100 protein-coding genes and 1 tRNA gene (1 of these 101 running past the window's edge) are annotated in these 115,343 nt (G+C 64.5%); 39 read left to right on the top strand and 62 right to left on the bottom strand.

The features are described from left to right. From AB3X86_RS03365 to AB3X86_RS03340, 6 genes are all read right to left on the bottom strand, one after another. Positions 1-920 carry the 5' portion of a GTP-binding protein gene (locus tag AB3X86_RS03365; RefSeq protein ID WP_368594913.1) on the bottom strand. 181 nt of this gene lie to the left of the window's left edge, so the window shows 920 of its 1,101 coding nt (coding positions 1-920); its start codon is at positions 918-920; its stop codon lies off the left edge, out of view. A gap of 233 nt (positions 921-1,153) precedes the next feature. Continuing rightward, complete coding sequence (locus tag AB3X86_RS03360; protein WP_368594912.1) at positions 1,154-2,356, bottom strand: class I SAM-dependent rRNA methyltransferase; 1,203 nt, start codon at positions 2,354-2,356, stop codon at positions 1,154-1,156. A 63-nt stretch (positions 2,357-2,419) separates the two neighbouring features. Then, on the bottom strand, positions 2,420-3,343 hold the full coding sequence (gene xerC / locus AB3X86_RS03355) for a tyrosine recombinase XerC (protein ID WP_176122342.1): 924 nt from the start codon (positions 3,341-3,343) through the stop codon (positions 2,420-2,422). Between the two features lie 23 nt (positions 3,344-3,366). Continuing rightward, a complete protein-coding gene (locus AB3X86_RS03350) occupies positions 3,367-4,113 on the bottom strand; it encodes a DUF484 family protein (RefSeq protein WP_368594911.1) in 747 nt (248 codons plus the stop codon). A gap of 57 nt (positions 4,114-4,170) precedes the next feature. Next, positions 4,171-5,106 carry a diaminopimelate epimerase gene (gene dapF / locus AB3X86_RS03345; protein WP_368594910.1) on the bottom strand — a complete coding sequence of 312 codons (936 nt, stop codon included), beginning with the start codon at positions 5,104-5,106 and terminating at the stop codon, positions 4,171-4,173. Between the two features lie 229 nt (positions 5,107-5,335). Then, entirely contained in the window at positions 5,336-6,220 is an 885-nt protein-coding gene (locus tag AB3X86_RS03340; RefSeq protein WP_176109805.1) for a lipid A biosynthesis lauroyl acyltransferase, read from the bottom strand. Between the two features lie 285 nt (positions 6,221-6,505). Here AB3X86_RS03340 and metK point away from each other — a divergent pair, with 285 nt between their 5' ends. Then, positions 6,506-7,693, top strand: coding sequence for a methionine adenosyltransferase (metK, locus tag AB3X86_RS03335; protein WP_176122339.1), 1,188 nt, complete (start codon positions 6,506-6,508; stop codon positions 7,691-7,693). 166 nt (positions 7,694-7,859) lie between these two features. Here metK and AB3X86_RS03330 read toward each other — a convergent pair whose 3' ends face one another. After that, positions 7,860-8,228: a hypothetical protein gene (locus AB3X86_RS03330; protein WP_368594909.1), complete on the bottom strand. Its 369-nt coding sequence runs from the start codon at positions 8,226-8,228 to the stop codon at positions 7,860-7,862. Between the two features lie 516 nt (positions 8,229-8,744). Between AB3X86_RS03330 and AB3X86_RS03325 the strand changes: the two genes are divergently transcribed. Then, positions 8,745-9,506 carry a phytanoyl-CoA dioxygenase family protein gene (locus AB3X86_RS03325; RefSeq protein WP_368594908.1) on the top strand — a complete coding sequence of 254 codons (762 nt, stop codon included), beginning with the start codon at positions 8,745-8,747 and terminating at the stop codon, positions 9,504-9,506. 30 nt (positions 9,507-9,536) lie between these two features. Here AB3X86_RS03325 and AB3X86_RS03320 read toward each other — a convergent pair whose 3' ends face one another. After that, on the bottom strand, positions 9,537-9,743 hold the full coding sequence (locus AB3X86_RS03320; RefSeq protein WP_368594907.1) for a DUF3185 family protein: 207 nt from the start codon (positions 9,741-9,743) through the stop codon (positions 9,537-9,539). A 226-nt stretch (positions 9,744-9,969) separates the two neighbouring features. Between AB3X86_RS03320 and mgrA the strand changes: the two genes are divergently transcribed. Continuing rightward, positions 9,970-11,013: an L-glyceraldehyde 3-phosphate reductase gene (gene mgrA, locus AB3X86_RS03315; protein ID WP_368594906.1), complete on the top strand. Its 1,044-nt coding sequence runs from the start codon at positions 9,970-9,972 to the stop codon at positions 11,011-11,013. Between the two features lie 102 nt (positions 11,014-11,115). Here the strand turns inward: mgrA and AB3X86_RS03310 are convergent, their stop codons facing one another. From AB3X86_RS03310 to AB3X86_RS03290, 5 genes are all read right to left on the bottom strand, one after another. Continuing rightward, positions 11,116-11,298: a hypothetical protein gene (locus AB3X86_RS03310; protein WP_008923386.1), complete on the bottom strand. Its 183-nt coding sequence runs from the start codon at positions 11,296-11,298 to the stop codon at positions 11,116-11,118. 283 nt (positions 11,299-11,581) lie between these two features. After that, complete coding sequence (locus AB3X86_RS03305; protein WP_368594905.1) at positions 11,582-12,772, bottom strand: MFS transporter; 1,191 nt, start codon at positions 12,770-12,772, stop codon at positions 11,582-11,584. A gap of 218 nt (positions 12,773-12,990) precedes the next feature. Further along, the gene (locus tag AB3X86_RS03300; protein ID WP_368595003.1) at positions 12,991-14,559 is read right to left on the bottom strand and encodes an efflux transporter outer membrane subunit; all 1,569 of its coding nucleotides are present in this window, start codon (positions 14,557-14,559) and stop codon (positions 12,991-12,993) included. 8 nt (positions 14,560-14,567) lie between these two features. Continuing rightward, on the bottom strand, positions 14,568-15,887 hold the full coding sequence (locus AB3X86_RS03295; protein ID WP_368594904.1) for an efflux RND transporter periplasmic adaptor subunit: 1,320 nt from the start codon (positions 15,885-15,887) through the stop codon (positions 14,568-14,570). 103 nt (positions 15,888-15,990) lie between these two features. Then, positions 15,991-19,173, bottom strand: coding sequence for an efflux RND transporter permease subunit (locus AB3X86_RS03290; RefSeq protein WP_368594903.1), 3,183 nt, complete (start codon positions 19,171-19,173; stop codon positions 15,991-15,993). 420 nt (positions 19,174-19,593) lie between these two features. Here AB3X86_RS03290 and AB3X86_RS03285 point away from each other — a divergent pair, with 420 nt between their 5' ends. Together AB3X86_RS03285 and AB3X86_RS03280 are read left to right on the top strand one after the other, a co-directional pair. Continuing rightward, entirely contained in the window at positions 19,594-19,806 is a 213-nt protein-coding gene (locus AB3X86_RS03285) for a hypothetical protein (protein WP_176122332.1), read from the top strand. Between the two features lie 219 nt (positions 19,807-20,025). Then, on the top strand, positions 20,026-21,063 hold the full coding sequence (locus AB3X86_RS03280; protein ID WP_368594902.1) for a serine/threonine protein kinase: 1,038 nt from the start codon (positions 20,026-20,028) through the stop codon (positions 21,061-21,063). Between the two features lie 19 nt (positions 21,064-21,082). Here AB3X86_RS03280 and AB3X86_RS03275 read toward each other — a convergent pair whose 3' ends face one another. Next, on the bottom strand, positions 21,083-22,981 hold the full coding sequence (locus AB3X86_RS03275) for a DUF3857 domain-containing transglutaminase family protein (RefSeq protein ID WP_368594901.1): 1,899 nt from the start codon (positions 22,979-22,981) through the stop codon (positions 21,083-21,085). Positions 22,982-23,315: 334 nt separating this feature from the next. Between AB3X86_RS03275 and AB3X86_RS03270 the strand changes: the two genes are divergently transcribed. Further along, positions 23,316-24,029 (top strand): PepSY-associated TM helix domain-containing protein, encoded by a 714-nt coding sequence (locus AB3X86_RS03270; RefSeq protein ID WP_368594900.1) that lies wholly within the window; start codon positions 23,316-23,318, stop codon positions 24,027-24,029. Between the two features lie 51 nt (positions 24,030-24,080). On the opposite strand, the gene AB3X86_RS03265 is transcribed toward AB3X86_RS03270, so the two are convergent. From AB3X86_RS03265 to AB3X86_RS03215, 11 genes are all read right to left on the bottom strand, one after another. Beyond that, on the bottom strand, positions 24,081-25,103 hold the full coding sequence (locus tag AB3X86_RS03265) for an XdhC family protein (RefSeq protein ID WP_368594899.1): 1,023 nt from the start codon (positions 25,101-25,103) through the stop codon (positions 24,081-24,083). Further along, a complete protein-coding gene (locus AB3X86_RS03260; RefSeq protein WP_368594898.1) occupies positions 25,076-25,696 on the bottom strand; it encodes a CoxG family protein in 621 nt (206 codons plus the stop codon). The genes AB3X86_RS03265 and AB3X86_RS03260 overlap by 28 nt, the downstream gene beginning before the upstream one ends. Further along, positions 25,687-26,952 carry a VWA domain-containing protein gene (locus AB3X86_RS03255; RefSeq protein ID WP_368594897.1) on the bottom strand — a complete coding sequence of 422 codons (1,266 nt, stop codon included), beginning with the start codon at positions 26,950-26,952 and terminating at the stop codon, positions 25,687-25,689. Before AB3X86_RS03255 ends, AB3X86_RS03260 begins: the two co-directional genes overlap by 10 nt. A gap of 11 nt (positions 26,953-26,963) precedes the next feature. Next, positions 26,964-27,845 carry an AAA family ATPase gene (locus AB3X86_RS03250; protein ID WP_368594896.1) on the bottom strand — a complete coding sequence of 294 codons (882 nt, stop codon included), beginning with the start codon at positions 27,843-27,845 and terminating at the stop codon, positions 26,964-26,966. Positions 27,846-28,013: 168 nt separating this feature from the next. Continuing rightward, the gene (locus AB3X86_RS03245) at positions 28,014-28,811 is read right to left on the bottom strand and encodes a xanthine dehydrogenase family protein subunit M (protein ID WP_368594895.1); all 798 of its coding nucleotides are present in this window, start codon (positions 28,809-28,811) and stop codon (positions 28,014-28,016) included. Positions 28,812-28,839: 28 nt separating this feature from the next. Next, entirely contained in the window at positions 28,840-31,221 is a 2,382-nt protein-coding gene (locus AB3X86_RS03240; protein ID WP_368594894.1) for a xanthine dehydrogenase family protein molybdopterin-binding subunit, read from the bottom strand. Between the two features lie 10 nt (positions 31,222-31,231). After that, positions 31,232-31,753 (bottom strand): (2Fe-2S)-binding protein, encoded by a 522-nt coding sequence (locus AB3X86_RS03235; RefSeq protein WP_368594893.1) that lies wholly within the window; start codon positions 31,751-31,753, stop codon positions 31,232-31,234. 415 nt (positions 31,754-32,168) lie between these two features. Continuing rightward, on the bottom strand, positions 32,169-33,560 hold the full coding sequence (locus tag AB3X86_RS03230) for an amino acid permease (protein ID WP_368594892.1): 1,392 nt from the start codon (positions 33,558-33,560) through the stop codon (positions 32,169-32,171). Between the two features lie 303 nt (positions 33,561-33,863). Next, entirely contained in the window at positions 33,864-34,520 is a 657-nt protein-coding gene (gene rqpR, locus AB3X86_RS03225; protein WP_176109785.1) for a response regulator transcription factor RqpR, read from the bottom strand. Positions 34,521-34,530: 10 nt separating this feature from the next. Next, entirely contained in the window at positions 34,531-35,418 is an 888-nt protein-coding gene (locus tag AB3X86_RS03220; protein ID WP_368594891.1) for a sensor histidine kinase, read from the bottom strand. Between the two features lie 399 nt (positions 35,419-35,817). Beyond that, on the bottom strand, positions 35,818-36,588 hold the full coding sequence (locus AB3X86_RS03215; RefSeq protein WP_018436901.1) for a ferredoxin--NADP reductase: 771 nt from the start codon (positions 36,586-36,588) through the stop codon (positions 35,818-35,820). A gap of 587 nt (positions 36,589-37,175) precedes the next feature. Here AB3X86_RS03215 and AB3X86_RS03210 point away from each other — a divergent pair. Continuing rightward, positions 37,176-38,330, top strand: a complete 1,155-nt coding sequence (locus AB3X86_RS03210; RefSeq protein ID WP_368594890.1) for a hypothetical protein — start codon at positions 37,176-37,178, stop codon at positions 38,328-38,330. Positions 38,331-38,516: 186 nt separating this feature from the next. Here AB3X86_RS03210 and AB3X86_RS03205 read toward each other — a convergent pair whose 3' ends face one another. The 5 genes from AB3X86_RS03205 to AB3X86_RS03185 all read right to left on the bottom strand — a co-directional run bounded on the left by AB3X86_RS03205 (position 38,517) and on the right by AB3X86_RS03185 (position 44,664). Next, the gene (locus AB3X86_RS03205) at positions 38,517-39,473 is read right to left on the bottom strand and encodes an ABC transporter permease (RefSeq protein ID WP_368594889.1); all 957 of its coding nucleotides are present in this window, start codon (positions 39,471-39,473) and stop codon (positions 38,517-38,519) included. Positions 39,474-39,495: 22 nt separating this feature from the next. Continuing rightward, on the bottom strand, positions 39,496-40,473 hold the full coding sequence (locus AB3X86_RS03200) for an ABC transporter permease (RefSeq protein WP_368595002.1): 978 nt from the start codon (positions 40,471-40,473) through the stop codon (positions 39,496-39,498). Between the two features lie 52 nt (positions 40,474-40,525). After that, positions 40,526-42,091: a sugar ABC transporter ATP-binding protein gene (locus AB3X86_RS03195; RefSeq protein WP_368595001.1), complete on the bottom strand. Its 1,566-nt coding sequence runs from the start codon at positions 42,089-42,091 to the stop codon at positions 40,526-40,528. Between the two features lie 325 nt (positions 42,092-42,416). After that, the gene (locus AB3X86_RS03190) at positions 42,417-43,436 is read right to left on the bottom strand and encodes an ABC transporter substrate-binding protein (protein ID WP_368594888.1); all 1,020 of its coding nucleotides are present in this window, start codon (positions 43,434-43,436) and stop codon (positions 42,417-42,419) included. A 175-nt stretch (positions 43,437-43,611) separates the two neighbouring features. Then, a complete protein-coding gene (locus tag AB3X86_RS03185; RefSeq protein WP_368594887.1) occupies positions 43,612-44,664 on the bottom strand; it encodes a LacI family DNA-binding transcriptional regulator in 1,053 nt (350 codons plus the stop codon). Between the two features lie 391 nt (positions 44,665-45,055). Between AB3X86_RS03185 and AB3X86_RS03180 the strand changes: the two genes are divergently transcribed. Beyond that, positions 45,056-46,012 carry an aldose 1-epimerase gene (locus AB3X86_RS03180; RefSeq protein ID WP_368594886.1) on the top strand — a complete coding sequence of 319 codons (957 nt, stop codon included), beginning with the start codon at positions 45,056-45,058 and terminating at the stop codon, positions 46,010-46,012. Between the two features lie 48 nt (positions 46,013-46,060). On the opposite strand, the gene AB3X86_RS03175 is transcribed toward AB3X86_RS03180, so the two are convergent. Together AB3X86_RS03175 and AB3X86_RS03170 are read right to left on the bottom strand one after the other, a co-directional pair. Further along, a complete protein-coding gene (locus AB3X86_RS03175) occupies positions 46,061-46,858 on the bottom strand; it encodes an endonuclease/exonuclease/phosphatase family protein (protein ID WP_176109779.1) in 798 nt (265 codons plus the stop codon). A 54-nt stretch (positions 46,859-46,912) separates the two neighbouring features. Further along, positions 46,913-47,473 (bottom strand): hypothetical protein, encoded by a 561-nt coding sequence (locus tag AB3X86_RS03170; protein ID WP_368594885.1) that lies wholly within the window; start codon positions 47,471-47,473, stop codon positions 46,913-46,915. Positions 47,474-47,755: 282 nt separating this feature from the next. On the opposite strand from AB3X86_RS03170, the gene AB3X86_RS03165 reads away from it, so the two are divergent. The 3 genes from AB3X86_RS03165 to AB3X86_RS03155 all read left to right on the top strand — a co-directional run bounded on the left by AB3X86_RS03165 (position 47,756) and on the right by AB3X86_RS03155 (position 50,638). Then, complete coding sequence (locus AB3X86_RS03165; protein ID WP_368594884.1) at positions 47,756-48,733, top strand: AAA family ATPase; 978 nt, start codon at positions 47,756-47,758, stop codon at positions 48,731-48,733. A 354-nt stretch (positions 48,734-49,087) separates the two neighbouring features. Beyond that, the gene (locus AB3X86_RS03160; RefSeq protein ID WP_368594883.1) at positions 49,088-50,194 is read left to right on the top strand and encodes an NAD(P)/FAD-dependent oxidoreductase; all 1,107 of its coding nucleotides are present in this window, start codon (positions 49,088-49,090) and stop codon (positions 50,192-50,194) included. Between the two features lie 132 nt (positions 50,195-50,326). After that, entirely contained in the window at positions 50,327-50,638 is a 312-nt protein-coding gene (locus tag AB3X86_RS03155; protein WP_176109775.1) for a high-potential iron-sulfur protein, read from the top strand. 127 nt (positions 50,639-50,765) lie between these two features. Here AB3X86_RS03155 and AB3X86_RS03150 read toward each other — a convergent pair whose 3' ends face one another. Next, complete coding sequence (locus AB3X86_RS03150; RefSeq protein ID WP_368594882.1) at positions 50,766-52,322, bottom strand: amidase; 1,557 nt, start codon at positions 52,320-52,322, stop codon at positions 50,766-50,768. A 198-nt stretch (positions 52,323-52,520) separates the two neighbouring features. Continuing rightward, positions 52,521-53,219 (bottom strand): dienelactone hydrolase family protein, encoded by a 699-nt coding sequence (locus tag AB3X86_RS03145; protein WP_013088117.1) that lies wholly within the window; start codon positions 53,217-53,219, stop codon positions 52,521-52,523. Between the two features lie 320 nt (positions 53,220-53,539). Between AB3X86_RS03145 and AB3X86_RS03140 the strand changes: the two genes are divergently transcribed. Together AB3X86_RS03140 and AB3X86_RS03135 are read left to right on the top strand one after the other, a co-directional pair. Further along, a complete protein-coding gene (locus AB3X86_RS03140) occupies positions 53,540-54,643 on the top strand; it encodes an NAD(P)H-dependent flavin oxidoreductase (RefSeq protein WP_368594881.1) in 1,104 nt (367 codons plus the stop codon). A 451-nt stretch (positions 54,644-55,094) separates the two neighbouring features. Continuing rightward, positions 55,095-56,240 (top strand): branched-chain amino acid ABC transporter substrate-binding protein, encoded by a 1,146-nt coding sequence (locus tag AB3X86_RS03135; protein ID WP_018436890.1) that lies wholly within the window; start codon positions 55,095-55,097, stop codon positions 56,238-56,240. Positions 56,241-56,344: 104 nt separating this feature from the next. Here AB3X86_RS03135 and AB3X86_RS03130 read toward each other — a convergent pair whose 3' ends face one another. After that, positions 56,345-57,559, bottom strand: a complete 1,215-nt coding sequence (locus AB3X86_RS03130; protein ID WP_368594880.1) for an MFS transporter — start codon at positions 57,557-57,559, stop codon at positions 56,345-56,347. A 251-nt stretch (positions 57,560-57,810) separates the two neighbouring features. Between AB3X86_RS03130 and AB3X86_RS03125 the strand changes: the two genes are divergently transcribed. The 3 genes from AB3X86_RS03125 (at position 57,811) to AB3X86_RS03115 (ending at position 60,740) form a co-directional block, all read left to right on the top strand. Continuing rightward, positions 57,811-58,473, top strand: a complete 663-nt coding sequence (locus tag AB3X86_RS03125; RefSeq protein ID WP_368594879.1) for a HugZ family protein — start codon at positions 57,811-57,813, stop codon at positions 58,471-58,473. 395 nt (positions 58,474-58,868) lie between these two features. Then, complete coding sequence (locus AB3X86_RS03120; RefSeq protein WP_008921239.1) at positions 58,869-59,171, top strand: H-NS family nucleoid-associated regulatory protein; 303 nt, start codon at positions 58,869-58,871, stop codon at positions 59,169-59,171. Between the two features lie 285 nt (positions 59,172-59,456). Then, positions 59,457-60,740 (top strand): cation diffusion facilitator family transporter, encoded by a 1,284-nt coding sequence (locus AB3X86_RS03115; protein ID WP_368594878.1) that lies wholly within the window; start codon positions 59,457-59,459, stop codon positions 60,738-60,740. Positions 60,741-60,803: 63 nt separating this feature from the next. Here AB3X86_RS03115 and AB3X86_RS03110 read toward each other — a convergent pair whose 3' ends face one another. The 3 genes from AB3X86_RS03110 to AB3X86_RS03100 all read right to left on the bottom strand — a co-directional run bounded on the left by AB3X86_RS03110 (position 60,804) and on the right by AB3X86_RS03100 (position 62,626). Further along, positions 60,804-61,262, bottom strand: a complete 459-nt coding sequence (locus AB3X86_RS03110; RefSeq protein ID WP_012431468.1) for an Lrp/AsnC family transcriptional regulator — start codon at positions 61,260-61,262, stop codon at positions 60,804-60,806. A gap of 90 nt (positions 61,263-61,352) precedes the next feature. Next, positions 61,353-61,985: an exonuclease gene (locus AB3X86_RS03105; RefSeq protein ID WP_368594877.1), complete on the bottom strand. Its 633-nt coding sequence runs from the start codon at positions 61,983-61,985 to the stop codon at positions 61,353-61,355. After that, positions 61,982-62,626 (bottom strand): MBL fold metallo-hydrolase, encoded by a 645-nt coding sequence (locus AB3X86_RS03100; protein ID WP_368594876.1) that lies wholly within the window; start codon positions 62,624-62,626, stop codon positions 61,982-61,984. The genes AB3X86_RS03105 and AB3X86_RS03100 overlap by 4 nt, the downstream gene beginning before the upstream one ends. A gap of 645 nt (positions 62,627-63,271) precedes the next feature. Between AB3X86_RS03100 and AB3X86_RS03095 the strand changes: the two genes are divergently transcribed. Further along, a complete protein-coding gene (locus AB3X86_RS03095; RefSeq protein WP_176122309.1) occupies positions 63,272-63,877 on the top strand; it encodes a septal ring lytic transglycosylase RlpA family protein in 606 nt (201 codons plus the stop codon). 122 nt (positions 63,878-63,999) lie between these two features. On the opposite strand, the gene rsmI is transcribed toward AB3X86_RS03095, so the two are convergent. Next, positions 64,000-64,884 carry a 16S rRNA (cytidine(1402)-2'-O)-methyltransferase gene (gene rsmI, locus AB3X86_RS03090; protein ID WP_368594875.1) on the bottom strand — a complete coding sequence of 295 codons (885 nt, stop codon included), beginning with the start codon at positions 64,882-64,884 and terminating at the stop codon, positions 64,000-64,002. On the opposite strand from rsmI, the gene AB3X86_RS03085 reads away from it, so the two are divergent. The 8 genes from AB3X86_RS03085 to AB3X86_RS03050 all read left to right on the top strand — a co-directional run bounded on the left by AB3X86_RS03085 (position 64,883) and on the right by AB3X86_RS03050 (position 71,662). Beyond that, positions 64,883-65,395, top strand: a complete 513-nt coding sequence (locus AB3X86_RS03085; RefSeq protein ID WP_176109765.1) for a YraN family protein — start codon at positions 64,883-64,885, stop codon at positions 65,393-65,395. The genes rsmI and AB3X86_RS03085 overlap by 2 nt on opposite strands. Before the next feature lie 148 nt (positions 65,396-65,543). Continuing rightward, on the top strand, positions 65,544-66,131 hold the full coding sequence (locus AB3X86_RS03080) for a phosphoheptose isomerase (RefSeq protein WP_176122307.1): 588 nt from the start codon (positions 65,544-65,546) through the stop codon (positions 66,129-66,131). A 26-nt stretch (positions 66,132-66,157) separates the two neighbouring features. Continuing rightward, the gene (locus AB3X86_RS03075; protein ID WP_368594874.1) at positions 66,158-66,949 is read left to right on the top strand and encodes a BON domain-containing protein; all 792 of its coding nucleotides are present in this window, start codon (positions 66,158-66,160) and stop codon (positions 66,947-66,949) included. Further along, positions 66,949-67,305 (top strand): c-type cytochrome, encoded by a 357-nt coding sequence (locus AB3X86_RS03070; protein WP_368594873.1) that lies wholly within the window; start codon positions 66,949-66,951, stop codon positions 67,303-67,305. The genes AB3X86_RS03075 and AB3X86_RS03070 overlap by 1 nt, the downstream gene beginning before the upstream one ends. A 62-nt stretch (positions 67,306-67,367) precedes the next feature. Further along, positions 67,368-67,443: transfer RNA gene (locus AB3X86_RS03065), tRNA-Ala, on the top strand. Positions 67,444-68,433: 990 nt separating this feature from the next. Beyond that, positions 68,434-69,273 carry a hypothetical protein gene (locus AB3X86_RS03060; RefSeq protein ID WP_368594872.1) on the top strand — a complete coding sequence of 280 codons (840 nt, stop codon included), beginning with the start codon at positions 68,434-68,436 and terminating at the stop codon, positions 69,271-69,273. Between the two features lie 200 nt (positions 69,274-69,473). After that, positions 69,474-69,884: a hypothetical protein gene (locus AB3X86_RS03055; protein WP_368594871.1), complete on the top strand. Its 411-nt coding sequence runs from the start codon at positions 69,474-69,476 to the stop codon at positions 69,882-69,884. After that, complete coding sequence (locus tag AB3X86_RS03050) at positions 69,884-71,662, top strand: DUF5906 domain-containing protein (protein ID WP_368594870.1); 1,779 nt, start codon at positions 69,884-69,886, stop codon at positions 71,660-71,662. The genes AB3X86_RS03055 and AB3X86_RS03050 overlap by 1 nt, the downstream gene beginning before the upstream one ends. A gap of 73 nt (positions 71,663-71,735) precedes the next feature. Here the strand turns inward: AB3X86_RS03050 and AB3X86_RS03045 are convergent, their stop codons facing one another. Both AB3X86_RS03045 and AB3X86_RS03040 read right to left on the bottom strand, forming a co-directional pair. Then, positions 71,736-72,506, bottom strand: a complete 771-nt coding sequence (locus tag AB3X86_RS03045; RefSeq protein WP_368594869.1) for a P27 family phage terminase small subunit — start codon at positions 72,504-72,506, stop codon at positions 71,736-71,738. A gap of 12 nt (positions 72,507-72,518) precedes the next feature. Further along, positions 72,519-73,880, bottom strand: coding sequence for a tyrosine-type recombinase/integrase (locus tag AB3X86_RS03040; RefSeq protein WP_368594868.1), 1,362 nt, complete (start codon positions 73,878-73,880; stop codon positions 72,519-72,521). Between the two features lie 678 nt (positions 73,881-74,558). Here AB3X86_RS03040 and AB3X86_RS03035 point away from each other — a divergent pair. Beyond that, positions 74,559-76,091 carry a diguanylate cyclase gene (locus AB3X86_RS03035; protein ID WP_368594867.1) on the top strand — a complete coding sequence of 511 codons (1,533 nt, stop codon included), beginning with the start codon at positions 74,559-74,561 and terminating at the stop codon, positions 76,089-76,091. A gap of 172 nt (positions 76,092-76,263) precedes the next feature. Further along, positions 76,264-77,571 carry a solute carrier family 23 protein gene (locus AB3X86_RS03030; RefSeq protein ID WP_176122300.1) on the top strand — a complete coding sequence of 436 codons (1,308 nt, stop codon included), beginning with the start codon at positions 76,264-76,266 and terminating at the stop codon, positions 77,569-77,571. 62 nt (positions 77,572-77,633) lie between these two features. Here AB3X86_RS03030 and AB3X86_RS03025 read toward each other — a convergent pair whose 3' ends face one another. Then, positions 77,634-79,289: a Na+/H+ antiporter gene (locus AB3X86_RS03025; RefSeq protein WP_368594866.1), complete on the bottom strand. Its 1,656-nt coding sequence runs from the start codon at positions 79,287-79,289 to the stop codon at positions 77,634-77,636. A gap of 239 nt (positions 79,290-79,528) precedes the next feature. Between AB3X86_RS03025 and AB3X86_RS03020 the strand changes: the two genes are divergently transcribed. Beyond that, a complete protein-coding gene (locus tag AB3X86_RS03020; RefSeq protein WP_368594865.1) occupies positions 79,529-80,815 on the top strand; it encodes an EAL domain-containing protein in 1,287 nt (428 codons plus the stop codon). 35 nt (positions 80,816-80,850) lie between these two features. Further along, a complete protein-coding gene (locus AB3X86_RS03015) occupies positions 80,851-81,546 on the top strand; it encodes a copper homeostasis protein CutC (RefSeq protein ID WP_368594864.1) in 696 nt (231 codons plus the stop codon). Between the two features lie 23 nt (positions 81,547-81,569). On the opposite strand, the gene AB3X86_RS03010 is transcribed toward AB3X86_RS03015, so the two are convergent. Both AB3X86_RS03010 and AB3X86_RS03005 read right to left on the bottom strand, forming a co-directional pair. Next, positions 81,570-85,157 (bottom strand): indolepyruvate ferredoxin oxidoreductase family protein, encoded by a 3,588-nt coding sequence (locus AB3X86_RS03010; RefSeq protein WP_368594863.1) that lies wholly within the window; start codon positions 85,155-85,157, stop codon positions 81,570-81,572. Positions 85,158-85,399: 242 nt separating this feature from the next. Then, complete coding sequence (locus AB3X86_RS03005) at positions 85,400-86,377, bottom strand: ion channel (protein ID WP_368595000.1); 978 nt, start codon at positions 86,375-86,377, stop codon at positions 85,400-85,402. Between the two features lie 238 nt (positions 86,378-86,615). On the opposite strand from AB3X86_RS03005, the gene AB3X86_RS03000 reads away from it, so the two are divergent. Together AB3X86_RS03000 and AB3X86_RS02995 are read left to right on the top strand one after the other, a co-directional pair. Continuing rightward, entirely contained in the window at positions 86,616-86,981 is a 366-nt protein-coding gene (locus tag AB3X86_RS03000; protein ID WP_368594862.1) for an NlpC/P60 family protein, read from the top strand. Continuing rightward, positions 86,878-87,453: a DUF3828 domain-containing protein gene (locus AB3X86_RS02995; RefSeq protein WP_246392087.1), complete on the top strand. Its 576-nt coding sequence runs from the start codon at positions 86,878-86,880 to the stop codon at positions 87,451-87,453. The genes AB3X86_RS03000 and AB3X86_RS02995 overlap by 104 nt, the downstream gene beginning before the upstream one ends. A gap of 91 nt (positions 87,454-87,544) precedes the next feature. Here AB3X86_RS02995 and AB3X86_RS02990 read toward each other — a convergent pair whose 3' ends face one another. The 6 genes from AB3X86_RS02990 to AB3X86_RS02965 all read right to left on the bottom strand — a co-directional run bounded on the left by AB3X86_RS02990 (position 87,545) and on the right by AB3X86_RS02965 (position 92,839). After that, a complete protein-coding gene (locus AB3X86_RS02990; protein WP_368588395.1) occupies positions 87,545-87,790 on the bottom strand; it encodes a hypothetical protein in 246 nt (81 codons plus the stop codon). A 77-nt stretch (positions 87,791-87,867) separates the two neighbouring features. Beyond that, positions 87,868-88,098 carry a hypothetical protein gene (locus AB3X86_RS02985; RefSeq protein ID WP_176383813.1) on the bottom strand — a complete coding sequence of 77 codons (231 nt, stop codon included), beginning with the start codon at positions 88,096-88,098 and terminating at the stop codon, positions 87,868-87,870. A 154-nt stretch (positions 88,099-88,252) separates the two neighbouring features. Next, positions 88,253-89,161 carry a carbohydrate kinase gene (locus tag AB3X86_RS02980; protein ID WP_368594861.1) on the bottom strand — a complete coding sequence of 303 codons (909 nt, stop codon included), beginning with the start codon at positions 89,159-89,161 and terminating at the stop codon, positions 88,253-88,255. Beyond that, on the bottom strand, positions 89,158-90,459 hold the full coding sequence (locus tag AB3X86_RS02975; protein ID WP_368594860.1) for an AGE family epimerase/isomerase: 1,302 nt from the start codon (positions 90,457-90,459) through the stop codon (positions 89,158-89,160). The genes AB3X86_RS02980 and AB3X86_RS02975 overlap by 4 nt, the downstream gene beginning before the upstream one ends. Then, complete coding sequence (locus tag AB3X86_RS02970) at positions 90,456-91,442, bottom strand: LacI family DNA-binding transcriptional regulator (protein ID WP_176383809.1); 987 nt, start codon at positions 91,440-91,442, stop codon at positions 90,456-90,458. The genes AB3X86_RS02975 and AB3X86_RS02970 overlap by 4 nt, the downstream gene beginning before the upstream one ends. A gap of 371 nt (positions 91,443-91,813) precedes the next feature. Then, positions 91,814-92,839 (bottom strand): bile acid:sodium symporter family protein, encoded by a 1,026-nt coding sequence (locus tag AB3X86_RS02965; protein ID WP_368594859.1) that lies wholly within the window; start codon positions 92,837-92,839, stop codon positions 91,814-91,816. Positions 92,840-93,372: 533 nt separating this feature from the next. Here AB3X86_RS02965 and AB3X86_RS02960 point away from each other — a divergent pair. The 4 genes from AB3X86_RS02960 (at position 93,373) to icmF (ending at position 100,149) form a co-directional block, all read left to right on the top strand. Then, on the top strand, positions 93,373-93,909 hold the full coding sequence (locus tag AB3X86_RS02960; protein WP_368594999.1) for a hypothetical protein: 537 nt from the start codon (positions 93,373-93,375) through the stop codon (positions 93,907-93,909). A 558-nt stretch (positions 93,910-94,467) separates the two neighbouring features. Then, positions 94,468-95,553, top strand: a complete 1,086-nt coding sequence (locus AB3X86_RS02955) for a porin (protein WP_368594858.1) — start codon at positions 94,468-94,470, stop codon at positions 95,551-95,553. 152 nt (positions 95,554-95,705) lie between these two features. Continuing rightward, the gene (locus AB3X86_RS02950) at positions 95,706-96,638 is read left to right on the top strand and encodes a LysR family transcriptional regulator (RefSeq protein WP_176383805.1); all 933 of its coding nucleotides are present in this window, start codon (positions 95,706-95,708) and stop codon (positions 96,636-96,638) included. A gap of 118 nt (positions 96,639-96,756) precedes the next feature. After that, on the top strand, positions 96,757-100,149 hold the full coding sequence (gene icmF, locus AB3X86_RS02945) for a fused isobutyryl-CoA mutase/GTPase IcmF (protein WP_368594857.1): 3,393 nt from the start codon (positions 96,757-96,759) through the stop codon (positions 100,147-100,149). A gap of 39 nt (positions 100,150-100,188) precedes the next feature. Here the strand turns inward: icmF and AB3X86_RS02940 are convergent, their stop codons facing one another. Further along, positions 100,189-101,148 carry an NAD(P)H-dependent flavin oxidoreductase gene (locus AB3X86_RS02940; protein WP_368594856.1) on the bottom strand — a complete coding sequence of 320 codons (960 nt, stop codon included), beginning with the start codon at positions 101,146-101,148 and terminating at the stop codon, positions 100,189-100,191. 316 nt (positions 101,149-101,464) lie between these two features. Between AB3X86_RS02940 and AB3X86_RS02935 the strand changes: the two genes are divergently transcribed. Further along, complete coding sequence (locus AB3X86_RS02935; protein ID WP_368594855.1) at positions 101,465-102,355, top strand: alpha/beta fold hydrolase; 891 nt, start codon at positions 101,465-101,467, stop codon at positions 102,353-102,355. Between the two features lie 38 nt (positions 102,356-102,393). On the opposite strand, the gene AB3X86_RS02930 is transcribed toward AB3X86_RS02935, so the two are convergent. Beyond that, positions 102,394-102,864: an Lrp/AsnC family transcriptional regulator gene (locus AB3X86_RS02930; protein ID WP_129960278.1), complete on the bottom strand. Its 471-nt coding sequence runs from the start codon at positions 102,862-102,864 to the stop codon at positions 102,394-102,396. Positions 102,865-102,977: 113 nt separating this feature from the next. Here AB3X86_RS02930 and AB3X86_RS02925 point away from each other — a divergent pair, with 113 nt between their 5' ends. Further along, the gene (locus AB3X86_RS02925) at positions 102,978-103,916 is read left to right on the top strand and encodes a DMT family transporter (RefSeq protein ID WP_368594854.1); all 939 of its coding nucleotides are present in this window, start codon (positions 102,978-102,980) and stop codon (positions 103,914-103,916) included. 282 nt (positions 103,917-104,198) lie between these two features. Here AB3X86_RS02925 and AB3X86_RS02920 read toward each other — a convergent pair whose 3' ends face one another. From AB3X86_RS02920 to AB3X86_RS02895, 6 genes are all read right to left on the bottom strand, one after another. After that, positions 104,199-105,116 (bottom strand): MBL fold metallo-hydrolase, encoded by a 918-nt coding sequence (locus AB3X86_RS02920; RefSeq protein ID WP_368594853.1) that lies wholly within the window; start codon positions 105,114-105,116, stop codon positions 104,199-104,201. Further along, on the bottom strand, positions 105,113-105,586 hold the full coding sequence (locus AB3X86_RS02915) for a MaoC family dehydratase (protein ID WP_176122283.1): 474 nt from the start codon (positions 105,584-105,586) through the stop codon (positions 105,113-105,115). The genes AB3X86_RS02920 and AB3X86_RS02915 overlap by 4 nt, the downstream gene beginning before the upstream one ends. Next, positions 105,583-105,828 (bottom strand): DUF1289 domain-containing protein, encoded by a 246-nt coding sequence (locus AB3X86_RS02910; RefSeq protein ID WP_368588406.1) that lies wholly within the window; start codon positions 105,826-105,828, stop codon positions 105,583-105,585. The genes AB3X86_RS02915 and AB3X86_RS02910 overlap by 4 nt, the downstream gene beginning before the upstream one ends. A 5-nt stretch (positions 105,829-105,833) precedes the next feature. Next, positions 105,834-106,355 carry a YbaK/EbsC family protein gene (locus tag AB3X86_RS02905; RefSeq protein ID WP_368594852.1) on the bottom strand — a complete coding sequence of 174 codons (522 nt, stop codon included), beginning with the start codon at positions 106,353-106,355 and terminating at the stop codon, positions 105,834-105,836. A 35-nt stretch (positions 106,356-106,390) separates the two neighbouring features. Next, a complete protein-coding gene (locus AB3X86_RS02900; RefSeq protein ID WP_368594851.1) occupies positions 106,391-107,317 on the bottom strand; it encodes a hydroxymethylglutaryl-CoA lyase in 927 nt (308 codons plus the stop codon). 117 nt (positions 107,318-107,434) lie between these two features. Further along, entirely contained in the window at positions 107,435-108,376 is a 942-nt protein-coding gene (locus AB3X86_RS02895; protein WP_368594850.1) for a 2-hydroxyacid dehydrogenase, read from the bottom strand. A 316-nt stretch (positions 108,377-108,692) separates the two neighbouring features. Here AB3X86_RS02895 and AB3X86_RS02890 point away from each other — a divergent pair, with 316 nt between their 5' ends. Together AB3X86_RS02890 and AB3X86_RS02885 are read left to right on the top strand one after the other, a co-directional pair. Continuing rightward, positions 108,693-109,295: an RBBP9/YdeN family alpha/beta hydrolase gene (locus AB3X86_RS02890; protein ID WP_368594849.1), complete on the top strand. Its 603-nt coding sequence runs from the start codon at positions 108,693-108,695 to the stop codon at positions 109,293-109,295. A 102-nt stretch (positions 109,296-109,397) separates the two neighbouring features. Beyond that, positions 109,398-110,435 (top strand): sulfate ABC transporter substrate-binding protein, encoded by a 1,038-nt coding sequence (locus AB3X86_RS02885; protein ID WP_368594848.1) that lies wholly within the window; start codon positions 109,398-109,400, stop codon positions 110,433-110,435. 108 nt (positions 110,436-110,543) lie between these two features. Here the strand turns inward: AB3X86_RS02885 and bioB are convergent, their stop codons facing one another. Genes bioB through bioA form a run of 4 tightly spaced genes read right to left on the bottom strand, consistent with a single transcriptional unit; the run spans position 110,544 to position 114,979 of the window. After that, positions 110,544-111,644, bottom strand: a complete 1,101-nt coding sequence (bioB, locus tag AB3X86_RS02880) for a biotin synthase BioB (protein WP_368594847.1) — start codon at positions 111,642-111,644, stop codon at positions 110,544-110,546. Between the two features lie 52 nt (positions 111,645-111,696). After that, positions 111,697-112,437: a dethiobiotin synthase gene (gene bioD / locus AB3X86_RS02875; RefSeq protein WP_368594846.1), complete on the bottom strand. Its 741-nt coding sequence runs from the start codon at positions 112,435-112,437 to the stop codon at positions 111,697-111,699. Continuing rightward, complete coding sequence (bioF, locus tag AB3X86_RS02870; RefSeq protein ID WP_368594845.1) at positions 112,434-113,618, bottom strand: 8-amino-7-oxononanoate synthase; 1,185 nt, start codon at positions 113,616-113,618, stop codon at positions 112,434-112,436. The genes bioD and bioF overlap by 4 nt, the downstream gene beginning before the upstream one ends. Beyond that, the gene (bioA, locus tag AB3X86_RS02865; RefSeq protein WP_368594844.1) at positions 113,618-114,979 is read right to left on the bottom strand and encodes an adenosylmethionine--8-amino-7-oxononanoate transaminase; all 1,362 of its coding nucleotides are present in this window, start codon (positions 114,977-114,979) and stop codon (positions 113,618-113,620) included. Before bioA ends, bioF begins: the two co-directional genes overlap by 1 nt. Positions 114,980-115,343: the final 364 nt, after the last annotated feature.

Below are 115,343 nucleotides of genomic sequence, written 5' to 3'. Positions count from 1 at the left end.
CCCTTGTAGCGCAGCAGGTGCTCGCCGTAGATCTGCAGGATGCCGCCGAGGAAGTCCTCGAGCTTGTTCGGATCGAACGGACGATCGTTGCGGTACACGAACGACTTGATCTTGTCGTCATGATGCGCGTGGTGGTGATGCCCATGATCGTGGCCTTCGTGATCGCAATGGCCATGGTCGTGATCGCAGTTCGCGTGATCGTGGTCATGGTCGCCGTGCGTGTGGCCGTGTTCGTCGTGCGCATGCGCGTGGCTGTGCGCGTGTTCGTCTTCGGCGAGGAAGTCCGGGTCGATTTCGAGCTTCGAGTTCAGGTTGAAGCCGCGCAGATCGAAAATTTCCTTGATGTCCGCTTCGCCGAAATTGACGACCCTGATCGCCGCCTTCGGGTTCATGTGCAGCAGACGGTGACGCAGATCGCCCACCTGCCGCTCATCGACGAGATCGGCCTTGGTGATGAACAGGCGGTCGGCAAAACCGACCTGGCGCTGCACCACTTCGTGCTCGTCGAGCTGACGATCCGCGTGCTTCGCATCGACCAGCGTGATGATCGCGTCGAGCAGGAATTCGCTCGCGATCTGATCGTCCATGAAGAAGGTTTGCGCGACCGGGCCCGGATTTGCGAGGCCGGTGGTTTCGATCACGACACGGTCGAAGTCCACTTCGCCCGCCTGCTTCTTCGCGGCCAGATCGTTGAGCACGCGCGACAGGTCGCCGCGAATCGTGCAGCAGATGCAGCCGTTGCTCATCTGGATGATCTGCTCGGTCGTGTCCTGCACGAGAATCTCGTTGTCGATGTTCTCTTCGCCGAACTCGTTCTCGATGACGGCGATCTTCATGCCGTGCTTTTCGTTCAGGATGCGCTTGAGCAGGGTGGTTTTACCGCTGCCGAGAAAGCCGGTCAGGATGGTGACTGGAATCATGTGGGTCGCCTGTAAGTCGTGAAACGGTGCGTGATCGAACGCTAGCGCAAGGCTAGCCAGAAGCGTGAGGCCGGCCGCCGCAGCAAATGGCGCGGCCCTGTCCAGCCGGTTATTGAAACATATTTGCCTGGCGGACGCAGGGGCGGCCGCCTTGCGGCCGGCTGATGGCCGGCTGCGCGGAGGCTGGCCGCTGCCGCCGCCGGCACGCGCAATTGCCCACGAAATATGGGCGATCAGGCGATTTGCAACAGCAGGCCCTTCAGATACTCCCCTTCGGGGAATGCCGTGAGCAGCGGATGATCGACGCCCGCGCCGAGCCGCTTAAGGATGCGTGCGTCGACGCGGGCGTCGGCGGCGGCGCCGGACACGATCTTCTGGAACAGTTCGGGATCGATCGCGCCCGAGCACGAGTAGGTGAACAGCAAACCGCCCGGACGCAGCAGCTTCAGGCCCGTCAGGTTGATGTCCTTGTACGCGCGCGACGCTCGGTCCACGTGCTCGCGCGACGGCGCGAATTTCGGCGGATCGAGCACGATCAGGTCGAAGCGCTCGCCTTCGTCGTAGAGGCGCCGCAGTGTCTTGAACGCGTCGGCGTCGAGCCAGCTCGCGCGATCGGCGTCGAAGCCGTTGGCCGCGACGTTCTGCTGCGCGAGCGCGAGCGCTTCACCCGACGAATCGACCGACACCACGCGCTTCGCGCCACCCTTGAGCGCCGCGAGTGAAAAGCCGCCGGTGTAGCAGAAGCAGTTCAGCACGTCGCGATCTTTCGCGAATTGCTGCACGAGCAGGCGGTTATCGCGCTGATCGACATAGAAGCCGGTCTTGTGGCCGTTGCGCACGTCGACGTGATAGCGCACGCCGTTTTCGCTCGAGATCAGCTGCTCCGAAGGCGGCTCGCCCGCGAGCACACCGGTGACCTGCTCGAGCCCTTCCTTCTGACGGATCGACACGTCCGAGCGCTCGTAGACGTTCGGGCAGCCGGTCGCGCCGATCAGCGCCGCGACGATCGCGTCCTTCCACGCCTCGACGCCGGCCGCCATGAACTGACAGACGATCTGGCTGCGCTGACCCGCGTCCTCGGCGACGTAGTAATCGACGATCAGGCCCGGCAGACCGTCCGCCTCGCCGAAGATCAGTCGCACCGCGCCGGTGTCGCGGACCATCGCCTGACGATGCGCGAACGCGCGCTGCACGCGGCGCTTGAAGAACGCGTGATCGATCGGCTCCGCTTCGTCGAAGCTCCACACGCGTGCGCGGATTTGCGAGTGCGGGCTGTAGGCGGCGCGCGCGAGGAAGCGGCCATCGTGCGCGCGCACGAGCACGGTCGCGCCGGACGCGGGGCGGCCGTCGACATGTTCGATCGCATTGGCATAGACCCACGGATGGCGGCGCAGCAGCGATTTTTCTTTCGACGGTTTGAGCGTAACGGTATTCATCAGATGTCGTTGAGGTACTAGCGACGGGGCGGCGCGTCGTCGCGCGCGGCGGCAGTCGCGTGATCAGTTGCGTTTCTTTGCGCGAGGATGCGCGCTGTCGTAGACGTGGGCGAGGTGCTGGAAATCGAGGCCCGTATAGACCTGCGTCGCGGTGATGCTCGCGTGTCCGAGCAACTCCTGCACGGCGCGCAGATCGCCGCTCGACTGCAGCACGTGCGTCGCGAACGAATGGCGCAGCACGTGCGGATGCACGTTGGCAGGAATGCCGGCCGCGAGCGCCGCGCGCTTCACGCGCTCGCGCACGACGTTCGGCGACAGCCGGTTGCCGCGCGCCGACAGGAAGAGCGGATGCGGATCGTGGCGGACCATGCGTTCGCGCACCGCGAGCCATGCGTTCAGCGCCGCGACCGCCTTGCTGCCCACCGGCACGACGCGGCGCCGGTTGCCTTTGCCGAGCACTTCGACTTCGCCGGAATCGAGCTTCAGCCAGCCGGCCGAGCGATAACCGTCGATGTCGGCGAAACGCACGTCGAGGCCGACCAGTTCGGCGAGTCGCAAGCCCGACGAGTAGAACAGCTCGAGCATCGCGTGGTCGCGCAGGCCTTCGGGGGAGTCGGCGGGCGCGCTGTCCATCAGGCGCGCGGTGTCATCGACGGACAGCGCCTTCGGCAGCGTTTTCGCCTGCTTCGGCGCGCGCACCGCGGCGACCGGATTGGCCGGCAGCTCGATTTGGCCCGCAAGCCAGCGATAAAACGCGCGCCACGCCGACAGCCGATGGCCGATCGACCGCGCGGTGAGGCCGCCCGCATGCGCGCGCGCGACGGCGCCGCGGATGTCGACGGCGGTGAGACTTTCGAGCGCTCGGCCTTTGGCGAGCAGCTTCAGTTCCGCGAGCTCATGCGTATAGCCGCGCAGCGTATGCTCCGACAGCCGCCGCTCGTGCTCGAGATGCGACAGATAGGCGGCGATCGGGTCGGCGGCGGTCACGGTGGGCGGTGACGTTGCGTGGCTCAGCGCGGCAGCAGCCGGCTCAGCGCGGCGCTCGCGAGCGCGCCGATCTGCGTGAGGAAATCGGTGGCCATGCCTTCGTGGAAGCGTCGCGGGTCGGACGAGCCCATCACGAGCAGGCCGAACGTCGGCGCGTCTTCGGCACCTTCGGGGTCGCGCAGCGCAAGCAGCGCGATCGATTCGGTGGTCTGCGCCGTTTCGCTCGATGGGGCGCTGGGGTCGTCGGTCGCGCTCGCCGGCGGGTTGGCCGCGCCGTTGGACGCGCTCGCCGCCTGCGGGAGCCATTGCGCGGCCTCGAAGCCGGTGTTCGCGCCGCAGTACGGCGTGCTCAGGCTGCCCGCGAAAATCCGCACTTCCTCGCTGACGTGGCGCGCGAAGTCGGCTTGCGCATACGGCTCGGCGACGTCCCACACACGCAGTGCCGCTTGCGGCACGTCGAAGATATCGCGCAGACCGCCGGCGATCGTGCGCGGCAGCGCGTACGGATCTCGCTCGGCCATCACGCGGATGGTCCAGCGGTTGAACTTCGCCGCGATGCTGTCGTTCTCGTGACCGTAGCGCAGCAGTTCGGCCAGACGCCGTTCGAGATGCTTGTTCTTGTCGCGCAGCATCTCCATTTGCCGCTCCTGCAGCGACACCGCGGCTTTGCCGTGCGGGTTCGCGAGCCGGATGGTCGCGAGCGTTTCCGCGTGTTCGACGAAGAATTCGGGATTGGCGAGCAGGTATTCGGCGACTTCGCGATCGTTCATGGTTTCGGCGTGAGGACTACGGGATGGCCGCCTCGCGGCGGCGCGTAGGTCAATGAGTTAGACGGAGGGCGCCACGGCGGCCGGGTTGGACGGATTGTGCTGCGACGAGTCGGGCGATGCGCTCGACGCCTCTTCTGCCAACTCGATCTCCCCTTCGAAGACGGTGGCCGCGGGGCCGGCCATCAGCAGCGGCGCGCCTGGTTGCGCGATGTCCCACGTGATCGTCAGATCGCCGCCGTGCGTGTGCACGAGCACCGGCGAATCCAGCAGCCCGCGCCGGATACCGGCCGCGGCCGCCGCGCACGCGCCGGTGCCGCACGCGAGCGTTTCGCCCGCGCCGCGTTCGTAGACGCGCAGCCTGATCTCGTTGCGGTTGACGATCTGCATGAACCCCGCATTGACCCGCTGCGGGAAGCGCGTGTGCCGCTCGATGGCCGGACCTTCGACCAGCACCGGGAACGCCTCGGCGTCGTCGACGACCTGCACCGCATGCGGGTTGCCCATCGACACCACCGACATCCAGCGCGTCGTGCCGTTCACGTCGAGCGGCCAGAGCGTGTCCGCGCCTTCGCGGCGGCCTTGCAGACCTTTGGTCGCGAACGGCAGGAGTTCGGGATCGAACACGGGGGTGCCCATGTCGACGATCACCTCGCCGTTGTCCTGCATCGTCAGCGTGATCGTGCCTTTTTGGACTTGCACGCGCACGCTGCGCTGGTCGGTGAGACCGCGCTCGCGCACGAACTTGACGAAGCAGCGCGCGCCGTTGCCGCAATGTTCGACCTCGCCGCCGTCGCAATTGAAGATGCGATATCTGAAATCGACGCCTTCGACGGTCGGCTTTTCGACCAGCAGCAACTGGTCGGCACCGACGCCGAAATGGCGATTCGCGAGCGCGCGCACCTGCGCCGTGGTCAGTTCAAGCGGTTGGGTATAGCCGTCGAGCACGACGAAGTCGTTACCCGCGCCGTGCATTTTGGTGAATTTGAGCTTCACGTTTTTCGTGTATCCGTTGCTGCGTAGGGCTTCGCGCGTGCGGGCGGAGCCGAAAATCCGGGCCTTGCCGGCTGTTGGGTGAATCACCCTTTCGAGCCGTGCTGGGCCAATAGCAGATGATACACGTTGGCCCATCGGAAACGGTATGGCGGGCAAGGGGCCTGGATGCCGCCTCACGTGCACTCATCGACGTGCTCCGACTGCTGGGAGCCGGGTCCCAGCGCCATCTTCAATACACCCCCGGCACTCCCGGTGGCCGCGTCTTGAACCGCTTGTGCACCCAGTAATACTGCTCGGGCATCAGCGGGATCTGCTCTTCGAGAAATTCGTTCATGCGTCGCGCATCGGCGTCATCATCGCCGGTCGGATAGTTGTCCCAAGGCTTGAAGACCTTGAGCCGGTAGCCCTTGTAGTTCGGCAGCACTTCGCCGATGAACGGTACCACCTGCGCGTGCCCGACCTTAGCGAGACGGCCGACCGCGGTCAGCGTGCAGGTCGGCACACCGAAGAACGGCACGAACGTCGAATTGCGCGCGCCGTAGTCCATGTCCGCGCCGAGCATCACCGGTTTGCGTTCGCGCAGCCAGCGCAGTACGACGCGCGCGCTGTCCGCGCGGCTTGCCATGTCCGCGCCGAAACGCGCACGCGCCGCTTTCGCGACTGCCTCGAGCTCCTGATTCGACATCGGCTGATACAGCGAGCCGCACTGGCGCTTCAATGAGTAGTTCAGAAAAATCGAACCGGCCTCGATACCGACAAAGTGAAAGCCGAGAAAGAGCGTCGGCGGCAGGTTCGGGTCGGTCAGATCGATTGCGCTGTCGAGCTGGATCAGCTTTTCGAGCTTCTTCGCCGAGCCGAACCACTGCACGCTGCGCTCGAGATAGCTGCGGATCGCGTGACGGAAGTGCTTCTGCGCGACGTCCTCGCGGCGCTCGTCGCTCCAGTCGGGGAAGCACAGCTTCAGATTCGTATGAACGATGCGCTTGCGACGGCTCGGGATTTGATAGAGCAGCCAGCCGAGCCCGTCGCCGAGACGGGCGACGAATCCATACGGCAACAACGCAAAGAGTTTGAGCAGCCCGACCGCGAGCTTCGCGCCGTAGCTGCTCAGCATGCAGCCTCCGGGCGCACGGCGCTGCTAGGGGCGGGATTGCGGGGAGCGGAAAAATTGGCGTGATACCGCACTCGTGGACACTCTGTGACATTCAAAGGAAGTCGCTATAATAAGGGCTTCGCCGAGTTAATAGACAACTTGCGGGGCGAAGCCGGCGGGTGCGGTCCATGGGTTTCCATGAGTCAAGCGTCCATCGGTAAGGTAATCCGCTAAAGCGTCGCCGCTTCAGACTCCCGAAGTCGGCTACGTGGAACGCAACCGTAACCACTAACAGGAGTCTGCAACGTGGCAAACGACTATCTCTTCACTTCCGAATCCGTTTCCGAAGGCCATCCCGACAAAGTCGCGGACCAGATCTCGGACGCGATCCTCGACGCCATCCTCGCTCAAGACAAGTACTCGCGTGTCGCGGCCGAAACGCTGTGCAATACGGGTCTCGTCGTGCTGGCCGGTGAAATCACCACCACCGCGAACGTCGACTACATTCAGATCGCGCGCAACACGATCAAGCGCATCGGCTACGACAACACAGACTACGGCATCGACTACCGCGGCTGCGCGGTGCTCGTCGCCTACGACAAGCAGTCGCCGGACATCGCCCAGGGCGTGGACCGCGCGCACGACAACAACCTCGATCAAGGCGCGGGCGACCAGGGCCTGATGTTCGGTTACGCGTGCGAGGAAACGCCGGAACTGATGCCGCTGCCGATCCACCTGTCGCACCGTCTCGTCGAGCGTCAGGCGAATCTGCGCCGCGACGGCCGTTTGCCGTGGCTGCGTCCGGACGCGAAGTCGCAGGTCACCGTGCGCTACGTCGACGGCAAGCCGCATTCGATCGACACCGTCGTGCTGTCCACCCAGCACGCGCCGGACATTGAGCTCGACACGCTGCGCGAAGCGGTGATCGAAGAAGTGATCAAGCCGACGCTGCCGGCCGAGCTGATGAAGGGTGATATCAAGTACCTCGTGAACCCGACCGGTCGCTTCGTGATCGGCGGTCCGCAGGGCGATTGCGGTCTGACGGGCCGCAAGATCATCGTCGATACGTACGGTGGCGCGGCACCGCACGGCGGCGGGGCATTCTCGGGCAAGGACCCGTCGAAGGTCGACCGCTCGGCAGCTTACGCCGGCCGTTACGTCGCGAAGAACATCGTGGCCGCGGGCCTCGCGTCGCGCTGCCTGATCCAGGTGTCGTACGCGATCGGCGTCGCTCAGCCGACCTCGGTGATGGTCAACACGTTCGGCACCGGCCGCGTGTCGGATGCGACGATCACGGAACTCGTGCGTCAGCATTTTGACCTGCGTCCGAAGGGCATCATCCAGATGCTCGACCTGCTGCGCCCGGTCTATGAGAAGAGCGCGGCGTATGGCCACTTCGGCCGCGAAGAGCCGGAATTCACGTGGGAAGCCACCGACAAGGCGCTCGCACTCGCCGAAGCGGCAGGCACCGAGCCGGTCGCGGCAATCGCGTAACTAGCGCGTAAGAAGCGCGAGTCGATCGTTACCTGAAAGCAAAAAACCCCGCCGGCGTGAGCCGGGCGGGGTTTTCTTCGTCCGTCGATCGCGTAACGATGCTGTCGCGCTCGAAGTCTTGCACTAGCCACTCAACCCGCAACAGCAACTCACCGGCCCAGCAATCTCAGCGGCTCGCAAACGCAAACGCAAACGCAAACCACCCGCTGCTGCTCGTCGACAGCCGACGCGGTCGGCGGCTCGCAGGCGTGCGCACCGCCGGCGCGCGTTTCGCGGCCGCGAGGTGCAACGGTGTCGGCTTGCGCAGCAATGTACGCAGCGACAGACGGCGCGTGCCGCTCTGCTGGCGCAGCGCCGAGAAGAACGTATGGAACCAGGTGCGAAAGCCGTCGACGGCCTTTGCGTCGCGCCACTGCTCGCCGAGCGCGCGGGTGCGCGCGGCATGGTGACGCAGCGCCCGCATCATATGACGGCGCGCGGGACGCGCCGCTTTCAGCGCGGCGCGGGTAAGACGGGTGCTCAAAAGAGTATGCATGGCTTCATCATTTAGGCAATGAACCGCACGTCGGCGCGTGCATCGGATGTGCACGGACAAACAGCACCATATGTGCCAATGACGGGGTTGCGATGAACGGCCTGAAAGCCGGAAATTCGGTGCGCGTCGTGTCGCGAGAGATCGCGACGCGAAACACGGCGCGCAGCGCAGCGAAGGTACAACGCGGAGAAACCGACGGCACGAGCCTTGACGGCCTGCGCACAAAAGAAAACTGCGTGAGCGGCGATCGACATGCGAGCAGGCTACACGGGAATCGTGACGTCAGAAAGTCGGGTTAGTACCCTGCGAGATCGAATTCCCTCAGGATCGAATCGTCGCCGACACCAACCAGGTTTCACTTTTGACGGGCGATTTGCGTGCATATTTGACCAGCTAATGTGCGATGCGGGTGCACCGCACGCCTGAAACCGGTGCATTGGGGCGCCGAGAAACAACGCACCCCGATCGCGCCCGTTTTACAATCGAACATCAGTTAGTCGACGTTAACGGAACGCCATGTCACTCCATTCGAAGAAAGAGCAGATTCAAACGTTGCGGGAGCAGGGTTTTGTCGTCGTGCCAGGACTCGTGTCGCCCGAGCGTTGCGACGAGCTGAAGCGGATCGCACAGCGGCAGCTGCAGGAAGCGGCGGCGCCGATCGAATTCGAAGCGGATCTGAAGTATCCGGGCGCGCCGTCATCGAAAGATGCGCCGGGCGGACATACGGTGCGGCGCCTGCTCGACGCGTACGGTCGTCACCCCGCGTTCGCGCAATGGGCGACCGCGCCCGAAATCCGTGGCTGGATGGAACTGTATTTTGGCGAGGAGCCGCGACTGTCGCGCGCGCATCACAACTGCATGATGACCAAGCACCCCGCATACGGCAGCCTGACCGGCTGGCATCGCGACGTGCGTTACTGGTCGTTCGAGCGCGACGACCTGGTGTCGGTGTGGCTCGCGGTCGGCCCGGAAACCATCGATAACGGCGCGCTGTGGTTCGTGCCGCAATCGCATGGCGCCGCCTTCACGTCCGACCGTTTCGACGAAGCGAAATTTTTCCGCACGGATCTCGCCGAGAACGAGGCCGCGATCCGCACCGCGGTGTCGCCGGAGCTGCAGACCGGCGACGTGGTGTTCTTCCACTGCAACACGCTCCACTCGGCCGGCAAGAATCTCAGCGATCAGGTGAAGTTCTCGCTGGTGTTCACCTATCACGGCGCAAGCAACGTGCCGCTGCCCGGCACGCGCTCGGCCGCGAAGCCCGAGATCGCGTTCTAGCTATTTTCGTCGCGGGCCTCGTGCGGACGCTCAGCGCTTGCGTCCCGACATCGCGATTCCCGTCAGCCCGGCGAGCGTCGCCACCACGCCCGCGACGATCAGCACGATCGCCTTGTTGCTCGGCGAACCGGTAAAGAAGCGCGACACGTCGCTGCTCACCGAATTGAACGCCTGCCCGCCGAAATACAGCAGCACGATGCCGCCTACAATCAGCGCGATCGAAATCGCCCTCGCCATCTGCACCTCCCATCAACTTGAACCGGCCAGAGTGTAGGTGAGCCGCGCGTGCTCGTCCATCCCGCATACTGGTGCCTGCAAGCGCCGCGTCGATTGGCTAACATAGCGGTCTAGCCGCACCACGGCGACATCACGACAATAAACTCCTCGAGCAGCACGCCTCCCGCAACGCGCGAATCCTCACGCCCGCAATTCTCGGGCGATCTCATCGACAAGGACACTAGCAATGGCTTACGAAGCAGCTTCAGAACGCTATTCGGACATGCAATACCGCGTCTGCGGCAAGTCGGGTCTCAAATTGCCGGCGCTATCGCTCGGCCTGTGGCACAACTTCGGCGACACCACGCCGATCTCGACGCAGCGTGACATCCTGCGCACGGCCTTCGACCTCGGCATTACGCACTTCGATCTGGCGAACAACTACGGCCCGCCGTACGGCAGCGCGGAAACCAATTTCGGCCGTCTTTTCAAGGACGATTTCAAGCCGTATCGCGACGAGTTGCTGATTTCGTCGAAGGCCGGTTGGGATATGTGGCCGGGTCCGTACGGCCAGGGCGGCGGCTCGCGCAAGTACGTGCTCGCGAGTCTCGACCAGAGCCTGAAGCGCATGGGCCTCGAATACGTCGATATCTTCTATTCGCATCGCTTCGACGCGCACACGCCGCTCGAGGAAACCGCGGGCGCGTTGGCGAGCGCGGTGCAGCAGGGCAAGGCGCTCTACATCGGCATCTCGTCGTACTCGTCGGCGAAGACCCGCGAAATGACCAGGTTGCTCGCCGAATACAAGGTGCCGCTGCTGATCCATCAGCCGTCCTACAACATGCTGAACCGCTGGATCGAACACGACCTGCTCGATACGCTCGCCGAAGTCGGCGCGGGCGCGATCGCGTTCACGCCTCTCGCGCAAGGGCTGTTGACCGGCAAGTACCTGAACGGCGTGCCGGCCGATGCGCGCGTCAACAAGCCGGGCGGCGGTTCGCTGAAAGACGAGCATCTGAACCCGCAGAACATCGAACACGTGAGGAAGCTCAACGACATCGCGCAGCGCCGTGGTCAGAGCCTCGCGCAGATGGCGCTCGCATGGGCGCTGCGCGATCAGCGCGTGACCTCGGTGCTGATCGGTGCGAGCCGCGCGGAGCAGGTGCGCGAGAACGTCGGCGCGCTGAAGAACCTCGCATTCTCGGCCGACGAACTCGCCGAAATCGATCGCTATGCGACCGAAGGCGGAGTCAACCTGTGGGAAAAGCCGTCGACGGACCAGGCGATCTGATCGCGTGAGGAGCCGTCCGCGCAACAGGCGGACCGAACGAACGGCAAAACGAAGCCGCACGCTCAGCGTGCGGCTTTTTCGTTGGTACTTCGCGCCGCGCCGCTACACGAGCGCCGGCAGACCCTCGACCAGCGCCACCGCGCACATCACACCGATCAGCGCGCCCAGCACACGCAGCGCGTTGTGTCGCAACTCGGTTTTGCAGGGCAGCGCGCCGACGAATAGCGCACCCGCTAACGCCATCGGAATGACCAGGATGAAATCGCCGATCGTGAAGTACGTCATCTTCGTCTCCTCCCATGCAGGATGGATGCTATTTCGTTCCGGCAGAGGCTGCGGTTTTGAAATCATGCAGTCCCAGTGCACGAATCGAGTATAGGAGACGGATGGAGCGGTGCGGCGGCGCGAGCTTGCGCGCCGGCGCGTATTCGCAAGCTGCTGAACCCCGGCGCGACGGGCGTGCGGCGATTGGCGCGGCGCAACAAAACACGGCGCAAAGTATCGAGCGTTCACTTACGCAAGCCTTTCGTTTTGCGCCGATCCATGCGGGATCGATGATCGCGCGCGGCTATTCGCGTGCGCGCAGGCGTGTCGCCGCGACCAGGCCGATCACGAGCAGCGCACCGACCAGCCCGACGACCCCGTTCCAGCCATGACCGGCCCACACGTGGCCGCCATAGGAGCCGACCAGGCTCGAGCCGATGTAGTACGCGAGCAGATATAGCGCAGCGGCCTGGCCTTTCGCGTCTTTCGCCAGACGCCCGACCCAGCCGCTCGCGACCGAATGCCCGGCAAAGAACCCGAACGTCACGCATGCGATGCCGGTCGCGACCGCCGCGAGCGGATGCAGCATCGTCAGCGCGAGGCCGAACACCATCAGCAGCAGGCTCCCGATCAGCACGCGCGCGCGGCCGAACGTATCGGCCATGCGCCCGGACCACGGCGACGCGACCACACCGACGAGATAGACGATGAAGATCGCACCGATCTCCGTCTGATTCAGCCGATACGGCGGCGCGAGCAGCCGGTAGCCGATGTAGTTGTACAGCGTGACGAAGCTGCCCATCAGAACGAAGCCGAGCAGGAACAGCAGCGGCAAGCCCCGTCGCGTGAACTGCCGCAACAGCAGCGTGCGGTGATGTGCGAAGCCGAGCCCGCGGCGTGGCACGAAATGGCGCGATGGAGGCAGCAGTGCGCGGAACGCGAGCATCGACAGCAGGCCGAGCACGCCGATCGTGCCGATTGCGACGCGCCATGAAAACAGATCGGCGACCACGCCGGTGATCACCCGCCCTGCCATCCCGCCGATCGCCGTGCCGCCGACGTACAAACCCATCGCGAGACCGAGACCGTCGGGATGCACTTCCTCGGCGAGATAGGCCATCGCGACGGCCGGCACGCCGCCGAGCGCGAGCCCTTCGAGCGTGCGCAGCACGAGTAGCTGATTCCAGTGCGGCGCCACGGATACGCCAATCGTCAGCACCGACGACACCGTCAGCGACAGCGTCATCAGCTTGTGCCGACTCCAGCCCTCGGAGACGAAACCGGCGACGAAAATCGCCAGCGCGAGCGCCGCGGTGGACAGCGACAGCGACAGACTGCTTTGCGCCGGCGTCACGTTGAACGCTTCGGAGAACGACGGCAGCAGCGGTTGCACGCAGTAAAGCAGCGAGAACGTCGCATAGCCGGCGAACAGTAGCGCGAGGCTGGCTCGCCAGTACGCGCGCGAGCCGCGTTCGAGATAGGGGATGTCCGACACGCTGGCGGTGCGGGTGGAAGCAACTGAAGCTGCAACGGGGGAGGGAACGGCAGATGCAGTCCGCTGGGATTGCGGCGGCAGGGTCACAACAGAACTCCTTGGGTCACACGGAAACGCGCAAAGGCGTTAAGGATACGCTGAAAACTCGTATCGAGCCCGTGGCGTGGGCAACCCGCGCGCCCTTCACGCCTCGCATGTCGCGCGCCCGTCTCCGGGCGCTAGCCGTGCGCGCCGGCGTCGTTGGCCGGCGCCGGCGTCTGCGTCGCACCCGAAGTCGCGGACGGCGGATGCCCGATCGCATCGTCGCCCGGCAGTCCCGACGTATCCCAGCTGCCGCCGAGCGCCTTCACGAGCGCGACGCTCGCGGCCATCCGGCGGCGCGCGATCGACACCGCGTTGCGCTCGTTGGTGAGCGTGGTCGTCTGCGCGACGACCACGTCGAGATAGGTGATCGCGCCGTTCCGGTAGCGGTCCGACACGACCGCGAGCGCGCGCCGCGCGGCCGCGACCGCGTCGTCCTGGGCGGCCGCTTCCTGTTCCAGCACGCGCAGCGCGGCGAGATTGTCCTCGACCTGGCCGAACGCGTTCAGCACCGTTTGCCGATATTGCGCGACGCTTTCCTCGTAGTGCGCGCGCGCCTGTTCCTTGACGGCCGCGCGGCCGCCGAAGTCGAGCAGTGTGCCCGCGAGCGTCGGCCCGAGCGACCACAGCCGGCTCGGCGCGAGCAGCCATTGGCTGTAATTGGTCGCTTCGAGTCCGCCCGTCACGGACAGCACGAGATTCGGGAAGAACGCCGCGGTGGCCACGCCGATCTGCGCGTTCATCGCGGCGACGTGCCGCTCGGCCGCAGCGATGTCGGGACGCCGCTCCAGCAATCCGGACGGCACGCCGGTCGCCGCGACGACCGGCACCGCGACGAGCGGCGCAACCGGCAGCGTGAAGGTCGACGGCGGCTGACCGATCAGGATCGCGATCGCATGTTCGAGTTGCGCGCGCTGCACGCCGAGGTCGAGCGCCTGCGCCTCGGTCGTCTTCAGCTGCGCTTGTGCCTGCGCGACGTCGGCATCGGTCGCGATGCCGCCGGCGTAGCGATGCTGCGTCAGTTCGAGCGCCTCCTGGTAGGCCTTGATCGTGTCGTCGAGGAGTCGGCGCTCCTGGTCGAGCCCGCGCAGCTCGAAGTAATCGGTGGCGAGCTCGGCCTGCATCGACAGCAGCGCGGCGTCGACGTCGGCGGCGCTCGCCTGCGCGCCAGCCTTCGCGCCTTCGACGCTGCGCGACACACGGCCCCAAAGATCGGGTTCCCACGACGCGTCGACCTGCACCAGATAGTCGTTCAGCGCGAGACCGGCGGTCGATTTATGCAGCACGTTCTCCGAGGTCCGCGTGCGCGAATACTGGACGCCCGCGGTGACCACCGGGAAGAATTGCGAGCGATATTGCGCGACGCTCGCGCGCGCCGCGCGAAAGCGCGCTTCGGCGGCCTGCACGTCCTGGTTCGCGCTCGCGACCTGCGGTTCGAGCGCATCGAGCGATGCGTCGCCATAGGTGCGCCACCACGCGCCGCGCGTGAGCGTGTCAGCGGGTTGCGCGGGCTTCCAGCCGGTGCCCTCGAGTTCGCGCCAGGTCGCGGGCGTGACGGCGGCGGGCTTCACGTAGTCGGGGCCGACGGTGCAGGCGCCGAGCGCGCCGGCGAGAGCCAGCGCGACTGCCGGGGCGCGAATGGAAACGCTCGCCGACCCGCGCGCGAATTCAGCCGAAGACGCAAGCACGCGCCGCAAAACCGACATCTTCATCATCACGTCCTCGCGCCCGGCCGCGCGCCGGCTAGCGCCGCCGGCGAGCTGGCCGCCGCGCCGGTCGCACCGGCCGCTCCAGCCGCTCCACCCGCGCCTTCCGAAGCCGGACCGTCTTCCGCCTTGCGCGGCACGATGCGCACCGGTGCGCCATCGACGATTGAATCCTGCGGATTCAGGATCACCTGCTCGTTGCCCTGCAAGCCCGCCACGATCGCGACGCGCGTGCCGAAGTCCGTGCCGAGCGATACCGGCAGCAGCTTCACCTTGTGCTGGGGATCGACGGTCGCGACCTTGACGCCGTCGGGGCGGAACAGCAGCGCGTTGCCTGGCAGAGTGAACGACGCCGTGCCCGCGCCGAGCGCGAAATGCACCTGCGCGTACGCGCCCGGCAACAGCTCGCCGCTGCGATTGTCGACGTCGACTTCGACGAGCATCGTGCGCTGCTGCGGATCGACCGCGCCGGCGGTGCGCGCGACCGTGCCCGGATAGTGCCGCGAGGGCATCTCGGTCAGCGTCAGAAACGCGCTCTGCTGCGCGCGCACCTGCTGCGCGTACGCTTGCGGCACGTTCACATAGACGCGCAGCCGGTCCGCCTGCGCCACATGAAACAGTTCCTTCGCGGGACCGCCCGAGCTGCCCGCGTCGATCAGCGCGCCGACGTCGACGTTGCGCGCGGTCACGGTGCCGTCGAACGGCGCATAGACTTTCTGGAACGACTGGGTCTTTTCGAGTCGTGCGACGTTGAAACGCGCGGCGTCGAGCGTGGCCTTTTTCGCGAGCATGTCGCCGACCTTTTCGTCGGTCTCCTGCTTCGACACCGACTTGCTTCTGAACATATCCGTCCAGCGATCCGCAGTGCTCTTCGCCAGCGCGTAATTCGCTTCGGCGTTCGCGAGATCGGCGCGGGCGGCGCGCAACTGGTCGTCGATTTCGGGCGTGTCGATTTCCGCGAGCAACTGGCCGCTCTTCACGCGCGCGCCGATGTCGGCGTACCACTTCTTCAGATAGCCGTTGGTGCGTGCGTAGATCGGCGTGTCGAGGAAGGCCTGCACGTTGCCGGGCAACATCAGATCGAACCCGGCCGACGACTTCTGCGGCTGCACGACTTCGACGCTCATCTGGCTCGTGTGCTCGGCATCGCGTTCGAGCGCCGCATGCGCATCGTGGCGCGACCAGATGCCTTGCGCGGCGAGCGCGAGCACCGCGACGGCGGCGGCGATCATGATGAGGCGCGTGCGTCGCGCTTTCGCCGGATCATGCGCGGCGTGACCGCCAGAGCCAGAGCCCGAACCCGAGCCTCCGGGACGTTGTGCTTCCATCAAGCTTCCCCTTCGAAATTGCATGGGCAGTCGAGGCTGCCTCTTGTGTCGTGGCATCGCATGTTGCGCGTGCCAGTTGGTACGGTCATCGCGTGCTGGATGTTCATGGCTTCTGCACCACGTGTTCCGCGGCACGCTGATGCCGCGCCGCGAGCCGTCGATAGATCATCGAGAACACCACCGGCACGAAGATCAGCGTGGCCAGCGTGCCGACCGCGAGCCCGCCGATCACCGCGCGCCCGAGCGGCGCATTCTGCTCGCCGCCTTCGCCGAGACCGATCGCCATCGGCACCATGCCGATCACCATCGCGAGCGCGGTCATCAGCACCGGGCGGAAACGCGTGAAGCCCGCTTCGATCGCCGCGCGGGTCGCGTCGCCGTGCAGCAGCAGCTGTTCGCGCGCGAAGCTGATCACCAGAATCGAGTTCGCGGTCGCGATGCCGATACACATGATCGCGCCGGTGAGGGCCGGGATCGACAGTGTGGTGTGGGTGAGGAACAGCATCCACACGATGCCCGCGAGCGCGCCCGGCAGCGCGGTGATGATGATGAACGAATCGAGCCACGACTGGAAATTGACGACGATCAGCAGATACACGAGCAGCACCGCGAACACCAGACCGGCGAGCAGGCCCGAGAACGACTCGTTCATCGTTTGCACCTGGCCGCGCAGTTCGATCGTCGAGCTCTTCGGCAGCTCGGCTTTCGATTCGTCGATGATCTTGCGGATGTCGTCGGACACGCCGCCGAGGTCGCGGCCGTCGGCGGTGCCGTAGATGTCGATCGTGGTTTGCGCGTTGTAGTGCGTGAGCACCGCGTTGCTGGCTTCGCGGCGCATCGTCGCGAGCGAGCCGAGAATGTTGTTGCGGCCGTTGGCGTTCAACGGAATGTTCGCGAGCGATTGCAGCGAATCGATGGTGTATTGCGGCGCTTCCGTGATCACGTTGTAGCTGACGCCGTTGCGCGGATTGAGCCAGAACGTCGGCGTGGTCTGCTGGCTGCCCGACAGCGTGATCAGCAGATTGCTCGCGATATCGCGCTGCGAAAAACCCGCTTGCTGCGCGCGCGTGCGATCGACGTCGATGAAAATCCGCGGCAGATCGGCGGGCTGCTGGATGCGCGCATCGACGAGACCCGGCACCGTGCGCAGACGGTTCAGCAGCTTCGCGGCGAACGCACGATTGGCGGCTACCTCACGGCCGACGATCTGGATGTCGATCGCCGACGGCATGCCGAAATTCAGCGTCTGACTGACGATATCGGCCGGCAGAAACGCGAACTGCACGCCGGGGAATTCGTCGGTGAGCGTGCGCCGCAAGGTGCGCACATAGCCGGCGCTCGGATGATGTTCGGGATTCAGCGTGATCAGGATGTCCGAGTCGGAGGTGCCGATCGTGCCCGTGTTGCTGTACGACAGGTTGATACCCGACACCGGCAGGCCGATATTGTCGATGATCGAATGCAGTTCGCCGGCCGGAATCAGCTGACGGATGCGCGCATCGACTCGATCGGTCAGCACCGCGGTTTCCTCGACCCGCATGCCGGTTTTTGCGCGCATATGTAGTGCGATCGTGCCGGCATCGACGGCGGGGAAAAAGTCGCGGCCGATAAACGTCAGCAATAGCAGCGACGCGCCACAGCACACGAGAAACAGCGTGACGAACAGACCCGGTCGCGCGATACGCGCTTCGAGAAACACGCGATAGCGCTCGCGCAAACGCGAGAAACCGCGCTCAAACGCATAGTGCACGCGCATGAACGGATTGCGCGTTTGCGCCGGTGCGTGATGCAGATCAGCGGGCTTGTGGTGATAGCGCAGCAGATATTTCGCGAGCGTCGGCACGAGCGTACGCGAGAAGAAGTACGACGCGAGCATCGCGAACACCACCGCTTCGGCGAGCGGAATGAACAGGTAGTGCGCGACACCGGTGAGCAGAAACATCGGCACGAACACGATACAGATCGACAACGTCGACACGAGCGTCGGAATCGCGATCTGATGCGCGCCGTCGAGAATCGCCTGTTCCAGCGTCTTGCCCTGTTCGAGCTGATGGCTGATGTTCTCGATCGCGACCGTCGCATCGTCGACCAGAATCCCGACCGCGAGCGCGAGCCCGCCGAGCGTCATGATGTTGATCGTCTGGCCGAGCGCGGACAACGCGATGATCGACGTGATCATCGACAACGGAATCGATACCGCGATGATCAGCGTCGCGCGCCAGTTGCCGAGGAACAGCAGAATCATCAGGCCCGTCAGGCACGCGGCGATCAGCGCTTCACGCAGCACGCCCTCCACCGACGCACGCACGAACAGCGACTGGTCGGCGACAGGGTCGATATTCAGCGACGGCGGCACCAGATTGCGCAGCGTCGGCATCATCGTCTTGATGCGGTCGACGATATCGAGCGTGGACGTGTTGCCGCTTTTGTTGATCGTCAGCAGCGCGGCGCGCTGGCCGTTCACGCGCACGATGTTGGTCTGCGGCTGGTAGCCGTCGCGCACGTGCGCGACGTCGCGGATATAGACGGTGCCGCTTGCGGTGGTGCGGATAGGAATGTTGTTCAGCCCGGCGAGCGAATCGGGGCTGCCGTTCATTACCACCGAGTACTCGGTCGAGCCGATTTTCGCGGTGCCCGAAGGCAGAATCAGGTTCTGCGCGGAGACCGCGCTGACCACGTCCATCGGCGACAGATTGCGCTCCTGCAGCTTGCGCGAATCGATATCGATCATGATCTGCCGTTGCTTGCCGCCATACGGCAGCGGCGCGGATGCACCCGGCACGGTGGCGAGCTGCGTCTTCAGGAAGTTATTGCCGAAGTCGAACAGTTCCTGCTCGGTCAGCGACGCGGACGACAACGCGAGCCGCAGAATCGGCACCGTCGACGCGTTGTAGCGCAGGATGAACGGCGGGGTGATGCCGGGCGGCAGCGAGCGCACTTGCGACTGCGACAGCGCGGTGACCTGCGCGAGCGCTTCGTCGATATTCGCGCCCGGCTGGAAAAAGATCTTGATGACCGTGATGCCGTTCAGCGACGTCGATTCCGTGTGTTCGATATCGTTGACCGCTACCGACAAGCCGCGCTCGTAGTTCAGCGCGATGCGCCGCTCCATTTCGTCGGCGGGCAGGCCGTTGTACGACCAGATCACCGACAGCACCGGAATATCGATGTTCGGAAAGATGTCGGTGGGCGTGCGCAGAATCGTCAGTGGCCCGACGATCAGCAACAGCAACGCCAGCACGACGAACGTATAGGGGCGCCGTAGCGCAAGACGAACGATCCACATGACTAGTGCAGTCGAATGAAATCAGCGGCACTCGCGCCGCGCGGATCGGAAACGCAGGCGCGCCGGTCGGCGCGAAGGCAGGTGCGAAGCTGCGCCTCACTCGCATCTGGCAGATCGTTCTGGTAATGCACGTTTTTGATGTCTCCCCCCGGCAGGGTTTATGATGGTCTTCATTACGACGTCTGACGCCGAGATCATCGGCTGTGCGCAGCGTAATGGGAATAGGGCGAAACGACTGGTGAAAGCCTTCTATTCGCCTTCCCAAAGCCCCGCAAAGCGGGAACAATGACTCGAACCTCTCACGCGCCATGCGCGCGACAGATCAAGTGCGCACGCAACGTCCAATGCGAAGCGGCGTTTTTATCATCACCTCGACCGGCGTGAAATCATAAAGCCGGCTAAGGGAAGCGGGGAATTATCATGCAAGTCGGTTCCATTGTCCGATCGGTACATATCGCCGTGCCGCAAGGCGCGCGCGGAATCGTCATGCGCATTCTTGGCGACATGGCGATGGTGGCGTGGTACGCCGGCGAACCCGGCGCATCGCCGCAGCTCAATACCGAACCCTTTTTCCTCGAAGATCTGATCGATACCGGCGACCTGATACGTCCGGCCGGCGCGCAGACGCATTGAACGAGAGGCTTACCTGTTGCTCATTGCCGTGGTGTGACACGCAGGAGCGGGCTGTAGTGATGTTGTAAGGTGAGATCGGCTCGCCAGCATCGCTGCGGGTCGATGCGCGCGTCGATTCACGGCGCGCCGCAAATCAGCCCGTATTTCTAAGCGATGCCACGCACGCATTGCGAGCCGTCGCCCTCGTCTTTAGCCGCGGCGCGGCGCACAATGCGGGGCATGAACGACACCATTCCCGATAATTTCCATCCTGAGGCCGGCGCCGATGGCGCCGTGCCGTTCGCGCGGCTCACGCCGGAAACCGTGCTGGACGCGATCGACGGCGTGCTCGCAACGTCCGGCGTGCGGACCGACGGCCGTCTGCTGCCGCTCAACAGCTACGAAAATCGCGTGTATCAGGTCGGCGTCGAAGACGGTCCGCCCGTGGTCGCGAAGTTCTATCGTCCCGAGCGTTGGAGCGACGCGGCGATTCTCGAAGAGCACGCGTTCGTCGCCGAGCTCGCCGCGCGCGAGATTCCGGCCGTGCCTGCGCGCATGCTCGATGGCCGCACACTGCATAGCTTCGACGGTTTCCGCTTCTCGGTCTTCGAGCGACGCGGAGGTCGCGCGCCGGATCTCGATCGGCGCGACACGCTCGAATGGCTCGGACGTTTCATCGGACGCATTCATGCGATCGGGCAGACCCAGGACTACGCGGCACGTCCCGCGCTGAACATCGACACGTTCGGCTACGAGCCGCGCGACTTCCTGCTCGCGCATCGTTTCGTGCCCGACGACCTGCGCACCGCGTGGGAAACCGTCGTGAATCTTGCGCTCGAAGGCGTCGCGCGTGCGTTCGAGCGGGCCGGCGAGATTCGCACCTTGCGTCTGCATGGCGACTGTCATCCGAGCAACGTGTTGTGGACCGATGCGGGCCCGCATTTCGTCGATTTCGACGACAGCCGCATGGGTCCGGCGATTCAGGACCTGTGGCTGCTGCTACCGGGTGAACGCGCGGAGGCGTCGCGCGCGCTCGCCGATCTGCTCGCCGGCTACGAGGATTTCTGCGAGTTCGAGCCGCGCGAACTGTATCTGATCGAAGCGCTGCGCACGTTGCGGCTGATTCACTATCAGGCATGGCTCGCGCGCCGCTGGAACGATCCGGCGTTTCCGGCGGCGTTTCCATGGTTCAACACCCAACGCTACTGGGAGGACCGCATCCTCGAGATGCGCGAGCAGATCGGCGCGATGCAGGAAGGGCCGTTGTGGCCGGTTTGACGCGTTGACGCGTTGATGGTCAAGGCGCCTGCGACGCCACGTTCGACGACTCCACCAGCGTCGATCTGACGATCACCTCCGCACGCACGTCCCGTCCGATCGCTTCGATCGCGGGACGCATGCGCGTGAAATCTTCGGGCGTGCACACGTCGCTGTCGAAATGGGTGGCGCCGTCGCGCGTCATCGTGACCACGTTGCTGAGCGGATCGAACGTGTACTCCGACGTGAAATCGACGAAGCGGTCCTGCGTGCGTTGCGCCTCCGGCATGTCGAGCACGCGGAAGTTGGCCGGCAGTTCGATGCGCGCGCGTTCGTGGATCGCGAGGTTGTGGCACACGAACGGCTGCGTGCGCTTGCGTTCGCCGAGCCAGTAGCGCGTATCGGCCTCGACGCCGCCGCCGAGGCTCGTCAAGGCCGGGATCGATGCGGTCATGCCGGTCACCACGAGACTTTCCAGCGTGCCTTTCATCGTCAGCGTGAGCGGGCCGTCGACTGCGCTGAGGTCGCTCGTCGTCAGCGTCGCGGTGCCGCGCAGATTCGCGTTGCGCAACTCGGCCTGGATCGATTCCTCTCGTTGCCCGGGCGTCTGCGTGCGTAGCCGCGCGCGGGCCTGCTCGGCATGCGGTCCGGCATCCTGCAGCCGATACGTGAAGCTCGCCGAGCCGTCCGGTTCGATCTTGATCGCGAGATCGGTGCTGCGCGACATCTGCGCGGTGGCCGGTGTTTGTGCGAGCACGCCGTCGTCGATCAACACGGTGGGACGGTTCATGTCGGATGAAGGCAGAAAACCGAACTCGACGTTCGACGCGGTCGAATCCGCGTACGTCTGCAAATCGGGCAGCCACGTGATCGCATGATTGATGACGCCGTAGCCGGGCACGCTCGGCAGCGTGTAGATGGTGCCGCTGCTGATCAGCGCCGGCTCGTTGCGCACGCCGACCGCGTCGAGCAGCGCGCCGTAGAGCGCGACATGGTCCTTGCAATCGCCATAGCGGTTCGCGAGGATCGCGCTCGCGCTGTGCGGCACGACGGAGCCTCGCCCGACGTAGATCGCGACATAGCGGATATTGCGGCGAACCCAGTCGTACAGCGTTTTGGCTTTGTCGCGCGGGGTGTGATCGTGCGCGGTCAACTGCTGCGCGAGCTGGGTGATCGCGGCGTCGTGCGTACCCGGGTCGGCCGCGGAGCTGCGATAGGACGCGGCGAACGCGGCATAGCTCGGAAACGTCGACACCATCAGCCGATCCCCGTATGACACGTACGCGATCGAGCCGCGTTCGAGCCGGTCGAAATGCGCCTTGTCGTAGCGGAATTCGTAGCGCGTGCGGCCGTCGCGCGTGATGGGCGTCACCGCGCTGAAGCCGCGCGCGTCCGCGTACAACGGCTTGTCAGCGGGCAGGTCGTAGATCAGGCGGAAGTTGCGGGTCGGCGCGAGGTCGGGCGGCGTGAAGTCGCTGAATTCTCCAGGCACGATCGGCTGCCGCTGCGTCTTGCGGTACATCAGATGCACGCGCGCGCCGGGTTCGACCGCGGGGAACACGATCGCCTTTTCCTGGATGTCCTGGAACATCGGCGCGTCGAACGAACGGACTTCCTGCACGTCGCGGATCTGCTCGGGCGCTACGTCGTGACGTTTACCATCGGCGGTGACCGTATAGGCCTCGAGGATCTGCACGTCGGCCATGTTGCGGTTGAACCAGATGTATTGCTGCGCGACCCGCTCGACACCGGCTTCGTTGTTCACGCGCAGCGTCATCGAATCGAGCTTCGCATACGAGCCGTCCGCGTTGATGGTGAAGGTCTGCGTCTCGCCTTCGTTGGTGTACGGGTCGTCCAGTTTGACCGGCACGCTCGCGCTCGCGGCATGAATGCCGGCCAGCCAGCTGGCGGTGGCAAGGACCACGAGGCAGAGTCGCATGACGGCAGGTATCCCCGGACGATAACGTTGACGGCATCGCCAGCTAGCGTCGTTTCACGCCGCGCGGATGTCAAGCGGCTGGCGCGCATCTGGAAGCGACTCGGAGATTGCCCGGCGGGTATGCACCGCGCACCCACAGCGTCCCGACATTGAGCAAAACACTTAATCGTGTAATGATAATGTTTCTCAATTGAAAGGCATCGCAAGCTTTTTGTCGCGCGTCTCCTCCTCTGTAACCGCCAGCCAGCCCTTCACGCGATCGCCCGGACCACAAGCCGGCCGATCCGCCTCTTCTCACTCGAATTCTTGTTACCGCTGTAGCCCGGAGTCCGTTTTGAAAGCGCCTGAATCGATCGATTTGAAACCTACCGTCGCCGCGCCGGGCGTCTCCGCGCCGGGCGCCGCCGCGCAGCAGGCGCCGGGGCGGCAACGTTCGCGTCGTGCGACCTTCATCAAGTGGCTGCGCAATGTGCATGGCTGGATCGGCTTGTGGGGCGCGGTGCTCGGGCTGATGTTCGGCGTGACCGGTTTTCTGCTCAATCATCGCGCCGGTCCGCTCAAAGTTTCCCCGGGCGCGCCGCAGGTCGAGGAAATGCAGATCGCGGTGCCTGAGAAACCGCTGCACTCGCCGGGGGAGATGGCGAAGTGGCTGCAACGCGAACTGAAGATCGACGGCAAGCCTGGACGCGCGAAGCGCGAGCCCGCCCATCCGGTCGCGTGGGGCGATCACAGCACGATTCAGCCTGAGCAATGGCAGGTCGGCATCATGGGCCCGGGCCAGAGCGTGCAGGCCGAGTACTGGGTCGGCAATGGCTTCGTGACGGTGAAGCACACGCGCAACTCGTTTTTCGCGACGCTGAGCAATCTGCACAAGGGCGTGGGTCTCAGCGTCGGGTGGGTGCTGTTGATCGACACGATCGCGGGCAGCCTGATTCTGCTGTCGCTGACCGGCGTGCTGCTGTGGACCGAATTGAATAAACGCCGCGTGGTGGGCGTGGTACTGGTGAGCGGATCAGTGATCGCGGCGGTGGTTTGCGGCTTGATGTAAGCGCGGAAGGCACGCCCGGTGCCCTCCGTCTGGTTTGTTGAAGGCGGCAGGCTACACTTTGCAAGCGGCGCCACCCGACGCCGCAATCTCCCGCGCAGCCTTCGCCCCTTCGACCTGCAATAGCGTCGGCAGCGACACGCCATTCTTGGCCGCCGTCACCTCCGCGAGAATCGACACGGCGATCTCAGGCGGCGTCCTGCTGCCGATATAAATGCCGACTGGCCCATGCAAACGGGCCAGTTCGGCTTCGTTCAAATCGAACTCCTTCAAACGCTCGCGTCTCGCGTGATTGTTCCGGCGCGAGCCGAGCGCGCCGACATAAAACGCCGGCGTCTTCAATGCTTCCATCAGCGCGAGATCGTCGAGCTTCGGATCGTGCGTGAGCGCGATCACCGCAGAGCGCTCGTCGAGCTTCATGTCGATCACGGTATCGTCCGGCATCGTGCGGACGATCTTCGTGCCCGGCACGTCCCATTCCTCGGTGTATTCCTCGCGCGGATCGCAGACCGTCACCTGATAATCGAGCCCCACCGCGATGTGGCACAGGTAGCGCGACAACTGCCCGGCGCCGATCACGAGCATCCGGTAGCGCGGGCCGTGAATCGTCAGCAGACGCTCACCGTCGAAATGCACGCCGTCGGTCGCCTGCGCGTTGTCGAGCCGCACCGCGCCCGTCGCCATGTCGAGTTCACGCGCGACGAGCCGGCCGTTCTCCACCGCGTGACACAACTCGGCGATGCCGCTTTGCCGCGTCAACGGTTCTAGCACGAGCTGGATCGTGCCGCCGCACGGCAGCCCGAAGCGATGAGCTTCCTCGGCTGTGATCCCGTATTTCACCGCTTCCGGATGCGTCTGCTCGATGCCCTGTTGCCGTACGCGGTCAATCAGATCGTCTTCGATGCAGCCGCCCGACACCGAGCCCACCACGAGGCCGTCGTCGCGCACCGCGAGCATCGCGCCCTCGGGACGCGGCGACGAGCCCCACGTCTTCACGACCGTCACGAGGAGCGCGCGATGTCCGTCGTCCAGCCAGCGGGCGCTGGTTTTCAGAACTTCGAGATCCACGCTGTCCATGATTTCTTCCCCTTCTTGGTTTCGCCGCCGGACTCTCCGTCCGCGGCGTCGTTCGATTCCGCTTGCGCAGACGCGGACGCTGACGCTGACGCAGCTTCGGCTTCGGTATCCACCGAGGCGTCACCGTCCGCCGCTTCATCAGCGCTATTCTCACCCGAGAGCTGGGCACTCAAGCGCTTGAAAAACTCCCCGGCAATCTTGCGCGCCGCGCCGTCGACGAGCCGCGAGCCGATCTGCGCGAGCTTGCCGCCGACCTGCGCGTTGGCGGTGTAGGAGAGTTTCGTCGCGGCATCGCCGTCGGCTTCGAGCGTGACCTGCGTATTGCCCTTCGCGAAGCCGGCCGCTCCGCCCTGGCCTTCGAACACGATCGTGTAGGCGTTCGGCGCGTCGATGTCGGTCAGTTGCATGCGCCCCTTGAAGCGCGCCTTGACCGGGCCGACCGCCGCGCTCAGCGTGACCAGGTACGCGTTTTCGCCGTCCGGGTCGATGCTTTCGCAACCGGGGATGCAGACGCGCAGAATCTCCGTGTCGTTCAACGCGTCCCACGTTTGCTGCTGCGCGACCGGCAGCGTATGAGTTTCGCTCAATTCCATGACGTTGCTCCTGCGAGTGTCGTCGCGGCGACGGCGTGGCGAGGCGTGCGCGTCAATTGCGCGAGATCGCGGCCGAACGCTGCGAGACTGTCTAGATTATGAACCGGACGATGCGCGTCGACATACGGCAGGATCGCCTGCACGCCGCGCGCCTTCGGAGTGAAGCCGCTGAACCGCAGCAGCGGATTGAGCCACACGATGCGATGCGCGAAACGTGCGAGGCGCGCCATTTCGGTATCGAGCACGTCGATCGCTTCGTGATCGAGACCGTCGGTGACGAGCAGCACCGTTGCACGACCTGTGAGCACGCGGCGCGCCCAGCGTCGGTTGAATTCGGCGAGCGCCGCGCCGATGCGCGTGCCGCCCGACCAGTCGACCACCTGATCGCTGAGCGTCGCGATCGCGACGTCGGGATCGCGTTCGCGCAATGCGCGCGTCGCGTTCGTGAGCCGCGTGCCGAACAGAAACACCTGCAGACGTTCGCGCGACTGCAACAACGCGTGGCAGAAGTACAGCACCGCGCGCGAGTAGTTGCTCATCGAGCCGGAAATGTCGAGCAGCAGCACGAGCGGCGGCTTGCGCTCGACCCTCGCGCGATACTTCCACACGGTCCAGTCGCCACCGGCGCGCACCGCGTGCCGCGCGCTCGCGCGCAGGTCCGCGTGCGTGCCGTGCGATGCCGCCTTCAGACGCCGCGTCGGTTCGGTGGCGAGCGGCAGCCGCTGGCCGCGGATCAGATGACGCAGCGTGCGCCATTCGTCGGCGCTCAGCGTGTCGAAATCGCGATGACGCAGCCGCTCTTCCGCGCTGAACGTCAACTGGGCATGCAACTCGTGCTGCTCGGTTTCTTGCGGCGCATTCAGAGGCGGCGACGGCGGCATGCGTACCGCGAGCGCATCGGCGAGACGGTTGTTGCGCTTCGGCGGCGGCAGGCCGTCGCGCACTTTCGGCAGCAGCAGTGCGCGCAGCTTGCCCTCCCAGTCGGGGTCGCGCCAGAAAAGATCGAATGCGGCATTGAAGAGCTCGCGTTCGTCGGGCGCGGTGACGAGCAGCGCGGCAAGCGCGGCGCGCACGTCGTCGCGGCGGCCGAGATCGATCCACTGCAACGCGGCGAGCGCGTCGACGGCCTGTGCGGGCGACATCGGCAAACCGGCGCCGCGCAGCACGCGCACGAAATGAACGACGTTGCGCGCGAGCATGGGCGCGGACTGCTGCTTTTCGCCGTCGTGTCTGCCTATGCCGATGTCGTTCGTCATGCCGACGACCCTCACCCGGCCAGACACTGCGAGATCTGCGCGGCATCCACGCGCGCGAGATCGTCCTGATACTTGAGCAGCACGCCGAGCGTGTTCTGCACCGATTGCGGATCGAGCTCCGTCACCGACAGCGCTTCGAGCGCGCGGCACCAGTCGATCGTTTCTGCGATGCCGGGCGCCTTGAACAGGTCCATGCCGCGCAGCCGATGCACGAAGTCGACCGCGCGCCGCTGCAATTGCGCCGACGTTTGCGGCGCGCGCGCGGCGACGATCTCGAGTTCGCGCTCGCGATCCGGATAGCCGATCCATTGATACAGACAGCGGCGCTTCAACGCATCGTGCACTTCGCGCGTGCGGTTCGACGTCATGATGACGAGCGGCGGCTGTGCGGCGCGCACGGTGCCGTATTCGGGAATCGATACCTGGAAATCCGAAAGCAGTTCGAGCAGGAAAGCCTCGAACGGTTCGTCGGCGCGGTCGATTTCGTCGATCAGCAGCACGCGTCGCGCGCCGGGATGGTTTTCGTCGGGCATCAGTGCCTGTAGAAGCGGACGCTTCAGCAGGAATTCGCCGCGATACAGCGTGTCGTTGTCGGGGCGCTCGCCGCTCGCTTCGGCGAGCCGCAGCGCCATGATCTGGCGCGGGTAGTCCCACTCATAAAGCGCGCTCGCGGTGTCGAGTCCTTCATAGCATTGGAGCCGCAGCAGCGTGGTGCCGAGCATGCCGGCCGCCGCTTTCGCGAGCTCGGTCTTGCCGACACCCGGCTCGCCTTCGACGAACAGCGGCCGCTCCATGCAGAGCGCGAGATACAGCGCGGTCGCGAGTTCGCGGCTCGCGAAATAGCCTTGGGCGGCGAGTTGGGCGAGGGTGTCGTCGATCGAAGCCGGCTGCATGGTGGTCCTGAATCTGCGCGACAGGCCATGACAAGGCGTGGCGCGAGTGAAGAACGCAATGGGCGCGAGCTCGGCGTCGAACGCAGGCGCCTGCTCGCGAAAGGAACGAAGCCGGCTTGCGCGCGCCAAGATGTTCGCGCGGCAAGCCGGGCCGCCTAGCGAGTATCGCTAGGCATTTGCCTTCGCGACCGCGCGCGCGGCGAGCAGCGGAATCAGATGCGCGCGATACGCGGCGCTCGCGTGCATGTCGTCGTTCAGCTCGTCGGGCGACACGCTGACCGCGCGTGCCGCCTCGGGCGTGAAGTTCGCCGACAGCGCGCTTTCGAGCTCGGGCACGCGAAATACCGACGACGCCGCACCCGTCACCGCAACCCGCACACCGCCTGCGGACTTCGCGACGAACACGCCGACCAGCGCGAAGTGCGAGGCCGGATTGCGGAATTTCTCGTACGCGGCGCGCTCGGGCACCGGAAACTCGACGGCGACGATCAACTCGTCGGGTTCGAGCGCGGTCTCGTACATGCCGACGAAGAAATCGCTCGAGGCGATGCGCCGCCGATCCGTGACGATCGTCGCGTCGAGCCCCATCGCGGCGGCCGGGTAGCACGCGGCCGGATCGTTGTTCGCGAGCGAGCCGCCGATCGTGCCGAGCGCGCGCACCTGGCGATCGCCGATATTCGAAGCCAGCTCCGCGAGCGCGGGCAACACGCGCCGCACGTCCGCATGCTCGGCGACGTCGGCATGACAAACGGCCGCGCCGATCGTTACCTTGTTGGCGTCGACGCTAATCGTCTTGAGCGCGGGAATGCGCGTCACGTCGATCAGTTGCGACGGCTGCGCAAGACGCAGGCGCATCGTCGGCAGAAGGCTCTGGCCGCCGGCGAGAAACTTCGCTTCCGGGTCGGCGGTGAGGGCTGCGGCGGCGGCTTGCGGATCCGTCGCGCGTTGATACTCGAATGAATACATGTCGAATGCTCCGCTCAGGATCGTTGGGTCAGGCTTGCTTCGCCGCTTGAATCGCGGACCACACACGATGCGGCGTGGCCGGCATCTGCAAATTGGTCACGCCAAGCGGCGCGAGCGCGTCGATGATCGCGTTGATCACGGCCGGCGGTGAGCCGATCGCGCCCGCTTCGCCGCAGCCTTTGACGCCGAGCGGGTTGTGCGTGCACGGCGTGCCCTTCGAAGTCTCGACCGTGAAGTCGGGCAGATCGGACGCGTGCGGCATCGCGTAGTCCATGTACGAGCCGGACAGCAGCTGGCCGCTGTCGTTGTCGTACACGCAGCGCTCGAGCATCGCCTGGCCGATGCCTTGCCCGAGCCCGCCATGCACCTGGCCTTCGACGATCATCGGATTGATCACGTTGCCGAAATCGTCGACCGCGGTGAACTTCTGGATGCGGCTCTCGCCGGTGTCCGGATCGACTTCGATCTCGCAGATGTACGCGCCCGACGGATACGTGAAGTTGGTCGGGTCATAGAACGCGCTTTCTTCGAGGCCCGGTTCGAGCACATCGAGCGGATAGTTGTGCGGCACGTAGGCTGCGAGCGAGATTTCCGCGAACGCCTTCGTGCGGTCGGTGCCCGCGACGCGGAACACGCCGTTCTTGAACTCGATGTCTTCAGCCGACGCTTCGAGCAGATGCGCGGCGATCTTCTTCGCCTTCGCTTCGATTTTGTCGAGCGCCTTCGAGATTGCCGAGCCGCCGACCGCGATCGAACGCGAGCCATACGTGCCCATGCCGAACGCGATGCGGCCGGTGTCGCCGTGCACGATCTCGACGCTTTCGAGCGGAATGCCGAGGCGGTCGGCGACCACTTGCGCGAAGGTCGTCTCATGGCCCTGGCCGTGGCTATGCGAGCCCGTGAACACTGTGACCGAACCGGTCGGATGCACGCGAATCTGCCCGACTTCGAACAGGCCCGCGCGCGCGCCTAGCGCGCCCGCGATGTTCGACGGCGCGAGACCGCATGCCTCGATGTAGCACGAGTAGCCGAGGCCGCGGCGCTTGCCGTTCTTTTCCGATTCCTGCCGACGCGCGGCGAAACCTTCGACGTCCGCGAGCGTCAGCGCGCGCGACAGGATCGCGTTGTAGTCGCCGGTGTCGTAGGTGAGGCCGACCGGCGTCGCGTACGGGAACTGCGTGATGAAGTTGCGGCGGCGAATTTCCGCGGGGTCGAGCTTCATCTCGCGCGCCGCGGCTTCGACCAGACGCTCGACGACGAACGTCGCTTCCGGACGGCCCGCGCCGCGATACGCATCGACCGGAACGGTGTTGGTGAAGACCGCCTTCACTTCCGCGTAGATCGCGGGCGTCGCGTATTGGCCGGCGAGCAGCGTCGCGTACAGGATCGTCGGCACGCTCGACGCGAACGTCGACAGATAGGCGCCCATGTTGGCGATCGTATGCACGCGCATCGCGAGGAACTTGCCGTCGGCGTCCATCGCCAGCTCGGCCTTGGTCACGTGATCGCGGCCGTGCGCGTCGGAAAGGAACGCCTCGGAGCGCTCGGCCGTCCATTTGACCGGCCGGCCGATCTTCTTCGATGCCCACGTGAGCGCGACGTCTTCCGCGTACAGGAAGATCTTCGAGCCGAAGCCGCCGCCGACGTCCGGCGCGATCACGCGCAGCTTCGATTCCGGCAGCGACAGCACGAACGCGGCCATCAGCAGTCGCTCGACGTGCGGATTCTGATTCGCCACATACAACGTGTAGCTATCGTCCTGCGCCGAATAGCTCGCATTGACCGCGCGTGGTTCGATCGCGTTCGGCACGAGGCGGTTGTTGACGATGTCGAGCGTGGTCACGTGCGCGGCTTTGGCGAACGCGGCGTCGGTCGCGGCTTTGTCGCCGTGACCCCAGTTGTAGCAGACGTTGTCGGGCACTTCGTCGTGCACCGCCGCCTGACCCGGGTCGGCCGCATGCGCGGTATCGACGACGGCCGGCAGTTCTTCGTAATCGACCTCGATCAGTTCGGCCGCATCTTTGGCGGCCTTGATCGATTCGGCGATCACGAGCGCGATCTGGTCGCCCACATGCCGCGCCTTCGTATGCGCGATCACCGGATGCGGCGGCTCGTTCATCGGCTTGCCGTCGGTGCTGTGGATCAGCCAGCCGCATGGCAGTCCGCCGACCTTCTCCGCCGCCAGGTCCGCGCCGGTGAAGATCGCGACCACGCCCGGCGACTGTTTGGCCGCGCTCGTGTCGATGCTGTAGATCTTCGCGTGCGCGTGCGGCGAGCGCAGGAACACCGCGTAGGTTTGCTGCGGCAGCACGATGTCGTCGGTGTACTGGCCTTTGCCGGTCAGGAAGCGATAGTCTTCCTTGCGTTCGACGGCGGCGCCGATGAGGCTCTGTGTATCGGGTGCGTTCATCGTCGGCTCCTCAGGCGGTTGCGCCGGCGGCATTCGCGCCGGCAGATGCGCTCGATGCGGCGGACGACTTCATACCCGCGGCGCCTTCGAGCACGGCCTTGACGATGTTGTGATAGCCCGTACAGCGGCACAGATTGCCGTCGAGCTGTTCGCGCACTTCGTCGCCGGTCAGATCGGGTTGACGCTGCACCAGCGACACCGCGCTCATCACCATGCCCGGCGTGCAGAAGCCGCATTGCAAACCGTGGCAGTGCTTGAACGCGGCCTGCATCGGATGCAGCGTGCCATTGTGCGCGAGCCCTTCGATGGTCGTGACTTCGGCGCCATCGGCTTGCGCGGCGAGGATGTTGCAGGACTTGATCGCGCGGCCGTTCAGATGCACGGTGCAGGCGCCGCATTGCGCGGTATCGCAGCCGACGTGGGTGCCGGTCAGACGGAGTTGATCGCGCAGGAACTGGACAAGCAGGGTGCCAGGGTCAACTGAGGCGCTCACGGGTGCGCCATTGACCGTCAGACTGATGCTGATCGCCATGAAGCTGTCTCCTTTATTGGTCGGAGCGAGCGCTTCGGCGTATCGATCCCCGCCTCCACGCTGACCACGATCCCATGCAAGATAGTTGCTGTGGGTGAGACCGGACCTGTGATTGTTGTTGCCCCTGCTTTTGCTTCGACTGCGAGTGACTGCGGTTCGCGAGGTCCGATGAGGGTGCTGCGGGTTTTACAAGTCTGCCGAAAAGTAAAGCACAAATCGCGCGGACGCGCTATGAGGGGAAGTGTGTCGGCGCGCGCGAGCGCACCAACAGAAGACGGCGGCCACGGAACGGGACGCCGCAAAGACGAGCGCCCCGTCTGCTGGGCATGACGGGGCGCTTCGATAAATCAGCGGAAAGCGAGGCCGCGCTCGCGAGCATTCAACTCATTGGCGTGGCCTCGTTGAAAACGGCGCCTTACTTTGCCAGTTTCGAATGACGGCGCGAGTAGCCGAAATAAACGACCATGCCGATCGCGAGCCAGATGAGGAACGCGCTCCACGTGATGCCTTGCAGATTCAGCATCAGGAACAGGCACGATGCGACCGCGAGCACCGGCACGACCGGCACGCCCGGGCAACGGAACGCGCGCGGCAGCTCGGGGTGGGTCTTGCGCAGCACGAGCACCGCGATCGACACCATCGAGAATGCCGCGAGCGTGCCGATATTGATCAGTTCAGCCAACACATTGAGCGGCACCAGTGCGCCGATCAGGCCGAAGAAGATACCGACGAGCCACGTCGTGAAGAACGGCGTCGCGAAGCGCGGATGCACTTTCGACAGCTTCGCGGGCAGCAGCCCGTCGCGCGACATCGCGAAGATCACGCGCGTCTGACCGTAGGCCATCACGAGAATCACGGTCAGCATGCCGAGCACGGCGCCGAGGTCGATGAAGCCCGCGACCCAGTTTTGCCCCGCGAGCTGCAACGCGTATGACACCGGGTGCGAAATGCCCATGAACTTCTCGGACGGCACGATGCCGGTGACGACCGCAGCCACGGCCACATACAGCACCGCGCACACGCCTAGCGACGCGATGATGCCGATCGGCAGATCGCGCTTCGGATTCTTCACCTCTTCCGCCGCCGACGACACCGAGTCGAAGCCGATGAACGCGAAGAACATCACCGCGGCCGCGCCGAACACGCCGCTCCAGCCGTGCGGCATGAACGGGTGCCAGTTGGCCGGCGTGACGTGAAACACGCCGACGCCGATCACGAGCAGCACGACCACGACCTTGATCGCCACCATGATGTTGTTGATCCGCGCGGATTCGCGCACACCGACCGACAGCAGAGTGGTGATCGCCATCATCACGAGGAAGGCGGGCAGGTTGAACAGCGTTTCGTGTCCGGGGACGGCGCCGGGGGCCGCGGTCAGCGCCATCGGCAGCGACACGCCGAAGCCCGACAGCAGCGACTGCAGATAGCCGGACCAGCCGACCGACACCGCCGAGGTCGCGAGCCCATATTCGAGCATCAGGTCCCAGCCGATGATCCACGCGGCCAGCTCGCCGAGCGTCGCGTACGAGTACGTGTAGATCGAACCGGCGACTGGAATTGTCGACGCGAATTCGGCATAGGCGAGGGCGGCGAAGCCGCAGGCGATCGCCGCGATCACGAACGAGATCATCAGCGCGGGGCCGGCCTGCAAGGCGCCCGTGCCGGTGAGCACGAAGATGCCGGTGCCGATGATGGCGCCGACGCCGAGGAAAGTCAGGTCGAGCGCGCCGAGCGCCTTTTTCAGGCCGGCGGTCTGAGCGCTTGCCGCAAGCATGTGCTCGACGCTCTTTTTGCGAAACAGGGACATTGGCGTGGGTCTCCAGTGGTGCACGCGTGTTGCGCGCCGAATGTCGGGAAAACCCGCAATTCTAGCGGATGCGTGCCACCGGGCCGGTTCAACACGGCGCTTCGTGGACCAGGGCGATGGGCGGAAACTCCCGCCAGGAGGGCGCGTCGGGGTGGTCTTGCGGTGCCGCACGCGGGGCGGCAGTAAGCTTTTACTGAATAGGCGATGGATCGGGACGGAATTTCTTCGTTTGCGCGGGCGCCACGATCGGCTCGGGCCGACTGCGGCACAACGCCGCAGTCATGGGCTATGGCGTCTGCTGGCCTAGCCGGCCATCGCTGGATTCAGATCGACGAGGCGGTTGCTCATCACATAGAACGTGAGTTCGGCGTTGTTGCGCAGCTTCATCTTGTCGAGCAGCCGCGTGCGGTACACGCTGACCGTCTTCACCGACAGGGACAGTGTGGCCGCGATATCGGTGAGCCGTTTGCCCGACGCGAGCATGCACAGCGTCTGGTACTCGCGATCGGACAGCTTTTCGTGCGGCAACTGCTCGCCGTCGAACGACACGTAGTCGGCGAGCGCCTCGGCCATCTCGGGGCTCACGTACTTGCGGCCCGCGGCGACTTGCTGGATCGCGCCGATCATCTGCGCGGCGTCGACCGTCTTCGACAGATAGCCGGACGCGCCGGCCTTGAGCGCGCGCACCGCGTACTGGTCCTCGCGGTACATCGAGAACATCAGCACCGCGACGCGTGGCGCCTTGCGCTTCAGGCGCTTGAGCACCTCGACGCCATTCATGTCGGGCAGCGAGATGTCGAGCAGCACGACGTCGAAGCTGTGATGGACGACCGAGTCGAGCGCTTCGGAGCCGCTTTGCGCCTCGGCGACCTCGCGCGCGACGCCGCGATCGAGCAGCAACTGGCGAACGCCCTGGCGGACCACCGCGTGATCTTCGACGATCAGGATGCGCAGGCTCATGGTCGCGGGCTCACGATTGCAGCGCGCGCCGGGCGGCGCGCGGGGCGTGGGTGGTAGCCAGCACCGCGTGCCACGCGAAGCGGGCCTGGATCAAGGTGCCGCGCGGGGCGACGGCGCCGTTGCTGCCAGTGCCGCTATCCTCGCCGCAACCGACGCTTGCGCGCCTCGCGCCGACCCGCAACGTGCCGTCGAATGCGGCGCAGCGCGCCTGCATGCCGGCGAGGCCGAAATGACCGGCTGGTCCTTTCTGGCCACCGCGTTCGCGCGCGCCGCGCTGCAGGCCGATGCCGTCGTCGCTGACGAGGAGCCTCAGATGACGCGGACCGGTTTCGATGCGCACGTCGGCGCAGCTCGCGCGTGCGTGCTTCGCGACGTTGTTCAGCGCTTCCTGCGCGACGCGGAACACGGCGAGTGCGGCATCGGCGGGCAGGCGCGCGAGACGCGCGTCGTCGGCGCAGGTGACGGTGGTGCGCAAGCCGGTGCGAGAGGAGAAGTCGCGCACCCAGCACTTCAGCGCGCCGGCGAGGCCAGTCTCGAACGACGGCGCGTGCAGTTGCGCGATGGCCTCGCGGTTCGCCGCGTGCACGGCGTCGAGCGAACGGTTCGCGACCGCGAGCGCGGCCGCGCATTGCGGCGGCGCGTCGGCGGGCAGCCAGGTTTCGATGCCGGCGAGCGCGAAGCGTGTCGCGGTCAGCTCGGCGCCGACGCCGTCGTGCAACTCGCGCGCGACGTGGCGGCGTACGCTTTCCTGCGCATCGACCAGTTCGGCCGACAGCTCGCGCACCCGCGCGCGCAGCCGCTCGATCTCGCGCGCGGCGTGCGACGGCATGTCGAAGCCATCACGCTGCGCGGCCGAGGCCAGCGCAGCGTTGAACGGGACGGCAGTCGGCGTATCCATGAATTTCCCTCTCAGGAAGCGGAGTGGACAGCGAAGCGGGCGCGCAGACGCGATCAGCGCCTGCGAATCACGGGGTTTCGCGTCGGACGAAACACAATGGCCCAACGTAACGAAATTTACATTCAGTAACAACTCGGGTTGACGATGTTCAGCGCATGAATTCGTCTGATCTCGCGGCGCGATGATATCCCAAAAAGATTAAAAAAGCAGTCGCACCAAGGCTTAGCGCATGGTTTGTAGAAATTACTTGATGTTTGTCATACGCCCGCCGTGTCAGAGGAATTCTGACAGCGAAGGTGACGTAACAGGGTCCAATTTGTAACGGAGCAACAAAAAAAGGAGCCCAGAGGCTCCTTCTTTGGAATTCGCGGTGCGTGGGCCGCGAGAGAGAACGACGGTTTAGCCGACGAAGGCCTTTTCGACCACGTAATGACCCGGCTCGTTGTTGCTGCCTTCCTTGAAACCGGCGTCTTCGAGCAGCTTGCGCGTGTCGCGCAGCATGTGCGGGCTGCCGCACAGCATGACGCGGTCGTTTTCGAGCGAGAAACCCGGCACGCCGAGGTCGGCGAACAGCTTTTCGGTTTCAATCAGCTCGGTGATGCGGCCGCGGTTCTGGAACGCTTCGCGCGTGACGGTCGGGTAGTACAGCAGCTTTTCCTGCACGAGCTCGCCGAGGTGTTCGTGCGCCGGCAGGTGCTCGGTGATGTATTCCTTGTACGCGAGTTCGTCGACGAAACGGCAGGTGTGCGTGAGCACCACGCGCTCGTAGCGGTCGTAAATGTCCGGATCTTTGATGATCGACATGAACGGCGCGAGGCCCGTGCCGGTAGACAGCAGCCACAACGTCTTGCCCGGCAGCAGGTTATCGGCCACCAGCGTGCCGACCGGCTTCTTGCCGATCAGCACTTCGTCGCCGACCTTCAGATGCTGCAGACGCGACGTGAGCGGACCGTCCTGTACCTTGATGCTGAGGAATTCGAGATGTTCTTCGTAGTTCGCACTCGCGAGGCTGTAGGCGCGCAGCAGCGGCTTGCCGTCGACCTGCAGGCCGACCATCGTGAACTGGCCGTTTTCGAAGCGGAACGACGGATCGCGCGTGCAGGTGAAGCTGAAAAGCGTATCGGTCCAGTGATGGACGCTCAGGACGGTTTGTGAATTCAGGTTGCTCATGGCTTCTTGGATAGTGCGAAAACAAAGGCGGCCAGTCGTCTGAGCCGGCCGGCACGGCAAGGGCGATGCTGCGCTGATCCGTGGTCGGGACTCCCGCGCAATCCAGCATTTTACCGTGCCCGCTGGCGCGGGGCCGCGGCGCGGCGGGCGAGCGTGGTAAAGCGGGGCGCCAAACCGGGAAGCGGCGGCGCCGGCTTGCTGGCGCCGCGAAGTACGTTGGCGTGCGAGCGGCCGTGCTTCAGCGGGGTACGGCGATTCGGCGAACGCCGCGCAGGGCGGCTGCCATTGGCTGTCCGGCAGGCGTGAAAGCGACGCGCCGCGTGGGCAACAATTTCAAGATGATACCGAAACGCGGCGTGCGCTGCAGCATTGACCATGCTGATAAGGCTGGCAAATGGGGCGGAACCGTCCCGACGCCATCGGGATCGCCTCGGGTTCGACTATCGGTTGCACGGCGCGATTTTTTGGGGAATACGCCTGACGTCACCTCGTTTACGCAGGACGCGATTCGCGTGAAGCCAGGCAGTGCGGTGGCTGCGCGACTCGTCCTGGCGGCCGCGACCGCCCCTGCGAGTAGGAGGTGTCAAATGGAAACTTCTCTTGCGATGTCTGCATTAGGTTCATATACAGACTTCAACGGATTGGCGATACGGGCACGCGCAACGCGCCGCTTACGTCGTGCGGTGTGTCAGGCCGGTCTGCTGGTTTTATCGTTGGGGGCGGTCGGGGCCGAGGCGCAGGAGGTGATTTTGCCGCCGCAGTCCGTGACCTCGTCGACCGTTCCAGCCAATGGGGATGTCAATCCGTATGGGATAGCGTTCGTGCCGTTCGGCGTGCCGTCCTGGAGCACGCTCAAACCCGGCGATGTGGTGGTCTCGAATTTCAATGCGCAGTCGAACCTGCAGGGAACTGGTACGACGATCGTCAAGCTCGTGCCCAATAGCAATCCGGTGACCTTCTTCCAGGGAAGCAATCTCGGTCTCACGACGGCGCTCGCGGTGCTCAGAAGTGGCTTCGTGCTGGTGGGCAATGTGCCGACTACGGATGGCAAGAACGTCGTCCCTCCGGGCTCGCTGCTCGTCATCAATCCACAAGGCGGGCTCGTCACGGAGCTGAAAGATAAGAAGCTGCTGGACGGCCCCTGGGATCTCACCGTGATCGACGGGGGGCAATTCGTCAGGGTCTTCGTCTCGGATGTGCTGAACGGAAAGGTCGCGCGGATCGATCTTGTGATCGGGCAGAACGGCGTTCAGATGCTGCCTAGCTCGACCATCATTGCATCAGGCTATCTGCACCGCACCGATCCGGCGGCACTGGTGGTCGGCCCGACCGGACTGGCATACGACCCGACGCATGACGTGCTGTACGTCGCCTCGACCGGTGACAACGCGGTGTTCGCCATCAACGGCGCCGCGGGCGCGAATCACGATGGCGGCGTCGGCCGGATGATTTACCAGGACAACAAGCACCTGCACGGTCCGCTTGCGCTGGCGCTCGCACCCAACGGGCATCTCGTCACCGCAAACGGCGACGCGGTCAACCCCGACCCGAATCAGCCCAGCGAAATCGTCGAGTTCACCGTCGACGGACAATTCGTCGCCCAATTGCAGGTCGATCCTGCGCCGGGCTCGGCGTTCGGCCTCGCCTTCGGCCTCGATAGCAACCGCCACCTGCAGTTCACGGCTGTGGACGACGCCACCAATACCGCGACGGTCTGGACGTTGCGCACGAATAATCAATAAGGAACCGAGGACGACGATCGGGGACGTCCTGACGCGTCGGGGACACGTCACGGTCACACGGTTTCACGGCGGGTCTATCGGTACACAGATATGGATCGGGGGCGGCGATTGTAGCGGCAAGCCTCAGTCAAATAAGGAAAATCTGTCCGATGGTATTGTTGACGCCAACTCGCGGGTGCCGCTTGCTCAGGCCGCCGCCGCCCGCTTTTTTCCTCGCTGTTTCAGCACCCGCGCCTGCAGCACGATCACGAGTAGCAGGAACACGCCGCGAATCACCGATTGCCAGTACGCGGACAGACTGATGAAGCCGAGTCCATTCTCGAAGTTCAGCAGATTGAACACGAGCCCGAGCAGCAGCACGCCGGCGATCGTCATCGCGACGGAACCTTCGCCGCCGGTCAGCAGCGTGCCGCCGAGCACGACCGCCGAGATCGCGAACAGCTCCCAGCCGACGCCTTCGTTCGGTTGCCCCGCGCCGAACTGCGCGGCGAGGATCACGCCCGCCATGCCGGCGAGCAGCCCGCTGACCGCATAGGCCATCACCAGCGTGCGGTCCACGTTAAGCCCCATCAGCCGCGCGGCCTCCTCGCTGCCGCCGATCGCGAGCGAGTGCCGTCCGAAGCGCGTGCTGCGCAGCGCGAGCCAGCCGGCCACCGCGGCGACCAGCGCGACGAGTCCCGGGATCGGCAGTCCGAACAGGTCGCCCTGACCGAAGTTGCCGAAGTTCGAATCGGCCGCGATCGAGACCGCATCGTTCTTGCCCAGCAACAGCGCGACGCCGTGCGCGCCGAGGCTCGTCGCGAGCGTGACGATGAACGGCAGGATCTTGAGCTGCGTGATGATGATGCCGTTCAGCACGCCGACCGCGAGCCCGGCCGCGCAGCCCGCCAGCACCGCGACCCAGCCCCCGTAGACGCTCGTCAGCGCGGCGACCACGCTGGCGAGCGCCGCGACTGTGCCGACCGACAGATCGATGCCGCCCGTGATGATCACGAAAGCCATGCCGATCGAGATCAGCGCGAACATCGAGTTGTAGCGCCAGAACGATGTGATGTTGTACGCAGAGCCGAAGTGGTCATAGCGCACGAGGCCAAAGACGACGAGCGCCGCAAGCGCGAGCAGAATGGGAAGATTCTTTTTCATCGCATCAAATCCGGAAAGGTTGTCAGCGCGAGCGCCGCTGCACGTAAACCGCCGCGACGATGATGCCGGCCTTCACGACGAGCGCGGCCGCATCGGGAATGCCGTGCGCGAGCAGCGTATAGCGCAGCAACTGGATGATCAGCGCGCCGATCAGCGTGCCGCCTATATACGCTTTGCCGCCCGTCAGCGCGGTGCCGCCGACCGCGACCGCCGCGATCGCATCGAGTTCGACGCCGAGCCCCACGACGTTCGCGTCCGACGAGGAATTTACCGAGATCGAGATCAGCCCCGCGAGGCCCGCGAGCGCCGCGCACAGCGTGTACGCGACCATCTTGACGACAGCGGTCGGCACGCCGCTCAGATACGCGGCTTTCTCGTTGCCGCCGGTGATCAGCAGATACTGGCCGAACAGCGTCTTGCGCACGACCCACGCGAATGCGCCGACGAGCGCGAGCATCAGCAGCACCTGGAACGGCACGCCCGCGACCTTGCCGAGCGCGATCCACTGAAAGGCTGGCGTGTTGAACGCTTGCAGACTGCCGTCGGTAACGACCTGCGCGATGCCACGTCCGGCGATGAACAGCACGAGCGTCGCGACGATCGGCTGCACCGATAATCGCGTGACGAGCAAGCCGTTGAACACGCCGCACAGGGCGGCCGCCAACACCGGCAGCACGAACGCGAGCGCGATGCCGAGCGGTCCCGCGATGTTGAGGAACAGCATCGGTGCGAGCGCGCCCGCAATCGCCATCGACGCGCCCACCGACAGATCGATGCCGCCCGTCGCCACGACAAGCGTCATGCCGATGCCGACGATCACGATGGTCACGACCTGCGTCATGTTGACGTTGAAGGTCTGCAGCGACCAGAAGTGCGGCGTGAAGATCAGGTTGAACAGCACCATCGCGAGCAGCACGATCACTTCGCGCTGCATCGCGAGATGGCGCCACTTCTGCACGGTGCTCGCGGACCGGGCGGGCGGCGTGTCGGTCGATTGCATCACGGTTGTATCTGCGCCCGGCGCCTCGCCGCGCAGCGGATTGGAATGCAGCTTAAGCGCCATGACGGTCGCCCTCCAGCGCGTCTTCGATGTGTGCCGCTCGCGCGGCTTGCGCGAGCGCAGATTGGCCCTCGCTGCCATAGGCGATCGCATCCATGATCGCGGTCTCGCTCATCTCGGCTCCGTTCAGTTCGGCGACCGTGCGGCCGTCGCGGATCACGACCGCGCGATCGGCGACAGCGGTCAGCTCTTCGAGCTCGGACGCGGACAACAGCACCGCGAGCCCCGCGTCGCGCAACTCGCGCACGATCTTCGCGACGTCGGCTTTCGCGCCGACGTCGATGCCGCGCGTCGGCTCGTCGAGCAGCAGCAGCGCTGGTTCGGCCGCGAGCCAGCGCGCGAGCAGCACTTTCTGCTGATTGCCGCCCGACAGCTCGCGGATCGGCTGATCGGCCGAGCGCAGCTTGATGCCGAGCGAAGCGATGAAGCGATCGACGATCACCTGCTGCTTCTTCACGTCGACGATGCCGTTTTTCGCAAGCGTGCGCAGGCAGACGAGCGTCAGGTTGTCGCGCACCGACAGTTCGGGGACGATGCCTTCGCCCTTGCGGTCTTCGGTCAGGTACGCGAGGCCGCGAGCGATCGCGTCCTGCGGAGATTTCAGCGCAACCGTCTCGCCGCCGATCGCGAGCGAGCCTTGCGCCAGCGGATCGGCGCCGAACATCAGCCGCATCGTTTCGGTGCGGCCAGAGCCGAGCAGGCCGGCCAGACCCACCGCCTCGCCCGCGTGCACGTCGAGCGACACGCCGTTGACCTTCGGCGGCGCGCCAAGCTGTGTCGCGCCGATCACCTGCTTGCCGCGCTTCGCGAGATTCGCTTCGCGCGCTGCCGTGTCGTCCTGCACGACCGCGGCGAGCGAGCGGCCGAGCATCGTCGTGACGAGCTGCAGCTTGTCCATCTCGGCCATCGTGCTTTGCGCGACCGTCTGGCCATCGCGCATCACGGTCACGCGATCGCACAGCGCGTAAAGCTCGTCGAGCCGGTGCGACACGAAGATCACCGCGCGGCCGTCGTCGCGCAGCTTGCGCACGACGGTGAACAGCAGCTCGACCTCGCGCTCGTCGAGCGACGACGTCGACTCGTCCATGATCACCATCTTCGCGTCCGACGACATCGCGCGCGCAAGCGCCACCATCTGCTGGATCGCGGTCGAGTAACGGCCGACCGGCTTCTTCACGTCGATCTGCAAACCGAACGAATCGAGCAGCGCCGCCGCGCGCTGCTGCACCGTGCGCCAGTCGATCAGACCGAAGCGGCGCGGCTCGCGGCCCAGAAAGATGTTTTCCGCGACCGAGCGGAACGGCACCAGGTTGATCTCCTGGTAAATCGTGCTGATGCCCGCTTCGCGCGCCTGCTTCGGCGTGCGGAAATCGACCTCGCGGCCTTCGAAGCGCACGCTGCCCGAGCCGCGCCGATAGGCGCCGGTGAGGATCTTGATCAGCGTCGATTTGCCGGCGCCATTCTGGCCGATCAGTGCGTGCACTTCGCCGGCTGCCACGCTCAGATTCGCGCCGCGCAACGCGGGCACGCCGCCGAAGCTGATGCCGATGTCCTGCATCTCGAGCAGCGGCGAACGGGTAAGGGGGGAGTGTGGCGTCTCTTTGCCAGATTCCGTCACGGGAGTTCTCCTGATGCGGATGCTGCCGATATTGCCGGATGCGCTGTTGCTGGCGACGCGGTCGGGCCGCCCCAGCGCGTGCGGTCCATGTTACGCCCGCATAAAAGCGAAGCGACGGTCCGTCGGTCACGGGCGCGTCGCTTCGAAGCCTTCCCGCCACCCGCCCGACGAGGAGACATTCATAGAAGGCGGATGACTTCCTGCTACAACGCCGAAGGGAGTCCCCGGGAACATGCCGCCCCGGGGCGCTTCCCGATGCTTGCGATCAATAGCCGTACTGCATGTTCTGCTGCACGTTTTCCTTGTCGTAGAAGCGGTCGGACACCTTGACCCAGGTCGGGATCTTTTCACCCTTCGCATAGCGCTGCGCGACGTCGCAGGCGAGCGGGCCGAAGAACGGGCTCGACTGCACGCTCGCGCCGAGCTCACCAGCCGCGATCGCGTCCATGCCGCCCTTGGTCCCGTCGATCGTGACGATCTGGATGTCCTTGCCCGGCTGCTTGCCGGCCGCCTTGATCGCGGCGATCGCGCCGAGCGCCATTTCATCGTTGTGCGCGTACACGGCGGTCACGTCAGGATGCGCCTGCAGCAGCGTTTCCATCACCTTGCGGCCGGTGTCGCGCGCGAAGTCGCCGCTTTGCGACGCGATGATCGTCATGCCGGGGTTCTTCGCGATCACTTCGTCGAAGCCCTTCTTGCGATCGTTCGCGGCCGACGCACCCGTCGTGCCTTCGAGCTCGATGATCTTCGCCTTGCCGCCCGTGGCCTTGATTAGCCAGTCGGCGGCGCGATGACCCTGATCGATGAAGTCCGAGCCGATGAACGTGATGTAGTCGCGGCCCGCCTTCGCGACCGACTGGTCGACGTTGCGGTCGACGAGGATCACCGGAATGCCGGCCTTCTTCGCCTGCAGCACGACCGGCGCAAGCGGCTTTTCTTCGCGCGGCGGGAATACCAGCAGATCGACGTGCTGGGCGATCATGCTTTGAATGTCGGAGACCTGTTTGGAGTTGGAGCCGTTGGCGTCGGTCATCACGATCTGCCAGCCGCATTTGGCGGCGATGTCCTTGAAGCTCCTGGTTTCCGCGAGACGCCACGGGTTGTTGCTTTCGGTCTGCGCGAAGCCGACCTTCAACGGGGTCTTGGTCGCCAGCTTCGGCAATGCGTCGTCGGCATGCGCGGCCGCCGCGCCGACACCGATTGCCAGAGCCAGCAGCGAAGCTGCGAGCGGACGAATCTGCTGCTTGCGCGCGTGCGTGCGCGACTGCGTAATGAGCGACGCCATGTCTTCCTCCAGTAACCGGTGACGGTGTATTTGCTTTTTGTGCTGCTCGGGATTGTCTCTGTCCAGCCGGGAGCCCGGCGCTGTTTCGACGGTGAGGATGCGGTTGGCTATAACCCACCGGTGCGCGTTCTTCCCGACCCGACATGCCGATTATTCCACTCGGAATTATTATCGGTCAATCACTAATAATATTACTTGCTGCCGCTTTCGCCTCGGTAATTACCCTGACCGAGGTGCGTTCGACCAGTGGTCCGTCGAGCTTCACCGTGCGATGGCGCACCGGTGCGCCGGCCGCGCGGTTGTGCTCTTCCTGCAGCAACGTCTCGACGGCCCAGCGGCCGAGTTCGTAGTTGGGCAGCACCACCGTCGACAGTGGCGGATGCGTGTGGCGGGCGATTTCCTGGTCGTCGTAGCCGAGCACCGACACGTCCTCGGGCACGCGCAGGCCGAGCTGCTTGAGTGCCTCGATCGCGCCGATCGCGGTCAGGTCGTTCGCACAGAAGATCGCGGTGGGCGGATTGGCTTCGCGCATCAGCGACAGCGTCAGCTCGAAGCCGAGGCCGGAACTCCAGTCGCCGTCGCGCACGAGTTCGGCCGCGAACGGCAGATCGGCGGTCGCGAGCGCGGTGCGGTAGCCCTTCAGGCGGTCTTTCGCGGCGTCCTGCCACGGTTCGCCGTTGATGTAGCCGATGCGCCGGTGGCCGGCTTGCAACAGGTACTCGGTGGCTAGATGGCCGCCCGCGACCTCGGCCGGCACCACCGACGAAAACGTGCTGTCGCCGGTGTAGCAGTTCAGCAGCACGGTCGGCACTTGCGACAGCGCGGCCGGCGGCGCGACCTTGCGCGTGTAGACGGTCGCGTAGATCACGCCGAAGACGTGCGGATTGGTGATGAGCGTGTCGAGTACCTGTTTTTCGATGTCGGCGTTGCCGTGCGTCGAGTAGACGGCGAGCATCTTGCCGCTCGCGTACGCTGCGTCGCGCGCGCCGTCGATGTTGACGACCGGGTGCGGGCTCGTGGAGATTTCATCGGCCAGATAGACGATCAGATTGCGCTCGTCGCTCGATGCGGTGAGCGGCTCGCGCAGCGACAGCCGGTAGCCGAGGTCGTGCGCGGCCTTCAGCACCTTGTTGCGAGTGGCCTCGGAGAACTTCGCGCCGGCCGCGTTGTTGAGCACGAGCGAGACGGTGGATTGCGACACGCCCGTGAGCTTGGCGATGTCGGTCATGGTCGGACGGCGTTGAGTCGATTTTTTCATTGTGCGGGCCGCGCTGGAGCGGCGCTGAAGCAGGGGAATGCCAGCGGCATCATGCTGCTGACGGTACCACTAATAATATGCGCGCGGCAACGCGCGCCAACCCGCCATTTCGGAATCGAGCTTACGCTCCGTTGCCAGCTATTTTTGAACGATTTTATTACTAATAATATTGACCGGCAATGCGGTGTCGTGCGATTCTCGCTCGGGGCGGACTGCCGTAGTCCGCCGGCCGCGGGGTGCGCCGCACATCAAAGGAGATATGAATGCAAGTTTCTGTTGCCGCTTTCCGCTCGCGATTTCGCCTCGTCTGATCATGCGCGACGTTTCCCTGATTCCTGCACGGCCGGGCGAGGCATATGCCGTGACCCGATCGCCGGCGCAGCTGTCATGGCTCGACGATCCCGCGATCGCCGCGCGCCTCGTTACTTTGTCGGCCGGCGCATTGCGCGCGGTGCTCGCGCCGGACATTGGCGGCGCGCTCGCGGCGTTCTACGAGGTCACGCCGGAAGGCCCGTTGCACTGGCTGCGGCCGGCGCTGCCGGAAGCGTTCGAAGCGCGTGATCCGCTGCGCATGGCGAGCTTCCCGCTGTTCCCATACTGCAACCGGATTCGCGATGCACGCTTCGCGTTCGACGGCGCGACGATCGATCTCGCCGGCAACGACCCGCATTTCGCCCACGCGCTGCATGGCAACGCGTGGCGTCGTCCGTGGCGCGTCGGAGCGCGCAGTGAGAGCGCGGTGGACTTGCACTTCGAGCACGAGCCCGACGCGAGCGTGACCGGCGACTGGCCGTTTCGCTATCGCGCGCGGCAGCGTATCGAGTTGCGCGGCGGCGCGCTGCACATCACGATGTCCGCACGGAATCTCGCCGATCGGCCGATGCCGTTCGGCATGGGCCATCACCCGTACTATCCGCGCACCGCGGCGACGCGCATCCATGCCGACGTGCAGGCGATGTGGCACGCGGACACCGATGTGCTGCCGACGCATCTCGGCCCGCATCCTGCCGTCGACGCGTTGCGCGCGGGCATGTCACCCGACGCGTTCGATCTGGATAACAACTTTTCGAACTGGTCGCGCGCGGCGACGATCGCGTGGCCCGACGAGCGCCGCAAGCTCACGATGCGGGCCGACGCGCCGTTCGATCACCTGGTCGTGTTCGCGCCGGCCAACGATCCGCAGCTATGCGTGGAGCCGGTCACGAACACGACCGACTGCTTCAACGCGATTGGTACACAAGAGCACGTCGGCGGCTGCGTGTTGCAGCCGGGGGAAGAGATAGAAGCGGCGTTGAGCTGGACACCGAATCGCGAGTGAAGGGGAGCACGCGCTTTCCGTTGGCGGAGGCGCAACTAGCGAAAACGTTTACTCCAAGCGCAACTTCGCCATATACGGCAAATGATCCGACAGCCACGCGGTCTCCTGCGTCGGCTGGATCCATTCGACCGGCTGCATGCCGCGCACGAACATCTTGTCGAGCGACAGCGCCGGCGAGAACGCCGGGAACGTGCGCGCCGGTTCGCCGAGCAGCGTCGCGACTTCCTGCAAGCCGTGTTCGCGAAAGAGCGGCACCGAGTCGTTGCGCCAATCGTTGAAGTCGCCGGCCAGCACGAGCGGACCGTCCGGGGCTTCCTTCGCGATCCAGTGCGCGATCCAGTTCATCTGCCGCAAGCGCGCCGGACGCGTCAGCGCGAGATGCGCGCACAGCAGCGTGACGAGCCGCCCGCCGAACGTCGCACGCGCGACAAGCAGGCCGCGCTTTTCGAAGCGGTGCGCGGAAATGTCCCAGCGGCCGCCGAGATCCAGCGGATGCGGCGAAAGAATTGCATTGCCGTGCCGCCACGACGGCTTGAACACGTTCGGGCCCAGCGCGACTTCGAGTTCGAGCGCGCGCGCGATTTCGGTCGCCTGACAGTGCCAGACGTCGGTCAGCGGATCGTCCATCGGCGCGCCGAAACTGCTCGCCAACACCGGCGACGGCATGCGCCGCGCCATCGCTTCCTGCAGGAAGTACGCGTCCGCGTGAGTCGATTGAACCCAGCGCTGCATCGCCTGCCAGGCCTGAAAACCGAGCGGGGTGCGGCCCTTGTGCAGGTTCCAGCTTACAGCGACGAAATCGTTCGGCGCGAGGCTCTCGCGGATCAGTTCTTCTGGGTTTCGCATGCCGCGTTATCCACGTGTTCTGTTTGAGCGCGCCGGTCAGGCGCGCGTTTCCTGTCAGTTTGGAGTGTTGCCGCCAGTCGCGGCGCCATTGCCGCTCGTGCCGCCATTCGTACCGTTGGCATTCGCACCGTTGCTCACGACGCTCGCGTGCACGCGGTACACGAGGTTCGGATTGCGATCGACGATCGTCCAGCTCGCCCATTGATCCGGCGGCACCACCAGACCCGGGTGGCTCGCGCTCACCTGACGCGGTTGCGGCGGCAGCTTGCAGCCGATGTCGGTGCGCGCCGCGTTGTTGTCCTCGAGCGTTTCCTGCGTGTCGATCGAAAACATCACGCCCTCGGGATCGACGCGCATCGGCGACACCGTGATCGTGCGCGACAGATCGATGCTGCCGGCCGGCTGGTCCTTGCAGCCGACATTGTGTTGCACGACCTGGTGATGCGTATCCGTGCGCGCCTGGCCGACGGTAGTGGTGCCGTCGAACGAATCGATCTGCTGGCCATCTTTCATTACCTGCAATTGCCATTGCACGACCTGCTGCGCTGGCTGTTGTTGCGCGTGGGCGAGCAACGAAGCGCCAAGCAGCATGGCCACGATACTGGTTTTCCACATATAAAGGTTCTCCGCTCACGCGTCGGTTGCGGGGTTGCCTTGCCTCTCGCCGCAGCAGGTCAGAGAGCAATCTTACCCCCGATGGCCGCAACGATTTCTGACACGGTCGAGGAGGGCCGGTTCAGCAACAATCTATTCCAGATAAGGATCGGAATGCCCGCGATCGTTAGCAGCAGAGCCGCGCGACTGCTGGCTTGCACGCGTTTGTGTCCTCGCTACACTGGACTGGAATCGGCGCTCACAAGGCGCCGCCGCTGTAGGATCAGCCAGACGGGGTGAGCGATGACGACAGCAATGGTCAAACAGGAAATCGCCGTGGCCTCGTTCAGCCGGGTGTACGACCTCGACGAGGTCGAAAGCGCGCTGAACGGTCTCGGCGAAGGCGCGAACGAGGCGCTGCGCGCAACCTACGAAAAGATGCTGAAAAACGGCAATCTGCGCTTCTGCGTCAAGCCGAACCGGATGCCGTCGATCGACGATCTGATCGACGCATTGCCCAATTTTTCCTCACCGCTCGACGACATCCGCAAGCAGGTCGCGCTGTGCCTCGAAACCGAGGATCGGCTCGAACTGATGCCGATCCTGCTGCTCGGCGAACCCGGCATCGGCAAGACGCATTTCGCGAAGCAGTTGGCGCGCCTGCTCGGCACCGCGTACCAATACGTCGCGATGAGTTCGCTGACGGCGGGCTGGATTCTGTCGGGCGCGTCGTCGCAATGGAAGAACGCAAAGCCGGGCAAGGTGTTCGATGCGCTCGTGAACGGCAGCTATGCGAACCCGGTCATCGCTGTCGACGAGATCGACAAGGCGACCGGCGATTCGCAATACGACCCGCTCGGCGCACTGTACGCGCTACTCGAACACGACACCGCCCAGAGCTTCGTCGACGAGTTCGCCGAGATACCAATTAACGCGGGCAACGTGATCTGGATCGCGACCGCCAACGACGAACGCGCGATCCCCGAGCCGATCCTCAATCGCATGAACGTCTACGAGATCGCGCCGCCAGACCACGCCGGCGCGCGACGCATCGCGCAGGCGATCTACGACGAAATCCGCGGCGCGCACAACTGGGGCCTGCGCTTTCCGGAGACGCTCGGCGACACGACGCTCGATGCGCTCAAGCGGGCATCGCCGCGCGAGATGCGCCGCGCGATCCTGAACGGCTTCGGCGCGGCGCGCATCGCGGGACGCGACCGGGTCGAACCCGCCGATATCCGGCTCGATTACGGAAATCGCCGAAAACCGATCGGGTTTTGACGTTTTCGGCCAGTTTCTTGCGCCAATCTCGCGTTTTTCGTGATTTTGGTGGCTGTCGCGGCAATTCGTACAATGTGTGTGGTGAATGCAACGGCAATTGTTGCTGTTTTCGACGTAGATCGTGGAGTCAAGCCGGTTTGCGCCGACATCACCTGGTCGAGGCGCACGAGCGTTTGTCACTTCTGTCTGTACCGAGTCGTACAATTTTCCGTGGGGGTGATAAAAAGACATAAGCAGACCCAGCGGACAGATACGTTCGACAATGAACGGAACGCGGCGGCGAGATGCCGTTCCTGTCTTCCTTCCATCGGCTGAACGAGGCAGCGCGCGGTGCGATGCGCCGCGTCAACGGATATGGATCAGATCGAATGTGTAGTGATCGGTGCCGGCGTGATCGGCCTCGCGACGGCGCGCGCTCTGGCGGCGCGCGGGCGCGAAGTGATCGTGCTGGAGGCCGCCGACGCGATCGGCGTGGGCACGAGTTCACGCAACAGCGAAGTGATTCACGCGGGCATCTACTATCCGCGCGGATCGCTGAAGGCCACGCTGTGCGTGCGCGGCCGCGAAATGCTGTATGACTACTGCGCCGAGCGCAACGTGCCGCATTCGCGCTGCGGCAAACTGCTCGTCGCGACGTCGCGCAACCAGATTCCGCAGCTCGAAAGCATTATGGCCAAAGGGCGCGACAACGGCGTGCTCGACCTGATGCGCATCACCGGCGACCAGGCGCAGGCGCTCGAACCAGCGCTCGAATGCGTGGAGGCGGTGTTTTCGCCGCAGACGGGGATCGTCGATAGTCATCAGTACATGCTCGCGCTGCAAGGCGATGCCGAGCGTGACGGCGCCGTGTACGCGTTTCATGCGCCGGTCGAGGCGATCGAGGCTCACAACGGCCGCTTCACGATCGCGGTCGGCGGTGCGGCGCCCACCACGATCAGTGCCGCCTGCGTGATTAACAGCGCGGGTCTGCATGCGAACGCGCTCGCGCGCAAGATTCGCGGGCTCGACCCGCGCCACGTGCCGCCGCTTTACTTCGCCCGCGGCAATTACTTCAGCATCTCGGGACGCGCGCCGTTCAACCGCCTGATCTATCCGATGCCGAACGAGGCCGGCCTGGGCGTGCACCTGACGCTCGATCTCGGCGGCCAGGCGCGTTTCGGTCCCGACGTCGAGTGGGTCGACGCGATCAATTACGACGTCGATCCGCGCCGCGCGGAGTCGTTTTATGCGGCGATTCGCGCGTACTGGCCGGCCTTGCCCGATAACGCGTTGCAGCCGGCTTACGCGGGCATTCGTCCGAAGCTTTCAGGTCCTGGTGAACCCGCCGCCGATTTCGTAATTCAGGGGCCGGCCGCGCATGGTGTGCGCGGGCTCGTCAATCTGTTTGGCATCGAGTCGCCGGGTCTGACGGCATCACTGCCGATCGCGCAGCGGGTCTGCGAGCTGGCGGGGCGCGCGTAAGCCCGCGATTACACCGTACCGATCCGCTTATCTCCAGCATTTGGAATATCACCGGAGACGGCTTCGTTGCTATGCTTGGCGAACGCTGTCATCAGAACGGCGTTGATTCCAATATAAATGGAGTGAGTCCCCATGAGATCTTCCCGTCGTACGTTTTTGATCACCAGCATCGGTGTGGCATCGACACTCGCACTGTCGCGCCAGGCGTTCGCCGACGCGCCGAAAGTCTCCGAAACCGATCCGACCGCGCAGGCGCTTGGCTACAAGGCGGACGCGAGCAAGGTCGACAAGGCGAAATTCGCCAAATTCGCGCCTGGCCAGCAATGCAGCAACTGCAGCTTCTTCCAGGGCAAGGCGGGCGATGCCTACGGCGGCTGCCCGATGTTCGCGGGCAAACAGGTCGCGGCCACCGGCTGGTGCAGCGCTTATAACAAGAAGGCCTGATCGAGCCTGCGTATGATGTGCTAGCAGCCTTTGCGCGGGATGCGCGGCGACATCGCGGCGCATCCCGCCACTGCGTGCATCGTGGCGTTTTGCGCCAGATGCGGATTGCAGCCGGCCGCTGGATTTCTTAGCGCCGCGCTTTCATCAATGGTGGGCGCCTGTCGAACCACGGCCGTGCCGCCTCGAGTTGCGCGGCGAGTCTGAACAGCGTCGCCTCGCCGCCGACACGCGCGGCGAACTGCACGCCGATCGGCAGCCCGCGCGCGTTCCAGTACAAGGGCACCGACATCGCCGGCTGGCCACTCAGATTGAACAGCTCCGTGCAGCCGGCCCACGCGAATGCCTTGTTCGAGGCTTCGAACAGCAGTCTCTTCATCAATCGTTCCAGCGGCATCGTGGTGACCGCGCGCATCTGCATGCGCTCGACGGAACTCGGCCGCATCTCGCCGATCTTGATCGGCGCGGACGCCAGCGTCGCGCACAACAGCACGTCATAGCGGTTCAGCAGATCGGTCAGACGCGCGGTGATGCGGCGCTGTTCGTCGAGCGCGGCCGGCAAACCCTGCTCGCCGATCTTGCGGCCGACGTGCGCCATCGCCCACGTCGAAATTTCGAACTCGCCGCGCGTCGGCCTGTGGCCGGTGATGCGCTCCGCGTTCAGCACGAGGTCTTCGGCGGTCACCGACCACAGCGTCAGGAAAGCATGACGGACCGCCGCGAAATCGACGCCGAGCGACACCGGCTCCAGACGATGGCCGAGTGAGCTCGCGAGTTGCGCGGCGTCGTCGAGCGCGGCGCGCGCATCGGCCGATAACGACGGCGCGAGCATCGGCTCGGTCACGTAGGCGATCGTCAGCGGCTTGCATGGCTCGCGCGTCGCGCCGAGAAAAGTGCCGGGCGCGCCGGCCGGCCGCTCGGCGTTGCCCGCCAGCAGGTCGAGCAGCAATGCGCTGTCGCGCACGCTGCGCGAGACGGCGTGATCGATGCCGAGTTCGCCGGCACTGGCCTGCGCCGCGCGCGGCACGCGACCGCGCGACGGCTTCAGGCCGAACAGTCCGCAGCATGACGCCGGAATTCGGATCGAGCCGCCGCCGTCCGACGCATGCGCGAGCGGCACCACGCCGGCGGCGACCGCCGCCGCCGCGCCGCCGCTCGAACCGCCCGGCGTGTGATCGAGATTCCACGGGTTGCGGCACGCGCCGAATAGTTCGGGCTCCGTATAAGGCATCTGGCCGAGCTCGGAGGTGCTGGTCTTCGCGAAGATGTTCAGACCCGCCGCTTTCGCGAGCGCGACGACCGGCGCGTCCTGCGTCGGAATGAAGTGGCGGTAGTGGCGGCTGCCCATGGCCATGCGCAGTCCCGCCACGGGCGCGCCGAGATCCTTGATCAGGAACGGCACGCCGGCGAGCGCGGCGTGGGCGGAGGAGTTGTCCGTTCCGTTCACGCCGTGGGCGCTATTCGAGCGATTTGCGTCGTCGCGCGACGCGCGCTGGCGGGCCGCATCGTAGTCCTTCAGAACGACTGCGTTGATCGCGGGATTGACCGCCTCGGTGCGCGAGATCGCGACGTCGATCAGTTCGCGCGCGCTAACCTGGCGTGTGCGCACGAGTTCGGCGAGGCCGATGGCGTCATGAGCGAGATAGTCTGATAGCACGTCGTTTGAGCCCTCGCGGTCGGTTGGCATGCTGCGTCGAATTCGCGGCCGGCCATGCACGCGCGACGGCGTCGTTTCGCTCGATTTCGCGTTGCTCCGCCCGGGCGTCGCGCATGTGAAAGACGGCGTGTCGGCCGACACGCCGTCTTTCACAGAGTACCTGAGTTGAGCGCCGACGTGACTGATGTTGAATCCGGATGCTCACTCTATATGCGTGAGCTCCGCGAATTACATCCGCTCGCCGAGGAACGTCAGCGTGCGGCCATGCGCCAACGCCGACGCGTGCTGGTTGTACGACGCACGATCCGAGCAGTTGAAGCCATGATCCGCGTTCGGGTAGATGTTGAATTGCACGTCGGCACGACCAGCGAAGCGCTCCTGAATCTGGCCGATGTCCGACGGCAGAATATGCGCGTCGAGCTCGCCGTAGTGGAACTGCATCGGCACCTTGACGTTCGCGGCCTTGTCGAGATGGTTGTGGATGCCGCCGCCGTAGTAGGCGACTGCGGCGTCGACCGAACCGGCCGCTGCGGCCAGGTAGGCGAGACGGCCGCCGAAGCAGTAGCCGATCGCCGCGACCTTGCCGGTCACTTCCGGCAGCGCGCGCAAGGCGGCCGCGGCGGCGCCGATGTCGGCGACCGCGTCGTCGACCTTGGTCTTCTGCATCAGCTCGATGCCCTTTTCGCGATCCTTGCCCTCGTACGTCAACTCGACGCGCGGCTGCACGCGCCAGAACACGTCCGGGGCAAGCGCGACGTAGCCGTCCTGCGCGTACTGATCGGCGACCGAGCGGATATGGCTGTTCACGCCGAAGATTTCCTGAATGATGATGACGGCCGGTCCCTTGCCGCCCTTCGGCAGCGCGAGATAGCCGCCGAAAGTGTCGTTGCCGGCCGGGATGTCGATCCATCGGGAAGTCGTGCTCATGCTGTTCTCCATTGACTCGCGCGAACGCCGCGCGAGGTCGGTGTGTACGAAACGCTCAAGGCCACGCGGCCTGCAACGGGCGGTTAGTTTGCCATCAAAAGAACCGGCTTGCAGCGAGGCGGGACGGGGCCTCGCGGGCAATGCGGCGCGCTTCGATTCTCGTAAGGCGATTGAAACGATCTCGATTATTCATTTCTCCGCGATGGCGCGGACGGGTACAGTCAGCGCGTAATGGCTCGCGCGCGTCAGCGCATCTCGCGACATCTTGGCGAGCGCATGGATGAGCACATCGGCGGCTTTACGCCGGAAAGGAAACGAACATGAACGAAGGCAGTTTTGTGACGCCGTTTGGCGAGCGCTTCCAGCTGCGGATACCCGTCGTGCAGGCGCCGATGGCCGGCGGCGCGACGACGCCGGCGCTCGTCGCGGCGGTATCGAATGCGGGCGGGCTTGGTTTTCTCGCGGGCGCGGCGCTCGCACCCGAGAAGATCGCGAGCGAGGTCGCGGCGATTCGCGCGCTGACCGATCGCCCGTTCGGCGTGAATCTGTTCGTGCTCGATCCCGTCTCGCCCGATGAAGCGACCGTGCGTCGCGCGCTCGACGCGATCGATCCGCTGCGTGCCGAGCTCGGTTTGCCGCCGGGCCAGCCGCTCGCACACTATGCGCCTGACTTTCGCGCGCAACTGGAGGCGCTGATCGACTTGCGTGTGCCGGTCGCCGGCTTCACGTTCGGACTGCTTTCGGCGACCGACGTCGAGCGTTTGCATGCGGGCGGCAGCTATGTAGTTGGGACTGCGACGCATGTTGCCGAGGGCATCGCGTGGCGCGATGCGGGTGCCGATGCGATCGTCGCGCAAGGCGCGGAGGCAGGCGCGCATCGCGGCACGTTCATCGGCGCATTCGAAGATGCGCTGGTCGGCACGATGGCGCTCGTGCCGCAACTGGTCGACGCGAGCGGGCTGCCGGTGCTCGCGGCCGGCGGCATCATGGACGGTCGCGGCATCGTCGCGGCACTCGCGCTGGGCGCGCAAGCCGCGGTGATGGGCACCGCATTTCTGACCACCCTCGAGAGCGCGATTCCCGAGGTATGGAAAACCCGCGTGCGCGGCACGTCCGATACGTCGACCACGGTGACGCGCGCGATCACGGGCCGTCACGCGCGCGGCATCCGCAATCCGTTGATGCAACGTTTGCGCGAATCGGCGGAAAGCGTCGCGCCGTATCCGGTGCAAAACGCGTTGACGCAGGAGCTGCGGCAACACGCGGCGCGCGCGCAGAACGGCGACTACCTGTCGCTGTGGGCGGGGCAGGGTGCGCCGCTCGGGCGCACGCGCGCCGAAGCAATCGGCGCGGCTGAACTGATGGCGCAGCTCGAGCAGGAATGGCAGGCGGCCTCCGCGCGAATCGCCGGGTTCATGCGTTGATTGCGTGGTCGATTTAAGGTTGATTTAAGTCTTTTACCGCTGTCACATTCTTGTGCGGCACGCCACATTTTTGAGTTGAAAAACCCTTCGAATCTTATGTGACAGAAGCCGGAAAAAGACTAAATCCGCGCCCGCGGAGAAACTTCTCAATTAGCGGAAACCCGCATGGGATGGGGCTTTCCGGCTCGATCGCCCAAGCCGCGAGCGGCTCGCGCAGGAACTGCGCTATTAGTGTTGTTCCCACTTTCTCAAAAAACTCCCGCAAATTAATTTGTTGGCCTACACTTGCGCGCAAGTACGGTTTGCCAACTGTCACAAACAGTCCGGTAAACGTACTGGCCAAGTGCATGAACGATGCAACCGGCGTGGTCGTCCACGGGACTGAGCGACACGTGTAGGGGAAGCGGGGCACAGGGCGATTACGTTGTTTTGACCGAAACTGGAGACTTACATGAGCATCAAAATTCAAAAGCTGTTGCCGATCAGCGCTGCCGCTCTGCTGTTCGCGACGTTGGCAACATCGGCCGCGGCCGACACGGTCATCAAGATCGGTCACGTTGCGCCGTTGACTGGCGGTATCGCTCACCTGGGTAAGGACAACGAGAACGGCGCGCGCCTGGCCGTTGAGGAAATCAACGCGAAGGGTCTGACGATCGGCGGCCAGAAGGTCACGCTGCAACTCGACGCGCAAGACGACGCGGCTGACCCCCGGACGGCTACGCAGGTTGCGCAGAAGCTCGTCGACGACAAGGTCGTCGCCGTGGTCGGCCACCTGAATTCGGGCACCTCGATCCCGGCATCGAAGATCTATAGCGATTCGGGCATCGTGCAGATCTCGCCGTCGGCAACGAACCCGGCCTACACCCAGCAAGGCTTCAAGACGACCTACCGCGTCGTCGCGACCGACGCTCAGCAAGGCCCGGCACTCGCGAACTACGCGGCGAAGGGCATGAAGGTGAAGAGCGTCGCGATCGTCGACGACTCGACCGCTTACGGGCAGGGTCTCGCGAACGAGTTCGAGAAGACGGCGAAGGCGCTCGGTCTGAACGTCGTATCGCACGACGCGACGAACGACAAGGCCGTCGACTTCCGCGCGATTCTGACCAAGATCAAGGGTGAAAACCCCGACGCGATCATGTACGGCGGCATGGACGCAACCGGCGGCCCGTTCGCCAAGCAGGCAAAGCAGCTCGGCCTGCGCGCGAAGGTGCTGGCAGGTGACGGCGTGTGTACCGACAAGCTGTCGGACCTGGCCGGCGACGCAACCGACAACATCGTCTGCTCGGAAGCCGGCATGGCGCTCGAAAAGATGGCAGGCGGCAAGGCGTTCGAAACGAAGTACGAGAAGCGCTTCGGCCAGCCGATCCAGATTTACGCGCCGTTCACGTATGACGCTGTGTACATCATCGTCGACGCGATGAAGCGCGCCAACTCGACCGAACCGGCGAAGATTCTGGCAGCGATGCCGGCGACCGACTACAAGGGCGTGATCGGCGAAACGACGTTCGACTCGAAGGGCGACCTGCAGCACGGCGTGATCTCGCTGTACAACTACAAGCAAGGCAAGAAGACGCTGCTCGACGTCGTGAAGATGTAAATTCGGTGTGATCGAAGGCGGCGTCGCGCCGCACTTCGATTCGCAGCTTGAGAGGCACGTGGGCCGCGAGGCTTGCGTGTCTTTTCTTTTGTTCACCGCTCCTGTCAGATCTTCAAACGCCGCAGCACCTTCGGCCCGGCGAACGCGATCATCGCGGCGCACACCGCGACGACCGACAGTCCGATCGTCAGATTGGTCACCTGCGCGACGGCGCCGATGATCACCGGTCCGAGCAGCAAGCCGAAATAGGCCAGCCCCGCGACGTGCGCGAGCCCTTCGGCCGCGTGGATGCCCTTCACGCTCGCCGCCGCCGCGAACAGCACCGGCATCATGTTCGCGAGGCCCAGGCCGATCAGCGCAAAGCCGGCGAGCGCTGCCACCGGATTCGGCAGCAGCAGCGCGTCGACCATCCCCGCGCAGGCGAGCGCCGCGCTGATCATCACGAGCTGCGGTGCGCCGAAGCGGGCGCGCACCGCGTCGCCGGCAAAACGCGCGACTGCCATGCCGCCCGAAAACGCCGCGTAGGCGGCGCTGGCGAGCGCGGGCGTCGAGAGCACGACATCGCGCATATAGACCGTGGCCCAGTCGTACATCGCGCCTTCGGCGATCAGCGCGACCAGCGCCATCGTGCCGAGCGCCCACAGCGCCGGCGAGCGCCAGCGGCTCGCGCGCGGCGTCGCGGCATCGGGATGCTCGGCGTGCGGCACGTGCGGCAACACCGACGGGCAGGCGAGCACCAGCACGAGCGCGCTGGTCGCCGCGGCGAGTGCGAGATGCAGGGCCGGCGCCATGCCACGCGACAGCAGCGCCCCACCGACCGCTGCGCCGAACATGCCGCCAAGACTGAACATGCCGTGCAGCGAGGACATGATCGGCTTGGCGAGCGCCTTTTCGACGGCGCTCGCTTCGGCGTTCATCGCGACGTCGAGCGTGGCCATGCCGGCGCCGAAGACGGCCAGCACGACCAGCAGAATCCAGTACGCGGGCACGGTCAGAATCAGCGCCGCGCAGGCGGCCATCGCGAGGCCGCCGGCCAGGCAGGCCCGGCGCGTGCCGACCCGCGCGATCCACGACGCATTGGTCACCATCGCGCCGATCGATCCGCCCGCCACCGCGAACAACGCGAACGACAGCATCGCCGGATTCAGATGGAAGCGGTCGCGCACTGTCGGCACGTGCACGCCCCACGACGCGTACATCATGCCGGCGATGAAAAACAGCGCCATCGTGGCGATCCGTGCGCGTTGCCGTGCGGTGACGGACAAGTTGCGATGGGCGGCGGGAAGGACGGCGAATTCGGAGGCGTGGTGATCGGGCACGGAGGTCTCGAGGCGGAGGGCGCGAGAAAGCGCATTGAAAGCGGATCTCCGATTTTATCGAAGCGTGGTGGCTAACGCTTGGAGCCGTGAGACCGGACGCATACGATTGATGGGCTGGAGATGCAACGAAGCGGATTGCTGCACGTCATGCTTTGGTGCGCCGCTGTTGCTTTTTGCATTGCTGCGCGTGACGGCTTTTGTGCCGCTCACCGCTCTCCCGTTCATTCCAAATTCACCCGAGGAACGCTCAGTTGAACATTCCCGCTCACGCTCCGCTGCATCTACTGCACACGGCTGCGGTCGGCACGCTCGCCACGCACGCTCGCCAGCCCGAGGGCTTTCCGTATCCGTCGGTGCTGCCGTTCGCGCCGGACGCACGGCATCGTCCGACGATCCTCGTGAGCCGGCTCGCGGAGCACACGCACAACCTGCACGCCGATCCGCGCGCCGGTTTCCTGGCCGTCGACGCACCCGATGGCGACGTGCTGGGCAGCCAGCGCGTCACGCTGCTCGGCCGCTTCAAGCCGGTCGACTTGAACCCGGAACTGGTGCGGCGCTACCTGCGCTATCACCCGGACGCGGAGCGCTATCTGGCGTTGGGCGATTTCACGTTCTGGATCATGGAGATCGAGCGGCTGCGCTACATCGGCGGCTTCGGCGCGATGGGCTGGCTCGACGGCGCGCAACTCGATCCGCTGCCACCGCTTGCCGCCAGCGACGAGGACGCGCTGATAGCGGAGTTCGGTCGCCGGTTTAGTGGCGCGGGCGGCGTCGAATTGCTGGGCGTCGATCGTTATGGCGCCGATCTGAAACGCAACGGTGTGCGCCGCCGCTTCGCATTCGATGACGCGCGGTCCGATACCGGAACATTGCACGCGGCGCTCGAAGTCTGCATCGAGCGGCATGCGGATTAAGGATTTATCGTTCATCGGAAAAACAAGCGTGTGCCAGTCGCGACGAACGGACGCCTGTATCACAAGTGCGTGCTTATCCGAGTCAAAGCTTTCATGCCGTGAAATGTTTGATGCGCAATAGACGGCTCAAGTCTCATTTTCTGATAGTTAAATCGGATCAATATGCAGACTGGCGGAATTTTTCAGCGAAGTGCGAAATCACCTATTTGAAAGGCGTGGTCCGACCCAGAAGCGACGCAAGAAACTTTTTGAAACGAGTTTAAATTAATTTTTTCCGGGTGCTTATCCAGCCTTTCTATTTTGTGTTAATCTCGCCATCAAATTCCGAGGCATGAAACCTTCAAAGGCGAGTCGGCAAAAGACCGGCGTCATTTATCCATACCACAAGGGAACCTATGTCTTCTTACAAGGAACTACTCGCGCAGCGCGAGAAGCTCGAAAAGCAGATTGAAGAAGCGAAGTCGCGCGAATACGCGGAAGTCTTGAATGAAATCAAGCAGAAAATGGCCGACTACGGCATTTCGCTGAGCGAACTCGGCGGCGGCCGCGCACCGAAGGGCGCTAAAGCGAGCCGGCCGCGCGCAGGCGTCGCGCCTAAATATCGTGATCCTGAAAGCGGCAGCACGTGGTCCGGTCGCGGCAAGCCGCCGCGCTGGATCGCCGGTCTTGATCGCGAAAAGTTTCTGATCCAGAAGTAATCGCGATGCGGCGGATGGTAACCGTTGCGTGCACGTAATGCGAATACTGGCGATCCACCGCGTTTATAGCCTGCTGCAGAATCTCAAAAAGCCGCGCACCGTTCAGGGCGCGGTTTTGTCATTTGCGGCGCCGGGTTTCTGTCGCATGCACTTCAGGTAGCTGGAACGCGAATGCTTTTCGTTTAGATAAGCGACTGATTTAAAAAGGTTTTTTTCGCGGCCGTCCCTGCACAGGCGAGTCGTGGCGGGTACAATAGCAACAACTGACCTTTCCGCCTTTTCAGCATGCCGTCCGCCGCGATCGCCCAAACCGCCGAGAAACAACGCGTTGCCCGCAAGAGTACCTTTGCGAGTATTGCGGTCAATACCGTATTGATGACGCTGCAAATCATCATCGGTACGATCGCGCACTCGCAGGCGCTGGTTGCCGACGGTGTCCATTCGCTTGCCGATCTCATTTCCGATTTTGTCGTGCTGATTGCCAATCGGCATAGCGGGGCAAAACCCGACGCCGATCACAATTACGGACATAGCCGTTATGAGACGGTGGCGTCGTTATTTCTCGGCGCGCTGCTGATCTCGGTCGGCGTCGGTATGTTGTGGCGCGCCGGTACGCGGCTCGCCGATCTACAAAATATTCCCGCCGTGCATATGAGCGCGCTCGCGGTCGCGGCGCTCGTACTGGTCTCGAAGGAAGCGCTGTTTCGCTACATGCTGCACGAGGCGAACCGGGTGCGTTCCGCGATGCTGATCGCGAACGCATGGCACGCCCGCTCGGACGCGGCGTCGTCTCTGGTGGTGGGGATCGGCGTGGTCGGCAGTCTCGCCGGCCTGCGGTTGCTCGACCCGATCGCGGCGGCTATCGTCGGCTTCATGGTCGCGCGCATGGGCTGGACCTTCGGTTGGGACGCGTTGCAGGATCTGTCGGACCGTGCGCTCGACGAAACCGCCGCTGCCGACATGCGCGCGCTGCTGATGTCCACCCCGGGCGTGCGTGACGTGCACGAAATGCGCACGCGCAAGACGGGCGATTTCGCGCTCGTCGACGCGCATATCCTCGTCGATCCGATGATTTCGGTGTCCGAAGGCCATTACATCGCGGAGTCGGCGCGTCTGCGTGTGCTGACCGACAAGCGCGTGCTCGACGCGCTGATTCACGTTGACCCGGAAAACGACGCGCTCGCGCATCCACCGGTCGATCTGCCGTCGCGCGAGCGCGTGACTGCCGAGGTCGACGAAGCGCTGGCTGCCGGTGGCTTGCGGGCCGCTGCGGTGAATCTGCACTACCTGAGCACCGGGCTCGACGTGGAGGTGGTGTTGCCGGCGGCGGGGTCTGCTGAAGGGCGTGCTGCGGAGGGTGCCGAAGTCGCTCGTTTGCTGGATAGCGAGGCGCAGTCGCTTGGCCGCGTCGATCTGACGGAGCTCAAGCGTCGTCTCGGCGCACGCAAGCTCGACGTGCTGCTGCAACGGGATATCTCGGCCGCGCAAGGCGGTTCGGCGGCGGAGCTCAAGACCGGCACCGCTGCCGCCGGTCGGTCAACCGCCACCGAGCCTCACAACGCCACCTGAGTTTGGTCAGTTTCGGACGCCCGAAACCGCGAACTTCCATGCCGCCCGCGGCGGCGGCATCCGTCACAACGGCAACTGCGTATCGAACTTGATTTCGCGTAGCACCACGCTCGTGCGCACCTGCGCGACGGCCGGAATCTTGAAAATGCGTTCGTGCAGGAAGCTGTCGTACGCCTTGATGTCGGGCGCGACGATCTTCAGGATGTAATCGGATTCACCCGTCGTGCTGTAGCACTCGGTCACTTCGGGGCAGGTAGCGATTTCCCGCTCGAACTGCTCGACGCCGCCTTCGGTGTGACGCGTCAGATGGATATGCGCGAGCGCGCACACGTGCAAGCCGAGCTTTTCGCGATCGAGCAGCGCCGTGTAGCGCTGGATCACGCCCGACTGTTCCATATCCTTGATGCGCCGCCAGCACGGCGTGCTCGACAACCCGACCTGGTCGGAGATTTCCTGCACGGAACGGCGTGCGTCGAGCTGCAGCAGGCGCAGGATCTTCTGTGAGAACGTATCGAGTGTCAACTGCGCCTCCGTTAGCGTCGCCGTATCAACGAATGGTAGAGGGCGCGAAAACGAAACGCAATGTAAAACGGCTCTCGCGAGCGAGATTGCCTAATTTACCGGGTCCGGAGCGGCGTTTTGCCCTGAGCCGTCCCCATCATCCTTGCCGTCCCCCGGCAACTCGGGCTGACGCGCGCGCAAGTCCTTCAGCATGTTGCAAAAGAGGGCACCCTGCTCGATTGCGTCGTCGAGCGCGACGTGCGTGTGCGGATGCTCGTCGAACCAATGTTTCGGAAAGCGCGGCTTGATGTTCTTGCGGTACGGCAGGCCGGTCATCGCAAACGCGAGCGTCTTGATATCGAGCGCCGACCACGAGAACGGGCAGCGGCCGACGAAGCGCATCATGTACCAGAACATATAGGTGAAGTCGAAGCCGGCCGGCATCGCGACAAACACCGGCTTGCCCGGCAGCGCCTCGACCCAGTCGACATAGGCGCCCAGGGCGGCCTCGGGTTTCTGCAAGTCCTGACGGCAGGCCGCCCATGCCTCCGGCTGGGTCTTCCACCACGCTTCTTGCACTGGATGCGGCGCCGCGCCTTCGAGTAGTTCGAGATTCGCCGAGAACGTCGCGATCAACTGCTTGTCCTCGGTGTATGCGGCGGATGCGAAGCTCAGCATCGAATGCGGGCCAGGGATCGGGCCGTCCGCTTCGACGTCGGTACTGACATAGATTTCGCTGCTCATGCGCCCACTCCGTCGGCGACATAGGGATTCGTGCGGCGCTCGGCGCCGAACGTCGAGGTCGGGCCGTGGCCCGGCACGAACGTGATGTCGTCGCCGAGCGGCCAGAGTTTGTCGCGGATCGAGCGGACCAGGTCCGCGTGGTTGCCGCGCGGGAAATCCGTGCGGCCGATCGAGCCCGCGAACAGCACGTCGCCGACTAGCGCAAGCCGGTGCGCCCGGCTGAAGAAGACCACGTGGCCCGGTGTGTGGCCGGGGCAGTGGTACACCTCGAAGGTTTCGTCGCCGAACTGCACGGTGTCGCCGTCTTGTAGCCAGCGGTCCGGCTCGAAGGCATCAGGCGCGGGGAAGCCGAAGCGCGTGCTTTGATCCGGCAGCTTGTCGAGCCAGAAGCGTTCGTCGGGATGGGGACCTTCGATCGGCACGCCGTAGTGGGTGGCGAGCGTCTTCGCGCCGGCGCAATGATCGATGTGGCCATGTGTCAGCAAGACCTTCTCGACGGTCACGTTCTGCCGCACGACTTCGCGTTGGATCATGTCGAGGTCGCCGCCCGGATCGACGACGGCCGCGCGCCCGGTGGTCTCGCATACGAGCAGCGAGCAGTTCTGCTGGAACGGCGTGACGGGGATCAGGGTGACTTTCATGGCTGGAACGACGCGCTGGAAAAACGTTGATTGTACCGGCCTCCTGACAGTCTCCGTCGCCGACGCGACGGGCTTGCGCATGGCATTGTCGCGCCTGTCGCATGCCCATTTTTGCGATAAATGTGAAGATTGATCAAGGATTGTGGGTGCTCGCCATCCCAAAAATTTTTTTGGGTATAATAGAGTCCATGCACAAGAGTTGTGCAGCCACAAGGCGACGCATCCCCACAAAACGGAGATGCCGCTCGCTATTCAAGTAAGGGCTGTCGGAATGCCGACGGCCATCAAGTATCGATGCGTTCGATGCACACGTCTTGCCCAGCCAGGCGCCGCGCGCCTGCTACGGAATTAACCTCCGTGACGCTGGGTGGGGCCTACGCCGCCGTTCCTGCGCGCTGAGTTGCGCGCGCAAGAACGTGTTTGCCACGTTCGATTGGCGGCATGTGGGGTCTGGTCAGGCTGCCGGGGACAGGTTGCGCCAGACGTGAAAATTAACCGTGCGGTAGCGGCTGAGTGAGCCGTATCCGGGCCTTGACGTACTGCGCTTTTTCGCGCGGCGCGTTGTCGTCCCTACCGCCGGAGCCGCAAGCAACATGCCCAGCAGTTTCGCGGGTGACGCGGCTCGACTATGTGTTTGCACGTCTTATGAAAACTCGGCTATCCCGTGGTCTAGGGACTCTTTTTGCCTTTTTTGTACTGGCCGGCTGCGCCACGCCTCCGGGTGCGAGCGACACGTCCGCGAACGACACGCCGCAACGTACGAAGAACATGCACCTGAGTTCTTTCGGACCGCAATCGTTCGGTAGCGCGCCGGCCTCGAGCCCGAGCACGTCGGACGCGCCTGCGCCATCGCTGGCTGACGCGAAGCCGCTCACCGACGACGGCGTCGACGTTCCGGACTTCCATCAGATTGGACGTGCGTCGTGGTACGGACGCTTCTTCCACGGCCGCCGCACCGCCAACGGCGAGCGTTACGACATGCACGCCCTGACGGCCGCGCATCGTACGCTGCCGCTCGGCTCGTACGTGCGCGTGACCAATCCGGCCAATTCGCGGTCGGTGATCGTACGGATCAACGACCGCGGTCCGTACGCGCGCGGCCGCGTGATCGACCTGTCGATGGCGGCCGCCGGCATGCTCGACATGCGCCACAGCGGCACCGCGCGGGTCAAGATCGAAGGGCTCACGCAGCAGGAAGCGCGTGCCGAGCTGAACGAGACGCTCGCGTCGAACTCGGATTCGAACAAGTGATGTGACGTGACGGCGGCGGTGATGCCGCGTCGGCTGAACCAACCGTCTGTAGACAAGCGAAGGGCCGCGACATGCGGCCCTTTTCTTTTTCTCTTCCGCCTTTTGCCCGCCCGGCTTTGTCCTCAGGTGTCGGGCTTGTCTTCCTTCAGCGCGAGCGCGCGGGTGTACAGCGCGTTGCGCGATGCGCCCGTGAGCGCCGCCGCGACCTTCGCGGCGCTGCTCACCGTCAATTCTTCGAGCAGGATGCCGAGCAGCGCGTCGTGATCGTGCTCGCCGGCCTCTTCGGGCGACGCGCCTTCGACCACCAGCACGAATTCGCCCCGCTGCCGGTTCGCATCGGCGGCAAGCCACGTTGGCCCTTCGGCCAGGGTGCTCTGGTGCAGCGCTTCGTGTAACTTCGTTAGTTCTCGCGCGATCAGCAGACGACGCGTGCCGCCGAACGCATCGGCGAGCGCCTGCACCGTCTCGATGATCCGGTGCGGTGCTTCGTAGAACACCATCGCTTGAGGGTGCTGCGCGAGCGCCTGCAAGGCGGCGGCGCGCGCCTTCGGCTTCGGCGGCAGGAAGCCGAAGAACGAGAACGTCGCGACCCAGTCGCCGGTCGCGCTGAGCGCGGTGGCGAGCGCGCTCGCGCCGGGCAGCGGGACCACCGCGAAGCCGGCCTCGCGCACGGCATCGACGAGCTTGCCCCCCGGGTCCGAGATGCCCGGCGTACCCGCGTCGGACACGTATGCCACACGCTCGCCGGCCTGCAGATACTCGATCACGCGCTGCGCGGCGGCGCGCTCGTTGTGCTGATGCACGGCAACGAGCGGCTTCGAGATGCCGTAGCGCGCGAGCAGTTGACCGGTGTTGCGGGTGTCCTCGGCGGCGATGCGATCCGCGAGTCCGAGTACGTGCAGCGCGCGCAGCGTGATGTCGGCGATGTTGCCGATCGGCGTGGCCACCACATACAGCGCGGCGGCGGGGTACTGCTGCCCTTGCGCGAGTTCGGAGAGAGGAGTCATGACACGGAAGACACAAACAGACGGAACGAGGCCGACATTGTGCCATGTGGGCTTGCGCGAGCAGGTCGCGCCGAAGACTGCGCAAAAGACGTCCATCAACGTCAGGCCAAAAACCGCCCACAACTTTTCCTGCGCGCACCAGTCCAAATCCGTCGGCGCCGCTTTCGAAGCACGCGCACGAGAGTTTTTGCAGCGCCAGCGTCTGCGCTTCGTCGCGAGCAACGTGACGTGTCGGGGAGGCGAGATCGATCTCGTGATGAGTGATCGCGACGGCGCGCTGGTGTTCGTGGAAGTTCGCGCGCGTGCGCAGCGGCATTACGGCGGTGCTGCCGCGAGCATCGGTTGGCAGAAGCGGCAGCGCATCGTGCGAGCGGCGCGGCACTATCTCGCAACTCGCGCCGCGACGAACCGCGCCCCGCGCGATGAACCCGCGTGCCGTTTCGACGTCGTCGCGTTCGAGAGCGGCAGGCTCGTGTGGTTGCGCGATGCATTTCGCGCCGACGAACTCTGACGGCCCGCGCGGACAACGCGCGTGAGTGCGATAAACTTGCGCTCGCGTGCCGCGCGAGCGCAAGTTTATCGGCGGCCACAGCTTGGCAGTATGCCTTCACAACACGGCCGCACAGTGCGGTCCATTCGCGGTAGAAGATAGAGACTCGATGTCAGTCGAACGCATCCAACAACACTTCCGCGACAGCGCGGCAGTCAAACTCGAAGCCCTCGAAACCCTCTCGATGCCGATCGCCGCCGCGATCGACACGATGTTCGCCGCGCTCGCCAACGGCAATCGCATCCTTGCGTGCGGCAACGGTGGTTCGGCCGCCGACGCGCAGCATTTCGCGGCCGAGCTGATCGGGCGCTTCGAGCGCGAGCGGCCAGGTCTGCCTGCCATTGCGCTCAGCACCGACACCTCCGTGCTCACCGCGATCGCCAACGACTATTCGTTCGAACAGATTTACGCGAAACAGGTCTGGGCGCTCGGTCAGCCCGGCGACGTGTTGCTCGCAATCACGACATCCGGCAATTCCGCGAACGTGCTCGCCGCGATCGAAGCCGCGCATGAGCGCGAAATGATCGTCGTTGCGCTGACCGGCAAGGGCGGCGGACGCGCGCAGGAAGTGCTGAGCGACACCGACATCCACGTATGCGTGCCGTCCGAACGCACCGCGCGCATCCAGGAAGTGCACCTGCTGACCATCCATTGCCTATGCGACGGCATCGATGCCATGTTGCTCGGCGAAGACTGAGACTGATTTCGAAGGAGAGCTAGTTGATGAGCGTATTCCGCATCAAGAAGACACTGGTGAGAACCGTGCTCGTGGTCGGGTTCGCGGCGGGGCTGTCGGCCACGCTGCAAGGCTGCTTTCTCGCCGTCGGGGCCGCGGCGGGCGGCGGCGCGCTGATGGCGACCGACCGTCGCACGCTCGGCGCGCAGACCGAGGATCGCGAGATTCAGGTGAAGGCGCTGTCGCAGATCAGCCAGAATCTGCCGGACTCCGCGCACGTGAACGTCACGGTGTTCAACCGCCGCGTGCTGCTGACCGGCGAGGTCGCGGGCGAGGTGTCGAAGCAGCGCGCCGAGAGCATCGTGCGGAACATGAACAACGTGAATACGATCGTCAATGAACTGGCGATCATGCCGGCGAGCTCGTTCTCGTCGCGCACCAACGACACCTACCTCGAAACGCGCGTGAAGACCGCGCTGATCGCCGAGAAGAACATTTCGGCGAACAACTTCAAGGTCGTGGCCGAGCGCAGCAACGTTTATCTAATGGGCCTTGTCACGATGGATGAGGGTAAGGTCGGCGCCGATGTCACGAGTCGCGTGCCGGGTGTCGTGCGGGTCGTCAAGGTGTTCCAGTACATCCAGCCGCAGGAAGCGGAGGCCGCTGCGGCCGCGAGCGCGACGGCGCCGGTGGCCGCCTCGCAGCCCGAGGTTGGTGAGCCGACGGTCGGCGCGATTCCCGATTCGGGGGTGAGCGCGCGACCGCTCGATCAACAGGCGCCGGCGCCAGTCAATTCGTCGACGGCGGTGCGACCGGGTAATCCGAAGGCGGTGCCTTGATGCCGGGTGTGACGCTTGGGGGTGTCGTGCTCGCGGTGGTGCTCGGCGCGATGGCGGGCACGATCACGTCGGGTGCTTGCGCGGCTGAGGCCGCGCTACGCGGCCAGCAGGTCGCCGCGGCGAATGCGTGCATGGGCTGTCACGCGGTGGATCGCAAGTTGGTCGGGCCGTCGTTCCAGCAGGTCGCCGCGAAATATAAGGATGACGCGCAGGCGCCCGCCAAGCTCGCGCGCAAAGTGAAGGATGGCGGCGCCGGTGTATGGGGCATGATTCCGATGCCAGCCCATCAATCGATGAGCGATGCGGATATTCGCACGGTGGTCGAATGGGTGCTCGCGGGCGCGCCGTCCAGATGAGGTTTTCCCGAGGCTGGAGGCTTGGCAAAAGGGAAAATGGCTGTGCTAGAATTATTTTCGTTGGGGGGGTAGCTCAGCTGGGAGAGCGTCGCGTTCGCAATGCGAAGGTCGAGGGTTCGATCCCCTTCCTCTCCACCAAGAATATCAAAGGGTTACAGGTGATTTGCCTGTAACCCGTTTCTGTTTCTATGCATCGTGTAACCACGGTGTAACCGCATCCCGGCCATTTAAATCTACGTCCTTACTTGTAGACGCAACTATCGTCAGAGGTCGCGATTTCCGCAATCGGCAAGATGACCGCCGCAAGTCTTCGCCTAACGCAAAGGAAAACGTTCCTCTGCGTTTGTTGCCGGCAAACCGTTCAGCCACGCGTTTCGACCACGACTGGGCCTTGGCGATGTCGGGCTCAAGCAGCAACCTTTTTGCCGTCGACTCTAAGACGGAAGGTTTCGACTGAATTGAAGTAGTCTTCGCATAACTTGGCTGCTTGAGCCACGTCCGCCCGCAGTCCCTATCGTTCCTTTGTGCGTCACCGCATTGATCACACGCGATTTCTGGTTAAGAGTTTAACTGCCCGATGATCGTGTGATCGTACGGTTGGGCATCGACAGGCGCAGGACGGTCGATCGCAATGGGCTGGGCACGAGCCGGCCCGACGGTCTCGCCTGTACCGAGGGCGAGGCGAGACTGGTGCTTGTGGAATGCCTGCGACAAGGACCCCGCAAGCGCAGGCGAGCGGCGGCGTCCGATCAGCAACGACTGGAGGCGCGTGGGCAGATGCGCCTGATTGAGTAGCGACGTTTGAATGCAGCCGTCGCGATTGCCTTTTCGCCGTTGGGGCCAGGCTCGAGAATCGCTTTGGCCGGAAGTGCCCTCAGGGCGGCGTTGCTCGACTACGCAGGGATCCGCTGGCCCGCACGCCGCCGTTTATAAGAGTTCATCACTCGCCGTCAGCAAGCAACGTTAAATTTTCGGAACGTCCAAAGCAGCCCCATTGGTTCGTGCTTATTAACTGAAGGAGCGGGCACGAGCCGATACCGGCAATCCCGTTGATCGCAGGCGGGTGGCATCCCACAGGATAGAATCCGGTACCTTCCCATACCTCAATCGATATTCAGGTGGTACCACGTGGAGCAAAACGCTCGCAATAACTATCGCTGCCCGGTCTGCGGCAGTAACGCGGCTTTGTTGCCTGGTGCCTCAGGTGGGCGCGAACTGGTGTGTGTTTCCTGTCCGGAACTCATCGACCTCGACGAGAGCCGCGCGAATAATGTGCCCGGATGGTTTGAGCCACGGCCGGACTATACAGACGAGGCGCGCCTGAAGTGGTTCTACGAATCACTCGATCCGGAAACTTGGTTGAAGCCGGAAAGGATACTTTTCGCGCGTGAGGCTGCCTTATGGCTATGCGGTTGCAACCCCGACTCCGGCCATCGCAACGACGGCACATCGGACCCACTGGCCGGCGTCGTCGACACATCGATGATGGACCATCATGCGCATCTGCTTGAATGGTTCGACCGACTGGAGCGGGACAAGCCGACCGTAAGGCGCACTGCCGCGAAATGGCGGGATGTCGCTCGGGCGGCCGGCCTTCCCTATGACGATCGCATCGACGGGCTCCTGGCGGCATTCGCCACCGATCGGCGACAGAAAAAGACGTCCACCTCGGAGCCGAAACGATTGACCGATATTCGGACGCGATCCGACGCCCTGACCCCAATAATCAAAAAAGCGAGGCTCGCGGCGCCCGATCCGAACAGCGCGACGTCAGTCTACGAGGTGCTCGTGCGGCTTGCGCAGACCCCTGACCCTCCCCCGCCGATTATTGGCTATGCAGACGGCGAGATCAAATGTCAAGCGGATACGGAGACGGGCTTCAAGTTTTTATCCCAAAAGGCGCTGAAAAAGCGCATGGACCGGATGGACGCGAGAAGTAACGGCAATGTGGCGCAAGAATCCGGCTAATACCCGGCCAACGCCCGCCAAGCGCCGCCGGAGGGCCGCTAGGTCCGCTAAGGCCCGCTAAGCGCCGTTTCATTGTTTGTCGATCGAAGTCCTTCCAAGATCCTCGCACGCGATTCGCTGCGAGCCGGAGGTATTGGCAGGTGATTGGATGCCTCCAACGCATGCGACGCGTATCTCGTCCCATGCTTAGAGGAGGTCTGATGACGAAGCAACGCAAGCACCATCCGATGGCCGCCAAGACGGCGATCGTCACCGCTGCCGCGCCCGATACGAAGGGCACGCGACACAAGAAGGTGCCGATGGCTGCCGAGACGGCGATTGCGACCGCCGCCGCGCCGGATACGACGGACACGCGACCCAAGAAGGTGCCGATGGCCGCTAAAACGGCGACCGCCGCTGCCGCCGCGCCCGATAAGACTGGCGCGCAACCCAAGATCGTGCCGATGCAGCCGACCGAGGACTTCGCGGCGCAGCTCGGGCTGTTGCCTCAATCGATCCGCAAGCGCTATTGCCAGACCGGCTCCTACTTCGGTGTGCGCCCTGTGAAACTGGCGAACGGTCGCCTGTTGTGGCCCGCCGACGCGTTCGCGCGCCTGACGGAGGGCGCGTAATGACCGATCAGCAACTGCTCGATGGTGCATTGACGGCCGAACCGTCCGGTGAACCGGCCAGCGACGGCGGTCCGGTCGAATTGGCTGTCGTGGACCATAGCGGAGACGACAAGGACTGTCGGGTCGGACTGAGCGCCGATGAGGTGCAGATTCGCGAATTCGTCTCGTTGATCGGGCTGCCGCTCCTCGTGCTCGGCATCGATTCGACTGACGCGGGTCGCCCGCTCGTCGCGTGCACCTGCGACACCGCGGACGAAGTCGTCAGCCATGCGTGCGAATGGAATGCAAAGCGGCGGAACATATACTGGTTGCCCAATCGGGCCACCGTGCGCGACAAGAAGCCGAGCAAGCACGAGATCGCGGCCGCCCGTTATGTCTGGGCGGATTGCGATCCGGACATCCGGGCTTATGGCAGCTATCGGGCGGCGCGCAACCACCTGCTGACGACGTGTGCCGCCAAGCTCGCGCCCGTTGCGTCCTTCGTGATCGATTCGGGCAACGGCCTTCAGGCCTTCTTCGAACTGGCCGTCGAATTTCCGATATTCGCTGACGGCGACTATGACGAATACCATGCCATCAACGCGCGGGTGGGCGCAAAGTTCGAAGGTCCTGGCACGTACGACTGCGGCCGCATCATGCGCCTGCCCGGCACGCTCAACTGGCCGACCGCGGCGAAACTAAAAAAGGGTTATCCGCAGCAACCGCGCATGAGCCGCCTCCTCCACAGGAGCGATCGCACTTATCCGTTCGAGCAGCTTGAGCACCTGCTGGCGTTGGGCGAATCTTCGGGCACTCCCCGCAGTCGCCCAATGACGGCGGTGCCTTCCGATGTTGATATGGCGAAGCAGCCGGAACGCTTCGAGGCACTGCTGAAGAGCGACGGCAAGCTGCGCGCGCGCTGGAATGGCGGCACCGAGGGCTTGATCGACACAACTGGCAGTGCCATGGACATGAGCCTCTACGGCATGCTGGTGGCGCGAGGCTTCGCCCATGAACCCATCGTTGAGATCATGGCCGACTGGCCCCATGGCGGCCAAGGCCGCGAGCAGGGTGACCGCTACTGGACCCGCCTGAAGGAGCGTACGACGGCGACGCCGCGCACGCCGACAGCAATGGATGACGCTGTCGCCAGACTGAATGAGCGTTTTGCGCTGGCCATGGTCGGTGGCTCTGCTGTCGTGCTCGACGAAGCGTCATCGCCCGTGAACTTCCTGAAGCCTGATGCTTTCAAATTGCTGCTGGCGAATCAGGCCATCGACGTTCCGATGGCGAACGGCGATACCAAAAGCCAGCCGGTTGCGAACGTGTGCCTCAAACACCCGGAGCGCCGCACTTACACTGGTGTGGAGTTCGCCCCGGCCGGCGGCAATCCTCAAGGCACCTACAACCTTTTCCGCGGATGGGCCGTGCAGCCCTACGTCGACATGAGCCTCGAGGAAGCCGCCCTGAAGTGCGGCCTGCTGCTGACGCACATTAAGCAGAACCTCTGCCGCGGCGACGAGCGGGCTAGCGACTACCTGATCCGCTGGTACGCACATCTGTTCCAGTTTCCCGGTGACAAGCCGGGGGTTGCGGTTGCTATCCGCGGCGAGAAAGGCGTCGGCAAGTCGAAGGTCACGGATGCCATCGCTGCGCTGCTCGGCCCGCACGCGGTCACGGTCAGCCAGCGCTTGCATCTCACGGGCCAGTTCAACGCCCACCAGGCACAGGCGCTATTGATCGTCGCGGAAGAGGCGGTCTGGGCCGGCGATAGGCAGGCTGTCGACGGGTCGACGTGAGGTAGTGCATTTCCCATGTCAAATCCCCCTCACCAAGGCCGTCGGAACGCTAAGGCGCGCTCCCGGCCGCCGTCTAGGTAGCGCATAAGACGATAGGTCGTTGGGCATGGGGTGGCCTGCAATTAATGAACCCTCGCCGCCTTCTCTCAGCGTTGATCCGTTCCCTTTCAGCCCGCCAATGCTTCTCCTGGTCGGCCTCCTTTGCGAGCCCCGCGCGTAGCTCGTTGGTCATCGCTTCTTTCGAGGCTCGCGCCAATCTCGCCTTAAGACGAAGCGTCTCGAAGTCCCCATAGTCCACGGGCTTGTAAACGCCCCCCAGTACCGAATGAGCATAAATCGCGTACAGCTCGCGGGCGATGATCGCTGCTTGCTCCGGATCCATACCGGCCTTCACGCGCTGATATATGGTCGAGCGAGACAGACCAGTTTCCCTTTCGACCTCCACACGGCGCATTATCGCGTTAGGTGTCCGTCGATTCTCGAATATCGTCGGAGCAGCCGTGGCGAGCGGCGTGGGATTTTGAGGAACGGCGGAAACCTCCCGCATTCGTCGGCTTGAATTCATTCCGAACTCAATCAGCATTTTCGCGAGCTCATCAGCCAAGTTGCACCATTGAGCGAACGCCTCACAGTAGCGAGCGATGGAACGAGCGTCAACGGAACCCAGCACGCCAGCGTCGGTGAGTTGTTTAGCTACCGTGGGCCAGCGGGCGAGCGCTGCGGGAGAAAGCCGTCCCAGCACTTCCATGTCTGCATTGTATTGGGGACGGTTTCGCGGATTCACCTCATCTGGTCGATCCGACTCGGTTCCTTGTCGTGCTTGGCCTGATTTGCGTCCACGCATGTCGCACTCCTTTCAGGTGACTGTGAACTTGATTCCAGCCTGATCAAGCATCCACGCTTCGATCTTGTCATGCCACATCCTGAGCAGATCGAGCGGACGGCGTCGATAGTGCTTTTCGGCGATGGCCGACGGCTTATGGCCCTGGATTTGGGCGACAACGCCGACGGGAACCTCGACCCACTCAGATAGCGTGCCAAAGGATCGGCGCAAGCCGTGCAGTGAAAGGTGCGGCAAACCTGTTGAGGCCAACGCGCGGTTGTGCGCATGCCGCGGTTCGGCAATCTTCCCATCGGATGCAGTTTTACTCGCAAACACCCACTGGGACGGCGCCCACTGCTCGCCGCGATCTGCGAAACGCGCGGCTTGGCGTTTGTTGGGTGGCGTTTCGTTCAGTTGTTTCAGCCCCAACAATAAATCCATCAAAAACGGAGTAAGCGGAATGGTGCGTCCGCCAGTGCCCTCGACCTTGTCGTTCATGGTCAGGCTGCGCCAGCGGAAGTCCACATCTTCCCAGCGCAATGCGGCGAGCTCTTCACGGCGAGCGCCTGTGATCAGAAGGCCTTGCAGGTATGCACTGATGACAGGATTCGCGATCTCACGCACGGCGGCAAACCACACAGCCAGCTGCTCGCGCTGCAGGCAATCATCCTTCGCGACGCTCCGAGGGAGAATCCCTTTGACCTTTGGCGACGCGTACGCGTCATGGGAAACAGCGCCCGCGTACGTCTCATGCGTGTCACACCACCGAATGAATGCCTTGAACAGACCAAACGCATGAGCCGCGTTCGTCGGCCCTCGGGCTATTTCAAGCTCAAGCCAGTCTGCCATGTTCGTCGCCGTAATTTCGGACAACTTTTGCGGCATCAGCGGTGCCAACGGGCCGCGTACTTTTTCTTTGCCGCCGCGTTTGGCTATACCGCCACCGGGCGAGGATAGGTTGATATGGTCGACGATGTATCGTTCGGACCTCGGCTTCTTCGTTTTGGGTGAAATCTTCGTACGCAGATGCTCAAGGTAATGTTCCCACGCTTCGCCGACGGTCACCTCCTGGCGGCGCTTGGCGAGCTGACTAGCTTGGTGTTCTACCTTCCTGTTAGCAGCTTCCTCCCGCGGATCCTTGCCATTGTCGATGAGGCTTTGGAGGGCGCGCGCGCGCGCCTGCGCCTCGGCGATCGTCTTCACTCTCACGTCCCCGATCGTGATACGCACCGTCGAGCCGTGCACCTTACCCTGAAAAATGAAAGCTTTGGCGCCGCCCGCTGTCGCACGCAGACCCAACCCGGGAGTCTTGCTGTCCCAGAGAAAGGACTGTGACTTTCCTTCGGCGCAGCGATGAGCTTCTACGCGCGCCACAGTGAAATTTATCTTCGCCACTGAATCCCTCGCTTGTAAGCTCGCAGTCTCGTGTAACCGTCATGTAACCCGATTATGTCATGGAGAAGGCATGGGGATCAACCCCTATAAAGGGTCGGCATTGCTATAAATTATTGAAAAACAAGAACTTTACAATTTTTAGGGTGCGGATCTATTTAAATAAACTAGGGGCTTGTTCGTGTTCGCAATGCGAAGGTCGGGAGTTCGATCCTCCTCCTCACAAAACAGCCGTACGCGACCCTCACCGCAATCCGGTGACTAGCGATTCCATCTTTCACTGACAGCCCGGCCTTATCGAAAACAGCGAGCCGCCAGGCTTTCGCGGGTAGCGATTGGCTACACAACTGGGAGAGCAGTCTGGCGGCACGCAACGTTCGAACGTGACAGCCTCGATTCAATACAAGTGACGAGGCCAACTATCCAGCCAATTCCCATTTGGCTATCCAACTAATCCGACGACGCCAGGATAATCCAGCGATCGGGCGCAACTCCCCGTCGGACGGGCCTTCTGGCGCGCCGATTTTGCCCATTCAGGCGAAGATCCGTCTATGCAAACGTTTGCCGATGCGCCACGTCTGCTACGCTAACGCTTTCGTAGGTCGCGTAATTAACGGTACTGCCGGGACGCGGCCGCCTCTTCACGCGCCACCTTCAGCGCAAGCCAAAAAATCAAAACGCATGTCGACGCGCGGACCGAACAACGTGATTGCCATCAGCGTCTTGCTGGCCGGCGCGATCCTCGCGATCGCCGTGTCGCTGCTCGCACAGATGCGCGAAGATGCGTTGCGCCGCGCGCAAGACTCCATCGCCAACATATCCCTGCTGGTCCAGCGCGACGTGTCGCGCAATCTCGAGATCTATGACCTGTCGCTGCGCGCGGTGATCGACGGACTGAAGCAGCCGGGCGTCCTCGATCTGCCGCCGGCGATCCGCCAGATGGTGCTGTTCGACGGCTCGATAAGCGCACAGGACATCGGCTCGGTATTCGTGCTCGACGAAAACGGCAACGTGCGTTTCGATTCACGCGCGTGGCCGCCGCGCGAACAGAGTCATGCCGACCGCGACTACTTCAAGACACAGCGCGCTTCGCCCGACGTCGGGCTGTACATCAGCCGCCCGTTCAGCCGGAACGGCACCGACGAGGACCAGCGCATCGCGCTGAGCCGGCGCATCTCGAGGCCGGACGGCAGCTTCGGCGGCGTGGTGGTCGGCACGCTGCGGCTCACGTATTTCCATCGGCTGTTCGACGGCATGAAGCTCGGGCCGAGCGGCTCGATGGCATTGATGCTCAGCGACGGCACGATGCTGATGCGCCGTCCTTACGACCCGAAAACGATCGGCATCAACCTGACCGGCACGGCCAACTTCTCGCGCTTCGTCAAGCAGCCGAGCGGCGACTTCTTCGGCACCGCGGCGATCGACCGTGTCGAGCGCTGGTACGCGTTCCGCCATATCGACGGCTTTCCGCTGATCCTCGACGTCGCGCTGTCCACGCGCGACATCTACGTCCAATGGCGGCGGCGCGCATGGGTCATCGGCACGCTGATCGTCGCGCTCGACGTGACGATCATCGCGCTCGCGATCCTGTTCTCACGCCAGTTGCGTCTGCGCCGCGCGGCCGAGGAAGAGCTGCGCGAACTGGCGCGCACGGACGGGCTGACCGGCCTGAACAACCGCCGCACCTTCGAGGAGCACGTGAACGACGAATGGCGACGCGCACAGCGCAACGGCAGGCCGCTGTCGCTGCTGCTGATCGATGTCGACAACTTCAAGGGCTTCAACGACCTGTACGGTCATTCGGCCGGCGACGAAGCGCTGATTGGCGTCGCGCGCTGCATCGCGCAGAACGCGCGGCGTCCGGGCGACACGGCCGCCCGCTTCGGCGGCGAGGAGTTCGCGGTGCTGCTGCCGGACACGGATGCGACGGGCGCGCAGCGGATCGCCGAGCAGATCCGCGCGGCGGTGCAGGCGCTGCAATGCCGCCACGTGGCCAGCACGCATCACGTGCTGACGGTGAGTGCCGGAGCAGCAACGGCGCAGGACGTGGCGTTCGCGACCAGCCGCGCACTCGTCGACGCCGCCGACCAGGCGCTGTATCGCGCGAAGGATGCCGGTCGCAATCGAGTGATGGCCTACGGCGCGGCGACGGACAACTCCTCGCGGGCCGGCTCAGCGGTGACGCCGGACATCGACGCGCGCGGCGCGAAGTGACGCGCACCCGGGCCATGCTTGTCGGCCCGCTTCATAGCCTGCCGCATAGCCTGCCTCATAGCCTGCTTGCCAGCCCTTATTGCTCTCCGTAAACTCGCGCGTAATTTCGCCGGACCCACGCCGCAGCGCGTGATCGGCACACACCACGCCGACCCAGAGGAGAATCCCCGCGATGGCCGCATCCTATTTCCCCCGCTGGCGCCGCCAGCCTGCCGCCGCCCAGGGCGCCATCGTCGGCATCGACGAGAGGCTCGGGTGGCCGCAGATGTTCGCGATGGGCGTCCAGCACGTCGTCGCGATGTTCGGCTCGACGGTGCTCGCGCCGCTGCTGATGGGCTTCGATCCGAATCTGGCCATCTTCATGTCGGGGATCGGCACGCTGCTGTTCTTCGTGCTCGTCGGCGGGCGCGTGCCGAGCTATCTCGGTTCGAGCTTCGCGTTCATCGGCCTCGTGATCGCGGTCACCGGCTACGGCGGACACGGAGCGAATCCGAACATTCCGGTCGCGTTGGGCGGCATCATCGCGTGCGGTGTTGCGTATGGGGTGATCGGTCTGATCGTGGCGGCGGTGGGAACGGGCTGGATAGAAACGCTGATGCCGCCGGTCGTGACCGGCGCGATCGTCTGCGTGATCGGTCTGAACCTCGCGCCGATCGCCGTGCATGGCGTGAGCGGCAGCAATTTCGAGTCGTGGATGGCGCTCGTCACCGTGCTGTGCGTCGGCGCGGTCGCGGTATTCACGCGCGGCATGCTGCAGCGTCTCTTGATTCTGGTCGGCCTGCTGCTCGCCTACGTCATCTACGCGATCGTCACGAACGGTCTCGGCATGGGCAAGCCGATCGATTTCTCGATCGTCGCGAACGCTGCGTGGTTCGGCATGCCGCACTTCATGTCGCCGGTGTTCGACCCGCACGCGATGACGCTGCTCGCGCCGATCGCGGTGATCCTCGTCGCGGAAAACCTCGGCCACATCAAGGCGGTCAGCGCGATGACCGGCCAGAACCTGGACCGCTACATCGGCCGCGCGTTTCTCGGCGACGCGCTCGCCACGATCGTGTCGGGCTTCGCGGGCGGCACCGGCGTGACCACGTACGCGGAAAACATCGGCGTGATGGCGGTCACGAAGATCTATTCGACGCTGGTGTTCGTGATCGCCGCGTTGATCGCGCTCGTGCTCGGCTTCTCGCCGAAGTTCGGCGCGGTAATCCAGACGATTCCGGGACCGGTGCTGGGTGGCGTGTCGATCGTCGTGTTCGGCCTGATCGCGGTGACGGGCGCACGCATCTGGGTCGTCAACAAAGTCGACTTCTCCGATAACCGCAACCTGATCGTCGCGGCAGTCACACTCGTGCTCGGCGCCGGCGACTTCTCGCTGAAGCTCGGCAGCTTCGGGCTCGGCGGCATCGGCACCGCGACGTTCGGCGCGATCATTCTGTACGCGCTGTTGAGAAGGAAGCCGACGCAAGGGCCGGTGGCCTGAGCGTCTTTTATCGGCACCGGCAGTTCAAGCGCCGGTGCCGAGCTCGATCCAGCAGCGACCTCCTACCTTTTTCGCGCGGTCAGCGCCGTCTCCGACAGATCCACCTCACGCATCAGCTTGTTCATCGTCTCGTCGTTGATGCGCTGGGTGTCGCGCAAATCGAGCAGCGTCTTGCGCTCGGCACGCATCGCCGCGAGCTTCATGCGGAATTCGAGCGCATCGGCACGGCGCGCGAGTTCGCGTGGCGCCTGGTCGTCGTCGAGTGACGCGAGGCGGCGGCGGTACAGGTCCATCACGCGCGCAGTCACGTCGGTTGCATAGGCCTGCGCCGATTCATCGAGGTCCGCGCACTCGGTGTCGTGCAGATGATCGATCGCGCGAATCGCCGATTGAGCGGCCAGCGTGCGCGCGAGCGCTTCCTCGGCCGCGTGCGGGTCCTTGCCGCGCCGCCAGCCGCGCAGCAGCAGCGGCAACGCGGCCACCGCCACCAGCAGCGACAGCAGGATCACGCCCGACGCGATGAAGATCGCGAGATCGCGTCCCGGCAGCGGCGTGCCGTTCGGCAGCACCTCAGGCAACGACAGCACGCCCGCGAGCGTCACCGCGCCGCGCACCCCGGCCACGGTTGTCACCGACACCATGCGCAACCCCGGCACCGCGTTCGCGACACCATGTTTCGTCGCGCCGCGGCTAGCGAACCAGCGCAGCAGCCACACCCAAGCGAAGCGCATCGCGTACAGCGCGAGCGCCACCGCAACGATATAGCCGATCAGCAGCACGACTTGCGCGTCGTTGGTTTCATGCGCATCGAGCAGCGCGCGGCCGAGGATGTGCGGAAACTGCAAGCCGAGCATGATGAACACCATGCCGTTGAACACGAACTCGATCATCGTCCACGTGCTCGTGGCCCGCACGCGCGAGGCGACCTGCCACTTTTCCATGATGCTTGCGTAATTCATCATCATGCCGGCCGCGACCGCAGCGAGAATGCCCGACAACTCGAAGCGCTCGGCGGTCAGATAGGCGGCGAACGGAATCAGCAGCGTCATCACGACGCCGGGCGCGGGATCGCCTTCCTCGGTGAGATTCAGGAAACGCGCGGACACGAAGCTGAAGGCCGCACTCACCGCCGCGCCGACCGCGAGGCCGCCCACCGCGATGATCACGAAGCTAACCGACGCTGCACGCAGCGAGAACGCCCCGGTCAGCGCGGCGGCGATCGCGAACTTCAGCGCGACGAGGCCAGACGCGTCGTTCATCAGCGCCTCGCCTTCGAGGATATGCATCAGCTGCCCCGGAATCTTGCCCTTGCCGGCGATACCGGACAACGCGACCGCGTCGGTCGGCGACAGCACCGCGGCGAGCGCGAACGCGACCGGCAGCGAGATCTGCGGCACCAGCAAGTGCACGAAGTGACCGACCGCCAGCACCGTCATGAACACAAGGCCGAGCGCGAGCATCAGGATCGCGCGGCGCGCCATGAAGAACTCGCGCTTCGGAATGCGCCAGCCATCCGCGAACAGCAGCGGCGGAATGAACAGCAGCATGAAAATTTCCGGATCGAACGCGACGTGCAAATGGAGGCGAGGCCACGCGAGCATCGCGCCGATCGCAATCTGCACCAGCGGCAACGGCAGCTTGAACGGCAGCGCGCGAGTCAGCATGCCGGACGCGGCGACGGCGAGAAGCAGGATCAGAACGGTGAAAACTATTTCCATCGTGTATTCCGGGTGATGAAGGACGGACAATCCGCGCACCGCAACGGTGCGCGCCACGCCCTTGAGCGGCGCACGAACGCTGTCGCCGGTGCAATCTTTCGGGCGAATTACAGCACAGTGTGCGCCAGCGTGCGCATGGAGCTTGCTTAACCGGTAATGATGACGCACATTTTGAGAGACGGTGTCGGTCTCGTTGCCGTTCTCGTTCTGACCGACCGGTTCTCGCGTGAGAGGATTGCATGACGATTGCGCAACAGGACAGGGCGGCGGGCGTGCCGCACGGCTTCGAGGTCGAGGTGACCTCGGGCCTTCGACGCTATTCGGTGCAGCACGGCGAACTGACGCTGACTAGCGTGTTCCAGCCGATTTTCAGTCTGTCGCACCTGCGCGCGGTCGGCTACGAGGGCTTGCTGCGCGCACACGACGCACTCGATCGCGTGGTGTCGCCGCTCGACGTATTCGGCGAGGCCGCGCGCCTCGGCGACGCGCTGCAGATCGACCGGCTCGCGCAGACGCTGCATCTGGAGAACTTCAAGGTGCTCGGTGCGGAGCGCGAATGGTTGTTCCTGAACGTGCATCCGGGCGTGCTGACCGACCCGTATCTCGCGGCCGCTTTGCTCGCGAATCTGCGGCGGCTCGATCTGTCGCCGCGGCGCGTCGTGCTCGAAGTGCTCGAGCAGCGCGCCGAAGATCTCGATCGGCTCGCCGACGCGGTGCGCGAATTCCGCGAGCGCGGCTTCCTGATCGCGCTCGACGATTTCGGCGCCGGCCATTCGAACATCGAGCGGATCTGGCAACTGAATCCCGACATCGTGAAGCTCGACCGCATCATGCTGTCGCACGCCGCGCATCGCGCCGACATGGCGACGATCCTGCCGGGGCTCGTGTCGCTGCTGCATGAAGCAGGCAAGCTCGTGCTGATCGAGGGCGTTGAAACCGAGCACGAAGCGCAGATGGCGCTCGCCTGCAATGCGGACTTCGTGCAGGGGTTTTTCTTCGGCCGGCCGAGCCCGGGAATTGCCGATGCGATCCACACGGCGATTTGCATCGGCGAAGTCACCGAGCGTTATCGCGAGCAGGCCGAGGCGCGCGAGCGGCGCAGCGCGATCCGGCTCGCGCCGTATCTGCGCGCGTTCGAGCGCGCCGCGGAGCGTCTCGCCGCTGGTGAGCCGCTCGATGAGGTGTGCTGGAATTTCCTCGCGCTCGATCACGCGGCGCGCTGTTTTTTGCTCGATGCGAAGGGCCGTCAGGCGGGCCGCAACGTCGTGCTGCGCGCTGATCGCGCGGCGCAGGAGACGCGCTTCCTGCCGCTCGCCGACGCGCAGGGCGCGAACTGGCTGCGTCGCCCGTACTTCAGCGTCGCGATCAATGCGCCGGAGCGCGTGCACGTGACACGGCCGTATCTGTCGATCAACGAGGCGTTGCCGTGCGTGACGCTGTCGGTGGCGACGCGTGTCGGCAGCGAGACCTGCGTGCTGTGCGGCGATATCGACTGGGTCGAGGAAGAACGCGACGCGCGCATCTGACATGATGTCGCTTTAATCGAAATCAGCTTGCGCTCATGTCCGTGCTGCTCGAAGTGATTGCCGCGACCGTCGTCGATGCGCGTGCGGCCGCGCAAGCCGGTGCCGACCGTCTCGAACTCGTGACCGCGATGGGCGAGGGCGGTTTGACGCCGAGTATGGGCTTGATCGAGGCAGTGGTAGCCGCGGTTGGCATACCCGTGAACGTGATCGTGCGGCCGCATAGCCGCTCGTTCGTCTACGACGCCGACGACTACGCGGTGATGCTGCGCGACATCCGTGCGGTGAAGGCGGCCGGCGCGAACGGCATCGTGATTGGCATGCTCGATGCCGAGCGCACGATCGACCGCGAAGGTCTCGCGCGCGCGTGCGAAGCTGCCGATGGACTCGCGATCACGTTCCATCGCGCGTTCGACGAGGCGCGCGATCTACGCGAAGCGCTCGACGTACTGCTCGGCTTCGAGGCGGTGACGAATGTGTTGACGTCGGGCGGAAAGCCTTCGGTGCTGCAGGCGCAAGCCGTGGTCAGCGAACTGGTGCGGCAGGTTGACCGCTCGCCTTGCACCGTGCTCGCCGGTGCCGGCTTGACGGTCGATGCGGTCGCGGACTTCGTCAGCAACACGCACGTCGAGGCCGTCCATTTCGGCTCCGGCGTGCGCGTGAACGGCAACGGACTCGCGCCCGTCGATCCGGCGAAGGTGATGCAGGTGAGGGCGCTGCTCGACGCGACTTGAGCCGAACAGCGCAACGAACCTACTTACTTCGCGACCACCACCGGAATGCCGCGCAACTGCCCGGCGCCTTTCATTTCCTCGAGCGACTTCTTCACCGCGACACCGGTCGCCGCATCGATGCCGAGGCGTGAGGCGAGGTCGCGCTCGCCGCGCTTGACGCCCGCCAGGTTCGCGAGCTTCACGTGCCCATAACCGCGTATGCGCGCATGCAGTTCAGCGAGTTTCGCGACGTCGTCGAGATGGCTCGCGTCGAGTTTCGCTAGCGCATGTTGCAGCGTGGTTTCGTAATCGCTCGCGAACTCGCGCTCCATTTTGCGCTCGAGCGTGCGGCCGAACGGATCGAGCGCCGTGCCGCGCAGACCGCGCCATTTCGCGAGCAGGCCGAGCACAGGCCACATCCACTGACCATAGCTCTTCTTCGTGGGCACCGCCCCGGGCTGCGCGCGCGTCAGCGTCGGCGGCGCGAGGTTGAAGCGGATCGTGAAGTCCTTGCCGGCGACGCCCTCGAACTGCGCTTCGAGCGCATCGCGGAACGCGGCATCCGTATGCAGACGCGCGACTTCGTACTCATCCTTCACCGCGAGCAGCCGATAGAACGTCGTCGCGACCGCGCGCGTCACGCGCTCGCTCGCCGCATCGACGGCGGTTTCCGCGCGCCGTGCCGCATCGACGAGCGCGCGATAGCGCTTCACATAAGCCGCGCCACCATAGGCGAGCAGACGTGCTTCGCGATGCGCGATCAGCTCGTCGAGCGTATCGACTCGCACGCTCGGCTTCGGCGCATGTCGCGACTGCCACAGCGATTCGAGCGCGGCGGGATCGGCCGCGGCCATGCGCCCGATCGAGAACGCGAGTTGATTCATCGGCACAGCGACGTTGTTCAGTTCGATCGCGCGCATCATCGCGGCGAACGACACCGGCACCAGACCGAGTTGCCATGCGAAGCCGAGCATCAGAATGTTCGCGCCGATCGTATCGCCGAGAAATCGCGTTGCGAGCGCTTGCGCGTCGCACGTCGACATGCGCTCTGCACCCGCCGCGTGACGCATCTTGTCGATCAGCGCATCGGCATGCAGCGTCGCGTCGGGGTTCTGCACGAAGCTCGCGTTCGGAATCGCATGCGTGTTGACGACGATGCGCGTGCGGCCATGCCGCACCGTCTGCAGTGCATCGGCACTCGCGCCGACCACCATGTCGCAGGCGAGCAGCACGTCGGCCTGCTGCGTGTCGATGCGCACCTGGTTCAGCCATTCGTCGCGCGCGGCAAAACGCACGAACGACAGCACCGAGCCGCCCTTTTGCGCGAAGCCCATGAAGTCGAGCACCGACGCGCTCTTGCCTTCGAGGTGCGCGGCCATGCTGATCAATGCGCCGACCGTCACGACACCGGTGCCGCCGACTCCGGTGACGAGGATGTCGTACGGCGCGGCATCGAGTGGCGTCGCGGGAATCGGCAACGCGTTGACGTGGGCAGCGAGCGCCTGCGGATCGAAGGCGACGCCCGCGGCCTTTTTCAATGTGCCGCCTTCGACGGTGACGAAGCTCGGGCAAAAGCCGTTCACGCACGAGTAGTCCTTGTTGCACGACGACTGATCGATGCGGCGCTTGCGACCGAGCGCGGTTTCCACCGGTTCCACCGACAAACAGTTCGACTGCACGCCGCAATCGCCGCAGCCTTCGCAGACTTCTTCATTGATGAAGAGCCGCTTGTTCGGATCGGGGAATTCGCCTTTCTTGCGACGGCGGCGTTTTTCGGCCGCGCAGGTCTGGTCGTAGATCAGCACGGTCACGCCGTCGGTGTCGCGCAACTCGCGCTGCACGGTGTCCAGCTCGCTGCGATGGTGAAACGTCGTGCCCTGCGGAAACTGGCCGTGATGACCGTCGTATTTCTCGGGCTCGTCGCTGACCACGACGAAGCGCGACACGCCTTCGGCTTCGACCTGTCGCGCGATCTGCGGCACCGAGATGCTGCCGTCGACGGGTTGACCGCCCGTCATCGCGACCGCGTCGTTATAGAGGATCTTGTAGGTGATCGTCGCTTTCGCGGCGACCGCCTGGCGAATCGCGAGAATGCCCGAGTGAAAGTAGGTGCCGTCGCCGAGATTCTGGAACACGTGGCGGGTCTTCGTGAACATAGAATGCGCGGCCCAGTCGACGCCTTCGCCGCCCATCTGAATCAGTCCGGTCGTGTCGCGCTCCATCCACGACGCCATGAAATGGCAGCCGATGCCGGCCTGCGCGATCGAACCGTCCGGCACTTTCGTCGACGTGTTGTGCGGACAGCCGGAGCAGAAGTACGGCGTGCGCTTCACGCTGTCGGCCGCGTTCGACAGGATCTGCGGCGCGACCAGATCGACGACGCGTTCGCGGCGATCGAGCGCCGGCTTGTGCTTCGCGAGCCAGTTCGCGAACACCGGCAGAATGCGCGACGGCCGCAGTTCGCCGAGCGACGACAGCAGCAACGTGCCATCTTCGGCGTGCTTGCCGATCACGACCGGCCGCGTGCCTTGCGTGCGGTTGTACAGATAGTCCTTGATCTGCTGCTCGATGACGGGGCCCTTCTCTTCGATAACGAGTACTTCGGACAGGCCCGACACGAACGCGTCGATGCGTGTCATCTCCAGCGGAAACGACAGCCCGACCTTGTAGATGCGCACGCCGGCCGCGTCGAGGTCGGCGACGGTCAGATCGAGCCGGCGCAGCGCTTCCATCAGATCGAGATGCGCCTTGCCGCACGTGACTATGCCGACGTTCGCGTGCGGGCTCGGCGCGATCCATTTGTCGATGCTGTTGATGCGCGCAAACTGGCGCACCGCGTCGAGCTTCGCGTGCAGACGCGCTTCGATCGTCAGGCTCGGCAGATCGGGCCAGCGGTTGTGCAAACCGCCGGCTGGTGCTTCGAATTCCTGCGGAGGTGTCCATTCGGTTTGCAGCGCGTCGAGATCGACGGTCGAGCCCGATTCGACGGTCTCCGAAATCGCCTTGTAGCCGACCCACGCGCCCGAGAAGCGCGACAACGCCCAACCGTACAGGCCGAACTCGAGCATGTCCGCGATGTTCGAGGGATTCACCACCGGCATATGCCACGCCATCATCGCGAAGTCGCTCTGATGGGGCATCGACGACGACACGCAGCCGTGATCGTCGCCGGCGACCACTAGCACGCCGCCGTGCGGCGACGAGCCGTACGCGTTGCCATGCTTCAGCGCATCGCCCGCGCGGTCGACGCCCGGGCCCTTGCCGTACCACATCGCGAATACGCCATCGACGGTACGCTCGGGATCGGCTTCGACGCGCTGCGTGCCGAGCACCGCGGTGCCGCCGAGTTCTTCGTTGATCGCGGGCAGAAAGCGGACGTCGCTCGCGGTGAGCAGTTTTTTCGCCTTCCACAACTGCTGATCGACCATGCCGAGCGGCGAGCCGCGATAGCCGCTGATAAAGCCGGCGGTGTTCAGGCCGCGTGTTTTGTCGAGCGCGCGCTGCATCAGCGGGAGGCGCACGAGCGCCTGGGTGCCGGTCAGAAAGATCCGGCCGCGCGTCGCGGTGAGATTGTCGGAAAGCTTGTAGTCGGCGAGAGCGGGCGTGCCGTCGATGGGCAGGCGAGCGGTCATGGGGGAGTCTCCAATGTTCTGGCTCGGCGCGCGGGTGGTGGGGTCACCGATACCGCGCAGCGAAAGAGACTCTATTTTTTAGCGCTCGCGGGAGTGAATTATTGCTTCTTTAATCGGGCGTGCGCGAATGCGCGCGATGACTCGCGCGTTTCGGCCCGCTTTTGAGCCGGATTTGCCAGGCGGCGGCGCGCTTCGGGTATGCCCTGGGTATCGTGGGGCGTCGAATGGGACTGTGGCTATTGCTACTGCGCGGTGTGCGCCGCGATGTCCGGTTGGAGCGGCGCCGCATCGAGCGGCACGATCTCGTCGAAGTGCGAATAGTCGATGTGGCTCACGCCGTCTTGTTCGCTCATGATGTCGACGAACCGGTGCTGCCAGACGATCTGGTCGCAGGTCCACATGTGGCGCGCCTGCATGGTTTGCGACGTCGATTCGTCGATGCCTTCGAGCGTGAGCAGCAGCGACACGTCGCGGCCCTTCAATGATTCGGCGTTTTCGCCGAACAGCGGACTCGCTTCGTCGATGATGTGCATGAGCGTCCAGCCGAGCTTGAACACCGGGTGCTGGTCGCGTACCAGCGTGAGGTCGTAGAGCTTGCGCAGCGTAAAGCCTTCGATCGACGTCTCAAGACGCATGATGCGCAGCCGCGCGCGTGCCTCGGCGATCACGTTTTGACGCGCGTTGGCTGAGCGCACCATCAACGTCATGCGGCCGTCGATCGGCCGGATCACCGCATAGCGCGCGAACATGATCTTCGCGTGCGGCCGCGAAAAGCGCGCAAAGATCAGCCCGGTCGCCAACGCGATGCTGGACATGCCGATGAAGATTTCGAGCGTCGCGATCCAGTGCGCGTAGACGGTTTGCGGATGCATGTCGCCGTAGCCGACCGTCGCGAGCGTTTCGACGCTAAAGAAGAACGCGCCGCCGAAGCCCTTCGGAAACTGATTCGCAATCGGCGCGTCGCCGAGCATGTAGAGCATGGCGAACACGGTGTTGAGCAGCAGAAACAGCAGCGCGAGCGACACGAAGAACACCGGCCAGCGCACGCCGAGCGCGCGGTGATACAGGTCTTGCCACAACGGCGTCGGCATCCCGTGCGCGATCACCACGCGATCGTCGAGACGCATTTCGCGGCTGCCGCGCGCGTGGCGCCTCGGCGCGCTGGTGTCGGTGTCGGGGTCGCCGAGCGTGGAAAAACGGTCTGACGGTTCGCTTGCCATCACGCGCTCGTGGGGATCGATACAGGTACAGCGTAGCATGGCGCGAGACTCATGCAATTGACTAGAACGTGCCGATCAGGTTGATTTCGCTCGTAACTAGCACGGTATTGACGAAGGCTATATTTTTATTCAAAAAAGCTATCTCTATTTAAAATGTTTTCGAGATAATAAAATATCTTGGTTTGTTTTGGATTTGCTGTATGATTTATAAATCAAAATATGATCGAGATAATCTAATATGTCGTGGAATAAAAATGCTGCTGTCGACTATTTGCAATTGAATGCAAGACCAGTAAGCCGTGGAGAATGCGCCCGGTACGTTAGAGAAGCAATTGAACGAGGCGGAATTGTATTGGCCCGCACACGGTCCGCGAAAGACTACGGGTTTTCGCTGGCTCACGCTGGGTTTCGCGCGGTATCGACTGCCTCTCTCCAAAAAGGCGATGTAATCGTGATCGACGGCATCCATTTGCATCCGCACGGACATATGGCAATGTACGATGGACAATACTGGATTTCCGATTTCAAGCAGTGGCGTGGCTTCTATCCCGGTCCCGATTACCGGTCCGCACGACCGGATTACAAGATCTATCGCCACGATTGAGGTTGCATCCATGAGAAAATATCTGGCGATTTTTGTTGCCACGCTGTTGCTGAGTTTTAACGGCACCTCATATGCAGGAAACCCGACCCACGCCGAACAAGCAACTCCCGAGACCCGCGTAAGAGATTTCTACGCATGGTTCATTCCGCGCCTGGCCGCAGACCGAGACTATCCGATCATGGAAAAGGAGATATACAGGCACGTTGTAAAACCAACGGTCGATTTATTGCGAAAGCAATATCAGGCCAACAAATTGTCCGAAGATGCGGAGTACTTCACGAAAGTACAAGACTTCGACGAGAAAGATTGGTCCGGGCATATAGCGGTGCATCCAGTCTTCATGCTCGACGGCGTGGCGCTCGTGGCTGTTACGTTCGGCTCGAAAGACAAACAGACCAATATCGTGTTTTTGCGCCAGGAAAACGGAATCTGGAAGATCACCAAGGTCGTAGACACGCTCGACTATCGCTGACAGCTCAGCGTTACCTTGCGTGGCGACGCGCAGCGCTCAAGGCCGCCACGGCGAATTTCGACGCGGCGTCAAAAAGCGCGTCGACAACCGCTTACGGAAACACGTGCGGCTTCGGAATCCCCGCGCCATGCTCGATATCGTCGACGGCCTGCCGATGCGCGCTTTCCACCGCTTCGGCCTGCTCGGCAAATCCCGCGTCGCCGCCAACCGTGGTCCACGGCTTGACGGCCTTCTCGCGATGACGGATTTCGTACTCCGCGTCCCAGCGCGCGCCGCTCAGTTCGAGCGGACGAACGTGAATCGAATACACGCCGTATTGGAACAGCTGTTCAGCCATGATCGCCTCCAGCCGGTCGACCCCGCAGCGGCGCGCCGATGCGCGAGCACGCGCGACGCGCTGCCCCTTGGTTCGGCCTACAGTTCGATTTCCCCGAGGATACGATGTGCGAGCGCTTTGGCTTCTTCGAGCGCTTCTCCCGGCGTCGACGACGTCGAGTCGACTTCGTAGAGCGTGGTCTCCTGATCTTCGCTGGGTTCGCCCTCGTCGCGCGCGAGGGTGACGACACCTTGAAAGGCGTCCTGTGCGACTTCCCTTATCGACGCAGTGGCCGTGTAGATCCCTTTGGTGTAGGTGACGTCCTCCATGGCCTCGCTCCTTTTCGCAAAGGTTTCGATATTTTCATCCTAGCACGGCGTGGCGGGATCGGTTCCCGCCCCAGGGCGGCTTCGCGCCGCGCGACGAGCTCGACATCCATCACGCTACGCGCGTCCCAAGGCAGCAGAATTACAGAGCCGCGATTTACAGCAGCGCGACCACCTCGTCGAGCGTCGGCGCGTGCGCGCCGGCGTGGCCGCAAGCCGCCGCGCCGGCCGCGAGCGCGAATGCGAGATGCTCGGGCCATCTGCGTTGCGGCGCGCTCATCAGGCTGAACAGCAGACCGCCGATCGACGCATCGCCCGCGCCGACCGTATCGACCACTTCGACGCGCGGCGGCTTCGCCTCGATCACCGCGGCGCCGTCGAGCAGCATCGCCGTGTCGGGGCCGCGCGTGACGAGCACGGTGGCGACCGGATTCATCGCGCGCAATTGAGCGAGGGCGGCGGCTTCGTCGCTGGTCCTGAAGAACATGCGCAAGTCTTCGTCCGAAACCTTGATCAGATCCGCGAGCGCGGCCATCTGGCGCAATGTCGGCTCGTAGCCGTGCTCCATCAGATTGCGATAGTTCGGATCGAAGCTGATCTTCACGCCGTGCGAACGCAACTCGGCAGCGAGCGCCGCGAGCGTATCGCCGAGCGGCCGACGCACGAGGCTGATGCCGCCGAAATGTGCCCACTTCACTGCGGTCATCCAGCCGGCCGGTAGCCTGGCTGGATCGAACGCGAGATCGGCGCTGTTCTCGCCCATGAAGAAGTAGGCTGGCGGATGCGTCTGATGCACGATCGCGAGCAGCGGCGGGTGCTCGACGCGCTGCAGGAAGCGCATGTCGAGCCCGGCGGCGACGCTCGCGTCCCACAGTTCGTCGGAAAAGTTATCGACGCCCAGCGAGCCCGCGCACGCGGTCGGCAGGCCGAGCCGCGCGACGCAGCGCGCGACGTTCCAGCCCGCGCCGCCCGGACGCGACAGCCAGTGCGATGCGCCGGTGCGCACGAGATCGGTGAGGATGTCACCGGCGGACACGAATACGGGGAGTTCGGTGGTCGCGCTCATTGTGCTTTCTCCGCTGAAACCGCTGCGGCGGGCGCGGTCGATCCAGCCGACGCGTCTTCGCCGAGCGCATGGGCGAGCACTTCATAGCACGCGCCCATCGTGTGATAGTCGGTCTTGCCGGCCGGGCTTTTTTCGTCGCTGTACTTGCGGTTGTCGCAAGTCAGGATGCGATACCACGCGCCGTACTTGTGGTCGACGAAGTGCATCCAGCTATAGCGCCAGATCTCGTCGTACCAGTCCCAGAAGCGCTCGTTGCCGGTGCGCTTGCCGAGCAGCGCGGCGGCCGCGAACGTTTCGGCCTGCACCCAGAAATACTTGTCGTGATCGCACACGGTGCCGTCGGGGCCAAAGCCGTAGTAGAGGCCGCCGTGGTCTTCGTCCCATGCGTGCGTCATCGCGGCGTCGAACAGTTCGATCGCGCGCGGCAGCAGCCACGGCAGCGGACGGAAGCGTTCGAGAATCAGCAGCAGCTTCGCCCATTCGGTCTGATGGCCGGGCTGAAAGCCCCACGGACGGAAGATGTCCGAGCTGTCTTCCTCGTTGTAATGCCAGTCGACCGACCAGTCCGCGTGAAAATGCTCCCACACGAGCCCTTGCGACAGCTTCGCCTGGCGCAGCGTGATGTTCGACGCGACGCGCTCGGCGCGATCGAGATACACCAGATGGCCGGTCGCCTCGTGCGCGGCGAGAAGCGCCTCGGTGGTATGCATGTTCGCGTTCTGCCCGCGATACGTGCTGACGCGCCAGTCGGCCGATGCGTCGTCGGCATAGAGGCCGGCGGCGGCGTCCCAGAAGCGGTGCTCCATCAGTTCGAAGGTCGCGCCGATCATCGGTTTCGCTTCTTCGATGCCGGCCATCGCCGCGTGCGAGTACGCGAGCAGCACGAACGCGAGGCCGTAGCAGTGGCGCGTCGCGTCGAGCGTGCGCTTTCTGCCGTCGCGCCATTCGATTTCCCAGTCGTAGCCCTCGTGCTGCGAGTCCCAGTGCGCGTCGCGCAGAAAGCGCAGGCCGTGGCGCGCGTATTCGAGGTGCTTGGGGTCGCCGAATTGCCGGTACGCCATCGCGTAGTTGAACACGTAGCGGCAACTGCTGACCAGGTGGCGCGTGGTGCGGTTGTAGATCGAACCGTCGTCGCGGAAGAAGTGGTAGAAGCCGCCGCTCGGATCGAGCACGTTCGGCGCATAGAAGCGCAGCGTGTCCTCGATGTGCGCGAGCAAAAACTCGCGCTTGCGGAAGCTAGCGACCGGCGGCGCCTTCGCGACGTCGGTGGAAGGGTGATGCGGATCGGTTTTCGTCATGGCGTTTTCACCAAAGTACTGGCACGGGCAACGAGTTGAACGGGCAAGCGGACTTCGAGTTCGGCGGGCGAGTCTTCGAGCAGCAGTTCGACGCCGCGTCGGCCGAGCGCCTCCTTGTCGACTGCGATCGTCGATAGCGGCGGGGTGGCGTGGGCGGCGGCAGGAATGTCGTCGAAACCGATGATCGCGATGTCGTCGGGCACGCTGAGGCCGCGCGCGAGGCACACGCGCAGCGCGGCGAGCGCGGCGGCATCGTTGAATGCGAATACGGCGTCGGGGCGCGGGCCCGGCGCATCGAGCAGGCGCTGCATCGCGCGCGCGGCGCCGGTGTCGGGATCGAGCCCGGCGTCGATGTTCACTTCGAGCGACGGGTCGAACAGCAGCCCAGCTTCGAAGAACGCGCGCCGGTAGCCGAGCGCGCGCTCGGCGATGCTGAAGTGCGCGAGCGAGCCGCCGATGAACGCGACGCGCTTGCGCTGCTGCTCGAACAGATGGCGCATCGCAAGGGTGGCGCCACCGGCGTTGTCGAGATTGACCGAGCGCAGGCCCGGCGACCATAGATCGATCAGCACCAGCGGGCGTTGCATCGCGACCAGCGTGGCGAGCGTTTCGGGCTCGACGAAGCCGGCGATCGCGACGGCGTCGGGCGCGTGCAGGCGCATCTGGTGAATCACGTCCTCGGTCGGCCCGGCGGTCAGCACCGACGGCACGATGCCGCGCTCGCGGCAAGCGTCTTCGACGCCGTGCAGCACGTGCGAGAAAAACGGGCTCGCGGCGAAGTTGTTGTGCTGACGATGCAGCAGGAACGTCAGGCGGCGGATGCGCGGACGCAGCTGCGCCGAATCGTAGCCGAGTTGGCGCGCCGCTTCGACGACGCGTTCGCGCGTGGCCTCGGAAAGGCCCGGCTGATTTTTGAGCGCGCGCGACACGGTGCCGATCGAAACGCTGGCCGCGCGGGCGACGTCGCGGATGGTTGTGGCCATCGAATGAAGCTGCCGCGCGTGGCGAGGCAGCACGGGTTCAGGTCGGGCGATTGTATAGTAAAACGCTGCTAAAACAGCCCGAAGAGCGCTCGCGCAACACCGGTAAATACCCCTATTTAATGGAGTTGTCTGAAATCAGACTGTTTAGTAAAAAAGACTAAACAATAAGCGGGCGGCCGTTTTAGAGGCACATCCAGAATCGCCCTATGCCATCCGGCCGAGGCGACAACAAGAGCGTTTGCGCGTGAAATAACGACAACGGCCAATGAAGAGCCAAAAGAAAAAGCCGCCCGAAGGCGGCTTGCTTTACACGATCAAAACGACGCTCAGGGAGGGCGCTTATGAATGTCCGGTTCGCATTGCGAGTGTGTTCAACGGCGCGCGACGGCGGCGGCGGGTCGCCGCGCCGCCGCGTCGCTCTCGCCTCTCAGGTCGCGGGCGCCCCAGCGCTGCGCGAGCGCGGCGCAGACCATCAGCTGGATCTGGTGGAACAGCATCAGCGGCAGCACCACGGCGCCGACCGCGTGCGACGCGAAGATCACCTTGGCCATCGGCACGCCGGCGGCGAGGCTCTTCTTCGAGCCGCAGAAGATGATCGTGATCTGGTCCGCGCGGTTGAAGCCGAGCCGCTTGCTCGCGAAGATCGTCATGCCCAACGCGAGCGCGAGCAGCACGCAGCTCACCACGACGAGGCCGCCGAGCGCGGACAGCGGAATCGTGTGCCACAGGCCTTCGGTGACGGCCTCGCTGAACGCGCCGTACACGACGAGCAGGATCGAGCCCTGGTCGACGAACTTCAGCACGCCGCGATTCTTCTCGATCCACTTGCCGATCAGCGGGCGCAGCAGTTGGCCGGCCACGAACGGCACGAGCAGTTGCAGCACGATGTTGCCGATCGTATGCCACGGCGAAGTGCCGCCGCTCGCAGCCTGATTCGTCACGATGAGGCTGACGAGTGCTGGGGTAACGAAGATGCCGAGCAGGCTCGAGGCGGACGCGCTGCATACCGCGGCCGGCACGTTGCCCTTGGCAATGGACGTGAACGCGATCGACGACTGGACCGTCGATGGCAGCGTGCAGAGGAAGAGGACGCCGGCGTAGAGCGACGGCGTGACCAGCGGCGAAAGGACCGGTTTAAGCGCGAGGCCGAGCAGCGGAAACAGCGCGAACGTGCTCAGCAGCACCACCAGGTGAAGGCGCCAGTGCGTCGCGCCCGCAATGATCGCCTCGCGTGACAGCTTCGCGCCGTGCAGGAAGAACAGCAGGCCGACCGCGATGTTCGTCACCCAGTTGAACCCCACCGCGGCCTGCCCATGAACGGGCAGCAGGCTGGCGAGGATCACGGTGCCGACGAGGCACAGGGTGAAGTTATCGGGAAGGAATTTCGGACGGGCCATGTCGCAATCTCAATTCAATGACGCGGTGTGAGCACGGGACGGGCCTGTCAGGGCGCGGTGCGTGCCAATGGGAAACGACTATTGTTGTCGAAAGTCGATTGAAAACGCAAATTCATTTGCCGAATCGATTAATGAGATTGGCGCATTGACTCGCGCGGCGCACCCGATTTCAGTATTGGCGACGTGCTCATGCGCCACAAACCGTTTATCCATCGACGTTGCAAGCGGCGTTTATTTGCAACAAACGGGGTTCGCGCGGAGTAGGCGAAAACGCCTCGAAGCAAGCTGCAAAGGCGTACCCGCACAAGGGCTCCAGCGCAGAAAACGCCGCAGTAACAGGGTGTTACATCCACCGACGAGACCTAACACTTTTTGGCTCGACACCCTCTGCCCACGCCCATAAATTACTCAGTCAAAGGCCGCAGGGATGCCTGCGCCGCGGCAGGCACGCGGCGCTTTTCTCCTCCCGCAACAGGTCCATCGCAGCTCGAACGGTGGATTTCAGGCAAGTCTTCGGGCGTGAGAGTCACAAGGTGGACGGGTTGTCGAGAACGAGGCACTGGGCGTGGGGCGCGGTCATCGCCGTGCTGTGCTCGTTCGCCTATGCGAAGGGGCAAGGTGTGCCACATGGCGGCGGTGGCGCCGTGGGCGGCGCTTATTCGCACCACGTTGGCGGGCACGCGCCGCGCATGGAGATGCACGGCAACGGCCACTACGCCGGTGCGGCTGGCGCGCCTGCTCCGCGCGGCTCGCGCAATGCGACGGCTTGGCGTGACGCACGCGCACAGCGCGGCAATCCGAACATCGCGGACGCCAATTTTGGTTATGGCTTCGGCAGCTACAAGTCCGGCATGCGCCGTGTCGGCGATTCGTCCAGCTATGCCGGCGCGATCACGCCGGTCAGTGCGGAAGCGCGTCCGGTACCGCATCCACCGTCCAACATGCCGATGCGCAACGGCTCGATCCGCGCCGACGTCGCCCGCTACAACGAAGAGCGCGGCGCCGCGCGTCCAATGCAACGCCCGTCCGACGATCCGCGGCAACCGGGCGGTTCACCCTATCGCAATTAGCTGAGCGCGATTTACTGGTCGATTCGCGTCAAGTGGGCCACGTTCGCCGCTACCTGAACGGGTGAGGCTGCCGGCTTTACACGCAACGCGACCGCATATCACCTGTCGCGAAACCTGTTCCCCCAGATCCCTTCCCGCGATCCTCCGCGCGCCTTCCTCTGCGCCCGAGCTCCGAATCTGACGTTTCGACGCCACACTTTTTTGAAAACGCTCGGCATCGAAGTATCAGTCAGCGTCAAATCTTGGCATTCTGCCGCGTCGCGTCATCGGCCCTTCATTTAAGGCGTTTCCGCCGCCCTGGCGCGCGGTTCGCCGCATGCCGCATTGCATCCGGGGCGCCGGCCGCAGCCCAGCCGAAAATGTCATATCAAGCCGATAACCGACCAAACTAATCAGACCGATATACCCGCAATAAGCAGCGATATTTTTGTTTATAAAAATGGTCCGCAAAGATGGACCCGCCCAGATTGACTCGACGATCGAACGGATAACAACAACGTTTCGCGCGAGCGCCCCCTTTCGCACAGCCACACCTTTTTGACAAAGATTGGAGAACCAATGAACACAAGCCTCAGCACCGCGCTGAAGACTACTCTCAAGGCCACCGCATGCGTCGCCGCGCTGGCGAGCGCATCGTCGGCATTCGCGCAATCGAGCGTGCAGCTCTACGGCCAGGTCGACGAATGGGTCGGTGCGCAGAAGTTTCCAGGTGGCAAGACCGCGGTAGTCGTGTCGGGCGGTGGCATGTCGACGTCCTATTGGGGCTTCAAGGGGACCGAGGATCTGGGCAACGGCTATAAGGCGATCTTCACAATCGAAGGCTTCTTCCGCGCGCAGACTGGCGAGTTCGGCCGCTTTACCGGCGACACGACGTTCTCGCGCAACGCGTACGTCGGCATCGAATCGCCGTACGGCACGGTGACGGCCGGCCGTCTGACGACGCCGCTGTTCGTGTCGACGATCCTGTTCAACCCGTTTATCGATTCGTACGTGTTCTCGCCGATGGTCACCCACGTGTACCTCGGCCTCGGCACCTTCCCGACCTACACGACCGATCAGGGCGTGACCGGCGACTCGGGCTGGAACAACGCGGTGTCGTATTCGACGCCGAACTTCAACGGCCTGTCGGCGACGGCGATGTATGCGCTCGGCAACACGACCCAGAACGGCGCGAAGAAGTGGAGCGGCCAGGTGCTGTACTTCCACGGCCCGTTCGCGGCGACCGCGGTGTACCAGTACGTGAACTTCAATAACGTGCCGGGCGACCTCGGCAGCTTCGAAACCTCGGGCGTGCCGGGTCTGCGCAGCCAGAGCGTCGCGCAGGCGGGCGTGTCGTACGACCTGAAGTTCGTCAAGCTGTACGGCCAGTACATGTACACGTACAACAACCAGCAGGTGACGAGCTGGCACGTGAACACCGGACAGGGCGGTGTCACGGTGCCGTTCGGGCCGGGCTCGGTGATGGCGTCGTACGCGTATTCGCGTAACGGCGGCGGTTCGAACCAGACGCGCCAGACGGCGGCGGTCGGCTACGACTATCCGCTGTCCAAGCGCACCGACGTCTATGCCGCGTACATGTATGACCACATCACCGGTCAGTCGAGCGGCAACACGTATGGCGCGGGGTTGCGCGCGAAGTTCTGATCCCGGCCTACGGTTTCACCGCAAAGCCCGCGTTCCGCCCGGAACGCGGGCTTTGTCGTTTTCAGCGCAGTCGAAAATACGGGGGTTTGCTGCCGTTCCTTTGATAAACCCGGCAAAATGGCGTGGATTGATTCCTGAAGCGAGCGACTGAGATGGACACCCTCGTCAGCATGAAAGTGTTTCGCCACGTGGTCGAAGCCGGTAGCTTCGTCGGTGCGGCGGACAAGATGGAGATGTCCGCGGCGATGGCGAGCAAGCACGTGATGCATCTGGAGCAGCAGCTCGGCGCGCGGCTGCTGAACCGCACTACGCGCCGCGTCGCGCCGACCGAGGCGGGCCGCGAGTACTACGAGCGGCTCAGCCAGGCGCTCACCGAGCTCGACGAGGCAGGCCAGGCGGTCGGCGCGGCGAGCGTCGTGCCGCACGGGCGGCTGCGGGTGTCGTCGCTATCGGCGTTCGGCCTGAATCACGTTATGGCCGCGGTCGCGGACTACGCCGAGCAGTATCCGCAGGTCACCGTCGATATGACGCTGTCAGACCGCGTCGTCGAGCTGATCGACGAGGGTTTCGACGTCGCGATTCGCGCGTCGCCGGGCGGGCTCAAGTCGTCGTCGCTGATCGCGCGGCAGATCGCGACCGCGCATCTGGTGCTGTGCGCGTCGCCCGCCTATCTGCGCAAGCATGGCACGCCGAAGCGCGTCGCCGATCTCGCGCGCCACAACTATCTGCAGTACGCGGGCGTGTCGGCACTCGAAGTCGCGACCGGCGACGCGAGCTCGCGCGTGCGCCTGTCGGGCAACCTGATCGTCAATCAGCTCGAGGCGCAGCGCGTGGTCGTGCTGCACGGCGCGGGCATCGCGATGCTGGGCACCGAGGTGATCGGCAGCGATCTCGCCGAAGGGCGGCTCGTGCCGCTGCTCGTCGACGAAGTGCCGCCGCGCGAACTGCCGATCCACGTCGTCTACACGAGCCGGCGGCATCTGTCGGCCAAGGTGCGCTCGTTCGTCGATTTTCTGGCGGCGCGGTTCGCGAACGAATCGCTGTGGCCGTCGCTCGATGAAATCAAGGCGTTGGCGGTGCGGTAGCGTTTCACGAAGCAGCTAACAAACGCCGCCAATCGGCCGCCCGCCGCTCCGGCGCCGTCTTACCCCGTTTCTATATACTGATTGTCAACACCCATCAGTTAAATGAATTGGGGGAGACATGACCGATCTGTCCACGCCGCAGCGTGCCGGCAGCCACGAGCTGCCCGCGGGCCGGCGCCTGCGCTTCGTCACCGCCGCCGCACTGTTCGACGGCCACGACGCGTCGATCAACATCATGCGGCGCATCCTGCAGGCGAGCGGCGTGGAGGTGATCCACCTGGGCCACAACCGCTCCGTCGCCGAAGTCGCGACCGCCGCGCTCAACGAGGACGCCGACGGCGTCGCCGTGTCGAGCTACCAGGGTGGTCACAACGAATATTTCCGCTATCTCGTCGAGTTGCTGCGTGCGCGCGGCGGCGAGCGCATCAAGGTGTTCGGCGGCGGAGGAGGCGTGATCGTCCCCGAGGAGATCGCCGCGCTGGAACGCGACGGCGTCGAAAAAATCTACTCGCCGCACGACGGTCAGCGGCTCGGCCTGCAAGGCATGATCGACGACATGATCGCGCGCTGCGTCGAAGGCGCGCGCGCGGCCGAGGCGGCGCGGCCGACGCCGGTGCGCGAATGGCTCGCCGAGCTGGCCGCGCGTCCCTTGCCGCTTTGCGTCGAGGCTGATGCTCCCCACGGCCGCACTGCCCCCGGCTCGTACCCTGACGATCCCGCCGCGCCGATCTTCCGCCGCCTCGCGCAACTGATCAGCGCGTTCGAAACGAACGCCGTCGACGCCGCCGCACGCGACCAGCTATCGACGCTCGCGCAGACCACGCGGGTTCCCGTGCTCGGCATCACCGGGACCGGCGGCGCGGGCAAGTCGTCGCTGACCGACGAGCTGATCCGCCGCTTCCGGCTCGACTACGACGACACGCTGAACATCGCCGTGCTCGCGATCGATCCGTCGCGCCGCAAATCCGGCGGCGCGCTGCTCGGCGACCGCATCCGCATGAACGCGATCGGCGACTGGGGCGGCGGCGCACGGGGCGACGCCCGTGTGTATATGCGCTCGATGGCGACGCGCGAAGCGTCGACCGAACTCTCCGACTCTCTGCCCGCCGCGCTGATGCTGTGCAAGGTCGCGGGTTTCGATCTGATCGTCGTCGAGACCTCGGGGATCGGTCAGGGCGATGCGGCGATCGTGCCGTTCGTCGACGAATCGCTGTATGTGATGACGCCGGAGTTCGGCGCCGCGAGCCAGCTCGAGAAGATCGACATGCTCGACTTCGCGAGCTTCGTCGCGATCAACAAGTTCGATCGCAAGGGCGCGCAGGATGCGCTGCGCGATGTCGCCAAGCAGGTGCAGCGCAACCGCGCGGACTTCGCGACATCGCCGGATGCGATGCCGGTGTTCGGCACGATCGCGTCGCGTTTCAACGACGACGGCGTGACCGCGCTGTACCTGCGCATCGCCGCTGCGCTGCGCACCCACGGCCTGCGCGACGGCGGCGCCCGGCTTAGTGCTCCCGAAGGTCTGCGCTTTTCGAGCAATCTGCACGCGATCGTGCCACCCGCGCGCGTGCGCTATCTGGCCGATATCGCGCAGACGGCGCGCGGCTATCGCGAGCGGGCCGACGCGCAGGCACAGATCGCGCGCGAGCGTTGGCAGCTCGTCGAGACGCGCCGCATGCTCGGCGAAGCGGGCAACGACGCCTCATCGCTCGACGCGCTGATCGAGCAACGCAACACCGCGCTCGGCGAGCGCGAACGCAAGCTGCTCGATGCGTGGCCGCAAACGGTGGCCGCCTATACCGGCGACGAACACGTGGTGCGCATCCGCGAACGCGAAATCCGCACCGCGCTGACCGTGACGACGCTGTCCGGCTCCGAAATCCGCAAAGTGTCGCTGCCGAAATTCGTCGATCACGGCGAGATCCTGCGCTGGCTGATGCTCGACAATCTGCCCGGCTATTTCCCGTTCACCGCTGGCGTGTTTCCGTTTCGCCGCGAGAACGAGGACCCGACGCGCATGTTCGCGGGCGAGGGCGATCCGCAGCGCACCAATCGCCGCTTCAAGCTGCTGTCGGAAGGCATGCCGGCCAAGCGGTTATCCACCGCATTCGACTCGGTAACGCTGTACGGCGAGGAGCCGCACGAGCGCCCGGACATCTACGGCAAGGTCGGCAATTCGGGCGTGTCGGTCGCGACCCTCGACGACATGAAGACGCTCTACGACGGTTTCGACCTGTGCTCGCCGGACACATCGGTGTCGATGACGATCAACGGCCCCGCGCCGACGATCCTCGCGATGTTCTTCAACGTCGCGATCGATCAGCAGATCGCTTTGAAAGAGCAACAGCAAGGCCGCCCGTTGACCGAAGCCGAACTCGCCGCAACGCGCCGTGCGGCGCTCGAAAACGTGCGTGGCACCGTGCAGGCCGACATCCTGAAGGAAGACCAGGGGCAGAACACCTGCATCTTCTCGACCGAATTCAGCCTGAAGGTGATGGGCGACATCCAGGCGTATTTCGTCGAACACCGGGTGCGCAATTTCTACTCGGTGTCGATCTCCGGCTATCACATCGCCGAGGCCGGCGCGAACCCGATCTCGCAGCTTGCCTACACGCTCGCGAACGGCTTCACCTACGTCGAGGCGTATCTCGCGCGCGGCATGTCGATCGACGACTTCGCGCCGAATCTGTCGTTCTTCTTCTCGAACGGGATGGACCCGGAGTACACGGTGCTCGGCCGCGTCGCGCGACGCATCTGGGCGATCGCGATGCGCGAGCGCTATGGCGCGAACGAGCGCAGCCAGAAGCTGAAGTATCACGTGCAGACGTCGGGCCGCAGCCTGCACGCGCAGGAGATCGATTTCAACGACATCCGCACGACGCTGCAGGCGCTGATCGCGATCTACGACAACTGCAACTCGCTGCACACCAATGCGTTCGACGAAGCGATCACGACGCCGACCGAGGAATCGGTGCGCCGCGCGGTCGCGATCCAGCTGATCATCAATCGCGAATGGGGGTTGGCGAAGAACCAGAATCCGAATCAGGGCAGCTTCGTGATCGACGAGCTGACCGATCTTGTCGAGGAAGCGGTGCTCGCCGAGTTCGAGCGGCTCACCGAGCGCGGCGGCGTGCTCGGCGCGATGGAAACCGGTTATCAGCGCGGACGGATTCAGGACGAGTCCATGTTGTACGAGCATCGCAAGCATGACGGCTCGTATCCGATCGTCGGCGTGAACACGTTCGTGAGCGCGCATCCGCATGAAGCGCCGCGTCCGCTGGTGCTGGCGCGTTCGACCGACGCGGAAAAGCAGAGTCAGCTGCGGCGGTTGCGCGATTTCCAGACGCGCCACCGCGACGCCGCGCCGGAGGCGCTCGAACGCCTGAAGCGCACGGTGATCGACGACGGCAACGTGTTCGCGGTGTTGATGGACGTGGTGCGCGTGTGTTCGCTTGGGCAGATCACCCACGCACTGTTCGAGGTGGGCGGGCAGTATCGTCGGAATATGTAGGCCGCGAGGGGCGGCCCGGCCCGCCCCCGTTCAACACCTTCAGCGCGCTATGCCGAGCCGCGCCTTCGCGTCGTCGTATTCCTTCTTCAGACGCTGCACGAGTTCGGCGACGTCCGGCACGTCGTCCATCAGGCCGACGCCCTGGCCTGCGCCCCAGATGTCCTTCCACGCCTTTGCCTTTTCGCTGCCGAAGTTCATCTTGGTCTTGTCCGATTCGGGCAGCGCGTCCGGGTCGAGCCCCGCGTTCTGGATGCTCTCGCGGATGTAGTTGCCATGCACGCCGGTGAACAGGTTCGTGTAGATGATGTCCGACGCCTTCGCGTTGATGATCGCCTGCTTGTAGCTGTCAACGGCATGCGCTTCTTTGGTCGCGATGAAGCGCGTGCCCATGTACGCGAGGTCCGCGCCCATCGCCTGCGCGGCGAGAATCGAGCCGCCGTTCGCGATCGAGCCCGACAGCACGATCGGGCCGTCGAAAATGCGCCGCACCTCGCCGACCAGCGCAAACGGCGAGGTGGTGCCCGCGTGGCCACCCGCGCCCGACGCAACCAGAATCAACCCGTCGACGCCAGCTTCCAGCGCCTTCTGCGCATGACGCAGATTGATCACGTCGTGCAGCACGATGCCGCCATAGCTATGCACCGCATCGACGATCTCGCGTGCCGGCGCGCGCAGGCTGGTGATGAAGATCGGCACCTTGTGCTCGACGCACACGCGCACGTCGTGTTCGAGCCGCGCATTCGACTGATGAACGATCTGATTGACCGCGATCGGGCCGATCACCGCATCCGGCTTCGCGGCCTTGTGCTCGGCGAGTTGCGCCTGGATCTGCGTGAGCCACTCGTCGAGCAGCTCGGCCGGACGCGCGTTGAGGGCTGGGAACGAGCCGACGATACCGGCCTTGCACTGTGCCAACACGAGTTCGGGATAGCTGACGATGAACATCGGTGAAGCGACGACGGGCAGCGCGAGGTTTTGCAGAACGGCGGGCAGTGCCATGGTGCGAATCTCCAGATTGGGCCAACCGGTGCGGCGCGCGCCCGGCGGATAGATGAGTTTAGCGGCGGCACGCGGCTTGCGGCGTGCCGGGCGGCGAATGCGTGTGGCAATCGCACGAAACCGGCATGCCGCAGTCGCGACAAACATTTAAGAACGATCGTTCGATTATAGGCGAAGTGGACGCCCACCGCGCGTTAGGGACATTTGGAACGGTTCGAAGGAGTATTCGGGTTCCATGTCTGCGTGGGTTATCCCACCTCGCACGGACTTGTCGGCCTTCTACAATGCACGGACCTCAATCGATCAACGAGACGTCATGGCCTTCGAAAATTTCACGCCTTTTCGCGTCGCCGTGGGCGATGTCGATATTTTCGGAGTGAAGGGCGGCGCCGGGCCGCCTCTATTGCTGCTGCATGGCCATCCGCAATCGCATCTGATCTGGGAGCGCTGCGCCGCGCCGCTCGCGCAGCACTTCACGGTGATCGCAACCGATCTGCGCGGCTATGGCGCGTCGGGCAAACCACCGAGCGATGCGACGCACACGCCGTATTCGAAACGCGCGATGGCCGCCGACCATGTCGCGGTGATGCGCCACTTCGGCTTCGAGCGCTTCCTCGTCTGCGCGCACGATCGCGGCGCGCGCGTCGCGCACCGGATGGCGCTCGATCACGCCGATGCGGTCGAGCGTCTGATGCTGCTCGACATCGCGCCGACGCTCGCGATGTACGAAGCCACCGACCGCACCTTCGCGACGCACTACTTCCACTGGTTCTTCCTGATCCAGCCCGAGCCGCTGCCCGAAACGTTGATCGGCGCGAATCCGGCCGCCTATGTCGACGCGGTGATGGGCGGACGTCACGCGGGCCTTGCGCCATTCGACCCCGCCGCGCTCGACGCGTATCGGGCAGCGCTCGCGCAACCGGGCGCGGTGCACGCGATGTGCGAGGACTATCGCGCGTCGGCGAGCATCGACCTCGAGCATGATCGCGCGGATATCGAGCGCGGCATCAAGATCGGCTGCCCGCTGCGCGTGCTGTGGGGCGACAAGGGCGTGGTCGAAAAATGCTTCGATGCGCTCGACGAATGGCGGCATGTCGCGCGCGACGTGAGCGGCCGCGCGCTATCGTGCGGACACTATCTGCCCGAGGAAGCGCCGGACGAACTGGTCGCCGAGATGCTGTCGTTTTTCGAGGCCGTCGAAAAATAAGCGCCGGGCCGCTTCGCGCGGCCTTGCTGCGACTTTGGTCAGCCGAGCGGCGGCAGCCGCCGCGCGACCGGCGTCGACTTGACGATCGCGGTGCTGGTCTCCGCGCGCTCGGTCACTTTGGATAGGATCTCGTCGAGCTGCTCGATCGAATGCAGGTACAGGCGGCAGATGAAACAGTCGTCGCCGGTTACCTTGTCGCATTCGACGAACTCCGGAATGCGCCGGATCACTTCTTCGACCAGATGCAACTGGCCGGGCAGCGGCTTCACGCGCACGATCGCCTGCAGTGTGAAGCCTAGCGCGCGCGGATCGATTTGCACGGTGAAGCGCTCGATCACGCCCTGCGCTTCGAGCCGCCGCACGCGCTCGGCCGTGCTGGGCGCCGACAAGCCGACGACGCGCGCGAGTTCGCTGACCGGCTGGCGCGCGTCCTGCGCGAGCGCGGCGAGCAGCGCGCGGTCGGTGTCGTCGAGTGCGACCGGTGCGATCGATGCAAGGCGTTTGCTCATAATGGCCTTCGTTTATGAGGTGAAAAAGCAGTAACGCTTAAGTTTAGCCATGTATTCGCGCAGGTGGATTAATTACACTGCCAGTTATGCAGTCATCAATCCGGGATCGAATCATGGCTTCAAACAAGGCTTCACCGACGAGCTCGAGCAGTTCGTCGAGCGACATCCGCCGCGGCGCGGCCGAGATGAGCATTGCGATGCTGATGTCGGGCACGATCGGCTGGCTCGTCGTGTCGTCGCAGCAAAGCCCCTTTAACGTGGTGTTTTTCCGCTGCATTTTCGGCGGCGCGACGCTCGCGCTCGTGTGCGCGGTGCTCGGCCTGTTTCGCCGCGAGCTGTTTTCGTGGAAGATGCTCGGCCTCGCGTTACTCGGCGGCGCGGCGATCGTCGTGAACTGGGTGCTGCTGTTCGCCGCGTATTCACGCGCGTCGATTTCAATGGCGACGGCCGTCTACAACACGCAGCCGTTCATGCTGGTCGGGCTCGGTGCGCTGGTGTTTCGCGAGCGCATCAGCGCGTCGACGATCGCGTGGCTCGTGGTCGCGTTCGTCGGGCTCGTGTTCGTCGTGAAGGTCGAGCCGGCCGTGCTCGCGGTGCCGGGGCAATATCTGGTCGGCGTCGCCTATGCGGCCGGCGCGGCGGCGATGTACGCGGTGTCGTCGATCATCACGAAGCGGCTGAAGGGCACGCCGCCGCATCTGCTCGCGCTGATCCAGGTGTCGCTCGGCGTGCTGTTGATAGCACCGTTCGTGCGCTTCGACGCATTGCCGGAAAGCGGTGTGCAGTGGCTCGAACTGGTCGTGCTCGGCGTCGTCCATACCGGTCTCATGTACGTGCTGCTGTACGGCGCGATTCAGAAGCTGCCGACTTCGATGACGGGCGCGTTATCGTTCATCTATCCGGTGGTCGCGATCATCGTCGACCGGATTGCGTTCGGACAGACACTCGCATGGATTCAGGTGCTCGGCGCCGCGCTGATTCTGCTGGCGGCGGCGGGCGTGAATCTTGGGTGGCGGATCGTGCCGCAGAAAAAGCGCCTGTCGTCCACGTGATACGGATATTGCCAGGGATTCCGGAATAAAGCGCTCACATTCGAACGCCTAACGCGGCTTGATGACAGAAGATGTATGCATTTGTAAAACGCGGTGTCAATTTTCTGTAGGGAAATCACCGATGCGTTGCGAATATTCGCGCGCGTATCATTGATGGCGACGCTGATCACGTCCACACAGATGTTCCGCCGCTCGCCTCGTCGAGCGGCTTTCTTTTTGTCGGTACGGTTTTGGTTCCGGTGCGCTTTTCGACTGCACCGACTGCACGGCCCAATCCCACGTTCAACGCCGCGCGAGAATGCGCGTGCCGTCCACTTCGAGCGGTCCGTCGTTTGCCGCGAGCTCCCCGATCATTCCCGTTAGCAACGCTGGCCATTCGCTGCGTGGCTTCAGCATCGACGCGGCGGCGCGCATCACGGACGCGTCGTCGAGCATGCGCAAAAGCGTGTCCACGCTCATCTCGCGAACTTCGAGCAGCTTGAATACGATCAGCACCTTCAGCGCGTTCTTCGCGTTGCGCGCGGGATCGGCACGCAACCAGGCTACGCGCGACATCGCGCGGTCGAGCGCCGGTTCGACATGCGTGAACGGCGCGCCGTGGCCTGGGATGACCACGCGCACGTCGAGTGTCGCGATCATGTCGAGCACGGCCTGCTGCTCGGCAAAGCCGCTTTCGCCTTCGAGTTCGGGAAAGATCACGCCGAAGCCGTTTTCCCATAGCGCGTCCGCGCTGATCAGCAAGCGTTCGTGCGCGCAATAAAGCATCAGCGAATGCGGATCGTGACCCGGTGCGCCGAGCACCTGCCAGTCGAGCGCGCCGAGCCGCAAGCGCGCGCCGGGTGCGAGCGTGCCGGTAAAGCCGAAGCGCTCGCAGGTTTGACCGGTCGCGCGAAAGCTGAGGCGCGTTTCGTCCCAGTCGCGTACGGCATCGGCTTCGGATGACGGGATCAGCGTGCGACACGGCCATGTGGCCTGCAACAGCGTGTTGCCGCCGCAGTGATCCGAATGCAGATGCGTGTTGACGATCAGATCGAGCGGCCGCGTGTGCAACGCATTGCGCACCAGCGCGACCGTCTGCGAAGCGTGCGTCGCATAGCCGGTATCGACGAGCGCCGCGCAGGCTTCATCGACGAGCAGCACATTGTTCGACGACAGCCAGCCGCGCTCGAACACCTGGATCGATGCGGGCAGCGCGATCATGGTGCGGCCGTTTTCGATTGCGCGTGCTCGAGCGCGCCGGGCTTCGGCATCACGAGGATCGTCGAGGTGCCCGTCAGCAGCAGTTCGCCGCGCTGATTGACCACGGTGCCTTCGAGGTAGGTCAGGTCGCCGCTCAGGCTCGGTTTCCAGTGAGCGTCGCGCACACGCCATGTGATCGTCAGCGTGTCGTGCGCCTGCACCGCCTTCTTCAGCTTGATATCGAATTCGAGGCCGAGCGGTTGCGCGTAAGTAGAAAAATGCGTGGCGAGCAGCGCCATGAAATACGCGGTGGGTTGCGTGCCCGACGCGATCAGCCCGCCAAAGCGGCTTTGCGCGGCATACGCTTCATCGTGATGCAGCGGGTTCAGATCGACGACGAGCGTTGCGAACGATTTGATCGACTCCACCGACAACGCGAGCGTCGAACTGAACGTCTCACCGAGCGTGACGACGCGCGGCGCGGCTTTCATTGCTTCTCCTTCGCCGTCGATGCCGTGCGGCCAGCAATGAACTCCGCGTGGCGCGCTTCGATCGCGTCCCATACCGCGCGCTTATCGTCGTCGTCGAACGTCGACCAGCCGGCGATTTCGTCGATCGTGCGCAGGCATCCTTCGCACCAGCCGGTCGACGCATCCATCCTGCACACGTTGATGCACGGCGACGGCACGCAGACGTCGCCGGCTTTTTGTTCGTAAGGCTTACTGCTCGCCATCGTGTTCAGGCCGGCTCGCGCAACGCAACATCGACGACCGGCGCGCCGGTCAGCGCGATCAGCTCCTGCGCGGTCAGATTGAACACTGCGTGCGGATGACCAGCGGCCGCCCACAGGCTCTCCAGCTCGAGCAGATCCGCATCGATCAGCGTGACCGGCTCGGTCGCATGGCCGACCGGGCACACGCCACCGATCGCATAGCCGGTTTTTTCACGGACGAACTTCGCGTCCGCGCGGCCGATCTCGCCGACCTGCGCGGCCACCTTCTTTTCGTCGACGCGATTCGCGCCGCTCGCGATCACGAGCACCGGGGCGTCGTCTTCGCGGCGCCGGAACAGAATCGACTTCGCGATCTGCGCGACCGCGCAGCCGAGTCCAGCGGCCGCTTCGGCGGAAGTCTTGCCGGTTTCCGGCAGCATCACGATTCGCCCCGCGTGACCGCGTTCGCGCAGCAGCAGCGCGACGCGGCGTGCCGAGTCGGGCAGCCCGGCGAGATCGTCGGAGTCGAAGGACGCGAGGTCGTTCATCGTTGGAAATCCTGATTCAAAAATGGATAGAGCGTTTATACGCAGGTATTCGCTTCGCTGCGCGCCTTCGCGAGCAGCGCTTTGCCGGCGCGCGACACGTTGGCCCGGCCGATCGCGTTCGAAATGAAGTCGCCAATCTCGACCACCTGGGCGAGGTCGATGCCGGTCTGGATGCCGAGGCCGTTCATCAGGTACAGCACGTCTTCGGTCGCGACGTTGCCGGTCGCGCCCTTCGCGTACGGGCAACCGCCGAGCCCCGCGACCGATGCATGAAAAATCTCGATGCCTTCGAGCAGCGCAGCGTAAATGTTCGCAAGCGCCTGGCCGTAGGTGTCGTGGAAGTGTCCCGACAGATGCCCGCGCGGAAACACTTCGGTCACCGCCTCGAACACTTCGCGGGTGCGCTTCGGCGTGCCGACGCCGATCGTGTCGGCGATATCGATCTCGTCGCAGCCGAGCGCCGCGAAGCGCTTGACGACGTCGACGACCGACGCGACCGGCACCTCACCCTGATACGGACAGCCGAGCGCGCACGACACGCTGCCGCGAATCCGCAGGCCATGTTGTTTCGCCGCTGCGGCAACCGGCGCGAAGCGCTCGATGCTCTCGGCGATGCTGCAGTTGATGTTCTTCTGCGAGAACGCCTCGCTCGCCGCGCCGAAGATCACGATCTCGTCGGCGCGCGCGGCGAGCGCGCCTTCGAAGCCGCGCAGGTTCGGCGTCAGCACCGAATAGATGGTGCCGGCGCGGCGCTCGATGCCAGCCATCACATCAGCGCCGTCGGCCATCTGCGGCACCCATTTCGGCGACACGAACGACGCCGCTTCGACGTTGCGAAAACCCGCCGCCGACAGCCGGTTGATCAGTTCGATCTTGGTCGCGGTCGGCACGAATTCCTTCTCGTTCTGCAGCCCGTCGCGCGGGCCCACTTCGACGATTTTCACTTGTTGCGGTAAGGCCATGATGTGTCTCCGATCCGATGCGGTTTTACCGCACTCCCATCCAGGATGGGTGCTGCCGCATTGCTGTAATTCAGTTCAGCCCGCGCGCCTGCGACGCGCGCGGGCGTGGGAATTCACCTAGTAGCCGCGCTCCACCTGCACTATTCCGCTCACCTGCTCACCGCGCATCATCGCGCCGATCTTGTCCGCGACCTGCGCGACGCTGTCCTCGCGCAATGTTAGCGCCGACGTATGCGGCGTGATCGTGATGCGCGGCTCGCGCCAGAACGGATGATCGGCGGGCAGCGGTTCCTCGCGGAACACGTCGAGCGTCGCGGCGGCGAGCTGGCCGCTCGCGAGCGCGGCGAGCAGATCCGTTTCGACCAGATGCGCGCCACGCGCGACGTTGATCAGATATGCGCCGCGCGCGAGCTTCGCGAAGACTCGCGCGTTCAGCACGCTTTCCGTGTCGGGTGTATGCGGCAGCAGATTGACGAGCACCTTCGCGCCGTCGAGGAAGCTATCGAACTGCACGTCGCCGGCGAACGTCGCGATTCCGTCGATCTGCTTCGCGCTGCGGCTATAGCCGCGCACCGGCAGGCCGAACGAAGCGAGCGTTTGCGCGACCTGCGTGCCGAGCACGCCGAGACCGAGCACGCCCACCGTGAACGTTGCGCGCGGATGCGGCTCGAGCACTTTCCAGCGGCGCTCGCCCTGCAGCATCTGGTATTCGTCGAAGCGGCGCAGATAGCGCAGCACCGCATGCGTCACATACTCGGCCATCTGCGCGCCCATGCCGGTATCTTCGAGGCGAATGAGCGGCACCTCGGGCGGCAACGTGCCCGGGTGCGCGCGTTCGAGCGCGAGAATCGCATCGACGCCCGCGCCGAGATTGAAGATCGCGCGCAGCGTCGTGCGGCCGGCCAGCATCTCGCGCGGCGGACGCCAGACCACCGCGAAATCGGCTGGCGCGTTGTCACCGGGCTGCCATTCGCGCAGCTCGGCCGCGGGCAAAGCGCGCGCGAAGTCGTGCAGCCAGGCGGCGGCTTCGGTGTGCGGTGCGTAGAAGAGTATTTTCATGCGGTACGGATTGCGGCTGCGTCGATCTGAGCATCAGCGGGGCGGACTGGCAGCGCGCCTCGGCGATGGGGCGACGCGAGCGGCATCGGGTCTCCTCCCGTTATGAAGTAGGCTTCATTCTACTTTTTCGACGCAAATCGCGCGCGTCTGCGCACGGGCGTGCGCTTCGGGATGCGTGTAGTCGCGGGCGTCGAGCCCGCGCGTACCGGCGCATTTCTTCGTTTGCCCCATAACCAAAGCACAAAATCTTGGTTCATCGACGCGCGACCGAGCGGGACAATGATTGCCCGGATTCCCTGCGCAGCGAGGCACGCACATGCTTTCATGCACCCGATCGAGCTGGCCGCCACGGCTCGTCACCGTTCCCGGCCTGCACGGCAGCGAAGGCGCGCATTGGCAAAGCTGGCTGGAGCGGCAGTTCGCGCGCTCGTTGCGCGTCGAGCAGGCCAACTGGGACGCGCCCGATCTCGCGCTATGGGCAAAGTCGTTGCGCGATCTGCTCGCGCGCGAACGCGGTCCGTTCGTGCTGGCCGCGCACAGCTTCGGCTGTCTTGCGACCGCGCATGCTTTGCAGCAGGGCGCACTCGCCAGCGACGTGATCGGCGTGCTGTTCGTCGCGCCCGCGAGTCCGAGCAAGTTCGAATTCGCGGGACCGTTCGACGCGCGACGTCTGGGCGTGCCGTCGATCCTGATCGGCAGCGAAACCGATCCGTGGATGACGCTTGCCGACGCGCGCAATCTCGCGCAGCGTTTCGGCAGTGCGTTCGTCAATCTCGGCGATGCGGGGCATATCAACACGGCGGCGGGCTTCGGTCCTTGGCCGCGTGCGAAGTACTTCGTCGATACGCTCGTGCACTGCGCGGCGCCGCTGCGCTTTCGCGAGGAGGCAATCGATACCGTGCAGCATGCGCTCGTGTGAGCACCCCGCTGCGGCGCGCGCCAGGTAAGCAATCCGTTAGAATCCCGCGTCATGCCGCGGATGCGCGGCAACAGGTTTTGATCATCGACAGACGGGGAAACCATGAAGGGCAACACGGGGACATCACGCCGGCTCACAGCGATCGTGACGGCAGGCATCACACTAGTTGCGCTCGCGTTCGGCGGCGTCACGACAGCGCGCGCGGATACGTCGCTGCTGAACGTGTCGTACGACGTGACGCGCGAGCTGTACAAGGACATCAACGCGGGCTTCATCGCGGACTACAAGCAGAAGAGCGGTGAGACGGTGTCGGTGCGGCAGTCGCACGGCGCGTCGAGCGCGCAGGCATTGTCGGTGCTGCAGGGGTTGCAGGCCGATGTGGTGACGATGAATCAACCGAACGACATCGACCTGCTCGCCGAAAAGGGCCACCTGGTCCCCGCCAACTGGCGCGCGCGTCTGCCGGACGATAGCGCACCCTACACGACGACGATGGTGTTCCTCGTGCGCAAGGGCAACCCGAAGCACATCAAGGACTGGGACGACCTCGCGAAGCCCGGCGTCCAGGCGGTGATCGCGAATCCGAAGACCTCGGGCAACGGACGCTATACGTATCTCGCCGCGTGGGGTTATCGCAAGCAGCAGGGCGGCACCGACGCGCAGGCGCTCGACTTCGTGAAGGCGATCTTCCGCAACGTGCCGGTGCTCGATACCGGCGGCCGAGGAGCGACGACGACGTTCACGCAGCGCGGTATCGGCGATGTGCTCGTCACGTTCGAGAACGAAGTATCGCTGATCGATACGGGGGGCGGCGCGGGCAGCTATGAAGCGGTGTATCCGTCGCTGAGTCTGCTTGCGGCGCCGCCGGTGTCGATCGTCGATAAGGTCGTCGACAAGCGTGGCACGCGCAAGCAAGCGCAGGCATATCTCGACTATCTGTGGTCGCCGGCCGCGCAGGAGATCATCGCGCAGCATCATCTGCGTCCGCGCGACAAGAACGTCTTCGCGAAGCACGCGGCCGAGTTCAAGCCGATCAAGACATTCACGGTCGAGCAGATGTTCGGCAGTTGGCAGAAGGCGCAGGACACGCACTTCTCCGACGGGGGGACGTTCGATCAGATTATTGTTGATCGGAAGTGAGCTTCGGGTTTAGCGTAAAAAGTAAAAGGCTGGCTCGCAAAACGAGGCAGCCTTTTTCATTCGCGCACGCTTGGCGCATGCGAGTTACCGATGCAGCGACTCCGCGGCTCAATTCGCCGCGCCGTGATCCCCATGCCCATGCGCACATCCACGCTCGCACTCACTCTGCTCGACCGGCATTTGCTGCGCAGCCTCAGCGCGAATGCCCAGACGCGCGAGCAGCTTGCGGTCCGCTTCCGCCTGCGGGTTGCTCGTGGTCAGCAACTGATCGCCGTAAAAGATCGAATTCGCGCCCGCGAGGAAGCACATCGCCTGCAACGCCTCGTCCATCTGTTCGCGGCCGGCCGATAGACGCACCATCGCGCGCGGCATCGTGATGCGCGCAACCGCGATCGTGCGCACGAATTCGAACGGGTCGATCGGTTCGGTGCCGGTCAGCGGCGTGCCTTGCACCTGCACCAGATTGTTGATCGGCACCGATTCCGGGTACGGCTCCATGTTTGCGAGTTGCGCGATCAGCCCCGCGCGTTCGCGGCGCGATTCACCCATGCCGACGATGCCGCCGCAGCACACGTTGATGCCCGCGTCGCGCACGCGTTCGAGCGTGTCGAGCCGATCCTGATAGGTGCGCGTCGAAATGATCTGGCCGTAGAACTCCGGCGACGTATCGAGGTTGTGGTTGTAGTAGTCGAGGCCCGCATCGCGCAGCGCTTGTGCCTGGTGCGTTTCGAGCATGCCGAGGGTCACGCAGGTTTCGAGGCCCATTGCCTTCACGCCGCGGATCATGTCCTTGATCGGCTCGAGGTGGCGGTCCTTCGGATTGCGCCACGCGGCGCCCATGCAGAAGCGCGTCGCGCCGTTGTCCTTTGCGAGTTTCGCCGCGGCGAGCACTTCGTCGACCGGCATCAGCTTGTCGGCCGCGAGACCGGTGTCGTGATGCACCGACTGCGGACAGTACGCGCAATCCTCTTCGCAGCCGCCGGTCTTGATCGACAGCAGCGTAGACAGTTGCACCGCATTCGCGTCGAAATGCTCGCGATGCGTTTGCTGCGCGCGAAACAGCAGGTCGTTGAACGGCAATTCGTACAACGCGACGATATCCGCGACGCGCCAGCGCGCGAGCGGCTTCGCTTCAGTGGCGGCGCCAGTCGAATTGCCGTTGGCGGCGCTCGTGTCGGCGCTGCCCGTTGCGATGTTCAGTGGTGTCATGTGATCGATCCTCGTGTACGGATGAAATGGGGTTCGGCGCTGCTGGGCAGCGCTATGTCGCGCGCAATTGGCGCAGCGTTTGAAGAAGCCGTCGAATATCGAGCTGTTCGGCCGCAAGTTCCGGCGACAGCGGGCTGATATGCGGCACGATACCGAGCAGCGGCGCGTCGTACGCTTGCGTAAGATGCGTGCGAATCGACGCGATGTTTTCGTCGGCGAAGGTCATATCCGGGTCGATGCGATTCGCGACCCAGCCCGCGAGCGTGAGACCGCGCGCGGCGATTGCTTCGGCGCTCAGCAGCGCATGGCTGATGCAGCCGAGCCGCATGCCGACCACCAGCACTACCGGCAGCCCCAGCGCGACGGCGAGATCGGCGGTGTCCTGCGTCGCGGTCAACGGCACGCGAAAGCCGCCGACACCTTCGACCACGACGACCTCGGCGAGCTTCAGCGCCTCGCGATGGCACGCAACGATGTGATCGACATCGAACGAGACGTTTTCCAGCGCCGCAGCGATGTGCGGCGCGGCCGGCTCCTTCAGCAGATACGGCGTGCGCATCGCGGGCGGCAGCAGCACGCTCGACGCGGCATCGAGTTGATCCGCATCTTCGTTGTGCAGCACGCCGTTCACTTCGAACGCGCCCGCCGCGATCGGCTTCATCGCGGCCGCTTGCAGACCTTCGCGCACGAAACCGCGCAATAGCGCCGACGACACGAAGGTCTTGCCGATCTCCGTGTCGGTGCCGGTGACGAACAGCGACAGCGCGCCGCCATCGTTATTCAGGTTGCTCATGCGGCGCGCGCTCCGACTTGTTGCAGCGCGGCTTCGAGCCGGTCGAGATCCGCATGCGAGTGCGCGGCCGACAGCGAGATGCGCAGGCGCGACGTGCCGGTCGGCACGGTCGGCGGACGGATCGCGGGCACCCACAGCCCTGCGCGATCGAGCGATGCGGCGATCTCGAGCGTCGCATCGTTCGCGCCGATGATCAGCGGTTGAACGGCCGTATGCGAATCGACGGGCAGCCACGGCGTTGCCTTCAGCATCGCGCGCGCGCGTTCGATCAGTTGCTGCAGATGCGCGCGGCGCGCATCGCCTTCGTCGCCGCCGATGATGCGCAGGCTCGCCGACACCGCATGCGCGGCCGCCGGCACCGAGGCGGTCGTGAAGATATACGGACGCGCGCGCTGCACGAGCCATTCGATCACGGTCGCGTGCGCGACCACGAAGGCGCCGGAAACGCCCGCCGCCTTGCCCAGCGTGCCGATCGAGATCAGATGCGGCGAGCGCAGCGCGGCTTGCGCGATCGCGCCGCGGCCTTGCGGACCGAGCACGCCGAAGCCGTGCGCGTCGTCGACGATCAGCCACGCGCCGTGCCGCTCCGCGAGTTCGAGCAAACGCGGCAGCGGCGCGATGTCGCCGTCCATGCTGAACACCGTGTCGGAGACGATCACCTTGACGTCCGCCTCCGACGCTTCGAGCATCGCGCTCAACGCATCCATGTCGCAGTGCGGATAGATCTGCACATCGGCGCGCGACAGCCGAGCACCGTCGATCAGCGATGCATGATTGAGCGCATCGGAGAATAGCGTCGTGCCGCGGCCCGCGAGCGCGGTCAGCGTCGCGAGATTCGCCATATAGCCGGTGCTGAAATACAACGCGCGGGCATCGTCGACGAAGCTGCCCGCGAATGCAGCGAGATCGTCTTCCAACTGCGCATGCGCGCGCGAATGACCGCCGAGCAGATGCGAACCGCCGCTGCCCGCGCCATACAGCCGCGCGCCTTCGGCGATCGCCTCGATCAACTGCGGATGCGCGGCGAGGCCCAGGTAGTCGTTGCTCGCGAAGCCGATCATTTCACGGCCGTCGACCGTCATGTGCGCGGCGCAGGGTGTGTCCGCGGTGCGGCGGCGGCGGCGCAGGCCGCGTGCGTCGATTTCCTTCAGGCCTTCGGCGAGTGTGTCGAGCAGATGCATCAGCGGGCCTCCGCGAGCGTGGCGTCGAAGGTGTCGCGTGTGCGCGCGGCGAGCAGCGCGAGTTCTTCGTCGTCGAGAATGTACGGTGGCATCAGGTACACGGTGGTGCCGATCGGGCGCAACAATAGCTCGCGTTGGAGCGCGTTTTCGAAGAAGCGGCGCGAGAACGTTTTGGCTCGCTGGGGATCGTCGATCACCGCATCGAACGCGAAGATCGTGCCGCGCTGACGCAGATTGCGCACCTGCGCGTGCTCGACGAGCGGCGCGAGCGCGGCCTCGAGCTTTGCCGATTTACGGGCGTTGGCGGCGAGCACGTCATCGCTCGCGAACAGATCGAGCGTTGCGAGCGCGGCGCGGCACGCGAGCGGATTGCCGGTGTACGAGTGCGAATGCAGGAAGCCGCGTGCGGTGTCGTCGTGATAGAAGGCTGCGAAGATCTCGTCGCGCGACAGCACGATCGACAGCGGCAGATAGCCGCCGCTGATGCCTTTCGACAGACACAGGAAGTCGGGCCACACGCCTGCCTGCTCGCATGCGAAGAACGTGCCGGTGCGGCCGCAGCCGACCGCGATTTCGTCGGCGATCAGATGCACGCCGTACTGGTCGCACAGCGCGCGCAACCCGGCGACGTACGACGCGTCGTGCATCGCCATGCCGGCCGCGCACTGCACGAGCGGCTCGACGATCAGCGCGGCGATGCGGTTCGCGCGCGCCTCGAACAGCGCGCGCACGTTGTCGAGCGCGCGGCGTGCGACGTCGGCGGCGGTTTCGCCCGCTTGCGCGAGCCGTGCATCGGGCGACGCGACGACGTGTGCGTGACGAATCAGCGGATCGTAAGCGTCCTTGAACAGCGCGACGTCGGTCACGCCGAGCGCGCCGATCGTCTCGCCGTGGTAGCTGTTGGCAACGCAGACGAATTCCTGCTTGTCCGCGTAGCCCCGGTTGCGCCAGCTATGAAAGCTCATCTTCAGCGCGATCTCGACCGCCGACGCGCCATCCGACGCGAAGAACGCGTGGCCGAGCGTGTTGCCGGTCAACGTGTGCAGACGTTCGGCGAGCTCGACGGCGGGTTCATGCGTGCAGCCGGCGAGCATTGCGTGTTCGAGCGTATCGAGCTGCTCTTTCAGCGCCGCGTTGATGCGCGGGTTCGCGTGACCGAACAGATTGACCCACCACGAACTAATCGCGTCGAGATAGCGATGACCCGCGCGATCGTATAGCCATGCGCCTTGACCGCGCGCGACGGGGATCAGCGGCAGACGTTCGTGATGCTTCATCTGCGTGCACGGATGCCATACCGCGCGAAGGCTGCGGGCGACCCAGTCTTCAGGGGCGGCCCGTGGGGCTGCTGAATTTTCCAAAGAGGTACTCCGAGGTGCTTTTATGCGACGCACGCGCGAGATCGGTCTCACGCCTTTTTGAAAGGCGTTTCCGTTTTTTCCGCAGACCTATTCCGGTCGCGAGGAACGAGCCTTGGCGAGCGCGCGGGGTCGAGATTAGCGGTTTATTTCGCCGCGCGCATCAGCTGCGAAACGCGCGTTTTTCGCCGTGGCGTCGAGGTTTGCCGCTGTTCGCCACAGCTCGTTCGACTTCGGCATCAAAGCTCGCTAATCGACGGAGATAGCGACGTCAAAGTAATGGGCTATTACTGGCGAGAATTTGTGGTGAAGAGGTGGTTTTCGCGGCGCGCGGCACGAGCGCTCGTTGCGGTCATCGTGCAACGGC

Origin of the sequence: Paraburkholderia sp. BR14374, assembly GCF_040948685.1 — a bacterium.
GTDB classification, from domain to species: Bacteria; Pseudomonadota; Gammaproteobacteria; order Burkholderiales; family Burkholderiaceae; genus Paraburkholderia; species Paraburkholderia youngii.
Note: the sequence above shows the minus strand (reverse complement) of the source record. Positions and strands in the feature narration are given on the sequence as shown.

Bases quoted from the DNA above. Each gene is read 5' to 3' on its own strand.
- AB3X86_RS03360 (WP_368594912.1), bottom strand. From the start codon at position 2,356: ATGAATACCGTTACGCTCAAACCGTCGAAAGAAAAATCGCTGCTGCGC.
- AB3X86_RS03350 (WP_368594911.1), bottom strand. From the start codon at position 4,113: ATGAACGATCGCGAAGTCGCCGAATACCTGCTCGCCAATCCCGAATTC.
- AB3X86_RS03340 (WP_176109805.1), bottom strand. From the start codon at position 6,220: ATGCTGAGCAGCTACGGCGCGAAGCTCGCGGTCGGGCTGCTCAAACTC.
- AB3X86_RS03330 (WP_368594909.1), bottom strand. From the start codon at position 8,228: ATGCATACTCTTTTGAGCACCCGTCTTACCCGCGCCGCGCTGAAAGCG.
- AB3X86_RS03325 (WP_368594908.1), top strand. From the start codon at position 8,745: ATGTCACTCCATTCGAAGAAAGAGCAGATTCAAACGTTGCGGGAGCAG.
- AB3X86_RS03320 (WP_368594907.1), bottom strand. From the start codon at position 9,743: ATGGCGAGGGCGATTTCGATCGCGCTGATTGTAGGCGGCATCGTGCTG.
- mgrA (WP_368594906.1), top strand. From the start codon at position 9,970: ATGGCTTACGAAGCAGCTTCAGAACGCTATTCGGACATGCAATACCGC.
- AB3X86_RS03310 (WP_008923386.1), bottom strand. From the start codon at position 11,298: ATGACGTACTTCACGATCGGCGATTTCATCCTGGTCATTCCGATGGCG.
- AB3X86_RS03300 (WP_368595003.1), bottom strand. From the start codon at position 14,559: ATGTCGGTTTTGCGGCGCGTGCTTGCGTCTTCGGCTGAATTCGCGCGC.
- AB3X86_RS03295 (WP_368594904.1), bottom strand. From the start codon at position 15,887: ATGGAAGCACAACGTCCCGGAGGCTCGGGTTCGGGCTCTGGCTCTGGC.
- AB3X86_RS03290 (WP_368594903.1), bottom strand. From the start codon at position 19,173: ATGTGGATCGTTCGTCTTGCGCTACGGCGCCCCTATACGTTCGTCGTG.
- AB3X86_RS03285 (WP_176122332.1), top strand. From the start codon at position 19,594: ATGCAAGTCGGTTCCATTGTCCGATCGGTACATATCGCCGTGCCGCAA.
- AB3X86_RS03280 (WP_368594902.1), top strand. From the start codon at position 20,026: ATGAACGACACCATTCCCGATAATTTCCATCCTGAGGCCGGCGCCGAT.
- AB3X86_RS03275 (WP_368594901.1), bottom strand. From the start codon at position 22,981: ATGCGACTCTGCCTCGTGGTCCTTGCCACCGCCAGCTGGCTGGCCGGC.
- AB3X86_RS03265 (WP_368594899.1), bottom strand. From the start codon at position 25,103: ATGGACAGCGTGGATCTCGAAGTTCTGAAAACCAGCGCCCGCTGGCTG.
- AB3X86_RS03260 (WP_368594898.1), bottom strand. From the start codon at position 25,696: ATGGAATTGAGCGAAACTCATACGCTGCCGGTCGCGCAGCAGCAAACG.
- AB3X86_RS03255 (WP_368594897.1), bottom strand. From the start codon at position 26,952: ATGACGAACGACATCGGCATAGGCAGACACGACGGCGAAAAGCAGCAG.
- AB3X86_RS03250 (WP_368594896.1), bottom strand. From the start codon at position 27,845: ATGCAGCCGGCTTCGATCGACGACACCCTCGCCCAACTCGCCGCCCAA.
- AB3X86_RS03245 (WP_368594895.1), bottom strand. From the start codon at position 28,811: ATGTATTCATTCGAGTATCAACGCGCGACGGATCCGCAAGCCGCCGCC.
- AB3X86_RS03240 (WP_368594894.1), bottom strand. From the start codon at position 31,221: ATGAACGCACCCGATACACAGAGCCTCATCGGCGCCGCCGTCGAACGC.
- AB3X86_RS03235 (WP_368594893.1), bottom strand. From the start codon at position 31,753: ATGGCGATCAGCATCAGTCTGACGGTCAATGGCGCACCCGTGAGCGCC.
- AB3X86_RS03230 (WP_368594892.1), bottom strand. From the start codon at position 33,560: ATGTCCCTGTTTCGCAAAAAGAGCGTCGAGCACATGCTTGCGGCAAGC.
- rqpR (WP_176109785.1), bottom strand. From the start codon at position 34,520: ATGAGCCTGCGCATCCTGATCGTCGAAGATCACGCGGTGGTCCGCCAG.
- AB3X86_RS03220 (WP_368594891.1), bottom strand. From the start codon at position 35,418: ATGGATACGCCGACTGCCGTCCCGTTCAACGCTGCGCTGGCCTCGGCC.
- AB3X86_RS03215 (WP_018436901.1), bottom strand. From the start codon at position 36,588: ATGAGCAACCTGAATTCACAAACCGTCCTGAGCGTCCATCACTGGACC.
- AB3X86_RS03210 (WP_368594890.1), top strand. From the start codon at position 37,176: ATGGAAACTTCTCTTGCGATGTCTGCATTAGGTTCATATACAGACTTC.
- AB3X86_RS03205 (WP_368594889.1), bottom strand. From the start codon at position 39,473: ATGAAAAAGAATCTTCCCATTCTGCTCGCGCTTGCGGCGCTCGTCGTC.
- AB3X86_RS03200 (WP_368595002.1), bottom strand. From the start codon at position 40,473: ATGCAATCGACCGACACGCCGCCCGCCCGGTCCGCGAGCACCGTGCAG.
- AB3X86_RS03195 (WP_368595001.1), bottom strand. From the start codon at position 42,091: ATGCAGGACATCGGCATCAGCTTCGGCGGCGTGCCCGCGTTGCGCGGC.
- AB3X86_RS03190 (WP_368594888.1), bottom strand. From the start codon at position 43,436: ATGGCGTCGCTCATTACGCAGTCGCGCACGCACGCGCGCAAGCAGCAG.
- AB3X86_RS03185 (WP_368594887.1), bottom strand. From the start codon at position 44,664: ATGACCGACATCGCCAAGCTCACGGGCGTGTCGCAATCCACCGTCTCG.
- AB3X86_RS03175 (WP_176109779.1), bottom strand. From the start codon at position 46,858: ATGCGAAACCCAGAAGAACTGATCCGCGAGAGCCTCGCGCCGAACGAT.
- AB3X86_RS03170 (WP_368594885.1), bottom strand. From the start codon at position 47,473: ATGTGGAAAACCAGTATCGTGGCCATGCTGCTTGGCGCTTCGTTGCTC.
- AB3X86_RS03165 (WP_368594884.1), top strand. From the start codon at position 47,756: ATGACGACAGCAATGGTCAAACAGGAAATCGCCGTGGCCTCGTTCAGC.
- AB3X86_RS03160 (WP_368594883.1), top strand. From the start codon at position 49,088: ATGGATCAGATCGAATGTGTAGTGATCGGTGCCGGCGTGATCGGCCTC.
- AB3X86_RS03155 (WP_176109775.1), top strand. From the start codon at position 50,327: ATGAGATCTTCCCGTCGTACGTTTTTGATCACCAGCATCGGTGTGGCA.
- AB3X86_RS03150 (WP_368594882.1), bottom strand. From the start codon at position 52,322: ATGCCAACCGACCGCGAGGGCTCAAACGACGTGCTATCAGACTATCTC.
- AB3X86_RS03145 (WP_013088117.1), bottom strand. From the start codon at position 53,219: ATGAGCACGACTTCCCGATGGATCGACATCCCGGCCGGCAACGACACT.
- AB3X86_RS03140 (WP_368594881.1), top strand. From the start codon at position 53,540: ATGAACGAAGGCAGTTTTGTGACGCCGTTTGGCGAGCGCTTCCAGCTG.
- AB3X86_RS03135 (WP_018436890.1), top strand. From the start codon at position 55,095: ATGAGCATCAAAATTCAAAAGCTGTTGCCGATCAGCGCTGCCGCTCTG.
- AB3X86_RS03120 (WP_008921239.1), top strand. From the start codon at position 58,869: ATGTCTTCTTACAAGGAACTACTCGCGCAGCGCGAGAAGCTCGAAAAG.
- AB3X86_RS03115 (WP_368594878.1), top strand. From the start codon at position 59,457: ATGCCGTCCGCCGCGATCGCCCAAACCGCCGAGAAACAACGCGTTGCC.
- AB3X86_RS03105 (WP_368594877.1), bottom strand. From the start codon at position 61,985: ATGAGCAGCGAAATCTATGTCAGTACCGACGTCGAAGCGGACGGCCCG.
- AB3X86_RS03100 (WP_368594876.1), bottom strand. From the start codon at position 62,626: ATGAAAGTCACCCTGATCCCCGTCACGCCGTTCCAGCAGAACTGCTCG.
- AB3X86_RS03095 (WP_176122309.1), top strand. From the start codon at position 63,272: ATGAAAACTCGGCTATCCCGTGGTCTAGGGACTCTTTTTGCCTTTTTT.
- AB3X86_RS03085 (WP_176109765.1), top strand. From the start codon at position 64,883: ATGACACGGAAGACACAAACAGACGGAACGAGGCCGACATTGTGCCAT.
- rsmI (WP_368594875.1), bottom strand. From the start codon at position 64,884: ATGACTCCTCTCTCCGAACTCGCGCAAGGGCAGCAGTACCCCGCCGCC.
- AB3X86_RS03080 (WP_176122307.1), top strand. From the start codon at position 65,544: ATGTCAGTCGAACGCATCCAACAACACTTCCGCGACAGCGCGGCAGTC.
- AB3X86_RS03075 (WP_368594874.1), top strand. From the start codon at position 66,158: ATGAGCGTATTCCGCATCAAGAAGACACTGGTGAGAACCGTGCTCGTG.
- AB3X86_RS03070 (WP_368594873.1), top strand. From the start codon at position 66,949: ATGCCGGGTGTGACGCTTGGGGGTGTCGTGCTCGCGGTGGTGCTCGGC.
- AB3X86_RS03055 (WP_368594871.1), top strand. From the start codon at position 69,474: ATGACGAAGCAACGCAAGCACCATCCGATGGCCGCCAAGACGGCGATC.
- AB3X86_RS03050 (WP_368594870.1), top strand. From the start codon at position 69,884: ATGACCGATCAGCAACTGCTCGATGGTGCATTGACGGCCGAACCGTCC.
- AB3X86_RS03045 (WP_368594869.1), bottom strand. From the start codon at position 72,506: ATGCGTGGACGCAAATCAGGCCAAGCACGACAAGGAACCGAGTCGGAT.
- AB3X86_RS03035 (WP_368594867.1), top strand. From the start codon at position 74,559: ATGTCGACGCGCGGACCGAACAACGTGATTGCCATCAGCGTCTTGCTG.
- AB3X86_RS03030 (WP_176122300.1), top strand. From the start codon at position 76,264: ATGGCCGCATCCTATTTCCCCCGCTGGCGCCGCCAGCCTGCCGCCGCC.
- AB3X86_RS03025 (WP_368594866.1), bottom strand. From the start codon at position 79,289: ATGGAAATAGTTTTCACCGTTCTGATCCTGCTTCTCGCCGTCGCCGCG.
- AB3X86_RS03020 (WP_368594865.1), top strand. From the start codon at position 79,529: ATGACGATTGCGCAACAGGACAGGGCGGCGGGCGTGCCGCACGGCTTC.
- AB3X86_RS03015 (WP_368594864.1), top strand. From the start codon at position 80,851: ATGTCCGTGCTGCTCGAAGTGATTGCCGCGACCGTCGTCGATGCGCGT.
- AB3X86_RS03010 (WP_368594863.1), bottom strand. From the start codon at position 85,157: ATGACCGCTCGCCTGCCCATCGACGGCACGCCCGCTCTCGCCGACTAC.
- AB3X86_RS03005 (WP_368595000.1), bottom strand. From the start codon at position 86,377: ATGGCAAGCGAACCGTCAGACCGTTTTTCCACGCTCGGCGACCCCGAC.
- AB3X86_RS03000 (WP_368594862.1), top strand. From the start codon at position 86,616: ATGTCGTGGAATAAAAATGCTGCTGTCGACTATTTGCAATTGAATGCA.
- AB3X86_RS02995 (WP_246392087.1), top strand. From the start codon at position 86,878: ATGGACAATACTGGATTTCCGATTTCAAGCAGTGGCGTGGCTTCTATC.
- AB3X86_RS02990 (WP_368588395.1), bottom strand. From the start codon at position 87,790: ATGGCTGAACAGCTGTTCCAATACGGCGTGTATTCGATTCACGTTCGT.
- AB3X86_RS02985 (WP_176383813.1), bottom strand. From the start codon at position 88,098: ATGGAGGACGTCACCTACACCAAAGGGATCTACACGGCCACTGCGTCG.
- AB3X86_RS02980 (WP_368594861.1), bottom strand. From the start codon at position 89,161: ATGAGCGCGACCACCGAACTCCCCGTATTCGTGTCCGCCGGTGACATC.
- AB3X86_RS02975 (WP_368594860.1), bottom strand. From the start codon at position 90,459: ATGACGAAAACCGATCCGCATCACCCTTCCACCGACGTCGCGAAGGCG.
- AB3X86_RS02970 (WP_176383809.1), bottom strand. From the start codon at position 91,442: ATGGCCACAACCATCCGCGACGTCGCCCGCGCGGCCAGCGTTTCGATC.
- AB3X86_RS02965 (WP_368594859.1), bottom strand. From the start codon at position 92,839: ATGGCCCGTCCGAAATTCCTTCCCGATAACTTCACCCTGTGCCTCGTC.
- AB3X86_RS02955 (WP_368594858.1), top strand. From the start codon at position 94,468: ATGAACACAAGCCTCAGCACCGCGCTGAAGACTACTCTCAAGGCCACC.
- AB3X86_RS02950 (WP_176383805.1), top strand. From the start codon at position 95,706: ATGGACACCCTCGTCAGCATGAAAGTGTTTCGCCACGTGGTCGAAGCC.
- icmF (WP_368594857.1), top strand. From the start codon at position 96,757: ATGACCGATCTGTCCACGCCGCAGCGTGCCGGCAGCCACGAGCTGCCC.
- AB3X86_RS02940 (WP_368594856.1), bottom strand. From the start codon at position 101,148: ATGGCACTGCCCGCCGTTCTGCAAAACCTCGCGCTGCCCGTCGTCGCT.
- AB3X86_RS02935 (WP_368594855.1), top strand. From the start codon at position 101,465: ATGGCCTTCGAAAATTTCACGCCTTTTCGCGTCGCCGTGGGCGATGTC.
- AB3X86_RS02930 (WP_129960278.1), bottom strand. From the start codon at position 102,864: ATGAGCAAACGCCTTGCATCGATCGCACCGGTCGCACTCGACGACACC.
- AB3X86_RS02925 (WP_368594854.1), top strand. From the start codon at position 102,978: ATGGCTTCAAACAAGGCTTCACCGACGAGCTCGAGCAGTTCGTCGAGC.
- AB3X86_RS02920 (WP_368594853.1), bottom strand. From the start codon at position 105,116: ATGATCGCGCTGCCCGCATCGATCCAGGTGTTCGAGCGCGGCTGGCTG.
- AB3X86_RS02915 (WP_176122283.1), bottom strand. From the start codon at position 105,586: ATGAAAGCCGCGCCGCGCGTCGTCACGCTCGGTGAGACGTTCAGTTCG.
- AB3X86_RS02910 (WP_368588406.1), bottom strand. From the start codon at position 105,828: ATGGCGAGCAGTAAGCCTTACGAACAAAAAGCCGGCGACGTCTGCGTG.
- AB3X86_RS02905 (WP_368594852.1), bottom strand. From the start codon at position 106,355: ATGAACGACCTCGCGTCCTTCGACTCCGACGATCTCGCCGGGCTGCCC.
- AB3X86_RS02900 (WP_368594851.1), bottom strand. From the start codon at position 107,317: ATGGCCTTACCGCAACAAGTGAAAATCGTCGAAGTGGGCCCGCGCGAC.
- AB3X86_RS02895 (WP_368594850.1), bottom strand. From the start codon at position 108,376: ATGAAAATACTCTTCTACGCACCGCACACCGAAGCCGCCGCCTGGCTG.
- AB3X86_RS02890 (WP_368594849.1), top strand. From the start codon at position 108,693: ATGCTTTCATGCACCCGATCGAGCTGGCCGCCACGGCTCGTCACCGTT.
- AB3X86_RS02885 (WP_368594848.1), top strand. From the start codon at position 109,398: ATGAAGGGCAACACGGGGACATCACGCCGGCTCACAGCGATCGTGACG.
- bioB (WP_368594847.1), bottom strand. From the start codon at position 111,644: ATGACACCACTGAACATCGCAACGGGCAGCGCCGACACGAGCGCCGCC.
- bioD (WP_368594846.1), bottom strand. From the start codon at position 112,437: ATGAGCAACCTGAATAACGATGGCGGCGCGCTGTCGCTGTTCGTCACC.
- bioF (WP_368594845.1), bottom strand. From the start codon at position 113,618: ATGCATCTGCTCGACACACTCGCCGAAGGCCTGAAGGAAATCGACGCA.